This is a genomic window from Segatella copri (assembly GCF_026015465.1).
GTDB classification, from domain to species: domain Bacteria; phylum Bacteroidota; class Bacteroidia; order Bacteroidales; family Bacteroidaceae; genus Prevotella; species Prevotella copri_E.
On the sequence record NZ_JAPDUQ010000003.1, the window covers coordinates 173014 to 288356 of the forward strand.

The window sequence follows — 115343 nt, forward strand, 5'->3', positions numbered from 1 at the left end:
ATCAGCGTCTTCGCTATTCATCCGCAGTATGTCGACCTTCATGCTCTTCCTGAGTTGAAGGATGCAAAGGCTCGTGCTGAGGCTGAGAAGACACGTGCTGAGTTGAACGCACTGGATAAGATAGATTACGAGAAAGTAAATGATTTCAAGATAAATTACTTGCGCCAAATCTTCAATCAGGAAGGTGAAAAGATGATGAAGACAGCCGAATATAAGGCTTTCTTCCAGGATACTGAACTGTGGCTAGTTCCTTACGCACAGTATTCATACCTGCGTGATAAGAATGGTACGGCTGATTTCAACCAGTGGCCAGATCATCAGGTATGGGATGAGGCTGAGCGCAAGGCACTTACCGACCCTAAGACTGCAGCTTACAAGAACGTGGCGTTCTTCTATTTCGTACAGTTCGTACTGGACCGCCAGATGCAGGAGGCTCACGAGCATGCCAAGGCTAAGGGCGTTATTTTGAAGGGTGATATTCCAATCGGCGTAAACCGCAATGGTTGCGATGTATGGATGGAACCTAAATACTTCAACCTCAATGGTCAGGCGGGTGCTCCACCTGATGACTTCTCTGCCAATGGTCAGAACTGGGGATTCCCTACCTATAACTGGTTTGAGATGCTGAAGGATGGCTGCCAGTGGTGGAACCGCCGTTTCAAGAACATGGCAAGATATTTTGATGCTTACCGCATCGACCACGTATTGGGCTTCTTCCGTATCTGGGAGATTCCGGTACATAGCGTACATGGATTGCTCGGACAGTTTGCACCGGCGCTTGCCATGAGCCGTGAAGAGATAGAAAGCTATGGTTTACACTTCCAGGAAGACCGTTTTACCCGTCCGTTCATTACCGATTGGGTATTGGATCGTGTGTTCCATGAGCGTGCCGGCGAGGTAAAGGAGAAATATCTCGACCGTCTGGATGACGAGCGTTATCAGATGAAGCCTGAGGTAGATACCCAGCGTAAGGTTGAGGCTCTCTTTGCTGATGTAACAGATGAGAAGGAACTCTGGCTGCGTGATGGCTTGTATGCCCTGATCAGCGATGTACTCTTCGTACGTGATCATACCAACCCTGGCGTCTTCCATCCACGTATCTCAGCCCAGCTTGACTTTATCTACGAGTCGCTCTATGATAATGACAAGGCTGCGTTCAACCGCCTTTACAACGACTATTTCTATCGCCGTAACAACCAGTTCTGGTATCAGGAGGCGATGAAAAAGTTGCCTAAACTGGTTCAGGCTACCCGCATGCTGGTTTGTGCCGAAGACCTCGGTATGGTGCCAGACTGTGTGCCTTGGGTAATGGACGAGTTGAAGATATTGAGTCTGGAACTCCAGAGCATGCCAAAGGATCCATCGGTTAAGTTCGGACATCTGAGCCGTAACCCATACCGCTCGGTATGTACCATCTCGAGCCACGATATGCCTACTCTGCGTATGTGGTGGGATGAGAATGTCCAGCGTACCCAGGAGTATTACAATACGATGCTCTACCGTCAGGGACCAGCACCTCATCCACTCCCAGGCTGGTTGGCTAGTGACATCATCAGCCGCCATCTCACCTCTCCATCCATGCTCTGCATATTGAGTATCCAGGACTGGTTGGCTACCGATGAGGCTCTCCGTCTGCCTGATGCTGATGCCGAGCGTATCAATATCCCGGCTAACCCTAAGCATTACTGGCGTTACCGCATGCACCTCAACATAGAGGATCTGGCTGCTGACAAGCGTTTCGTGCAGAATATCACAGAGATGATTTCGCAGTCTGGAAGAGTCTAACTAACATGATTATATATAGTGCAAACGTTTGCACACTCATTTGCAGAAAAATACCCTCCCAAAACGTGGAGGGTATTTTTGTTTTTTGTATCTTTGCAAACGAATAAGTTGCATTCGCAAAGTAAAGCAATCTTCACTAGCGTATAAACTAACAAATAGACGATAATAACAACAATAGCACAGTATGAAGAAACTGAATGTATTAGTGATGGGTCTCTTGCTTCCTATGTTGGCAGCGGCCCAGACCGTAAAGTCACCTGACGGCAATGTCTCGGTAACTTTCTCTTTGACCGAAAAGGGACAGCCTACCTATGAGATGAGCTATAAGGGAAAGACTGTATGTAAGCCATCCCACTTAGGATTGGAGTTGGCTAAGGATAAACATGCCTCTAAGGGTATGGAGGAAACCAGCCTGATGGATGGTTTTACTGAAACCGGCAGCAAGACATCGACTTTCGATGAAACCTGGAAGCCGGTATGGGGCGAGACCGCTACCATCCGCAACCATTACAACGAGATGGAGGTAAACCTGAACCAGGCTGCTTCTAAGCGCAACATTACCATCCGTTTCCGTGTATATGATTATGGTATGGGCTTGCGCTATGAGTTCCCACAGCAGGAGAGTCTGAATTATTTTGTCATCCAGGAGGAGCATACCCAGTTTGCCATGGCAGGCGATCATACCGCTTACTGGATTCCTGGTGATTATGATACACAGGAGTATGATTACAACATTACTCCATTGACAGGCATTCGCCCAATTATTGCGAAAAACCGTGAAGCTTACAAGAGTAATTCGTCTACCACCGTCTTCTCTGATACCGGTGTTCAGACCTCTCTCCAGATGAAGACCAAGGACGGACTCTACATCAACATCCATGAGGCAGCCTGCCTGGATTATCCTACCATGCACCTCAATCTGGACGAGAAAACATTGACTTTCGAGTCTTGGCTTACTCCTGATGCCGTGGGCAGAAAGGGATTTATCCAGACTCCATTCAATACCCCTTGGCGTACCGTGATGGTAAGTGATGATGCACGTGATATGCTTTCATGCAAGTTGACATTGAACCTTAATGAGCCTTGCAAGATTAAGGATACATCCTGGATTCATCCTACCAAGTACTGCGGTGTATGGTGGAACATGATTGTGGGTACCAAGACCTGGAGCTATACCAACGATCTGCCATCTGTGCGTCTCGGCGTTACTGATTACAGCAAGTGCAAGCCTAACGGTACTCATGGTGCAACCAACGAGGAAGTGAAGCGCTACATCGACTTTGCTGCCAAGAACGGTTTGCAGGAAGTATTGGTAGAAGGCTGGAATGAAGGTTGGGAAGACTGGTTCGGTCACCAAAAGCTCGATGTCTTCGACTTCGTGACTCCATATCCTGACTTCGATATCAAGATGCTCAACGAATATGCTCACTCTAAGGGCGTGAAACTGATGATGCACCACGAGACATCTTCTGCAGCTCTCAACTACGAGCGCCACATGGAAGATGCCTTCAACCTGATGAACAAATATGGTTATGATGCCGTGAAGACCGGTTATGTAGGTGATATCATCCCAAGAGGTGAGTATCACTACAGCCAGTTGATGAACAATCACTACCAGCGTGTCATCGAGACCGCTGCCAAGCATCATATCATGGTGAATGCCCACGAGGCAACCCGTCCTACAGGTATCTGCCGCACCTGGCCTAACCTGGTTGGCAACGAGAGTGCACGTGGTACAGAATATGAGGCATTTGGCGGTAACAAGTCTTATCATACCGTAATGTTGCCATTCACCCGTCTGCAGGGTGGTCCGATGGATTATACTCCTGGTATCTTTGAGACCAAGCTTTCTGAGTGGAGCAACAATAAGAGTTATGTTCATACCACTCTCTGTGGTCAGCTTTCGCTCTATCTCGTAATGTACAGTCCGCTGCAGATGGCTGCCGATCTTCCAGAGCATTATGAGAAGTATGACGATGCCTTCCAGTTTATCCGCGACGTAGCTTGCGACTGGGACGACTCCAAGTACCTGGAAGCAGAGCCAGCCAAGTATATCACCGTAGCCCGCAAGGCTAAGGGTACCGACAACTGGTTTGTAGGCGGTAAGACTGATGCAGCCCGCACAGCCGTAGTAAAACTCGACTTTCTGGATAAGGGCAAGAAGTATGCTTGCGCTATTTATCAGGACGGCAAGAATGCCGACTACGAGAAGAACCCTAAATCTTATCAGATCATCCACAAGACTGTGAAGAAGGGTGATGTTTTGAAGATTAATGAAGCACGTGGTGGTGGTTTCGCCATCTCATTGCTCGCTAAATAAGCCTATAATTTCCGTATTTCCGTCCAACTGTCCGGTTGGTCGGAAATACGCCAAAAATGAGCGTAGATAATCTGTCACGGTTTTCTTCGCTCAGTTCGCTTTAATGTCCTGTATAACAATAACTTAACAATATGAATATCCAAAAACTAATAATTGCAGCATTGACAGCAACCGTTTTACCAACTTCATTGAATGCGCAGCAGACATTCAATGAGATGATGTATTCCAAGGAGAAAACCATGTTTATCCTGAATGCTCCAACAGCCCAAAAGTCTTCTGTAACCCTCCGTCTTTATAAGCAAGGTCAGGGAGGAAAGGCTTATAAAACGCTGAAAATGAAGAAGTTGGGTGATGAGCGCTGGGAGGCTACAGTAAAGGGCGACCTCAAGGGAAAGTTCTATACCTTTGATATTGGCAAGGGTGAAACACCAGGTACATTTGCCAAAGCAGTAGGTGTGAACGGAAACCGTGGCGCCATCGTAGATTTGTATGATACCGATCCATCTGGATGGGATAAGGACGTGCGTCCTGCCCTGAAATCGCCAGCCGATCTCGTTGTCTACGAGCTTCACGTGCGTGATTTCTCCATTTCTCCTACATCCGGCTTGAAATATAAGGGCAAGTATCTCGCCCTCACCGAGCCAAAGGCCATCGAATATCTCAAGAATCTGGGCATCAACGCCATCCACTTCCAGCCTGTATTCGATTTCGCTTCTATAGATGAGACCCGACTCGACAAACCACAGTTCAACTGGGGTTATGATCCGAAGAACTATAATGTGCCGGAAGGCAGTTACGCTACCGACCCTTATTCTCCAGTAACCCGCATCAAGGAGTTCAAGGAGATGGTGATGGCGCTGCATAAGGCAGGCATTCGAGTGATTTTCGATGCCGTATATAACCATACTTTCGATATCAATGGCAGCAATTTCCAGCGTACCTATCCTGATTATTATTATCGCAAGACCAAGGATGGTAAGTATTCTGACGGTTCAGGCTGTGGCAACGAGACTGCTTCAGAGAAGCCTCTCATGCGCCAGTTTATGCTGGAGAGCGTGAAATACTGGATAGACGAATATCATATCGATGGTTTCCGTTTCGACCTGATGGGTGTTCATGATATCGAAACCATGCAGGCTATCCGTGAGATGGTAAACCGCATCGATCCTAGCATCTATATTTATGGTGAGGGATGGAGTGCAGGCAGTTGTGCTTATCCTACCGAGAAACTGGCGGTGAAGGCGAATACCCAGCAGCTCAAGGGCATCGGTGCTTTCAGCGATGATATGCGCGATGCGCTCCGTGGTCCTTTCTCTGATGACCATCAGGGTGCGCTCCTGGCTGGTCTTACAGGTCAGGAGGAGAGTCTGAAGTTCGGTATTGTGGGTGGCATTGCTCATCCGCAGGTGGATATGACAAAGGTGAACTATGACAAGGAGCCTTGGACCAACAATCCTACCGAGCAGATCAGTTATGTAAGCTGCCATGACGATATGTGTCTGGTAGACCGTCTGAAGGCAAGCATCGCATCTCTTACCGACAAGAATATCCCTGAAGCAATACGTACTGCCGAGTTGCTCCGCATCGACCAGCTTGCGCAGACCTGCGTCTTCACTTCACAGGGTGTTCCTTTCATCCTTGCCGGCGAAGAGATGCTCCGCGACAAGAAGGGAGTACACAATAGCTATAATTCTCCTGACAGCATCAACCAGTTTACCTGGACCAATCTGCAGAAGTATCCGCAGGCGTTTGCTTATTACAAGAGTCTGATCCAGCTCCGCAAGAATCATCCGGCATTCCGTCTTTCAACAGGCGATAAGGTACGTCAGCATCTGGAGTTCCTGCCTGCTCAGGAAACTTGTCTCGTAGGTTTCCAACTCAAGAATCTGGAGGGCATTGATGCCTGGAAGAACATCATCGTGATTTATAACTTCAATAAGGAGGCAAAGAAGATGCAGATTCCTGAGGGTAATTATACTGTGGCTTGCTGCAACGGTGTGATTAATGAGGAAGGCTTAGGCTTTGTTTCGGGAAAGGATGTTGAGGTTGCCCCTCAGTCAGCCTTGATACTTTATCAGAAATAGTTTATATATATAATAAGGTGTAATATGAAAAAGATAATAGCTTCTTTATTGCTTATGAGTAGTGCAATAAGTATGAATGCGGCGGTCAACGTGAACCGCATTGAACCTACCGACTGGTATGTGGGCATGAAAGATGCTTCACTCCAGCTGATGGTGTATGGCAAGGATATCAAGAATGCCGATGTAACGGTAGACTATCCGGGTGTGAAGGTAGACAGCATCGCCCGCCTTGATTCTCCTAATTATCTCCTGGTTTATCTTAACCTCGATGGAGCAAAGGCTGGTGAGATGACCCTCAACTTCAAGCAGGGCAAACAGTCGAAGAAGGTGAAGTATGTGTTGAAGAACCGTGAGATGGCGGGCGATAAGCGCATCGGTTTCTCTAATGAAGATGTGCTCTATATGCTGATGCCAGACCGTTTCGCCAACGGCAATCTGAAGAACGATGCCTTTAAGGCGATGCGTGATAAGACCTGCAACCGTGCAGAGCCTAGTCTGCGACATGGTGGCGACCTGGAGGGAATCCGCCAGCACTTGGATTATTTTAACCAGTTGGGTGTAACCGCTCTGTGGTTTACTCCGGTTTTGGAGAACGACAGTCCAAGTAACGGCAAGAACAGCAGTTATCATGGTTATGCTACCACCAATTATTATCGTGTAGACCCACGTTTCGGAACCAATGCCGATTATAAGCAGCTGATAGATGAGGCTCACAAGAAAGGTTTGAAGATTGTGATGGATATGATTTTCAACCATTGCGGTTTCGAGCATCCTTGGGTTGCCGATATGCCTTCAAAGGACTGGTTCAACACACCAGAATGGCTGGCTCCTGAAAATCAGACTTCCGAGCATCAGAAGAACATCGGTACGGTGGATGGCGCTGCTAAGGTGAACGATAAGTATCTGCAGACCAGTTATAAGCTGACTCCTGTACTCGATCCATACGCCAGCAAGGTTGATCTCACAGAAACCGTAGACGGCTGGTTTGTACCAACTATGCCTGACCTCAACCAGCGCAACCCACATGTTATCAAGTATCTGATTCAGAACAGCGAGTGGTGGATAGAGAGCGCTGGTATCGATGGCATCCGTATGGATACCTATCCTTATGCCGACCGCGATGCGATGGCACACTGGATGAAGGTGCTGGGCGAGGAGTATCCTCACTTCAATACCGTAGGCGAGACTTGGGTAACCGAGCCAGCCTATACTGCAGCCTGGCAGAAGGACAGCAAACTTTCAGAGAAGAACAGCTATCTGCCAACCGTTATGGATTTCGCTTTCTTCGACCGCATCAACAGTGCAAAGAAAGAGGAGACCGATGACTGGTGGAACGGCATGAACCGTCTCTACAACGTGTTCTGCTACGACTATCTCTATCCTAATCCAAAGAGCGTAATGGCATTTATCGAGAATCATGATACCGACCGCTTCCTGGGTGAAGGCAAGGATACTCTGGCTTTGAAGCAGGCACTGTCATTGCTTCTGACCATCAACCGCACTCCTCAGCTCTATTATGGTACAGAGGTGCTGATGAACGGTACCAAGAGTGTAACCGATGGCAATGTACGCAAGGATTTCCCTGGCGGTTGGGCTGGTGACAAGCACAATGCCTTTACAGCTGAGGGTAGAACACAGGCAGAAAACCAGATGTTCAACTGGCTCAGTAACCTGTTGCACTGGCGCCAGGGCAATGAAGTGATTACCAAGGGCAAGCAGACCCAGTTCTGTCCTCAGAAGGGTGTTTACGTAATTGCCCGCCAGTATAAGGGTAAGAATGTGATGACGGTGATCAACGGCAAGAACGAGGCAAACGAGCTGAATGTTTCCCGTTATGCAGAGATTATCGGTTCTCATGACAAGGCTACGGATGTTACAAACGGTCGCACCGTTCTTATCAACAAGAACGTAAAACTCCGTCCTCGCCAGAGCATGATTCTTGAGTTCTAAAGACTTAGTATCAGTCACTTGATACTTTCATATCTCAGCAGGCTAACGCAGTTATCAGTGTTAGCCTGCTTTTTTTCATAAAAATATTCTTTCGTTTCAATTATTCTTTGTAAATTTGCAGCAGAGTTAACGAAATAGCTTTAGAATGATAGAAGAATTAGGCAAATGGCTGTTAGATATAGCAAAATATATTGTTACAGCTTATGTTTTAGTGAGAATGTTTGGTAATGATGATGGTTCGATTTGGACTTTAATAGGAGCAGTCTTTTTTGCAGCTCTTACGTTTGGGACAGGGTTATATCTTATCAGACGAAGTGAAAATAAAAAATAAGAAAGGTAAATAATATGGATTACGGATTATTAGGAATGTACTTGTTCCTTTCAGTTATAGCTATAGGCTCATTGGTTTATGTGAAGATAGAGGATCACAAAGAACAAAAAAAACAATAGCTATGAATTGGAATCTTTTTAGTATGTATATCGCTCTTGCTTTGTTAGGAGTTGGTATGGTCATCTATGCAAAAATAGAAGACAGGAAGAAAGGAAAATAATGATTAGAAGATACATTCTAACCTTTATAGCAGCATTGATCGTTACCTTGAGCAGTTGGGCGCAAGGTGGGCTGCCTAGTCGCTATAATGTAAGCTATCTCAATATGGCTGCAGGTATGCCGAATAATTTTGCTGATGATATCTTTCAGGACTCTTACGGCTTCGTATGGATCAGTACGCATGGTGGTGGACTGGTACGCTACGATGGTTTCAATTTCATGAACTTCAGTTTGGGGTCTGTAGGTATCAGTCTGCGAAGCAACAGTTGCCGTAATGTCTGCGAAGATTCGTTCAAGCGCCTTTGGATAGCTTTCGAGGAAGGCCCGCAGGTGCTCGACCTCAAAACGATGCAGCCTGTTGTTCCACCTTGTGAGAACAGCCAGGTAAAGGCACAACTCAACAAAGTATTCAAGAACCTTTGCACCCGAATATATTGTGATGCAAAGGGCAATATATGGATGCTGTCTGTCAATCAGCTTACCCGTTTCGGCTTTAACGAAAAGGGCGAGGTGAACAGCGTCTTGTCCACATCCTATCCTTATAATGCTCCCGACCTCGGAATCTGTGATGTCTATCGCAGAGGAACGGTTGTATTATGCAACAATGGAGTGGTGAGCGAGTTCTCAGTGAAGAACAATCAGCTCGTAGCAAAGAATATCTCATCCCTGTTTCCTCCGCTCGAAGGTCGGTATGGGGGGGCGCTTATTTATTATCATGGTAAGATATGGATGGGTACGAATCGCGGATTGTTTAATAGTGCAAAGCAGGAATTCCATTGCTCTGCTACCGACCATTCGCTCCAGCACGAAGTAGTGACGAGCCTTGCCGTTTCTCCAGGTGACAAACTTCTGGTAGGAACGCTCTGTGGCGTAGATATCTTCAATGATAAGACCGGAGAGATAGAACATTGGAACACTGCTACGGCTGTGAATCCGCTGAGCAGCAACTTTATCAACAGTCTTTTCTCTAAGAACGGACAGATATGGGTAGGTTCCGAGACAGGTGGTGTTATCAAGCTGGCTCCACGTCAGCTGAATTTGGAATTCTACCGTCACGACCCCGCCAACCCGGGCAGTATCTCTCCTAATGCTGTCAATGCCATGTATGCGGCAGCCGACGGAACCCTGTGGGTAGGAACAGTAGAGGGAGGTCTCAATGCCTTGACTCCAGGCAGCATGAACTTTGTTCATTATACGGTGGCAAATTCCGGTTTGCCGCATAATACCGTCTCGGTTCTTGCAGCCGATAACCGCAATCAGCTCTGGATTGGTACCTGGGGAAGGGGCTTTGCTGTGATGAATCTCAGTCAGCCGGGCAAGATTATTCCTCTGGTGATAGATGCTAAGCATCAGCATTTACTCAACTTTGCCGGTGCCTTGGCTTACGATCCTATCAATGATGGTATGTGGCTCGGAACCAATGATGGTCTCTTCTTCTATGATATGAAGCGCCGTCAACTCATCGAACCTTTCAGGGGATGCCTGAATGTGCGCGGCTGCATCGGTTCTCTGATAACCCGAAAGGGCAAACTTCTGATGGGTTGTGTGCGGGGAATGGTAGAGGTCGACCTCAAGTCGCGTGCTCATGGCAAGGGCGATTTCGCTGTGACGTATCATCAGTATAAACTCGACAATCCGAAGAGTGGAGTCTTCGATAAGATATTGTCTTTCTGCCAGGCTAAGGATGGAAAGATATGGATGGGCAGTAACGGCTACGGTCTGTATTGCTATACCAGCGATAAAAACGGAAAGACTCAAGTGAAGTCGTATACCACCAATAACGGACTTGCCAACAATATCGTGAAGGGTATTGTAGAGGATAACCAGGGTATGTTGTGGATAGCCACGGATAATGGACTCTCTATTTTCAATCCGAAGACCGAGGCATTCTGCAGTTTCTCCCGTGAAGATGGTCTGATCAGTTCGCAGTTCTATTTCAATGGAGCCATCCGCAATGCCAAGGGCGAGATATTCCTGGGCACCGATGCGGGTATGATGGCTGTAAAGGGCATAAACCGTTCTGTGCATCAGACGGGTAAGTTGTGCTTTACCGAACTTCTGGTAGATAACCAGCCTGTCTTTGCCGGCAGCGATTATCTGGAAGAAGACATTTCTATTGCCAGAAAGTTGCGTATCCATGAGAGTGATAAGTCGTTCACCCTCTTTTTCTCAGCGCTCAATTATGGCTGCGAGACACAGGGCGTGTACCTTTATCGCATGAAGGGATACGAGAATGAGTGGGTTCAACTCAAGGCTGGTCAGCATAGTGTGCGTTATTCCACTCTGCCAGCTGGAGACTATAAGTTTGAGGTGAAATATATCCCATCTATCAATTCCGACAAGGAGCAGGTGATCTCTGTAGAAGTTCAGATTACTCCTTATTTCTGGAAGAGCTGGTGGTTTGTTTCCCTTATTATAATAGGTATCATCGCCTTGCTCCAATATGCTTATGTGCGCCGTCTCAACAAGATGCGCGAAGAGGAAGTAGAGGCTCTGTACCGTCCTATCGAGGCTGCGATGAAGGAAAGTGATGAACCTGAAAAGCTGCAGAGTCGCATCCAGATGATTCTGCAGAACCAGAAGCGTTATCAGGACAGTCAGAAGAAGAGCATTGAGGCTGACAGGAAGATGGTAGAGGAGAATACGCGTCCATTCATGGAAGAAGTGATGGATGTGATGGAGAAGAATTACGATAATTCGGAGTTTGGTGTACAGGAACTGGCAGATGCCTTGGGTATATCCCGCAGTGTACTGAGCAAGAATCTCTCCAAGGAGACAGGTTTGCCAACAGCCCAGTTTATCCGCAACTACCGTCTCGACATCTCGCGCAAGATGATGGCTGATAAAACTTCCAACCGAAATATTACGGAGATAGCCTACCGTGTAGGCTTCAACGATCCGAAGTATTTCACCCGTTGCTTCACCAAGCAGTTTGGCATCTCGCCGACTGCATATAAGGATCAGTTGGATCCTCAGGGTTCAGATATGGCATAGTTCTCCTTGGATTCTTCGGAGAAATAATGTTCCTGGATGTGATAATTTGTTAAGCAAATAAAATAAAACCGAGGGGTTACTTGATATAGGTCAAGTAACCCCTTGTTTTGTATGTGTGGGTACACAACTGGTGGATAAGCACGTAATATCCTTAAAAATCCACTGTTTATACGTTTTGTCCACCTATAAAACCCATTTGTCCACCCTATATAATCCGATTAATTGTACTTTTGCCACTGAAAAAGGATTTAAGAATTTTAAATAACCTATTTGAATAGTAAACAAACAACCTAAAGGCGTTAAGTTATGAAGTTAAGAAAAACTTTACTTTCGTTTGCTTGTGCTATCATGGTGGCATTAAGTTTCACTGCTTGTGGTGATGACTGGGGCCGACAGGATGATCCTGCTGGCGGACAGATTTACCCATCTAAGACAACAGTGGCAACTTATGACTTTGAGTATTCAGAAGAGAAACCTGAGTATTCAGACATGATAAGTCACGATGAGTCATGTGAGGTGACCAATGATGAGACCCTCGCAAGTAATGTATTGCACATCAATGGTAAGGGTGGTGCCAAGATTGCCAATCCTTTCAATGGTGTGAAGTTGCAAAATGGTGCTGCCATCACTTTCGCTGTAAAGATTGATGCAGCCGTAGCTGAGGACGGAACAGTCGCAGATGTTGACTTGACCCGACCTCTTATCTCATTTGGTTCAGATGAGAAGGATGCTGCTGGTAATGATATCAGTGCTCACTTCTATATCACTGCCAATGGTCAGGTGGTTTACAACAAGCCTACCCAGTTGCAGAGTTTGAACCTGAATGAGAATGATCCTGCTTCTGTGAAGACAGGTATTCTCTCTCCTAATGAGTGGCATTTCGTAGCCCTTCAGCTTTCTACTGAAGGTTACCAGCTCTACGTTGATGGTAAGAAGAGCCTTTCTGGTTATCAGACATCATCAAGTGCTACCTCTTTCCAGTACAAGACCTTGGTTGATTCCATCAACTCTTTACCTTATTTATATATAGGTGGAGACAGCAAGTTGACAGCCGAAGAGACCAACACCGTATCTATCGACAATGTTACCTTGATCCGTAACATGATGGAAGAGAAAGACTGGAACAAGACCATTGGAGGTAATGGTGGTGGTGATGAAGCTTTCAAGAATGTAGAGTTTGTGAAAGAGGATGGTACTCCTACTACCGAAATCGGTACTTCTGATTGCTCTGCTGCTTGGTGGACAAGCTTCTCTGACTACTATCGTATTCCTGCAAATGGTTCTATCCACTTGAAGTTTACCAACCATACATCAGGTGCTGGCAACTGGAACAACTGGAACCTCTGTTTGAGTACAGATGATGTACGTAATGGTAGCAATTACTTAGAGTACTTCGTTATCCGTAGCGATGTATATGGCTGGGGTGGTTCTTATGCCTCAGGAAAGTGGGATAATGAAGGTTATCCAACCAACGATGATGAGTGGGCTGAGTTCCGCCAGAATATGGAGGGTGCCAAGGTAGATATGACCATTTCCCGTACTGGTACAGATATCAAGGTAGTAGCAGTGGCAACTTGTACAAATGGCAAGGTTTACACTGAAAGATTCACTGCTCCTTGCAATGATGCCAATGAGGTTCTCCGTGCTTTCCTGATTGTTGATGGTTCTTATCTTGTCATGGATACCAACGAGTGTCAGGCACAGACTGCTGTAGAAGTTACAGCCAGCGAAATCGGAACTTCTGATTGCTCAGCCGCTTGGTGGACACAATTCTCTGATTACTTCCAAATTCCTTCCGGTGCTTCATTGCACCTCGGTTTCACTAACCATACATCAGGTGGTGGTAACTGGAACAACTGGAACCTCTGTGTCAGCACCGATGATGAGCGTGCTGGTGGTAATTATTCAGAGTATTTTGTTATCCGTAGTGATGCATATGGCTGGGGTGGTTCTTATGCCTCAGGAAAGTGGGATAATGAAGGTTATCCAGCCAATGATGATGAGTGGGCTGAGTTCCGCCAGAATATGGAGGGTGCCAAGGTGGATATGACCATTTCCCGTTCTGGTACAGACATTAAGGTGGTAGCTGTAGAGACTTGTACTAACGGCAAGGTTTACATCGAAAGATTCACTGCTCCTTGCAGCGATGCCAATGAGATGCTCCGTGCCTTCCTGATCGTTGATGGTTCTTATCTTGTGATGGATCCTGCTGCTTGCTATATTGGAAAGCCTTTGTATTAAAAGGAGGCTGAACTTCAACAATAACATTAATAGAATAAACAATGAACAATAACATATTGCATAAGTTATTCTTGACCCTGACACTGGTGCTCCTTACTTTAGGAGCATCAGCACAGGTTACCGTATCTGGTAATGTGTCAGATGAATCGGGTGAGCCTATCATCGGTGCTACTGTTATGGAAGCATTGACAACCAATGGTGTTGTTACTGATTTCGACGGTAACTTCAAGATTCAGGTGAAGAACGAGAACGCTACTTTGAAAATCTCTTATATCGGTATGGTTGCTCAGAACATCCGTGTAGGCAATCAGCGTAATATCAAGGTGGTTCTCAAGGACGAAAGTCAGAAAATCAATGAGGTCGTAGTCGTTGGTTACGGTCATCAGAAGAAAGAGAGTGTCGTAGGTGCTATCTCTCAGGTTAGTTCAGACGACCTCTTGAATACCCCTACAGCCAACGTTACACAGGCTATTGCCGGTAAGATTCCAGGTGTCGTAACAACCCAGGTATCTGGTGCTCCTGGTGCCGATGACGCTACCATCAACATCCGTGGTCGTGCTACCTTCGCTGGCGACGGTGCTCCATTGGTCATGGTAGATGGTGTAGAACGTGCTTTCTCTCAGGTAGCTCCTGATGATATCGAGAGCATCTCTGTATTGAAGGATGCTTCTGCTACAGCCGTTTATGGTGTGCGTGGTGCGAATGGTGTCATCCTCGTTACTACTAAGCGTGGTAAGGATATGAAGCCAGAGGTTAGCTTGACAAGCAACTTCATGTGGGGTACCCCAACCCGTAAGCCTCACTATCTGAACTCTTATGACTCTGTAACTCTCCTTGAGGAGGCTTTGAAGAACGATGGTCTTCCATCACAGTATACAGCTTCTGACATCGAGATGTACCGCAAGAGCTGTGCCGGCGAATTGACAGGTGCTGATGCGCTTCTCTATCCTAATGTAGACTGGTATGATGAGGTGCTCAACAACTGGGCTCCTTCTCAGCGCTATAATGTAAGTGTACGTGGTGGTACGAAGCGCATGCGCTACTATGTCTCTGGTGAAATCTACAACCAGGGTTCTCTGATCAAGAACCTCAGCCAGGATACCTACGGTAACTCTTCAAGCCCAGGCTACAACCGTTACGCTTTCCGTGCCAACATGGACTTCTTCCTCTCTAAGGATTTGACATTCAGCGTAAACTTCGGTACACGTTTCGAGAACCGTCATGGTTCTAACACCAACGAGAGTTCTACCAACTATGATATCTTCGCACGTATCAACCATACTCCAGGTTGGATCTTCCCTGTATCTTATGAGGTACAGAATGGTGAGACAACCAAGACTCTCTATGGTGGTACAGCCGTATATCAGGACAACGTAGTAGCTGCCCTTGCCAAGGGTGGATACTATCGCGGAACCAATACCATCAATGAGACCAACTTCATTGCTGATTACAAGATGGACTGGTTGACTCCTGGTCTTTCTGTCCGCGGTATGGTTTCGTTCGACTACGACTCTTATTATAAGAAGACATTTGGTGCAGCTTTTGCAACCTACGAATTGAACGACCGCAACAACTTTACAAGTGCAGATGCTTATACCAAATATAATGTAGACGGCGACCTGGCTTACTCTAAGGGTTCTTCTACAACTTACAAACTCTATATGGAGGGTCAGATTAACTACGCCCGCAAGTTTGGTAAACACGATGTTACCGGTATGGTACTTTACAACCAGAACGACTACCGTTACAACTCAGACCTGGCTAAGCGCTATCAGGGTCTCGTAGGTCGTGTAACTTACGGCTATGATGACAAGTATCTCGCTGAGGTTAACGTTGGTTACAACGGTTCTGAGAACTTCCTCAAGGGCAAGCGCTTCGGTTTCTTCCCTGCATTCTCACTCGGTTGGCGTGTAACTCAGGAAGAGTTTATGAAGCCAACAGAAAACTGGTTGAACAACTTGAAGATCCGTGCATCTTACGGTGAGGTTGGTAACGACGTATATACCGTAGGTGGTGTGGCTCAGCGCTTCCTCTATGAGGAGAAGTGGAACCAGATTTCCAACGATTACTACTTCGGAAACAAGGGACAGACAGGTATCTTCGAGAGCCAGTATCCTAACTATGGTGTAACATGGGAGCGTGCCAAGAAGTTCAACGTAGGTTTGGAGTTCGGCTTGTTCAACGGTATGCTGACTGGTAACTTCGACTACTTCGTTGAGAACCGTAACGATATCCTGACCGAGTACTTGAGCCGTCCACAGTGGGTAGGTGTAACCATGGCAGCCGGAAACCTCGGTAAGACCCAGAACAAGGGTTACGAGTTGGAACTCCATCACTTCAATCACATCGGCAAGGACTTCACCTATAATATCGGTGCAACCTTCTCTCATGCAGCCAACAAGATCAAGAATATGGATGAGCCTGCTTACAAGACCGCTTATCGCAAGCGCGAAGGTCACCCAATCAACCAGTACTTCGGTCTGGTATGCGAGGGCTTCGTAACACAGGCAGACTTGGATAATCCTAACTTCCCTGTATCAACCTACGGAAACGTAAAGGTTGGTGACCTGAAGTACAAGGATATGAATAACGATGGCTTCATCGATGACCGTGATGAGACATTCATCGGCTACAGCGATATTCCAGAGAACACATACGCTCTGACACTCGGCGCCAACTATAAGGGCATCGGTTTCGAAGTAATGTTCCAGGGTGTAGATCATGTATCCCGTTACTACGACAGCGATGCGATGTTCGCCTTCCAAAACAACGGTAAGGTAAAGGATATCCACCTGAACCGCTGGAACCCTGCAAAGAGCGAGGCAGAGAACCTGGCAACAGCAGAATATCCATTGCTCCATTACGGAAGCAACGGTGACCACAACCAGCGCCAGAACTCATTCTTCCTGAAGAACGGTTCATTCGTCCGTCTGAAGAACATCGAGTTGAGCTATACATTCCCTAAGGAGTTGATTAAGCATGTCGGTATGAGCAATGTCCGCTTCTACATCAATGCCAACAACCTCTTTACATGGGATCATCTCGACGACTTGGTTGACCCGGAGAGTAACGGTTCAAACCGTTACCCACTCTTGAAGACCGTCAACGTAGGTTTCAATGTCGTATTCTAATTCAAGAACATTCAAAAAGAATCGAAAATGAAGAAATATAGTATATTTGCTTTGGCGCTCGTTATGGGAGCAATGACGCTCACCTCTTGCGAAGACGCCTTCGGCAATTTCCTCGACAAGCAGCCAAGCAATGAGTTGACAAAAGCTGAGGTGTTGGGTAACTTCACTCTGTTGGAAGAGAACCACAACGATACTTACAACTTCCTGCTTCACGGTGCCAACCGTGTGAACAACTCATGGATGGATGCAGCTACCGACCTGGCAGAGTCAAGTATCGGTACATCAGGTACACGTACCACATTCAATATCGGTAACTATTATGGAGGTGGCGGTGCAGCAGAGCTGACTTCTCCTTGGGAGAGCCGCTATCGTGGTATCCGCAAGTGCAATATCACCATCAACACATTGGAGCAGGACACAGAGAACAAGCTTCGCCCTGCAGATGTTGACGTAGAACTTTACAATTCACGTAAGGCAAACTATATTGCAGAGGCCCGTTTCCTCCGTGCCTATTTCTACTGGGAACTGTTCCTCCGCTATGGTCCGGTGCCATTGGTTACAACCGAGCTCGACCCTAACGGTGACCTGATGACAGGTTATACAGAGCGCCCTGACCTCAAGACCTTCATGGATTATCTCTTCAAGGAGGTGAAGGAATGCGAGAGCAGTTTGAAGACTTACGCAGAGACCAGCGATGCTACCTATGCAGGTGAGGTAAACCAGCCTACAGCACGTGCCCTCTATGTTCGCATGATGCTCTACATGGCAAGTCCACGCTACTCAGCACAGAGCGGTGTTACCTGGCAGCAGGCTGCAGACGCAGCTGCGGGCTTCATCGCTGACTATGGTGAGAACTATAAGTTGGAAGACCGTACCAACGGTGGTGTAGCAGCCTACAACAATGCCTGGTTGCTCAACACTTATACCGACAAGAACCCTGAGGTTATCTTCTTCCGCAATGATGTAGCCATCGGTTGGAGCGGTATTTCTACCGATACTCCTGTAGGTGAAGGTGGACAGGGTGGTCTTTGCCCAAGCCAGAACCTCGTAGATATGTATGATATGGAAGATGGTTCAGCTCCTTTCAAGCAGTATGATGCAACAGGTGCTCCGGTTTATGTAAACGGCAAGCCTGTCATCAACGAAGAGAGCGGTTATACAGAGCAGAAGATGTGGAAGAACCGTGATCCACGCCTCGCAGCTACCATTCTTTACAATGGTTGTGAGTGGGGTCAGGCTACCAGCACCAAGACCAATGTCATTGATGTGGTTTATGGTCATCGCGATAATCCTATCGGCAACCAGAATGCTACTCCAACAGGTTACTATGTACGCAAGTATATTCCTGAGACCATCCTGAGCAGTAACCACAGCGGTACAGCCAAGCGCCTCTGGAAGATCTTTACCTATAGCGAACTGCTTCTGAACTATGCTGAGGCATTGAACGAGGCTGACTATGCAGGCAACAAGACACAGGTTTGCAACCTGCTCGACCAGATTCGTCATCGTGGCGGTATCATCGGTAATGTAGCCGACCGTGCAGACTTGAATTCCCAGACAGCTATGCGCAATTTCATCCACAAGGAGCGTACCATCGAACTTGCTTTCGAGGAGCACCGCTGGTGGGATGTACGTCGCTGGAACGTAGCAGGCGATGCGCTCGGCCGTGATATCTATGGTGTAGATGTGGCAGCAGATGGCACTATTACCCGTAAGGTAGCCCAGAAGCGCAAGTGGCAAGACAAGTTCTACCTCTATCCAATCCCAGAGGCTGAGGTTTGGAAGATTGGTCAGGACTTCCAGAACGATGGTTGGAAAGAATAACTCTTTTAATGATAGAATCGTATGAATAATATTCAGAATATATATAATAAGGTATCTTCATCAAGCAAAGTCTTGATGCTGAGTGCACTTCTCTGTGCTTCAAGCTCAGTCTTGGCACAGGAGCAGGTGCTCAAAGGCCGAATCGTCAACAGCCAGGGTGAACCAATCCCTGGAGCTGTTGTCAACGTGGCAGAGGAAAGCCGCATTGCCCTGACCGACAAGGAAGGTTACTTTACCTTGAAGAAGGTAACTCCTAGCGATGAAATCTGCGTTAGTAGCGTAGGTTACAAGAATGCTCAGGAGAAGGTGACCACTTTTGATGGCACATACGTCATCAAGATGGAAGATGATGCAGACGAGTATGAGCATCTCGCTCCTGTTCCTTTCGGCGAGCAGAAAAAGAAAATCTTGACAGATTCCCGTTCGGTTGTTTCAGGCGAGGAATTGCAGAAGCATCCTGTTACTATTCTTCAGAATGCCTTCACCTCAACACTGAATGGTGTGCAGACCTACGAGTGGTCTTCTGAGCCAGGATGGTCGGAGAGCTTCCTCTTTATCCGTGGTATCCGTACCACCAACCAGAGTGCCCGTTCTCCACTGATCATCGTGGATAACGTAGAGCGTGACCTCTCCTTCCTCGATGCTTATCCTATCGAGAGCATCACCGTATTGAAGGATGCTGCCGCTTCTTCTATCTATGGTATGCGTGGTGCCAATGGTGTGATTATGGTTACTACCAAGCGCGGTAATGCCGGTAAGACTAAGATTGATTTCACTCAGGAAGTCGGTTTCCAGACCCTCGCCAACAAGATGGAGGTTCAGAACTCTTACAACATGGCGATGACCCGTAACCAGGTACGCTATCTGAGCGGTATGGATCCGATGTACACCCAGGAGCAGCTCGACAACTACAAGTATGTATGCGATGGTGGAACGTTTGCTGACGATGATATCCGCAAGTACCAGTACTTCAATACATCTTGGGCAGACCAGTTGTATCGTGAAGCTGCACCGCAGTATCGCACCAACCTGCAGATTAGTGGCGGTAACCAGCGTGCCCGCTACTATGTAAGCTTTTCTTATCTGCGCCAGGAGGGTATGTGGAATACCGAGGGTACTGAAATGAATGATGGTTACAGCACTCAGCACGTACTGAACCGCTGGAATCTCCGTTCTAACATTGATATCGATGTATCCAAGTATCTGAATGTATCTCTCGACTTGGGTGGACGTATTGATAACATCTCTCAGCCTACTGAGGGCGTGTTCAACCTCGTTACCTTTGGTGTTATCGAGGCAAACCCTATGGCTCCTACCCATAACCCTGACGGAAGTATCTATTCTTCATCTACAGCCAACAACCCGGTACGTTACCTGGGTGGTTCCGGTTTGGAGAAGAACCGTCGCCGTAACTTGTATTCTACCTTGAATGCCAAGTACGATTTGAGTCCTGTATTGAAGGGCTTAGGCTTGTTCGGTACAGTCAGCTTCGATGCATACGAGACTTTCGAGTCAACACAGACTGCTCAGATGGATTCATGGAACTACGACTACGATAACCTGGCGGTTACCGATGTCAGCCAGTTCAAGTATACCAAATATACAACCAAGGCAGCTTTGAGCAACCCATCAGCTAATCAGCGTGGTTACTACTACAACCTGAATCTGTTTGGTGGTGTAAGTTATAAGAACAGTTTCGGTAAGCACAATGTAGATGCCCGTGCCTTTGCCCGTTACTACCGTAATGAGGAAGCAGGTTCAGATTACTCTACCCAGCAGAGTGCATCTTCAAACCGATATCTGGCATACAACTTCCAGGGAACATACGACTATGCCAACAAGTATATCGCCTCAGTCAACCTCTCTCGTATGGGATGTGACAACTTCTCACCAGACGACCGTTGGGGAACCTTCTGGGGTGCATCAGCAGGATGGGTACTCTCTGAGGAATCCTGGATGAAGAAACTTGGCTTTGTCAATCTTCTCAAGCTCCGTGCTTCTTATGGTGAGGCTGGTCAGTCATCTACAGGTGCAGGCCGTTACCCATATCAGAGTATCTATGGTACAGCTACCGGTTATGGTTTCGGTTATAACGGAACTCTTGTGAATGGCTATGCTGAGAGCAAGACCGGTAATATCAACAGTAAGTGGGAAATCTCCAAGATGGTAAACCTCGGTGTTGACTGGAACCTCTGGAACAGCAAACTCTATGGTAGCTTCGATGTCTTCAAGGAGTGGCGTTCTAACATCCTGGTATCCCGTTCAACCGTGCCAGAAACCATACTTGGTGTGCCTGTAGCACAGGATTCATATGGTAAGGTTGAAAGCCGCGGTTACGAACTCGTTCTCGGACATCGTGGCAATATCGGCAAGGACTTCAAGTACTTCATCGAGGGGCAGCTTACCTTCAATACCAACAAGATTACCGATATCGATGAAACTGCACCAGATGTAGAGTGGCAGCGCAAGGCAGGTCATAGAATCTATGACAACACTTCGGTAGCCGAACTCTATGAGCAGGCTCAGACAGGTACCAACCGTGTGGGTGGATGGAACATCTATAAGTTCGACCAGTGGGCTTCAGATCCAAACCTGATTGCAACCTCTCAGCAGGATGCTATCGACCATCCGGAAAAGTATCCATACAACAGCTTCTCTAATGGAGCACAGCAGTTGGGTACAGCGGTGTTCAAGGATATCAATGGTGACCGCGTGATTGACTCAAAGGATATGGTACCAGATTCATACACCATCATTCCTGAGATGATTCCAACCTTCAACTTCGGTTTCGAGTATAAGGGTTTCGATGCACGCATGATTGTGAATGCTTATCTCCGTCGCTCTGTATTCCTTTCACCAGCTATCAGCTACAGTGGATGGAGTAACATGGGTACCCATGAGGTAACAAAGGCTTGGGGTTACTATACTGATGACCCTTCTGATCCTCGCAACGTGAATGCTACTTATCCACGTCCTGTTTATAATGGATTCGATGCAGTTGATTCAGACCGTGCTACAGGCTCTTACCAGAACAACATCTGGGTACGTAATGGTAACTTCTGGTCAATCCGTAATATTGAGGTAGGATACTCTTTGCCTGCTAAGTTGATTTCTAAGTTGTGGATGACTAAGTGCCGCGTTTACTTCAGCGCTTATAATATTGCTACCTTTAGCAGTCTACCAGATGATGTAGACCCAGAGAAGCCATTGAGCTACTGCTGGTGGTATCCAAAGACAAAGTCATTTACATTTGGTATTAACATTGGTTTCTAATCAATTTTATCAAAAACGAATATGAAAAAGATATTAGTTAATATATCATTGGCGATGCTGGCTGTAGGAGGTATGACCTCCTGCAGCGACATCCTCGATAAGGAAGTCGACTTGACTTATACCGACGAGAACATCTACAGCAACTACGACCGTACCCGTGGTGTCTTGGCAAATGCCTATACCTATTTGCCTGATGCCTTTGCGGGATATACCGATGGTCAGTTCCGTGCTGCTTCTCGTGACTGTATGACCGATAATGCCCTTTCTTACTGGAATGTGCATTACTATCACAGTGTGTTGAACGATTCATACGATGCCAAGAACCACTGGTTTGCCAATAGTTATTGGAGCAACGATCTGAAGGGAATCCGTGTCTGCAACGACTTTATTTCAAAGGTACGTGAGAGTGTCATCGGAAATGCAGAGAAGAGCGGTGACGACAACAAACTCTGCGATCGTTACAAGGCAGAGGCGCGTTTCATTCGTGCCATCCTTCATTTCGATATGATTGGCTATTTCGGTGCAGTACCTATCGAAGATCATGTGTTGGATAATGCTGAGGCTGCTTCTATCACCCGTACTCCTGCTCCTGAAGCATTGAAGTGGGTAGCTGATGAATGCGATGCCATCATCCAGAGTGGTGCACTCCCATTCCGTTACAGCAATGAGAATGAGAACTGGGGACGTATCAATGGTGCTGCTGTCTATGCCTTGAAGTCAAGAGCATTGCTCTATCGTGCTTCTGCACTCAACAATCCTACAAATGATGTTACCTGGTGGCAGGAAGCTGCTGATGCAGCCCTTGCTTTCATCAATGCCAATAAGAGTTCTGCCAATCCTTATCGTCTGTACACTACAAGCGATAACAACCCTAACAAGAACTATTATGAGTGCTTCACCAGTACCCCTCACCTGAATCCTGAGTATATCCTCAGCCGCAGTGAGTGGAATACACGAGAAATTGAGATGTTCAACACTCCTTGTGGTTTCTCCGGTAATGTGAACTCTACCGGTCGTGTAAACCCTACACAGAATCTGGTTGATTCTTACGAGACCATCAATGGTCTTCCTATCGACCAGGATCCTTCTTACAATGACCAGGATCCTTACAAGAACCGTGACCCACGTCTGGAGCAGACCATCTTCCACCAGGGAAGCATCTGGGGTGACAAGAGCCAGGATGAGGAGCGTGCCGTTGATGTTTCTGTTGGCGGTAAGGACTATCAGGAACTTCATGGTGGTACTACAACCGGTTACTATTCTAAGAAGTTCGTTCACAATATGAGTTTCAAGAACCCTACCACTTATATCACAGCATGCCCTATCTTCCGCTATGCTGAGATTCTGCTCAATGCTGCTGAGGCTTTGAATGAGGCAAAGGGTCCTGATGCTGCCTACGACTATGTAAACCAGGTTCGTGCCCGTGTGGGTATGCCTGCTTACAAGGGTATGACCAAGGAACAGCTTCGTGAGCGTATCCGCAACGAGCGCCGCATCGAGTTGGCTTTCGAGGATCACCGTTTCTTCGACGAGCGCCGCTGGAAGTTGTTTGATGGCAAGAGTGCTGCTACAGAAAAGAGTGAGCCACGCTACAAGCAGGTTTACAACATCTATAGCGTTGTTGTTACTCCTGATGAGAGCCAGGTATATACTTATCGCAATGATAATACCCATCCTACCCGTGCGTTCTCTTCTCCTAAGAATTATTACTTCCCAGTGCCTGACGACACTTACAAGAAGAATCCTAACTTAGGACAGAATGCAGGTTGGGAACTCTCAGATGCTCCAAAGAAGGACGACACCACTGAGGGTGGAGATAACACTGAAGGTGGCGAGACTACTGAGGGTGAAACAACCGGCAAGTAATCTTTGTCAATATACATTATATATTTTAGGTGAGGTCTATGGCGAAAACACCATAGACCTTCCTTGGTTTAAAAAAATCATATCTTAAACTTGAAATCGTATGAAGAAGTTATTACTTTCTATCATGAGTCTGATGGCGATGAACGGAGCTATGGCTCAGACGCCTGTCGGCGATAATGATCTGGCTAATGCATACGCTACCCAAACGATAACAGGGCGCATCGCTGTGCATGACCCTTCTATCGTGATGGATGTTACGGGCTCTACCACCAACCCTAAATATTATATCTACGGTACGCATCTTGGCAGAGCCAAGACTTATGCTACGGGCAACTATCAGATATGGAACACCTTCAAAACTGGTGAGGAGAATGCCGGAACCAGCAACAGTCTTTTTGCTGACGTGAATGGTAAACTGATTAATTTTAAAGATGCTTACGCCACTCACGTCATCAAAAAGGTGAAGAACTATAAGGGCGAGGAAGTGGCTTTCGGCAACTTCGATGCCAATGGATGGCAGTATAAAGGACCTATCAACGTGAATGGCGTCTGGACTAACACTGCCAATACCGTAGCCGGAATGCAGTGGGCTCCTGATGTCATCTACAACAAGACCATGAAGAAATGGTGCATGTACATGAGTCTGAATGGTGACTACTGGTGTTCTACTATCGTATGTTTTACTTCCGATGAGCTGGAAGGTCCTTGGGTATATCAGGGACCGGTTATCTGTGGCGGTTTCTCTGGTAAATTCGGTCATAATGGCTATGCTACAGCTGATGATTGGAAGAATACCGATTTGGCGATTGCTACAGGATGCACTTCGCTTCCTGCCCGCTATGCTACTCCAGGCGATGCTTATGGTGCTTACTGGGGAGAATACTGGCCAAATTGTATTGACCCATGTGTGTTCTATGATGATGATGATAATCTCTGGATGAGTTACGGCTCATGGTCGGGTGGTATCTTCATGATCAGACTCGATAAGACCAACGGTCTTCGCGATTACACTTATACCTTCCCTTATCAGATTAATGGTGTTGATGCGATTCCTGGTTCCTACAATCAGGCTTGTACTTCTGATCCTTATTTCGGCAAGAAGATTGCCGGTGGATATTATGTTTCCGGCGAGGCAAGCTATATCCAGAAGGTGGGCAAGTTCTACTATCTCTTTATGAGTTATGGTGGTTTGACGGCTGCTGGTGGCTATCAGATTCGTGTTTTCCGTTCGGAGAAACCTGACGGACCTTATAAGGACTGTCTTACTTCAACGGGCATTGATGCCATGTATGGCAAGTATATCCTCAACTTCGGTGGCGATGCCAAGCGCGACGAGGGTGTGAAACTCTTCGGCAACTACCAGTGGGAAACCATGCCTAATGCCGAACTGGCTCAGGGACATAACTCAGCCATTGTAGACCATAAGGGACGAGCACTCATCGTTTACCATACCCGCTTCATGAATAGAGATGAGGAGCATGAGGTTCGTGTACATCAGCTCTTCGTTAACCAGGACGGTTGGCTGGTTGCTGCTCCTTACGAGTTTAGCGGCGAAACTTATACTGATAATGATATTGCTACCCAGCAGCTCTATGATGCAACAGAGGTAGAGGGAGATTATCAGATCATAGCTCATCCTTACCGTCAGAATACAGCGGCAATGGCTTATGAGAAACCTGTTACCATCCATCTCAATGCCGATGGTTCTATCTCGGGTGAGTATACCGGTAAATGGGAACTGGTGAGCGGTACAAGCTACATCAATCTTACCTTGAAGGGTGTTGCTACAGCCAATGCAGAGGTGAAGTTCAAGGGTGTGCTTACCGAGCAGACCATCGATTATACCAATATCAAGGCGCTCTGCTTTACAGCCCTCAGTTCTTCTGACGGTTTGGCTACATCAGGTGGTGCCAGCTTGCAGACTCGCGGTTTGAGTATCTGGGGAAGCAAGGCTGATGCCAAGGCGGCTATCAAATATACATTGGATAAGACCAGTGTTCCTTTTGCAGATGGTGCAACTTTGAATTCAAAGCCAAAACTCCCAACAGAGGGGCATCTCGGTGCTACCATTTCATGGAAGTCAAGCAATCCTTCTATTCTGACCGATGAGGGCGTAGTAAAAGGCAAGGGTAAGGTCACCATGACCATGACTGTCAGCAAGGACGGTTATGAATATACTAAGGATTATACCCTGAACATCGATGCTGAGGCTGAGGAAACGACTCCGGTTTACTATCCTGTTTCTGCACAGAAGAATACAACGAATGCCTATGCTACTAACCTGAGCCAGGATTATACTGTGAAGGCTGGCAATAAGGCACAGTTTAAGTTCTATAACTATACTGTGGGTGCAGAGTTTTACAAGAGTTGGGTATTGGGTGTTTCTAACGTAGCTCATGGCGCTGTTGGCTATAAGGAGTATGTTATGTTACGCAATGACAACTTTGAAAATATTGCCTGGAGCAACACAGGATGTGTCAGCGATTACAACTGGGATACATTTGCGAAGGATATGAATGGTTCTTTGGTAGATATGACCGTGGAATATGCAGCTACAGGCGCATTCAAGATGACTGCTGTGATTACCACAACGGATAATAAGGTGTATCATTATTCATATACAAAGACTATTACAGATAAGCCGTCTGAGATTAACGTGTTCTTTACCGGTGAGAACTCTTACATCGACGGCTCAAGCCTTTCTACAGGCATCTCGAACCCTATCATTATTCAGAAGAAGGATGATGGCAAGTGGTTCAATCTCTCCGGTCAGCAGGTAGACAAGAGCTACAAGGGTGTAGTGATTGTGAACGGAAAGAAATTTGTGAACAAGTAATTCTCTTATATATAATAAGGTGTAATTATATGAAGATTTCTAAAATACTATTGGGAGCAGCAATGTTCATTGCTGCTCCTGTTGTAAAAGGTGGTTGCCAGATGATGGCACAGAATGCTCCGCAGGAACCGATTGTGGTAGATACTCCTTTTGTCCACGACCCTGTAATGGCGTATGAGAATGGCAAGTACTATCTCTACTGCACAGGTCATGGCATCACGCAGATGACTTCCACCGACCGCAAGCATTGGACCATCGTTCCTCAGGGCGTGCTCAAGAACAGCGAGATTCCGGTATGGACGCATGATAGTGTGCCTGGTTTTACCACGCATATCTGGGCTCCGGATGTTATCCGCTTCAAGAACAAGTGGTATCTGGCTTATTCCTGTTCCACCTTTGGTAAGAACACATCTGCCATCGGCTTGCTGAGCAATACTTCCTTATCTGATAAGGATGGATGGAAGGATGAGGGCTGCCTCATCGCCTCCAAGGGCGATAGAGACAATTGGAATGCCATCGATCCGAATTTCATTGTTGATGAGAAGGGAAACCCTTGGCTTACCTGGGGCTCTTTCTGGGATGGCATCCAAATGATCAAGTTGGATAAGAAGACGATGCATGTCAAGAAGGGCGCCAAGCCTCAGACCATCGCCCGCCGTCATGCCGTAGGCGATACTTCTGCAGAGCCGAATCCTACCTCCAAGTTTGCCGGTACCAATGCCATCGAGGCTCCTTTCATCATGAAGCATGGTGGTTATTACTATCTCTTCGTGAGCTGGGATTACTGCTGCCGTGGCATCAAGAGCAACTATCGTGTTGCCGTGGGCAGAAGCAAGAAGGTGGCCGGTCCTTATTTGGATAAGGCAGGCAGAGACATGCGCAATGGCGGTGGTACGCTGATTCTGGAAGGCGATAAGAAAGAATATGAGGCGATGGGCCATTGCTCTGCCTACTCTTTCCCTGATGGCGATTACTTCTTCTGTCATGGTTATAGTGTAGCCAAGAATGGTGCCAGCATCCTGGTTCAGAAGAAAATCAACTGGACGGAAGATGGGTGGCTGACGTTGGAATAACGTCGCGACGTATCTGTCGCTACGTCGTGACGCGTCGATTGCTACGTCGTGACGCCTCAGATGTTACGTCGTGACGTAATTTCGGGAACATCGGCAAGTGGAGACGCTTACGCTTTATTTTTAAAACAGAGGGTGTGTCATAAGTCTGGATAATAGTTGGTGCATAACAGTTGACCACCGCATGCACAACAGGTGTTGTGCATGCGCATATCAGCTGTTATGCAAGCGCACAACAGCTGTTGTGCGACCGAAGATACTAACTATCTCAACAACATATCCTATCTTTTCCAACAACAAGAATAGGGTGAATCATAAACTTATGACACACCCTCGCTCATTTGTCCGGTAGCTTGTAAGTTGTTGAAAATAAGTAATTTATAAGACTGTGGATAATTTGTCCGGACAAATTCAATTTGTCCGTGTTGTTTTTTTAGCCCTTTTTTGCTTGAAAACCATGGGATATGGTGCCGAAACCTATGAGATGCTGGAAAGAAACCTATGAGTTATGATGAAAGAAACCATGAGTTGTGAGGGAGAAAACTATGACTTAGTTTTTTAACAAATCAAGTCGGCTCGAAGTACTCGGCTCATCCTAACTATATAAGCATCAAAAAAAACGAAACAGATAACTTGGTAAGCTTCTGTTTCGGATTTTTTCTTTATTCTTCCTTAATCTTCCAATCGCTGATAGTGCGCTGGGTGCTGTCAATTAGATTTCTATGAGTATAGAATTTAAGTGTTAAAACTAAGTTAAAACAGCGTTTATTCCGCTACGAGCGATAAAAAAACGTTTTCGTAGCGAAATAAGCGCTGTTTTCTTTCGCTATTTCCGAAATTAGTTGTATATTTGCAGCGAACCAATTGGGTATGATTATGTGTGAAATAATAGGTAGAAAAAAGGAAATAGCAGAACTGAAGCGTTGCTACGAAAGTGGTAGGGCTGAGTTTGTGGCTGTGTATGGGCGTCGCCGTGTCGGTAAAACATTCTTGATTGATGAGGTGTTTCACGATGATATGGTGTTTCATCATACAGGATTGTCGCCTTACGACCGTCGTCGGAAGGTAACCTTGAAAGACCAGTTGCAGAATTTCTATTTCTCGCTTCTTCGTCATGGTATGGAGGATATTGCACAACCTAAGTCGTGGATGGAGGCTTTCTTTTTGCTGGAACGTTTTTTGGAAACTTGCGATAATGGGTCCCGACAGGTGGTGTTTATTGATGAATTGCCATGGATGGATACGGCACGTTCTGGTTTTCTTACGGCATTAGAGGCATTCTGGAATGGTTGGGGCAATATGCGCCACAATCTGTTGCTCGTAGTCTGTGGTTCTGCCACCTCCTGGATGCTTGATAATCTAATCAATAATAAAGGAGGATTATATGGCCGTTTGACAGGCGAAATCAAACTGTCGCCGTTTTCATTGAAAGAATGCGAGGAGTTTTATCAGAGTCGTGGCATCAGAATGTCCCGTTATAATATTACGCAGGCTTATATGATTATGGGCGGAATTCCTTTCTATATGAATTTCTTTAATCCTTCCTGTAGTCTAGCTCAGAACATAGATGCCTTGTTCTTTGTCCGCAATGCGAAGTTAGGGGATGAGTTTGACAGGCTTTTCAATTCTGTGTTTGATCATGCCGAAGACTGTATGAAGATTATCCGCTTTTTGGGTACCAGGCATGCTGGTTTCACTCGTAAGGAGATAGCAGAACATATCGGTATGAATCCGAATGGTGATTTTACCAAGATGTTGAAAGCCTTGATGGGTAGTGATTTTGTGGTGAAATATACTCCTTTCGGTTTCAGTCAGCGAGAGGAGTATTATAAGCTTATTGATTCCTTTTGCTGGTTCTGGCTTCATTTTAAGGAGAAGAAGGCTGTAAATCAAACTGATTACTGGCAGCAGCATTTGAAGGAAAGCGATGTTGCCTCATGGCGTGGCATTGCTTTCGAGGAGGTTTGTTTGCAGCATATTTCACAGATAAAATATGCTCTTCATATAGGTGCAGTATCTTCGCAGGAATCTTCGCTTATAGTGAAAGGAAGCGAGGAGGCTGATGGCATGCAGATTGACTTGCTGATAGACAGGGCTGATGATGCGGTGAATGTTTGTGAGATGAAATTTTATAAGGCTCCTTATGCCGTGTCCAAGGGCTATACTCAGGTGCTGAATAGCCGTTTGCAGGCTTTGGAAGAAAAGAACCCTACCAAGACATTCCTCCTTACGTATGTGGGAAATTCCGAACTGGTGAGTAATGAATACTCCGATATATTCCGGGCATCAGTAACACTAGATGATTTGTTTATTTGATGAATGGTATTTTAGAGTGTAAAAATGAAGAGAAGAGAATTCGTATTGTTGAGATATTCCGTGTTCTTCACCTTATTATATATATTAGTAGGGTGTACCGAAAACCGGGTACAAATGCACAGATTACAGGTTATAGACAGCTTGATGGAAGCACATCCTCAAGCAGCCTATGATAGTTTGTGCCGTTTTGATTCTTTGGAGATGGAGGATGCTCCTCGTAAGGTTGCGATGAAATGCCGAATGTTGATGGCTAAGGCACAGAACAAACTTTATCTATCTATGCCTACTGATTCCATATTTCAAGAGGTGGTTGATTATTATGATAGTAAAGGAAGTGATAATGAGAAAATGCAAGCTTATTATCTAATGGGATGTGTGTATCGTGACCAAAAGGAGGCACCAAGAGCCATGATGAGCTATAAAAAGGCAGTAGAGTATGCTGATACGTTGAGTAAAAAGTGTGATTATTGTACTCTCTCTAAGGTTTATGGGCAAATGGCAGAGATTTATAGCAGACAATATTTGCATAGCAAAGCAGTCGAAAATTTTCATAAGTATAGTGATTATTCTTTTCTTTCCAATAACAAAAAAGACGGGATACAAGGATTATTATTTGCATCTATTGAATATTATAGTATGGGAGATACTTTAAAAGCTTTGAATTTACAAGCGCATTGTCGTAAACTGTATTTGCAGAGCGGAATGCGTAAAGAAGCTGCTTTGTCTTATCCTAGACTTATTTATACATTATTGAATCGAGCCAATTATAAAAAGGCTGCTCATTATATGTCTCTCTTTGAATCGCAGTCAGGGTTGTTTGACAGCCATCATAATATAAAACAAGGACATGAACATTATTATAAGGCAAAAGGGCTTTATTTTTTGGGAATACACAGGTTGGATTCATCTGAATACTATTTCCGAAAGCTAGGGGCATACGGGATGAAATATGAGTCTTGCAATGGATTGTTGTCTGTTTTTAGTAAATTAGACCAAAAGGATTCTGTCAAGAAATATGCAGTACTTAGTGAGCAGGAAATGGATAAAATCTTGAATAGTACTCAGGCTGATGCTGTGATTCAGGCAAATTCTCTTTATTACTATGAACGTTTGCAAAAGCAAATGAGTGATATGGTAATACAGGAAGAAAAAAATAAAAATGTATTGCTACTTATGGGATTTATTGCTTTATTCTTTAGTATTTATGCATATCCTCAAATCCGCAACCTATAGGGTTTAGTGGGATTTTGCTTGCAAAGCGACAAAATTCATTTTATCGTACATATTTCTTGCACAACAGAAATGTCGCAGACACAAAATCCCCTTACCCCATAAAGCGACTTGAGGTAATACGCTGGTTTAACCAGAAAAGCATGGTCTTTAACCAAAGTCTGTCTTGAACAGGTTGGCATAAGCATTGTTGTCTGAGTAAATGTTCAATACATGCCTACGTGATGTCTTAATCCATTTCGCAGGAACAGAGATGAACTTGAAAACAAAGGTCTTGATTCTGCTGGTGGCACGCAATCCAAATTCATGGGTTTTCAATCTCTGCATAATAGCTTTGTAGAAGTTTCTGATGAGAGCTGTCATAAGCAGGAATACAGTATTCTGTGCCATGAACGATTTTGGCAATCGATTCCAGCCAAAGCCATTGTTCATGTCATCGAAGATGCGTTCCTTGCCACCACGAAGATTGTAGAATTCCACGATGTCTCTTGCACTCGACTTGTAATCGTTAGTCAGTATACATCTGTAGGTATATTCGCCTTCCCAAATGTCAAGGTCTCCATCTATTCGCCTTTGTCTCTGTATGACAAGACGATACGGTTTTCCTTTCCATTTCTCAACAAGGATAGAATTCAACTCAAACTCAATACCGTTGATTTCAACAGTTTTCCATCCAGTTAAGGCAAACATGGAATCGTAGAAAGAAGAGCATCTGTTGGCACGAATATAAAAATACCTGCAATGAGCCTCTACCATATCTACGATTTCCTCCGAACATGAGCCGCAATCCATGCGGGCACGAGAAATATATATTTCCGAAGCCTCCAATCGCTTGAAGATTCTTTCCAAAGTTTCTTTTTGGTTGAAGCGCACGTTTGTGTTGCCGTCTCTATTTTCAATACCAACAATCATGTCGTTAATGACAGCTACACCTGGACTATAGCCCAAGAACTTCTTGTAGGTTGGTTTTGCATCATACTTCTCTGTTTCAATGAACTGATGGTCAAAGTCAAAATCATACTCTTGACCGGATTTCAATTGACCAGTAGCAAGCAGGGCATTGACCAGTAAGCAGTTCATCTTGTCTGCAGTATTGAAATCATAGGATTTGCCAGAAGCAGACTTATAGGTGATGCTCTTAAAGGTCAGTTCTTCGATAGCACGTAATATGGTGTCTGCGCTGCAAGTGCGAAGAGTTGGATGAAGAGATAAATGTTTCATCAGGTGAGTTGTAACATCCTCAATACATGAGCCACCACAAAGATATACGCACATCAGAGAGCGTAGAATCTCGCTATATTGATAACCAAACATAGTGCATCTCAATCCCAAGGTGGAATCTATGGTTTGAGCTAAAAGAGCATCAAATTGCTCCATAATCGAAAAAATTCCCCCAAAAGGAGTGAGTTTCTCAGATTTTATTTGTACTTTTGCCATGTCATTCAGAATTTTGTTTGTTTTTATTTTGCAACACTAAGATAAGTGAAATTTCTGACATGGCAAAATCCTGAGCAACTTTTTGTTGCTCAGGTGCTTATAAAAAATATTAAATTATAGTGTTGCGGAAATTAGACATATAATAAAAATAAGAATAATTTGCGAAAGAAGGAAATAAGGTTGGCAAAATTAAATAAAGAGTACCTACAAGCTGTCGATAATGCTCAAAACACCATTGCTGATTATATGGAACTTAAGAAGAATACGACTTTGTTTGAGCAAAAAATGATAAAAAAAATAAATGTTTTACAAGATGTAATAGATCAATATGAAGCAAAACTCGAGAACGTAAAACAGTCTGATCGTATTATTGCAATAGAGAATAGTGACATATTTTTAAAATTCAAGAATGCTACGACACCTAAGTTGAAAGCAATTCTTCCGAATCAGGATGATTGGAAAACCTTAGAAATATTATTTAAACAATATTTCCCTTTGGTCTATGCAAAAATATCTAGAACAAAGTTAAGTACACAAGAGTTTCATGTGTGTGTATTATCTTGGCTAAAGTTTGATAATCGAGAAATGAGCATACTCTTGCAGACAACAACAAGTTCGATTTGTAATGCAAAGCAAAAGGCAAATTATAAGTTATTTGACCAAAATAGTGCTTCTTCTTTATATAAAAATTTGTCAACGCTCATACAGTAAAAGTACAATTTCGTATTGATGAATTTTTGGTGAATAGTTTTTCTAACTATCTAAAAATGAGGTGGAAATAATGTATTTGATTGCAACTAATGAATATTTGGTGAATATTATTTCCTTCATGTTTTTTGATTTCTTTAGTCCTTTTTGTACCTTTGCAAACGGACAAAAATATCAAAAATATGAAGAAAGTCTTGTTAGTAAGTTTATCGATGTTGGTAATATTGCCAAGTATTCGATTTGTTGCGAATCCGCTATATGCGCAACAGTTAATTATGGGAGGGCAGTATGATCATCCTCGTGATGAGGGACATGTTTCTCGTATACCTCTTCCTCCTATATATATAACTCAGGAGGAACATAAGATAGAATTCGGTGTACGATATGCTGGGAATATGATAGAAGTGATGGATGATGATATGGTATTATTCATTACTACAATTGACGCAAATGGATGCGTCAATATTCCTGCAAAAATAATAGGTACAGTGAAACTTGTCTTATTACTGGAAAAATCAACTTATAGTGCAAACATAAATTTATACTAATATGGTGACAAAATGAAGAAATCTTTAAACAATATATTGGTAGTCGGCGGTGCAGGATTTGTTGGATCAAATCTCTGTGAGAGATTGTTGCATGAAGGATGTCATATTATATGTATAGATAATCTATACACGGGATGTCTCGATAACATCAAAACTCTTTTAGACAACCCAAACTTTGAGTTTAGACAAATTGATGTTGCTGATAGAGAGGCTTTGGGTAGCTTGAAGTCGCTTCACGTAGATGAGATTTATCATTTGGCTTGTCCTGCTTCTCCTGTTCATTATCAAAAGGATGCAGTCTATACAACTCGTGTCTCTGTAGAGGGAACGCTCAATATGTTGGAATTGGCAAGATATTTCCACTGTCCTATACTCTATTCTTCAACAAGTGAGGTGTATGGCGATCCTTTGACTCATCCTCAACGAGAAGATTATCTGGGTAATGTGAACACCATAGGCCCTCGTGCATGTTATGACGAGGGCAAGCGCTGTGCGGAAAGCCTTTGCACGGATTTTCATCGCCAATATGGAGTGGATGTCAGAATCATTCGCATCTTCAATACTTATGGCCCCAAAATGGCAATAGATGATGGGAGAGTTATCTCAAACTTCATTGTTCAGGCTTTGCAAGGAAAGGATATAACGGTGAATGGGAATGGCAACCAAACTCGCTCCTTCATGTATATTGATGACTTATTGGAGGGAATGGTAAGGGTGATGGCTAGTAAATATCATAGCCCAATCAATCTTGGCAATCCAGAGGAAGTTTCTGTCTTGGACTTGGCTCATAAGGTATTGGAATTGACAAAGTCAAGTTCTGAAATTAAATTTCAAACCTTGCCGCAAGATGACCCATGTCGCCGTTGTCCTGACATATCTTTGGCAAGAAAGAACTTGGATGGTTGGAAACCAAAAGTCTCTTTGGAGAAAGGCTTGTTGAAGACAATAGATTATTTCTCTCAAAAAATATGATGTTACATATTACTCTACATTAAAATCGACCAAAAGATGGAACAAAACATAAGTATCATCATGCCGATATACAACCAGGCTTCTTTCGTTAGAGGAGCACTTGCTAGCTTGGAACGACAAACTTTCAAGCATTGGGAGTTGCTCATTATAGACGATGGCTCTACTGATGGGGTAAACGGCAAGATAACAGATTACTTAAATAAAGATTCTCGTATCCGCTATGTTCGTAATGAGCATAATGAGGGCTTGGGCTATAGTCTGAACCTTGGTATGCAGCTTGCTTCATACCCTATTGTTTCCTATCTGCCAGCAGATGATATTTATTATGATTCACATTTGGAAACCATGCTCAAGACAATGGTGGAGAATGATGCACAGGTGGTAGTGTCGGGTATGCTATATAATGAAGACAATGTAGGAGGTGAAGGTAAGTCAACCTATACCATGGGGACAATTTCTGAGAAATGGCTTCAGTTAGTACAGGTGATGCATAGACGTACAGACCTACGTTGGCTCGAAAGAAAGGAACTTGCAACGGACGACCTAGGTAGAATGTTCTGGAACCAATTGTTGCAGACTTACCCAAAGGTTGCTTATACGAATAAGATTACTTGTGAGTGGACTTCACATCTCTTTCAACGCCATCGTGTCATGAACGACAGAGAATTTGGTGGTATTTATATGTACAAGACCTATTACCACGTAAAGGAAGCCATCCATTATCAGTCTTCTTTTGGCAATTATATTGATGAGATTACCCATTATCAGGCATTCCGAAATTTGCCACATCGAGAAGATGGACTTAAAATATTGTTGGTAGGGGAACTCTCATATAATCCTGAGAGAATCGTGTCTCTTGAAAAGCGTGGACACAAACTTTATGGTCTCTGGATAGACAATCCTTTTAACTTCAATAGTAATGGTAACTTCCCATTTGGACATGTGGAAGATATTCCTCTCCAAGGATGGGAAGAGAAAATAAAGGAGATAAAGCCAGACATCATTTGTGGTATGACCAACTTTAAGGGTTTGGAATTGTCATGGAGAGTCTTTAAGAAGGTAAAGGACATCCCTTTTGTCTGGCATTTTAAGGAAGGTCCTTTCTATTGTAGGTCTTATGGCGCATGGGAAAAGTTGATAGAACTTTATGAGCATGCCGATGGTGCCATTTATATCAATGAGACTGCCAGAGACTGGTATCATCTCTACATGGAAAAGCCAAATGCCAACACTTTGGTGCTAGATGCCGACCTGCCACCAGAAGAGTGGTTCAAGGGAGAACGTTCCCCACTGCTCTCTGCTAAGGATGGAGAGATGCATACCGTGATAGCTGGTAGACTGCTAGGAATCAGTGTGAATGACATAGAGCAGATGGCAGAGATTCATATACATTTGCATGTTTACGGTGATATATTCCAAGACCAGTCTCGAATGCTGATAGATGAGGCTATGGCTGTGTCTCCAGACTATATTCACCTTCATCCTAATTGTCCATCAGAGAAATGGGTTAGTGAGTTGTCGCAATATGATGCAGGATGGTTGCATTATTATAAGAGCAATAATCACGGTGACTTGCTGCGTGCCAACTGGATAGATTTTAACTCACCTGCGAGATTGTCAACCTATGCGGCAGCTGGGCTCCCGATGATTATGCATGACAATTCGGGAAATGTTGTTCATCACCAGCAATATCTTGAAAAGATGAACATGGCTTTGCCTATATCCTCCATCAAGCAATTAAAGGAGTATTTTGACAACAAACCTCTGATGGAGAAGAAACGTGAGGATGTTTGGCGCAATAGGATGGAATTCTGTTTCGACAAGCATGTAGAAGAGTTGGAAGAGTTTTTCCATCGGGTTATTAATAGCAAGAAAGCTTGCATAAAATAAAATCTAGCTTATGAAGATTAGTAAATATACGACTCGTTTGTCTGTATCCGATAAATCGTGGTTGCTCTATAATGCTGTGACAGATAGGTTTGTACTGTATAGCAAGGAACTTGATTTTGGTAAGCAAACAGATTTGGATGTCTTGAAAAAGGAATCGGAACAGTTTTATGAGCAGTTGGAAAAAGGAGGCTTCGTTATTCCTAATGATAAGGACGAGACGGAGGAGGTTGTGAAGAAGGGACTGGAGAATTGCAAGAATGATAAGGAATACTACTTAATCATCAATCCTACACTGAATTGTAATTTCCGTTGTTGGTATTGCTATGAGAATCATTCGGGCAGAAAGAAAATGCGGCCCGAAACAGTGGAGAGTGTTAAACGGATGATAGATAGGCTGTGTGATACCGAGCATATAGAATTTCTTCACCTTTCTTTCTTCGGTGGTGAGCCTTTGCTGTATTATATAGATACGGTAAAACCAATCATCGGGCATGTGGAGAACTTGAAAAAAGAGCGTGGGCTAGGATATTCAATACATTTCACAACCAATGGCTACTTGATAACAAACCAATTGATAGAGGACTTGAAGAAGGTGCATGCCAATGTCTCTTTCCAAATCACGCTTGATGGAAGCAAGGAAGAACATGACAAGGTGAGAAGGTCTGCTTCAGGAAGTGGCTCGTATGACAGAATATTGGCAAATATAAAAAAGTTGTTGGAAAATGGATTCCATGTTGGATTGCGTTTGAACTATTCCGGTAAGAACGTCGCTTCTATGGGACAAGTGCAGAAAGACATCGAACCGTTGAGTGGTTATGGTAAGTCATTGTTAACGATAGATTTCCAGCGAGTTTGGCAGGATGAGGCTATTGAGTCAACAGATGAGCTTCTTCTGAAAACGATAGCAGATTTTCAAAGTAAGTTCCAGTTTGTAGGAGATTTCTTCAATCGTGTAAATTCATATAGAAATCCCTGCTATGGTGACTTAGAAAACGAGTGCATAGTAAATTATGATGGTGGTATTTATAAGTGTACGGCTAGGGATTTCACGGAAGAACTTTGTTTGGGAACTTTGCAAAATGACGGCTCGATTCTTTGGAAACATCCAGAATATGCTAGACAGAGATTGTGCAATAAATTTTCTAAGAAGGTTTGCCAAAGTTGCAAGATTTTTCCACTTTGTGGAGCTGGATGTTCGCAAACAGCTTCTGAGGTAAAGGATGCTTGTACATTATGCAAGAGCGAAATGGAAAAAGATAATATAGTATTGACACGTTTCTATGAAAGAATAGTGAAAGCTGCAAGAAAAGAAGAAAGCTGTATGGCTTGAGTTAACTTATTGTATAATAAAAAAAATGTAAGATTATGAGTAACAATTTAGAGACACTGAATAGCTTTGTACAAGAGCTGGAGGTGAAAATGGGGCAGAGTGGGCAGACTGCTGTTTTGTTGGAAGGGCAAGAGGACTTGCTAGGAGGTGAAGAAACCGACAAAAATAAAGTTTCTTGTTTGAGTACCAAAAACCAGAGATGCGTGAATACTGGTAGATGTGATCAAAGCAGCAATAGTACAGATTGCAAAAATACCGGTTTTTGTGATTATACTAATAATTCTGCAAGTTGTATGACCGGAGGTGTTGGTGGTACTGGTGGTACTGGTGGCACCGGGGGGACAAGGCAATTAGGAATAGGTTTTCCTTCTTTAGTTTTTTAATTTTATTATTTATTGGGTGGGATTGAAACTCCCATCCTTTTCTGTTAGTGAATGTAAATGAAACGGGTTCCTTATTATAGACAAATATCGACAATTGATTGTGGTCCAGTATGTTTGCAAATGATATCCGCATATTATGGAAAGAAAATGTCGTTGCAAACCATCAAAGGTTTGTGTGAGTCTACTCGTGTCGGCGTGTCTGTTAGGGAGATGATTGGGTGTTGTGAAAAAATAGGCTTACAGGCAATTGCTGTGAATGTGAAAATGGAGGATTTGAGGCGCATGCCTCTTCCTTCCATTTTGTATTTGAAGCGAGGGCATTTTGTCGTATTAGATAGAATCCATCAGAAAAGGAACAAGGATTATTTTAGAATCATAGACCCTTCTCGAGGAAGGGTAAAGTTACAGGAAAGTTTCTTATGCGATGATTTTCTTTCTGATGATTATGGGGTGGCTATTGTACTGGCACCGACGGAAAAATTCGAGAAAGGTGACTTTGTACAAGGCTCGCTTTGGAAAACAATGAGGAATTTCCAATCTCAACTTTGGGAAATATTAAGTAGCTATAAACTGAGATACGTTTATGTGTTGTTGCTTACGTTGTGTGTATCAGCATTGAATTGGGCAATGCCGCTTCTGTTGAAGACAACAATAGATAGCGGTATCATGAGCAAGAATATTGATAATGTTTTGAAACTCTTATTGTGTCAGTTAATATTCTTTGTCGGTTTTGCTACGGCAAACACTGTGTCTAGCTTTATATCTACCAAGATTACGTTGAAAACATCTGTGGCTTTTTTGCTGGTGTATCTTGAGAAAGTCATCAAGTTGCCCATGCAATATTTTGAGGTATCTCAACGTACGGAGCTGTTGGCAAAGGTGAGTGATTTGTCTCGAATCCAGAGCTTCTTTACTGACAATTTTATCAACATCTTGTTTGCCTTATTGAACATCTTGTTCTTTTCGGGCATCTTGCTGGTAAATAGCAAGGCTGTGTTCTTTATATTCATGGCATTCTCTTTGTTGACCTTTGGCTATAATTACTATTTCTCACAAAAGAAGAAAAGTTATGATTATGCTAACTTTTCTCTTCATGCAGAAAAAGACAATGTGACCTATGAGTTGATGATGGGTATGCAGGAAGTGAAACTAAACAATGCCCAGCAAGCTCGAATGAATGTCTGGAGAAAGCTGGAGGAAAAGAGCAATGCCTTACAACTAAGGATGATGTATATTGATGCTTACGCATCTAATGGAGCAAACTTCTTAGGAAAATTGAGAGACATCATATTGACTGGCTTATGTGCCTTGTTTGTCATCAAGGATGAGTTGAGTATGGGTACAATGATGATGATTAGTTTTTTGCTAGGACAATTGACACCATCTGTCTCACAGTTGTATTCCTTGGTAAATGATGCCATCTTGATAAGATTGTCTGCGGAGCGTTTGAACGAAGTCTTTGATACTCCAAATGAATCAGACGATACGCAGGTGAAGCTGACAAAGGAAATGGTAAGTGAAGGCTTAAGGCTAGACCATGTTTCTTTTAGGTACAAAGGCTTTGGTGATTATGTGCTGAAAGATATGGGCCTTCTTATTCCAAAGGGGAAAATGACAGCTATCGTTGGGGCAAGTGGAAGCGGTAAGACGACATTACTGAAATTGCTTCTAGGCTTTTACTATCCCCAGCAAGGAACCGTTTGGTTGGATAATGACCGTATGGAAACGATAGAACTGGATTCTTGGCGCAAGAAATGTGGTGTGGTCATGCAAGATGGTAAGATTTTCAGTGGAACTGTTGCCGAAAATATCGCCATGGCAGATGAACAGCCTAATCTCGAAAGAATGCAATATGCCGCAAGACTTGCTTGCATTGACGAGAGAATAAATCATTTGCCGATGAAATTTCAGACGAGGATAGGAGAAACTGGCATCAATCTGAGCGGTGGTGAAAAACAGCGTTTGCTTATAGCAAGGGCTGTCTATAAAAATCCTGAGTTTGTGTTCTTTGATGAGGCGACTTCTTCTTTGGATGCAACGACAGAAAGGGTTATCATGCACAATCTTACAGAATTCTATGCAGAACGCACGGTTGTTGTCATCGCCCATCGGTTGAGTACAGTGAAGTCTGCCGATAATATCGTCTTTATAGATAAAGGGCGCATTGTGGAGCAGGGAACTCATGAAGAGTTAATCAAACAGAAAGGATATTATTATACATTGGTAAACAATCAATTGGAACTCAATGAAAAAGCAGTATGATTATCTTGTTGTAGGTGCAGGCTTGTTTGGGGCGACTTTTGCGTATCGGGCAAGGCAAGCAGGAAAGCGAGTGCTTGTAATAGACAAGCGGTCGCATACTGGGGGCAATGTGCATTGTAGGGAAATGGAAGGCATACAGGTTCATCTGTATGGCCCACATATCTTTCATACCAAGAGCCAGAAGGTATGGGATTTTGTAAACCAGTTCGTTTCTTTCAATCGCTTTACGCTGAACACCCTGGCTAACTATAAGGGAGAACTATACAATCTGCCATTCAATATGCATACTTTCCATCAGATGTGGGGTGTGAATACACCTGCTGAGGCTTGGCAATTCTTGGAGCAGCAGAGATATAAGGGAGAGGTGCATCATCTAGAGGAACAAGCTCTGTCTTTGGTAGGCAAAGACATCTATGAGAAACTGATAAAAGGCTATACCGAGAAGCAATGGGGGCGGAACTGCAAAGAATTGCCTAGCTTTATCATCAAGCGACTGCCCGTAAGGCTAACGTATGACAACAACTACTTTAATGACCCTTATCAAGGCATTCCTATAGGTGGATATAATAAGTTGATAAATGCTTTGCTGGAAGGCTGTGAGGTTAAGACCGATTGTGAATTCTTTGAGGGCTTGAGTCAAAGTTGGCGAGAAATTGCTGATAGACTAGTCTATACAGGAAAGATAGATGACTTTTATGGATGCCGTTTTGGCAGATTGGAGTATCGTTCCTTGCGATTTGAAACAGAAACGTTGGATGTTCCTAATTATCAAGGTGTAGCACTGATGAACTTCACGGATAGGGAAACGTCCTATACTCGCATCATAGAGCATAAGCATTTTGAGCAATTTGGGGAGGCTGTATATGGAAATCCAAAGACTGTTATCACTCGTGAGTACCCTTTGGCGTATCAGCCAGGACAGGCAGAGCCTTATTACCCAGTGAATGATGATAGAAATAATCGCCTCTATCATGAGTATCAAGAGCTGGCAGATGTGGAGAAAAATGTGCTATTTGGTGGACGATTGGCAGAATATAAGTATTATAATATGGACGAGGTGATAAAAAGAGTTTTTTCTGTACCTCTAATTTGAATTATTTTATTATCTTTGTCGCACTAATTAATATACCTCAAATCCGCAACCTATAGGGTTTAGTGGGATTTTGCTTGCAAAGCGACAAAATTCATTTTATTGTACATATTTCTTGCACAACAGAAATGTCGCAGACACAAAATTCCCTTACCCCATAAAGCGACTTGAGGTAATACGCCGGTTTAACCAGAAAAGCATGGCCTTTAACCAAAGTCTGTCTTGAACAGGTTGGCATAAGCATAGTTGTCTGAATAAATGTTCAATACATGCCTACGTGACGTCTTAATCCATTTTGCAGGAACAGAGATGAACTTGAACACAAAGGTCTTGATTCTGCTGGTGGCACGCAATCCAAATTCATGGGTTTTCAATCTCTGCATAATAGCTTTGTAGAAGTTTCTGATGAGAGCTGTCATAAGCAGGAATACAGTATTCTGTGCCATGAACGATTTTGGCAATCGATTCCAGCCAAAGCCATTGTTCATGTCATCGAAGATGCGTTCCTTGCCACCACGAAGATTGTAGAATTCCACGATGTCTCTTGCACTCGACTTGTAATCGTTAGTCAGTATACATCTGTAGGTATATTCGCCTTCCCAAATGTCAAGGTCTCCATCTATTCGCCTTTGTCTCTGTATGACAAGACGATACGGTTTTCCTTTCCATTTCTCAACAAGGATGGAATTCAGCTCAAATTCAATACCGTTGATTTCAACAGTTTTCCATCCAGTCAAGGCAAACATGGAATCGTAGAAGGAAGAGCATCTGTTGGCACGAATATAAAAATGCCTGCAATGAGCCTCTACCATATCTACGATTTCCTCCGAGCATGAGCCGCAATCCATGCGGGCACGGGATATATATACTTCTGATGCCTCCAGTCGCTTGAAGATTCTTTCCAAAGTCTCTCTTTGGTTGAAGCGCACGTTTGTGTTGCCGTCTCTATTTTCAATACCGACAATCATGTCGTTAATGACTGCCACACCTGGACTATAGCCCAGGAACTTCTTGTAGGTTGGTTTTGCATCATGCTTCTCTGTTTCAATGAACTGATGGTCAAAGTCAAAATCATACTCTTGACCGGATTTCAATTGACCAGTAGCAAGCAGGGCTTTGATCAATAAGCAGTTCATCTTGTCTGCAGTATTGAAATCATAGGAGTTGCCAGAAGCAGATTTATAGGTGATGTTCTTACAAGTCAGTTCTTCGATAGTACGCAATATGGTGTCTGCGCTGCAAGTGCGAAGAGTTGGATGAAGAGACAAATGTTTCATCAAGTGAGTTGTAACATCCTCAATACATGAGCCGCCACAAAGATATACGCACATCAGAGAGCGTAGAATTTCGCTATATTGATAACCAAACATAGTGCATCTCAATCCCAAGGTGGAATCTATGGTTTGAGCTAAAAGAGCATCAAATTGCTCCATAATAGAAAAAATTCCTCCAAAAGGAGTGAGTTTCTCAGATTTTATTTGTATCTTTGCCATGTCATATTAGAGTTTTGCTTGTCTTCTTTTCGCAACACTAAGGTAAGTGAAAATTCTGACATGGCAAAATCCTGGGCAACTTTTTGTTGCTCAGGCACTTATAAATAATGTTAAACTATAGTGTTGCGGAATTAAGGATATATAAAAACGTAAACTGAACTCATTGGCGGAATTAAAATTCGCCTAAAAATTAGTATCTTTTATGGAGAAAAAGTTGTGCATCTCGCTGATTTTTAGTAACTTTGTGGTGTCAAAACATAAAGTTATAATCTTTCACGCTATGCACAACTTGTATGCAAATTTCGTAAAAATTCTTGAGATATGCAAGAATTTCTCCATAAATTTAGTTAATGAGCTAGGAAATATTCCTCGCCCAGGAGTCGTCCCACGTTTTTCAGACCTCGAAGTTGTTGCTTTGAGCTTAACTGCTGAGCATCTAAGTATCGACAGTGAAAACAACTTGTTCGACAGACTGAAGGAGTATAAGACTGAAATGCCAAACCTGATTTCTCGACGTCAATTTAATGACCGCCGAAAATTCACAGCGGAATTATGCGAGACGATTCGTAAGCGCATTGCATCAAAGATGGATGGCGCAGAAGAATATTTCTGCATTGATTCCAAACCGATAGAGGTATGCCGTTTGTCCAGAGGATTGCGTTGCAAGATGAAAGGAACAGACGTGACAAACTCTCCAGCATTTGGCTATTGTGCCACTCAGAAGATATACTATTATGGATTTAAACTCCACGCAGTCTGTGGGTTAAGTGGAGTTATCCACTCGTATGATTTGAGTCCAGCTAATGTTCATGACATTCATTTTCTTAAAGATGTTAAGTTTCAATTTCATGACTGTTGCATCCTAGGTGATCGTGCTTACCTCAGTGCAGAACTACAGCAAGACCTGTTTTCTTCTGTAGGCATTAAGTTGGAAGTTCCATATCGTCTGAATATGAAGAATTGGAGACCAACATTCAAGCCTTATGCAAAGGCGAGAAAGAGAATCGAGACCAATTTCTCTCAACTTTGTGATCACTTCATGCTCTTCAGAAATTACGCAAAGCAAACACCAGGACTGTTTACCCGAATCATCGGGAAAATTAGCGCATTCACAGTCTTGCAATATATACCTCAGTTCGGGATAAGAAATAGTGCCTAAAAAAGTTGGTAATCTCCGATATTTTTTGTATCTTTGTAGTTGAAATCCAATTAGTTACAAACATAAAAAGATATCATTATGGAGATTACCAAGGACAAAGTTACAGAATTATTTTGTATTATTGATGAATTTTACAAAGTTTTTGATGCTGAAAATGCAGGAAAATTGCTTTTGGGTGAAGATGGAGTAAAGCGCAGACGACGTAAAGCCTCTTTATCTGATAGTGAAATCATGACGATTTTGCTGTATTTCCATTTCGGCTCGTTCCGAAACTTCAAGCATTATTACCTATTCTTTATTAGAGGAACTTTGAAGTCATATTTTCCAAATGCGGTGTCTTATAACCGTTTTGTAGAACTTGAAAGTCGCGTATTCTTCCCTCTCATGTTCTTCCTGAATCTCCGTGCTTTTGGCAGATGTACAGGTATAACCTTTGTTGATTCAACCATGATACCAATATGCCACAATCTCAGGCGTTATGCCAACAAAGTGTTCAAAGGCATTGCCACAGACGGAAAGGGAACAATGGGATGGTGTCATGGGTTCAAGCTACATCTGGCTTGTAATGATAGAGGTGAGATAATTGCTTTTGTTCTCACTGGTGCAAACGTCAGCGACAAAGATCCAGCGGTATTCGATGTGTTGGCTAAACGTCTGTATGGCAAGCTGTTTGCTGACAAAGGCTATATCTCGCAAAAACTCTTCGATTCGCTTTTTGAGGAAGGCATCCAGTTGGTAACAGGACTGAGAGTGAACATGAAGAACAAACTAATGCCGTTCTATGACAAGATGATGCTACGCAAAAGATACATCATTGAAACGATTAATGACCTGTTGAAAAATACGGCTCAGATAGTACATTCACGTCACAGGTCTGTTGCGAATTTCATCATAAATATTATTTCTGCATTAGGGGCATACTGTTTCTTTGACAACAAGCCCAAGGCACTTACTGGATACGTTATCGAAGATACGAAACAGCTTAGTCTTTTCTAACATTGCATATTTTACAGGAGGATTTTGTCTCAGCAACCATCCAAGATATATAGATGGTTGCCAAGCCTCTGTATCCCTTATATAAAAACATTATAAAGCCTTTAGATAGAGTTCGTTATCCCGAACTGAGGTAATATATAAATTATGTAAACAATAGACCGATTGGCAGGGTTAAATATGCGCTAAACTAATTCCGCCAACAGGTTAAACTGACAAACAATTGAGATTATGAAGCAATTAAGAATCTTATTTATTATTGGAACTATTCTGTGCGGATTGCCTATGATGGGGCAGACTAAGGAGAAAACACTAGAATATGGTGGATGGGTAGAGGAATTCGTTACCCATACAGCTATTACAAATGCAAAACTAACTTTGCTTGATGACAAAGGAGAGGTTGTAAAAGAGACTATATCAGACGAAAGAAACGAACAGAAAAATGGTGGCTTTACGTTTATAGTTGCTAACAATCACAGATATACCATCAAAGTAGAGTGTGATGGCTATGTGCCACAAAGTTTCTCTTTTGATGTAAAGGTTAGTAAACGGGTGAATACCCGTTATTTGCCAACTATTTTTTTGCGTAAGAAGAAAAAGTTGGATGATGAGCAGCTACTGAATGAGGTAACAGTAACGGCTACCAAGGTGAAATTCTATCACAAGGGTGATACGCTGGTGTATAATGCTGATGCCTTCCAACTTTCCGAAGGCTCCATGCTCGATGCGCTTATCAGGCAGTTGCCTGGTTCAGAATTGAAGTCGGATGGGCGTATCTATGTCAATGGTCGGTTTGTGGAGAGCCTCTTGCTTAATGGCAAGGATTTCTTCAAGGGTAATAATACGGTACTCTTGCAGAACTTGCCTACATACGCGGTAAACTCCATCAAGGTATATGAAAAGAAAACTGACCTAAATCTGTTTGCCAAACGAAAGGTTGAGGAGGATGAATATGTGATGGATGTCAACCTGAAGAAACAATATAATATTGGCTGGTTGGGCAATGTGGATGCTGGTATGGCAAATGATGACCTGTATTTGGCGCGCTTGTTTGCTTTGCGAACAACTGACCATTCGCAGTTGGCAATATTCAGCAACTTTAATAATATGAATGATGGTGGTGCACCGATGCAAGGCTCTGACTGGACACCGGAGAAGCTGCCGATGTCTAGATTAACAACAAAGAAGGTGGGAGTGAACCTGAATGTGGATGATAGATTAAACCGATTCCGCTTAAGGAGTAATGCCGACCTTACTCATTATGATAATCATGAGGAAACGAATGCGTATCGCACCAACTTCTTGTCATCGGGGGATACATACGAGCGTTCTATGAATGAAGCAAAGTATTGTAATTTCTATCTCAATATGAACAACATGTTGACGTTGACTCCTGGTGGCAGAGAATCTAAATGCTATATGACAATTGACCAAAAAGCCAATTACTCTCGCCGTAAGCAGAATTCCATCTTTTATTCAGCTCTGATGGCTGAAAGTTGGGAAAATCAGGAACAGATGTGGAATCGTCTCTTCCCGATTTCAACAGGCGAGCTGTATAAGAACTTGATAAATAGGGTGGAAAGTAAGAGCCTGAATGACTTGAAGAGTTGGCTCGCATCATTGGACTACAGTTCAGATTTCATCGTAAACGAAGCTGGAGATATGTTGCAGCTAAAGCTTGGTGGTGAAGTGCTTGGTAAAGATGATGAGGAATATAGCATTTATAGCCTTGACTATGCTTCAGGAAATGTTGCTGGAAATAATGATTATCGTCGCCGTTATGTACCTTGGTCTTCTAAAGGGTATCGTTATCATGGCGGCTTGGGGTACTCCTTCAATGTTTCTGATAAGTTGTGGGGAGCTATTCAATATGGTTATGAGCAGAAGTATTCTCATGAAGAGAATAGTCTTTATCGTTTGGATCAACTTGCAGGATGGGGAGCTGATGCCAATCATGAATTAGGTATCTTGCCATCTGTTACTGATTATCTTTCAACGATAGATGCGGCTAATAGTTATCTGTATGATTTTCATACTGATGCGCATAAGCCGTTTGCGATTTTTTCCTGGCAGGTGGTAGAAGATGCAAAGAATGATATTTTGTTCAAGAGCCAGTGGAACTTCAACTTCTCGCATGAGAATATGCGTTATAGAAGGGCATCTCTAGACAAGGAACTCTCTCGTAATTTAAGTTTTCTGAACCCGGAGTTTACCCTATATTGGAGCGGAAATAGAAAAAACAGAAAGTTTTCTAGCAGTCTGGTCTATTCTATAACTCAGGTAGCTCCTCAGATGCTCTATCTGTTTGATTATATAGATGATGCAGACCCTCTGAATGTAAAGCGTTATGGAAATGAGAAACTGAAGAACTCTATGTTGCATCATCTGCAATATGTCTATAATGGAAGTTTGAAGTCTCTGATGTATGATCTTAAATACGATTATGCTTCTACCAGCGATGCAGTGGCTATGGGCTTTATATATGATAAAAACACTGGTAGACGTACTTTCTCGCCAACCAATGTGAATGGTAACTGGAATACAAGCTTGCGCTTAGGATTGAGTGGCAATGTTGATAAGAAGAGACGGTTAATGTTTAATACGGTTACCTCTTGGGGATATGTTAACAGTGTTGATATGATTAGTGATGCTGCAACTGTGGAGATGAAGAAGAGTATAGTAAAGACATCCACCATTTCTGAAGATTTGCGTCTGGACTACAAACTGGGTAAGCATTCTTTGGGAGTGAATGGTTATGTTGCCTGTCTTCATTCCAATGGCGAACAGAAGGATTTCGAAACCCTTGATGCTTACAACTATCATTATGGGCTGAGTGCAGTATTGGCACTTCCTTTCAGGTTCTCGTTTGACACCGACCTTTCAATGTATAGTCGACGCGGATATGGTGAGTCTGTGATGAATGATGACAATTTATTATGGAACTTCCGCCTTTCCCGACCATTTTTCAAGGGAAAATTGGTTGTGAAGGCTGATGCATTCGATGTGTTCCATCAGTTGAAGAAAGTGGATAGAACTATCAATGCGCAGGGCAGGGTAGAGAAATACTATAACACAGTGCCCCGTTATGTGCTCATCCACGCCATTTATCGTTTTCATGTAGCAAAAGGTAAAAAGTAAGTCTTATCAAGTCGGCTCGAAGTACTCGGCTCATCCTAACTATATAATCATCAAAAAAATCCGAAACAGATAACTTGGTAAGTTTCTGTTTCGTTTTTTTTTCTTTATTCTTCCTTAATCTTCCATTCGCTGATGGTTCGCTGGGTACTGTCAAAACTGATACCGATTTTTACCAGTCGCTTGCCTTCAGCATGATATGGCAGCATATAGCCTTTTTCGTCTATCTGAGCCAAAGCCTCCTCGGCACTCTTGTCAACCTTCAGTTCGAAGACATATATCGTATCTGGCATGTGCATCACGGCATCAGCCCTGCCTATGGCGCTCTTTACCTCTGTGCGGATATAGTGCGCTGCTAAGTTACGAAGAAAATCCGAATTAGCCAAGCATAATGGTTTAAAATAAAATGCTTTGTAAAATAAGGCGTTCGGAATACCCTGAAATATGTAAAATAAGGCATTCTGATATCCCGAAACTTGTAAAATAAGGCATTCTATGTAGTTAAAAACTTGTAAAATAAGGCGTTCTTTATTATTTTTTCTTATCTTTGCATCCAGAAAAAGTAAGAGGTATTATGCTGGATAAGAGAAACTTAGAACAGATTCTTTCTGATCAGCAGGAAGAACTGGAGATACGTAGAGGCGAAACTTTGTGTCATCGACCAGAAGAGGCGCAGATAGACTTGGGCAGTACGCAGGCTCAGGTCGTGATAGGTGTGCGCCGTAGCGGCAAATCTACTCTATGCTTCCAGGCATTGGAGAAAGCAGGTGTGAAATACGCTTATGTAGATTTTGACGATGAGCGGTTGGCTAACATCCAGGCAGAAGATTTGAACGATGTTCTGGAAGTACTGTATAAGATATATGGTGATTTCAATTATCTGTTTCTTGACGAGATACAGAATATCGAGGGCTGGCACCTTTTCGTGAATCGTATGCTTCGCAGGCGGATGCATGTCATCGTAACAGGTTCTAATGCCAAACTTCTGAGCAGCGACCTGGCTACTCATCTCTCGGGGCGCTGCAAGGAGATACCTTTGTTTCCATTCTCCTTTTATGAGTATTGTCTGATGAAAGAGGTGGATACGGAAGGAATGACTACCAAGGTACAGGCATTCAGGAGAGCTGCCTTCGATCATTATCTGAAACAGGGAGGATTTCCTGAACTGCTCGTTATCGGCGAACACCAGAATTATGTGAAGAATCTGGTAAGCAATATCCTGCAGAGAGATATTGAACAGCGTTTCAAGATTACCTATCAGGCTACCTTCGAGCAGTTGGCTCATCATCTGCTCAATGTGGCTCCGCTCATCGTGTCTTCTTCGGAACTGTCGGTTACACTGGGGGTAAAATCGGAACATACCATCAGGAATTATATCGGATACATGAAGCAGGCTTATCTGCTGCTGGGGCTTCAGAAGTATTCTGCCAAGAGCAAGATGAGAATAACCCAGGAGAAGGTGTATCCCATAGATGTGGCATTGATGGATCAGAGAGATAATGCACTGGTGGGAGAGAACCTGGGATGGAGATTGGAAACCATTGTTTATCTGCAGCTGGTTAGAACTTATAAGCCGCAGGGGTATGATATCTATTATCTGAGCGACCGCTCGGGCGAGTGCGATTTCGTGGTTTGCAAAAACAATCAGGTGAAACAAGCCATTCAGGTTTCGTATGACATCTCTTCACCCAAGACTCGCAAACGGGAGATTGAAGGATTACTTCTGGCTCATCGCAAGACGCAATGCACCGACCTGCTGCTGCTCACCGACCATGAGTACAACCAAGTTACAGAAAAAGGCCTTGACATCAAGATACGACCGGTATATGACTGGGTTGTGGAAATGGGGAAGAGGAAATAGAGAAAAATCAATCGCAATATAAGAAATGAATAAATTAAAAGCATTATTGGGCTTCGACCCGAAGACTACTACGGTTAAGACTGAGTTGACATCTTCCTGCTCTTCAATTATGCTTTCGGATAAAAGAAGCGATAGATAAAAATAAGGCGGCAATCTGCATCACGCAGGTTGCCGCCTTCCATTTTCTAACTAACTTTCTTATCAACTATTCAAAATGGATTTTATGATGGAGTTGTCTAGGGCTTAATGCCCTAGACGTAGCTTGTTTCTTACTTCAAACGGATGATGTTCAGCGAGCTGGCTGGAATCTCTACCGTGGCACCATTCTTCTCTGTAGTTACGTAGTTTTCTACAGGATAGATGTTGGTAGGATTGTCGATGGTGTTCTCCTCCAGACCGTTCTTGGCTGAAAGGCGGATGAGCTTGCCAGCCTTAATCTCCTTACCCTGAAGATTGATCTTCGCTGTGGTGTGCTCGGTGCTGGTGTTGGCAATCTTCAGGATTACCTCGCCCGTCTGCTCGTCGAGTGTAGCTGTAGAGAAGATGCCTGGAAGGGTGTTCGCCTTCAACTTGGTGGCGAATACCTCCTTGCCATCCAACTTGGCGAAGATGCTGTCGCCTACCACCTTCAGCTCAATATCATACCATTTTCCGGTTTCAATCTTGCCTGGACAGGTAGCAATCTGACTCTTGGCACCATTCACGATAGACTCCACGCCGTGCTGGGTATTGTTCCAGCCACCAAGGTTCAACCAGCAGTAGTTGTTCTTATCCACGTAGTTGAAGATGATGAGGAAACCCTCGTTTCCGGCATCCTTCTTCGCGCGTACCTTATATATATAACCGTTGCTGGTAATCTCGCCTGGGTTCAGACGGATGCAGCTCTCCTCGTTGCTGGTCTGCTTGATGAGGCTGCCCTCAGTCTTCCACTGTCCATGAATGTCGGTAGGCAGTTCCTGCAAGGTCATTGGCAGCGCTTTGCCGTTCTCATCGCTGTAGCCCTTGTCCTCGAAAGAAACCTGGGTGCCCCATGTTCCCATGCCCACACGGCAGATGGCTGGCTTCACCTGGGGCTGCTCATATTTGTATGGATTCTCCTGGTTCACCTTCAATACACGGGTACCGATGTTGTTCGCCATCACGTTCTGAACGTAGTAAGATGGAGTTCCGAATACCTTGTCAGAAGTATATTGAATCATATCCGGCGCCCACATACGGTTGTTGAGGTTGGCGAAGATAGGAGCGTAGGATGCCATGGTCACAATATCAGAATTGTTCTCGATGCCCATCATATAGACAGCCTCACCGAGTGCTGCATCGAGTGAACCCATATTGCCGAAGCCCTGGGTTACGGCATATTCGCCTACATAAATCTCGCTGCCCTTGCGGTCGTAGTTATCATACTTGTTGAAGTTCTCGGCAAACCAGGCTGGGTTTCTGTAGTAGTGCTCATCAAGCAGCTCTACGCTCTCGTTGCTTTCCCACTTAGGGTTGTCATCGCCCCATGCCACCACGTTGCCGATGAGGTGCATCTTTGGATATTTCGCCAATACGGCATCCTTGAACTTCTTGAAGCGCTCGTAGTAATGGTCGCTCTGAGCCGCAGGATCCGGCTGGTTGTTCTCATTACCAATCTCCAGATACTCGATGTTGTATGGCTCCGGATGACCGTTCTTGGCACGCAGCGCACCATACTTGGAGGTAACAGGACCGTTGGCATACTCCAGGGCATTCATGCACTCATCAATCCAAGGCTGGATGCTGTCTACAGGAGTCATACCGCCGTGCCACAAACCTACGTTTACAACATAGAGAGGCTTGGCGTTCAGATCCTCGGCAAGCTGCAGATACTCATCGAATCCCATACCATCGCTGGTACGGTAGCGCCAGTTTACGTTCTTATGGCCCGGACGTTCCTCGATAGGACCGATAGTCTTTTCCCAGTGGAAAGCATTCTCAGGAGATTCCTGTCCCTCTACGTAGCAACCGCCTGGGAAGCGGACGAACTTAGGATGGATGTTATAGAGAAGCTGAGCCAAATCAGGGCGCAAGCCATTCTCGCGATTCTTGAAAGTAGGAGGGAAGAGGCTTACTACATCGAGAACAATGGTACCCTTTCCGTCGGCTACGAGTTCAAACTGAGCCTTGGCGTCGTTTCCGTTGGCTGTCAACTCAGCCGTATATTTGGTCCACTTCTTGCCTACCTTGGCATTGAGGGATGTTTCAGCATACACCTTGTCGCCCTTTGCGTTGGTGAGGCGAGCCTTCAATCCGCCCTTGTAGCTACCCTTTGCCCAGAAAGAGAGCTTGTAGGTTCTGCCCTGTACGGCGTTGATGCCCCAGAAGCCCTCGTTGATGAGAGAGGCTGTGGCTGCTGGCTTGGCAGCGATGGTAAGCTGGAGAGCCTTGCCCTGTGCCTTGTTGAGCAGACCCTTGTTGATGAGTTGTGTCTGGATCTTTGCACCTTCCTGGGCGGAAGTTTTCCAGGTAGGGATGTTCTTGTCATCATCTTCGAAGGAGCGGTTGCTGATGAGTTCGGCATAGAGTCCGCCGTCAGCAGCGTGGTTGATATCCTCGAAGAAGATACCATATAAATTAGGTGAAACCTTGACGCCTGGGTTAGAGGCATCTACCTGAATGGTTACTTGGGCGTTGGCTGCCAATGTTGTGGCGAGCACAGCCGAGAGTAAAAAATGTCTTTTCTTATTCATTGTTTATTCTTTAGGCTTGTTTTTATTTTGTTGCTTGTTATTTGCAGGTAGCATGAAGCCGCAGCTTTTGGAAGTTACTTCCTGCTGCGATTCATACACAGCCGCAAAAGTACACAAAATACACTGAAAAGAGGTGGACAAAACGGAGAATATAGTGTAAAAGGTGGATTTTCTGCTGAAAATCCACCTTTTTATTCTCTGTTGGACGGATTAGCACGCCAGTATCATAATACGCTTTCCCCGAATATTTTATTCTTCGGATTACGCTGGTTTTACTTTTTTATGTCCCACAGATTTCACTCTTTTATGTCCCACAGATTTCACAGATTTACACAGATATTCGACCTTCTTCAAAGGCCGAACAGGTCGAGCTTCCGTTTAAAATCCGTGCGTAATCAGTGGAGCAAGAATGCTCTGTTAACTCAGCGTAATCTGATGAATAAAATATCCAGGTGAAGAGTAAATAAGAGAGTGGGGATTTTTTCTCTCCCGACGTATCGTTTTGTGCCTGGCAATGGCACTATATTGCCCTGGTAGAGGGCAATATAATGCCGTAGTGAGGCAATAAGCGCTGGAAGCGTCTTTGCCACCCGTCAGTACTATCATGATAACCTCTCAGCGACGTCTTGACTCCTTGTCAGGAGTATCCTGACAAAACGAAGGGCTGGACTTTCTCACGAAAGCCCAACCCTTCTTTTTAAAAACAGCTGTTTTTTATGCTATGTTTATATATAAGTAAAAGATATTATAATATTTATCACTTATCTTATGTTTATTGCAGAACATGTACCAGGCGGATTGGCATGGCTCTGTAGATACCTGTATTTTTTCCATTGCTGCCGCTGACGAAACGCAAGTTAGACAATGTCATAATCCTGCCATAGATATCAAAATAGCGATACCAGAATCCATACTCAGGACTGGTGGTGTCGAAACCCTGGTTACCAGAGAGCAATGTCTTTGTCCATAGGGAGACATGGGTAGGGTTCTTAAGGCTCTCACCTTCTACATAACCGGTTGTAGGCAGATAGATAGTGGGCAGCACAGAGTTGACTGTCGTTATTTCTATACTGTTGTAGACCTCACCCGACTCGGTGTAGCGATTGACTACCTTAAGTTTTCCACCGTCTATAATATCTTGGATATCGTCATTTTCGGGAATTTTGAAACCATGGGGAATCAAGTCTTTTAACAAGCTGCCTGCATGATCTTGAGCTCTTTTTTCGTTAGCAATTTGGAAATATCCACCAATAGCGTTCCTGTTGGCTTGCAGTGCTTTTGTTTCTATTGAATAGTTACCATTGTTGGATGCCCCGAGGTTTCGGTCCAGCATGATATACGTTTTGTTTTTGCCTTGCACTTGAATGACACCATAATAGAATCTGCCGCAGACCGTAGGTAACTTGGTTTCACCGTCACCATTGGGATCAACAGGTGGCTGTTGGTGGTCGGCTGATATTTCATGGAAGATACCACTGTGATAGACTGGATATTTAATTTTAATCGGGTGCCCGTCACTGGTGGTGTAAGAGATGGTGAAATCTCCTTTCCAAAAGTTGAAGTTGTTATCTTCGTTATTTACTAAATCTACTTGCCAATAGCTCTTTCCGTTATTGTTGATTTCTTTGATAGTATATCTGTCACGGTACTCGGACCCTTGGGTACAAGTCTCATTTGATTCATTCTTAGGAATCCAATACCTGTAACGATTGCTTCCTACGGTGAAGTGGAGACCATCATTTCTTACGGTTCCATATTGCAGGTCTTCCGGTTTGATACCTTGTGTCTGGTCTATGAAATTATGGAAATAATCTTCTGAAATATGATTATTATTATTCTTATCAAGAAGAATGACCGTGCGGGTGTCCGAACGTTTGAAATCGTTACCCTTTTGCGTGATGGTGATGGTGCGGGTCAAGTCACCAGACCTGACTATCACATGCCCTTCCCGTGTTTCTTCTGAGTAGCGGTTCTCTGTCAATGGGATGGAGAGACGATATTTCTTTCCTGATGTAGAGTTTGGACCATCAGCATCCGGTATGTCTATTGTTTCGGAAATAGTGATTTCGCCAATCCATTCTGCATCCTTAGATTCCACATTCCACAAACCGTCCTTAATGGTGGTGACAAGTGTGGCAGTAGTGGAATCATTCCATGCCGCGCTCACCTGGTCGCTCACACCGAGGTGATAGTCCTTGCAGGCTATCATATCGGTAACCAAAGGATTGTCATCCTTCACTGTCACCCTCATACGATTCTCGGGATATGGGTCTGCAACAGCTTTCTCTTCCGTTTCCCAACCATAGGTGTTAACGTAGGAGATTTCCACCGTATAGGCATGATTGCGCAGAAGATTGATGAAAGGCTTGCCATCCGTGTCCGTGCCGTAGAATGCCACTTTGTAGTAACCTGTTACGTCCTTATATTTACCCTTAATGATAAGGAATGCCTGGTCTGCCTTTGTTTCCGACTCATAGAAAGCTATATCGTCTGTCGTAAAGTCGCTACTGGTGTTGTCATAGCTGACACCTGAAGGCAACGTCGGAGCGGTGACTTCCCATGTTGAAGCGTTCCAGTTATCCTCTGCAGGAGCAATGGTTCCGCTACCAGCAGCCCTGTAAAGTTTATAGCCTTCCACGGTAAAAGTTTCTTTTTCGATAAACTCAGAACTGCTGTTAGTGGTTGGTCCTTGAACACTCACCTTACCGAACTGGCGCAGGAGGGTGACGGAAGGATTCGTTTCCATCAATGCAGACACACTAATCCTACCCCAGCAGAGAGGATACTCCGTACTGATGGTACCGCTGACCACAGCCTTGTCCAAACCGTTCTGACATTGCTCATCGGTTAAAGAAGCTGCATTAGCCACCAGATGAATCATACTGGCATTAGAGACAACAGGCACCTTCACCTTGTAGCCGTTTTCAACGATATCCCCCCAACCAGTAACACTTTCATTAGAAAGGAATTTTCCGTCTTTATCGTATGCCACAACATTCAGGCTTGTCAATCCTGTATCGCCGGCACGTGTCAGTTCTTCTTTTGAAAAGTCGGGGAGGCTGATGGTGAGCGTTATTCCACCACCTTCCAGTCCATCTACGTCAGATGAAGTTGAACTTCCATTTTCGTTCAACTGATCGCTGCAACTGGTCAACGCCAGCAACATCAGCAAAAATGATATTATCTTTTTCATTTCCTTCCTTACTTTACTTGTTTATACACCTGATGGTTTACCAGGATGCCAGCTATCATTGTCATAATATCCTGTATCGTGATACTTCTCATAACTTCTACCTCCGAAAAGGGTATATTTCTCATCATAGGCATCCTCTTTAAACTGAAGGACTATACCCTTCTCATGATATCCGTCAACCGCTTTTAACTTTATCGTTGTCTTCCACCAGCCTCCTGATACTGATTCGCTACTGAAACTTTTGGCTTCGTGACCATCCCAAGTGTTGTCCCAATGTGTATATTGGCTATTATTTCCTGAGGATGTCGGATTGTCTGTTGCGACACCGAACTTAAACGCCCAGCCTAATACTTTATTCTTGGTATAGACAACATAATTGATATCCTTAACTATCGGCTTCTCATCGAAAATACGATAATAGGGGTCTGTTGTCGGGTCGTAAAGTATCCAACCTTCTCGGTCTTCATAGTTGAAAAGGGTGATACCAGGCGCCATGTGATGAGGGCAGCGGTGAAGGTCCGCACCATCGTTGTTGAAGCTGTAGAATATCATCAATGTCTCACCAGGCTTAATCGGTGTAGTTTCTTTACCGTCGCCATAATCCCATCTATATCCTTTAGCATCAAAATCCATGTCCTTATAGTACCATCCTGGATTATTCGTGTCCCCAGTCATACCGCTTGGCTGATTATATCTATTATTAAAATACCACACATTTTCTTTAGGTATTGCTGTTCCTGTCGTTTCACCCTTTTGAGAATAAATATATACATTATGTTTACTTGTTTGTATCCCATTGTCCGAACTCCAAGAATCGTTCCAGTTGTTATTGTTATCACCTGTTCCATAGTATTCATCCAAAATACCTTGGAATTGGTTAGTACCAAACTGGCCATTATTTGACGACCTGTCATTAATGGCACGGAAATAGATACGGTAATCGACAACCGGAGGTCTTACTGTTACTTTAATATCTCTGTACTTATAGTTGCTATTATACGAGTCTTTCGAGTGTACTCGGAATGTATGCACTGTAGTTGTTACAGGGTCGGTTGTAGCCTCCACCTGGAATGTTCCCTTGGGAGCGTTTTCATCGGATGGCTTCGATATTTTGATAGTTGATTTACCAATGGTGGAAGTCAGATTGTCAGGAAGCACGATACCTCCCAAGTTTGTAACCCAAGTGAATACCTTTGTGTTGGTTTCTGCACCTGCCACATAATAGATGATTACCTCCAATGGATCAACCTCAAACAGAGGTTCTACATTGTAGTCTACATCCAGATATTTCTTCAGGTTGTTAGCCTTCAGCCATATCTTGGTCGTTCCTTTCGGAGGAAATTGACCTTTCCCTTTTCCATAAGCACTCATGGGAATCTCGGGATTAATCCTAAAGGTGATAATATGATTGACCTCATCTCTTTTAGCTTCAACGACGAGGGGCTTACCATCAACAATCTCATCGCAACCAAACTCCACATTCACCCAATTTGACTTGTAGGAAATAGAGTCTTCCTCTATGGAGGTTATTTGAGCGCTTGTCTTGTTTACCCACAGTGTGGTATGGCTGAAGTCTGCATCAAGATCCGCAGGTTCCCAGTCCTTGACATGGACCTGGCAGTCGAGGGTGATATTGCCTATTGTCTTCAGGTTACCGATAATCTCGTAGTAGGTACCGCGGGGGAATGTGCGGCGTGGCTCTGCCTCTGGATTGTCGGTGTGGCCCAATGGGATGTTGTAGCTGTTGTCATTGGCGCCAATCATGCTGCTCAGTGTGAGGAACGACTGCTGGTCGTTGGTTTTGATATAGCGCTCAGGCAGATAGTATGTACCCTGGAAGAGCCATTTGTCCTTTATGTTTGAGGGAGCCGCTGCGGCAGTACCCACAGCAGTGATTACATCCGCATTGCTCTTGTTCTTGTTGGTGTCGTCGCGTGTCCAATCAGAGAAGAATGATCCTGCGGCGCTGGCTTCAGAAGATTGCTTATACATGTTGGAACTGATAATTCCGCTTACGTCCTCTTTGTCAGAAGCGTAGAACTTTCCTCCCCATACCAAGCTGGTGGATTGAGAGAGATTATTTGCTGTAATATCATTTATCTTCAGGCCGTTGGTCTTCAACGCCTCCTGCATCTCTGCATTGCTGGGGTCAAAGATCAGGTTGAGCTTCACCTTGACACAAGTAAACTTCAAGTTGGCTACAATGTCGGTGGTCTTATCGGATACTTCCGTATCCTCTAAGGGTTCATATATCATAGGGATATTGCCACAGGCAGGCATACCGGGCTTGCTTTCGGGAATGTAATTCAGTACCACCTTTTTAAGTTTATCCTCTGTTTCGATGGTCTGATCCTTCAACACATCCTCCATATTGGCAACAACATAGATGCGGTAAGTGCCGGGGTCGATTCGCAGCGTATATGTGGCTACATCCACGTCCCCATCAAACTTGGCAGGTTCATAGAACGAGGTACCGGGACCGCCCAAGTACTCATTCAGCAACTTGCCCTTACCGTCTTGAGGAAAAGCGAAAAGTCGGAGGCTGTTGATGCGGCACTCTTCTTCTGTGGCATTGTAAGTTAAGTTTTCTGCAGGGGCTGATTCTCCTGCACGAGTGCCGTTGCTGTGCATCAATGGCACAAGGACTTGCAGGTTGCCCGACATACCTGAGCTGACAGTGTTGTCACCCAAGTCGTCGGTGCAAGCGGCTGTCATAGCCGCCAGCAACAGAATAACCATGTAACAAAAAAACTTTCGACTTCTCATCTTTTATATGTTTTATATATTGTTTATTGTTTCCGTTTATATGCTAATTCATGTTTGTCGTCCTGAAGAAACAATCTTATTTACCTTTTTAAAAGAACTAACCTAAACTTAATCAAACCTGATTTTCTATTTTGTGATCATTTCAACTCTTCTATCATTTATGCTGTATCGTGTATCCGCTGAGGGATTGGAGCGATATTTTAATACCTATATATAATAAGGTGTAACTGCCTGCTTAGAAATCTACACGCTGGATGCGCTTGCTCCAGCTGAGCACCGATATGCTGAGGTTGGCATACTGCCACTCGCCGCCTTTGAGGAAGAAGTCGAGATGGTAGTCATACTCACGGTCCAAGAACTCCTGTGGTGAGTAGTTGAGGTAGTCGAAGGCTCCCCTTCCCTGTGCCAGACAGTCGGCCAGGTTGATGCGGACCACCTCCTCGCCAGTCTTCTTATTAAAGATGGAGAGCATGGCATTTTGCTCGTTCTGCGCTACAGGATAGAGCACCAGTCGGGAGAACATCATGGCAGCATGGGCGGTACGTTCCTTTACGTTGCCCGCTTCGTCACGGAAGTCAGTATCCCAAGTAAAGTAAGGTTTATAGGTGAGCCTTTCGTCTTCCCAGAGACTGTTGTCATGGCCTATGGTTCCGTTGGCACATGTTATCTCGAAGCTGAAGTCTTCCACCGAGATGTCGGCAGGCGCATCTATCTGGTGCAGGCTTAAGGTGAGTTCCTTGGTATCACGGACAAGACTGATGGTGTCGTGTACCATCTCCAGGCTCTTTACCTCCACGATGCCCTTGGAGAGTCCCTGCCAAAGCGTGTCGAGTGGCATGGCCTGGTTCTCTACAATGCCCTGCTGACGGTCCAGCGTAGCATGCAGACGGCTGATGTCTTCTCCCTGTTGGGGCATCTCTACCCTGAACTTGGCACCGCGTGCAGCCAACGTCTCGCTGTAAGCCTTCTGCCAGGCGAAGGCAGCAAAGTGGTATTTGCCAGGCTGCAGTTGCAGTTGCATGGCGAAGTCATGACTCTTCAGCGGCTGGGCCAGGCTGCTGTTGGCAGCCTCTTGTCTGGTGACAAACTTGCCGTTTTCATCGTAAACAAAGACAACTAACCCACCCACATGGTCGTTGAACATGTCGGCGCGCTGGATGTTATAATCGTAGACGAAGTGCAAGTAAGCCCCTGTAAAGCAGGGAGGCAGGTCATCATGCATCAGACTGTCGCAGCTACCAAGCAGGCAACAGGATAATAATCCCAACAGCCCTGCCTTCATGCCATGATACCAACCGAAAGTCATTTTCTTTGCCATAATTATGATTGATTATTGTTTAATGTTGTCGTTGTTTTTGTAACGGCTTCACACCGCAGCGGGCGGTTGATCCATGTTATGCCAGGATGCTTATCCCCCTCTGCATGTGTGAAGTCATTACGGAATTTTATTGTGTTAAATACAATCTGTTTTCTTACAAGTCAATACCGTGTACACGCTTTGCCCAAGAGAGAATTCTAACTGAGCAGTTGATGTAGTACTTGTCGCCCTCATCGTCTGGAGAGTCAGGATTAACCTCTGGCACATCAGGAGAACCAGGGTTGCTGATTGAATTTACTTGCAGCTCATACCAGTTGTTACGAACCATACCATAGCGGCCGAGGTATTTCTTCTTAGCCTCTGCACCTGTTCCGTATGTTGGGTCGCCTGAGTTCCATGGGGTCAGTGCGTCGCCGAAGTGCTTGATGCGTGCAATGTAGTAAGAAACGCCCTCATAGTATGTTGAGATTTTCTTGTTGTCGCTCAGACCAAGGGCTGCGTTAACCTTTCCGAGGAACTCGTCGTTAACTTCCACTGAGCCTGAAGTCTTAGTGATATCATTAGCGGTAAGCAGATGCTTGCCGGCCTTCTTCATGTCTGTAAGAGGCAAAGAGAAATCTGTTGCTGTATAGCCTGCGTTGGTGATGGCTGTTGAAATCTGAGTTGTGAGAGTACCCTCTGTGAAGTAACCGCTCTTGCCGTCGAACATATAGAATGTCTCACCTGCGGTCAAACCGCTTGGCACGTATGTAGCCTTCATGATGACACGGGTTGTCTGGTTCTGATACATGTGACCGAGAGAGAAGGTGTTCTCAAGACAATACTTAGGAGCTGTGGCATCACCGGCACCAGAGAAATCATAAGTTTTTGCCTTGTAGTTGAAGTCGTCGGTATACTTCTTGTCGTTGCTGATGGTGCTGTAGTTAGGGTCTATACCCCAGTGAGCGCGGTTGAATGTAGGATGGCCGCTTGTGAAACGTTCCACTTCCCAGATGTCGCCCCAGTAGTCGCCATAGCTATCATAGTTGTCCACATTGTGTACTGGATAAGACTTCTTGTTGGTCACGTCAAGATCCCATGCTGTGATGGTCACCTTGTCGCCTGTAAGACCCTTAACATTCATCTCGCTGAATGCGGTCATTGTAACCTTAGCCACGCCACGCTCTACATAGATGGTGGCAGCCGACTGTGCGGCACTCTCATTGGTTGTCACCTTGTTCTTGTCGATTGTTACCAGGGTACTTGTTGTTGTTCCATTCACTTTCACGGCATTTGCCATGTAGAATCCGTTCACTTCGCTGGCCATGCTGTTGATGACGTTGGCTTTCTGCCAGTCGCTGAAAGTGTTGCCGTTTGCAGGTAGTTTCACTTTCTTGTTGCTGCCTGTCATGTTGTTGTTCAACATGATAACTGCATAATAGTTGCCTGTGTAACTACTTTCGAAATTGTTCAGCTTTGCAGTTATGTTTGCCTCGGTAGTGATTACGTTAGGGTCGTCATTAACGCCTGTCCAGGGCTTCATGTCACCCAACTCCACACTCTCCACAAATTTAGCATCGGCTTCTTTTTCTCCGGTTTTTCCACGGAATACAAGGAGTGTGGCATTGTTTACGGCATACTCATCAGCTGTTCCGTCATCATAAGTCGGTTCTCCGTCTGCACGTGTACCATTGGTTGTAGGCAACTTGATGGTAAACGTAGCATAATGCGGACCATTCTCGTTAGCGCCTGTGCCACCGCTTTCCCCGAGTTCATTCTCACTGCAGCTTGCTGCTAAAGCGAGCATAGCTGCCATTCCAAATAAATACTTTAATCGCATAATCATTTATGTTAAAGTTGTTAATTTATTAATTTAATTATTTCAATTTACTATTATAGCTCCGCCTTCATTTCCCCGTAAATCTTTCTGATGCGCTCAGCTTCCTTCGAGTTTCCTGCCTTGGCAAGATGCTTCTCGGCAGTTACAAGGTCGCCCTTCTGCAAATCTGTGCAGGCGGCATTGAGATTGGCGGTCTCATCATCAGGGAAGAGACGGACGGCAATATCAAATACCTCGTTGAACTCTGGAGAACCAGGCTCATAGGTCTGTGCCACCAGATACATTTCCTGTAATGACAACTGCTGAGGCTTGGTCTTCAAGATTACCTTTGCCTCCTCAATGTCGAAAGGACGAACGGTATAGGTTACCGTATAGTCGCTGTGGCGCAAACGAGGATAAATCTCACTCATGATGTAGCGATAGCTAGCCGGATAAAGCTTCTTGATTTTCTGGTCCTTTGCATCGGGTGCCAATGATGAGTTGGCAACGGCAAGGATTGCAGTCTTATCGGCTAAGTTGCTTGCTTCCACCTTCTTCTTGAATCCCTCCCAGTCTTCTGGGGTGGCGTGATAGGTGAAGAGCTTATTATCGATGGTGTAGAGGTTGCATACATAATTGCGCAGGGCAGCCGCACGATTGTTGGCGAGTCGCACGTTGTTGTCGTAAGGACCGTCTGGCGACGCATAGCCATGAATATCGATATTGGTGATGCTCACATCCTTGTCGTTCTTCACGAGGTCGATGGTGGATGTAATCTTTCCCAACTCAGTTGCATTCTCACGGAAGTCGGCAAGGATATCGCTCTTGTTGAGCTTGAAGCTCAGGTAAGCTTCACCCTTTTCGGCTCTCACCTTGATGGCTTCAGCCTTTGGCTTCACGTAATGGTCGCGACTGATTCTCGGTGTCGGCTGGATGTTAGCCATCAGCGTGGTATCCTGATCCATCAGGTTGCCGCATCCGCAGAGGTCTTCCGTCATGGAGAGGTTGAAAGCCTTCATCCACTTCTTGTAGGGAAGGGTCTGGGAGAAGAGCACCTGTTGCTCGGTATCATTCTTGCGTCTCACAACCAATGCCTGGCTGTTTTTCAGACTGCTGCTTTTGCGCAGGTATCTGATGCTCTGGTTTTTGCCATTGATGATGATGGGATTCAGGGCGATGGTATCTTCTCCGGCGATAAGCGGAGTGAAAACCAGCTGTTGCTCTGATTTGAGCTGCAAACTATCGAGATGGAGGCGGAAAGCAACCTTGAGACTGTCGCTTTTCTTCTGCGTCAAGACACTGTCTATCAGTATCTTGCCACCAGCCAACCGTAGCTGCGAATCATCTATCTTCTGGGCTTGGACAGTCAGTGCGCTCTGTGCAAAAAGGATGCAAAGGGGCGAAATAACCGCATAAAGCTTCATTTTCTTCATATTCTTCATCTTAAAAAAAGAGGGTTTGATTTTGTTTTTCGCTATCTCGGTGATACAGTTTCTAGAATGCGTATATCAGGGAGAGGGCTGCTTTAGTAGGACCTACATAGTTGCGGTGGTCCTTGTCAAGACATTTGTCACATCTTCCGTAGAGCTTGTATGGGCTGTAGATGTATCCTAATCCGATGGATCCTTCGAGATTGAGATGCTCAGACAGCAGCCATTGGTATCCGTAGGTGAGACCACCACCGACATACCAGCCTTCGTAATGTCTTCCTTTCTCTGTCTTTGGCAAGATGCCGAAAGGCAGGTCCACATTTTTTACGTTGTATTCACCTCCAAGGGCATGGATGCCGAAAAAGTGGCCTCCAAATTTCTGGCAGGTGTACCAGCGGTACTCTGGCATTACGTTCCAGTAGCGCAATTTCTTGTCGCCTGAGAACTTCCAGGGATTCAGGGCACCGAAAAGCTGAAAAGTGCTCTTCCTGCCCGTGCCTATTTCTAGACCAGCATTGAGCGAGGTGGTTGCCAAACCAAGCAGGTTGGTCTTCAGCGCTACCTCTTGCGCTCGGGTTACTACTGTTGAGAGAATCAGCAGTAACAACATCGGTGTTCGTTTGAATGATCTCTGCTTCATCATCATAATCTTACTCTGTTATGTTCTTTCTTAAGGATACTATTAGTTGTCCTATTCTTGTTATTGTCATTTAATTATAACTACAGGCTTACCCTTGTAACATGATGGATGCCACCGGGTTTCCTTTTCGGTTGCAAATATATGAAAATTTTCTTTAGGGGGGGGTAAAAAAATGATGAAAATCTCGTAAAATTTAATGCAAACGTTTGCATAGCTATGCAAAATGTGTGGGAGCACAAAATTGCGAATATATTGTAAAGGGTTGATATATAGAAAATTAAAAGCGAAGGTGTAAGTTGCACACCTTCGCTTATGAAATGTTGTTTCTTGATGAAATTCTTTTTTGTGATTTGAGAATCTGAAGACGGGGAAATCCGGCTTTTGGGGGACTATTTCAGAACTTCCATCGCCTTTTTCAGACCTCTATCCACAGCCGAAGGATCGTTCTGGTAGAGCTTCTCCTTTTCCTCTTGGGTCATCTCGTCGGTCAGATAATCGGGGGTGATTCCCACACTTTCCAGCAGGTTGCCCTGTGCATCCTTGGTAAGCGAGAACGGCATGTAGAAGTAGAGGTAGCTCGTTACATTTCCTATCCATCCGCCATTGCTGGCTTCGTTGTCGGAAGTGAGCATCGCCTGCGCTCCGTAACTGTTTCTGCCTATTGTCTTTACGTGGTCACCCTGACTCTTCAGAATGAGGGTTGTCACCTCCGACATACTCGCACTGTAGTTGTCGAGCAGGATGGCGGTAGGAATGTTTCTGCCCAGACTCTTCGACGTTACCGTAATCTTCTGCGGAATCCAAGGAGTATAACTGTATGGATTGTTGTCCTCTTTCTTGCGCACGTAGGCATAGACGGCTGTCTGGGTGATGAGATAGTCGGTAAGCAGACGGGTATCTATCACGCTGCCACCACCGTTGCCACGGAAGTCGAGAATCAGCTTCTTGATCTCGCCCTTAGCCAGCGGCTCCAGGAACAGGCGGCGGTAACCTTCTACGCAGAGATGATTGTAGGTAAATTTCAGGTCGCTCCAGTAAGCGTAGAGTTCACGCTCGTGCCAGAGGTAATCGGCAAGTGCCTGGCAATACCAGTTGGCAAAAGCGGAGGCTGAAAGCATCTGCTGGTAGAGGGCATCGCCCTGCAGCTTCTGTCGGATCTGCTCGCCCATGCCGCTTGCATCAGAAGTAATAGGCAACAGCTTGAGGAGATTCGGCGACTTCTCGTAAGCCTCGCTGGCGAGAGCATAGAGACCGGAATAATCTCCTTGGTTGCTGTAGGCCGCCATCTTCTCGCAGGCTTTGGCTGCATCATCCGAAGCCAGATAGCTATCCATATCGGCAAGCAACTGTGCTGCCTGCTGCTCAGCCTTCTCTCGCTTTCCGGCATCAGCAATCAGTGCTTTCGCCTTGGCTGATATCGTGGAAGCATCCAGATGATAGGTGCTGGCAGCATTGACAGGGAGATAGATCTTCTGATATTCGTGGAAACAGTTTTCGTAGAGCGCAAACTTGTTGAAGCCGAGATAATAGGTGCCCGGCTGCTCCTTCAGGTAACCGCCCATGATGCAGAAACCATCCGAGGTAATCTCGCCGAAGGCTGTACCATCCAGGTTGAGCTGGTCGCGGGTATAGTTCCAGTGAGCATTCAGCGGGAAATACTCGGTCTTGTTGCGGAGCGTGCTGTTGAATCTCACCGTTTCCGTAGAAGAGTGGGAGACGGGCAGGGTAATCTTGACATAGAAATGCTGGTCGATGATCTTGTCGATGATTTCCTGGAAATACTGCTTCGCCTTGGCGTTATCCTCCTGAATCTCCTGCTGGGTGAAAGCGGAGGTATGCTGGAAGGTCTTCAGGGCGTCAAACTTGGGTTTGTATTCCTTGTACACCTGGTCCCAGGTCTGTGAAGATACGGCAGACTGCTCATTGAGGGTGCAGTAGCGCTGGTTCATCACGCTCCAGAAAACCTGGAACAGATCGCCATACGACTTGACATCGGTATCGGAATAATCGTAAATCGATTTCTCGTTGGCATCATTGTCTGACACACAACTGGTAAGCGACATTCCGGTAGTGGTTGTCGCCAGGAGGAAGGCGAAGAGGCATCGCATTCCACCTTTTATATATATAGGGGTTCTCATATTTTAAAATGATTTCTTAGAACTTATAGGCAGCCGAGGCTGTGATGAGGTTGGAGTTGCGCCGGGCAGTCTTGCTGGTGCTGGCTTTTTCCTGGTAGATATGCGAGAAGCCGTACTGGAACTGATAGCCCACGCTGGCATCTATCTTGCCGAAGGAATAACCTATCTTGATGCCTGCTTCTCCGCCAAAGAGACTGCGGCGGAGATGGTTCTCATTCTTCCTGAAATCGTAGGTGGTGTTATAGCGGATGTAGGTGCCTTCGCCCTTGTACCCCTCCATGATGTTCATCGGATACATACCCTTGGTATGCATGGAGGTGAAGTACTCGTAATAGACGCCCACCTGCGGCTTGATCCACAATCCCTTCTCGTGGTAAGGATTATGGAGGAGATAGTAGCCCACATGGAGCGGGATGCTGATGAAGTTGTTGTTGTATCGGGTGTTCCAGGAATCACCGCCGAGGTTCTGATACAGGTAGTCGCGCTGAACGAAGCGGATGCCCGTCCCTACCGCCAGCTGATCTACGATATTGTATTCAGCACCGATGGCAGCCGTGAAACCCGGTCGCACCTTATAATAAGTCTCCGACAAGCCCGATACATCCGTATCGAGCACACTGCAACTGACACCAGCTTCTGCCTCCACCTTCCAGCGGTAGGAGGTCTGCTGTGCCAGAATGCCCTGGCAGCAGAAGCCAAGGGCTATGGCTAAATATACCTTTCTCATTTCTTTTCAAAAATCTTGCAAGCCTTGTTTCCTGCGATATAAGCTACGTATGCTTTTGCATACACTCTTGGTCGTCAAGTTTGGCAAAGCCATTTTGTAATTGCCCTTCAGGGTGGTCATACCCAAGTAGTAGAGGCTAATAGGGTAGAACTCTGGGGAGAAGAACTTTTGCTTGTTGAACTTGTTGCGTAAATCGGCTTGTGAATAGTACAATTCTCCATCCATCAACAGGCTGTCGAGCATTTCTTTGGCATTGTCAAGCGTGATGGTCAATCTTCTTATCCAACTAGTGTCAGTGCGCAGGTTCTCATCTACCATTTCCGTAGGGATGCCGCCTTTCAGTTCTGCAAAGTTCTTGAGGAAGTAAGTCAGAATGGTAGAGTTAAATAATGGTTCTGCATTTGGTAAAAAGTGGTAACCATCATAATTGTTGAGTATCAGAGTCCATAATTCCTCGAAAGAGGCTTGAGGACCATATTTATTGATGACATACTTCAGATATTGGGCTGCTTCCTCATGGGTAAAGCCCAATAGATTGGTAAATTCCGGCTTCAGAGTCAACATCTCTGCGATGTTATAGCCACTGGTTAAGTCATCCATGGTGACAGGCAGTACTCCTGTGCAGAAGCAGGTGCGGATGGTACCTTCGCCAATGCCTGCCTTGATAACCTTGAAGAATGTTCGTAGGAAACTTTCCCCTGTGGTCAGGTCCTGGTACAGCGAGTCCTTATAGACAACTAGTAGCTGGTTGGTAAAGTTGTCGTATTCATCTATTAATATATAAAGAGGTGGAAGATTATGGGAAGAGATAAACTCGCATACTTCAACCAACATGTTGGAGGCATTGCCATCCTCTCTGAACCTGAAATCTCCAAAAAGGTCTCTGTTGCGTTCCACCAATGTACGGAGTGGACTGCAATTCACGGCGTTGAAGTTCTTCTCGATGTCTTCCTTCTTGCTGGCAACGGAAGTTGTGGAAAAGTCATACCTTACAACGAGATATTGGTTGTGCTCGTTTGTTGGGTGTTCGCCAATCCAAGTTCCACCAAACAAATCTTTGAATTTTGTTGCCATGTTACGGTCGTAATAGTGAGCCAACATGGAAACGAGCAGACTCTTTCCGAATCTGCGAGGACGGAGAAAAACTGGTGCTTTGTAACGCTCAAGCAGTGGAATATAGTTGGTCTTGTCCACATAATAATATCCCTTGTGGCGAATCTCAGCAAAGTTCGCCACAGCGTATGGAATGGTAATATCTGCCTGTGAGTATGTCATGGTCTATCTCCTTTTTGTTGCAAATGTACGATTTTTATTTATTACTACCAAATAAAATCGAAAGATTTTGTTTAATATAGTAATACCAGTCCGGCAAAAGCCGAGTAGAGTATCATGCGGATAGGATTGATCTTCATCACCTTCACGCCGATAAAGGTGGCAAAGAAGAGGGCGATGGAGATATAGAATCTCCAAGGATCTTCGGGAGTAGAAAAGTTCTCGCCATTCATCAGAAGCAGGGCTGCGGCTCCTACCAGACCGACAATGGCTGGGCGAAGACCGATGAAGATGCTCTGGACGGCTGTGGTGTTCATATACTTGTACAGCATCTTGCTGATAAGAATCATCAAAACCAAGGATGGGAGAACCAGCGCAAAGGTCGCCATGGCACTTCCGAGTACAGCCATCATGCCACTCATGCCGGCATTATGGACAGCTGTATAGCCACAATAGGTGGCGGTGTTGATACCGATAGGTCCCGGTGTCATCTGAGAGATGGCAACCACATCGGTAAACTCTTGCATCGTCATCCAATGATACTGCGTAACAACCTGTCCCTGAATCAGGGATATCATGGAATAGCCTCCTCCGAATCCGAAGATGCCTATCTGAATGAATACGATGAAAAGCTGAAGAAATATCATATATATATAATAATGTGTAAAGTTAATAGGGCATTCCTACAATAAGGCGTAGCCCCTATAAACTATTAACTATAAACTTTTAACTAATCTTATTCCGTTGGCTGGATAAACTGTCCATAGATGTAGCCACCTACGGCAGCTGCGATAATCACCCAGATTGGGTTGACGCCCAAAAGCCAGATCAGAAGGGCGGATAGAATAGGAATCCAGCAGTTGACAAGCGAAATACCGGCACTCTTGGCAAGCGAGAATGTAGGTACGGCTATCAATGCCACGACGGCAGGACGGATGCCTGCAAACATGGCAGCAACTACCTTGTTGTCTTCAAACTGATGGAAAAACATAGCTATCGCTAAGATAATAAGGAACGATGGCAACGAAGCGCCGAGGGTGCAGACGATGGCTCCCGGTGTCTTTGCCAACTTATATCCGAGCAGGGAACTCATATTGATGGCCAAGGCTCCCGGACAAACCTGGGTCGTAGCGATGGCATCCAAGAATTCCTCCTTCGTCATCCAATGATGCTTGTCGACGACTTCGGATTCTATAATAGGAATCATGGCATAGCCACCACCAAAGGTGACTATGCCAATCTTCATAAATGTCTTAAATAATGAAATATACTTCATTATAGTTTATAATTTATAGTTTATAGTTTACGGCAATCTTGCTTTCAACTATAAACTATTAACTTTTAACTATGATTTTACTCTTTCTTCAATCCACTGACGTGCATTGACAAATGCCTCAATCCAAGGAGTTACCTCGTCGTTGCGGCGATCGGCTGGATACCAGGCGTTCTGCCATGGGAAGATGGCACGCTCCAAGTGTGGCATCATAGCCAAGTGGCGACCATCTGCAGAGCAGATACCTGCTACATTGTAGTCACTGCCGTTAGGATTACCTGGATACTCAGCGTAGTTGTACTTCGCAATGATGTTGTAGTGATCCTCTGGCTCTGGCAAGTAGAAACGGCCCTCGCCGTGAGCTACCCAGATACCGAGCTTATCACCGCTCAGGCTACCGAACATCACACTGTCGTTCTGAGGAATAGTCAGACCGAGGAATGTACTCTCGAACTTCTTAGATGTGTTGTGGCAGAGGTGTGAACGATGCTTGTGCTCAGGATTGATGAGGTTCAACTCAACCATCAGCTGGCAACCGTTGCAGATACCGAGTGAAAGGGTATCCTCACGGGCATAGAACTTATCGAGTGCCTCTTTAGCCTTAGGATTGTAGAGGAATGCACCAGCCCAACCCTTGGCAGAACCGAGAACATCGGAGTTAGAGAAACCACCGCAGAATACGATAAAGTTTACATCCTCCAGAGTCTCACGACCGGAAATCAAGTCGGTCATCATCACATCCTTTACATCGAAGCCGGCGAGATACATAGAGTATGCCATCTCACGCTCACCATTGGTACCCTTCTCACGGATGATGGCTGCCTTGATGCCAGATGGCTTGCGACGGTTGGCGTCGAGGCTGTAGCTAGCGAGAGTTCCCTTGAAGCCGTAACCGAAGTTCATCTCGATAGGCTGCTTCTTATAGTTGGTGTAACGCTTCTTAGCCATACCGTTCATGCTCTGCTTGCGGTCGAGGAGGTAAGAGGTCTTATACCAGTCGTCGCGCAAAGCATCGATATCGAACTCGTGCTCGAAGCCTTCCTTCTTGATGATAATCTTGCGGAGCTCTGGAGCTGGATAACCAATCTTGGCATAACCGATACCGTTCTCATCGAAGAATGCTTTCAACTCGTCCTTGTGAGCATCGCTTACCTGGATGACAACACCTGGGTTCTCTGCGAAGAGAGTCTTGATGATGTCGGCATCTGCGATGTCGTGGAGGTTGATCTTCATACCACCCTCTACGTTGGCGAATGTCATCTCGAGGAGAGTTGTAATCAAACCACCGGCGCTGATATCGTGACCAGCCATTACCCAACCACGGTTGATGAGTTCCTGTACGGCGTTGAAGCAGTCAACGAAGTACTCTGGGTTCTTGACGGTAGGAACATCGCTGCCCACCTTGCCCAGACTCTGAGCGAAAGCAGAACCACCGAGACGCTGCTCGTCGAAACTGAAGTCGATATGGTAGAGGCTAGAGTTCTTGTCGTTAACGAGAACTGGGCTAACCACCTTCTTGACATCTGAAACCTCACCACCAGCACTTACGATAACGGTACCCGGAGCGATGATCTTCTCGCCGTTAGGATACTGCTGGGTCAAAGAGAGTGAGTCCTTACCTGTTGGTACGTTTACGTGGATGGCGCAGCAGAAGTCTGACAAAGCCTTCACACCCTCGTACAGACGGGCATCCTCACCCTTCTGACTGCGGCAAGGCCACATCCAGTTGGCTGAGAGGCTGATGCTGTCCATGCCATCTGCCAATGGAGCCCATACGATATTAGTCAATGACTCTGCTACAGAGAGTACTGAACCTGCCTTAGGATCGGCAAGACCAGCCTGAGGAGCATGACCCATTGCTGTTACGATACCCTTCTCGCCACGGTAGTCGAGTGCTACGACACCACAGTCTGAGAGTGGCAACTGAATCTGACCCTGACCCTGCTGACGGGCAATCTTACCTGTTACGGAACGGTCTACCTTGTTGGTCAACCAGTCCTTACAAGCCACAGCCTCCATCTGGAGAACACGCTGCAAGTACTCGTCGAGGTTATCTGCAGAATAAGTTACATCTTCATATTTACGCTCTACGGTCTCATCTACCATCACAGTCTTAGGAGTATGACCGAACATCTGAGCTACATCGAGGTCGAATGGCTTCACACCATCAGCCTGCTTGAAGCAGAAGTGAGCATCGCCAGTAGTCTCACCAACCACGTACATTGGAGCACGCTCACGGTCGGCAATCTTCTGAACCTCGCTGATATGCTTCTCGTCGATGAGCAAGCCCATGCGCTCCTGGCTCTCGTTGGCGATGATTTCCTTGGCGCTCAAAGTCTTGTCGCCGATAGGCAACTTAGACATGTCGATTTCGCCACCGCACTCTTCTACCAACTCAGAGAGACAGTTCAAGTGACCGGCTGAACCATGGTCGTGGATGCTGACTACTGGGTTCTCGTCGTTCTCAACGAGTGCACGAACCAGGTTGTAGGCACGCTTCTGCATCTCAGGGTTGGCACGCTGAACAGCGTTCAACTCGATACCGTTGCTGTAACGGCCTGTATCTACAGAAGAAACAGAACCACCACCGAGACCGATGCGATAGTTGTCACCACCTACTACGACAACCTTGTTGCCCTTCTGTGGCTCACCCTTCTTATAGTCACGCTTCTTGCCGTAGCCTACACCACCGGCAAGCATGATTACCTTATCGTATGCATACTTCTCACCATTCTCCTCGTGCTCGAATGTAAGCACAGAACCAGTGATGAGAGGCTGACCGAACTTGTTACCGAAGTCTGATGCACCGTTGGAAGCCTTGATCAGAATCTGCTCAGGAGTCTGATAGAGCCACTTACGTACTGGCATGATATCTTCCCAGTCGCGCTCAACATCGCTCTTGCCGTTGTCATCCTTCAGGCGAGGATAAGCAGTCATGTAGCAGGCAGTACCTGCGATAGGCCATGAACCTACACCACCACCCATACGGTCGCGGATTTCACCACCCGTACCGGTAGCAGCACCATTGAAAGGCTCTACGGTAGTAGGGAAGTTGTGAGTCTCAGCCTTCAGAGAGATAACACTCTCGATATCCTTCACCTGGAAGAAATCGCTGGTAGTCTGATCGGCTGGAGCAAACTGCTCGATAACAGGACCCTGAGAGAAAGCCACGTTGTCCTTGTAAGCAGAGAGAATCTTGTTAGGATTCTCGTTGGTGGTCTTCTTAATCATGTTGAAGAGAGAAGACTCCATCTCCTTACCGTCGATGATAAACTGGCCGCCGAAGATCTTGTGGCGGCAGTGCTCTGAGTTAATCTGTGCGAAACCGAAGATTTCGCTGTCGGTGAGAGGGCGTCCGTTCTCTTTCTCCAGCTTGTGGAGATAAGCCATTTCGTCCTCGCTGAGGGCAAGACCCTCTTCCTCGTTATACTTCTCGAGGTCATCGACGTACTTGATAGGTTCTGGCTGGTGGTTCACGGTGAACACATCCTGCCCGATACCGTTGTACATACGCTGGAGCATAGGGTCGTGCTCAGCGTCTTCGCTATCTACAGGGAAGTACTCCTCGATACGCGAAATGCCGTTAAGACTCATGTTCTGAGTAATCTCAACGGCATTCGTACTCCAAGGAGTAATCATTTCACGGCGTGGGCCGACATAGAAGCCCTGCAACTGCTGGGCGTCCTCTAAAGTCGCGTCACCATAAAGCCAACAAAGTTCATTGATTTCGTCCTGAGATGGTTTGTGGTCAATCTCGGTCGCAATCACACTCTTAGATGGAGTTCTAAAAAAAAGAATCATACTTGCTTTCTTTTATATTATTAATGTATTTATTTCTTTTCGAGTGCAAAGATAGTGCAATTTCAAGACACTACAAAATAAAACACTGTTTTTTATGTTTTTTTTGTTGAGATTTGGGCTATTCTTACCTTGAGAGGCTATATTTGACGGTTTAGCTATAAGAAAAGTGCTTTCTGTTGCCTTTTTTGGTTAAAAAGGTGATAAATAAAGATTTAGAGGTTAAAAATGTCTAAATGCATTTGACAAATATTGTTTATTCGAGTCTTATCTGTAACTTTGCAAGTGAAAGAAGTGAATCAGTTTCTATAATGCCCTAAAATGTAGAAGCTTCCGGATAACAGATAAAAGCCGGGAGAACTCTAATATAATAGGAGGTAGAAAGCGACGTTAATATACTATAATCAATTAATAATAACAAGAAAATTTAAATTAGTAAGAATATGAAACAGACAAAGTTAATGGTAATGGCAATGATGGCTGTAGCTCTGATGGCTACAAGCTGTGCAAGTAAGAAGGATCTTCAGAATTGCCAGAATGAGAATAAGGAATTGTCAAGCAACTATCAGGCTACCAAGGAAAAACTGGCAGCTACAGAGGCTAGTCTGGCAGCAGCCCAGGAGCAGCTCGCTACTGCAAAGAGCGATTATGCTAAGTTGCAGAACTCACTTGACAAGAGTTTGAATAATGCAAGCCAGAACAACGTGAGCATTGAGAAACTCGTTGACCAGATCAACGAGAGTAACCAGTATATCCGCCACCTGGTTGAGGTAAAGAGCAAGAGCGATTCGCTCAACATGGTTCTTACCAACAACCTGACCCGCTCTTTGAGCAAGGAAGAGATGAAGGAGGTTGATGTTCTGGTTCTGAAGGGTGTAGTTTACATTTCTCTGGCTGACAATATGCTCTATCAGAGTGGTAGCTATGAGGTGAACAGCCGTGCTCAGGAAACATTGAGCAAGATTGCTAAGATCATCACAGACTACAAGGATTACGACGTGCTCGTAGAGGGTAATACCGATAACGTACCAGTAAGCACTACAAGTGCCAAGATGAAGAATATCCGCAACAACTGGGACCTCTCTGCTCTCCGTGCAGCTTCTGTTGTTCAGTACTTGCAGGATCACTTCGGTGTAAATCCTAAGCGCCTTACTGCTGGTGGTCGCGGTGAGTACAACCCTGTAACAACTAACGATACAGAGGTAGGCAAGCAGCGCAACCGCCGCACTCAGATTATCATCACTCCTAAGCTCGACCAGTTCATGGACTTGATTGACAAGGCTCCAGAGGAGAAGTAAAAAGGCTATTTAAAGGTAAAAAGGTAAAAAAGTAAATAAGTAGAGGCATCAATGAGTTTTCGGGCTCATTGATGCCTTTTTAGGTATAAATATACAGATTTTATGTTTTGAGTACGTAAAAAAGTACTTTTTGTTATCATTTTGCTAGAATTATTCTTAATTTCCTTTCTTTTCTTGATTATTTTTATTAATTTTGCAGGCAAAATATCAAGGGCCCACTTGGCTGCCCTGATCATTGTACATTGTAAATTATTAATTATACATTATATTGTGTTATGGAAAAGATTAAGATGACAACTCCATTGGTAGAGATGGACGGTGATGAGATGACAAGAATTCTCTGGAAGATGATTAAGGATGAACTCATTCTTCCTTTCGTTGATTTGAAGTCTGAGTATTATGATCTCGGTCTGCCTTATCGCGACCAGACCAATGACCAGGTAACCATCGACTCTGCTGAGGCGGCTAAGAAATATGGCGTGGCTGTGAAGTGTGCTACTATCACTCCTAATGCACAGCGTATGGACGAGTATAAACTCCACAAAATGTGGAAGAGCCCTAATGGAACTATCCGTAGCATCATGGACGGTACCGTGTTCCGTGCTCCTATCACTATCCCTAGCATCCACCCTTGTGTAAAGAACTGGGAGAAGCCTATTACCATCGCCCGTCATGCTTACGGCGATGTATACAAGAGCGTGGAACTTCGTGCTGATGAGCCAGGTACAGCCAAACTCGTGTTCGAGGGTAAGAGTGGCAAGAAGCAGGAGATTGAGATTCATTCTTTCGATGGCGCCGGCGTTATCCAGGGCATGCACAATACTGATAAGAGTATCCGCAGCTTTGCTCACAGCTGCTTCAAGTTTGCCATTGATACCAAGCAGGATCTCTGGTTTGCTACCAAGGATACCATCTCTAAGACTTATGATGCCCAGTTCCGTAAAATCTTTGAGGAAGTATATGAGAGCGACTATAAAGAGAAGTTTGCAGAACTCGGTATCGAGTATTTCTATACATTGATTGATGATGCAGTGGCTCGTGTTATCCGCAGCAAGGGCGGTTTCATCTGGGCTTGCAAGAACTATGACGGTGATGTGATGAGTGATATGCTCAGTACAGCTTTCGGTTCTCTGGCAATGATGACTTCCGTATTGGTTTCTCCTGACGGCAAGTATGAGTATGAGGCAGCTCACGGTACCGTGACCCGTCACTACTATCGCTACCTGAAGGGTGAAGATACATCTACTAACCCTATGGCTACCATCTTTGCATGGAGCGGTGCGTTGAGAAAGCGTGGCGAACTGGATGGCATCAAGGAACTTCAGAACTTTGGCGACCAGCTGGAGGCTGCATGTTTCGATACATTGAACGACGGTATCGCTACCAAGGATCTCGTAAACCTGATGGAAGGTGTTGAGGCTAAGGCTGTAAACTCTGCCAGCTTTATCGCTGCCATCCGCGAGCGTCTGGAAAAGCGATTGGCATAAAAACAATAAGACCTGGGGTGATTAACCTCAGGTCTTATTGTTTTAGTTATTTTTAGTTTAAATCTTGATTCTTTTTCTTGCGTTTACGCAAAGCGTCTGAATAAACCTTAAACAAATGAATGTTCAGCAACTGACAGATATGGTAAAGCATACCCGTATCTATAGTGGCTCTTCTGTATACCTTATATATATTAGTACGATGGCAGCCTAGTTTTTCAGCAAGCCATACTGTAGTCTTGCCTTGCTTGTTTAATTCCTCTTTGATGATTTTACCGATTAAGGGAATTGCATTTACTTTATCTTTCATACTCTTTCAGTTGTGTTATATGCTCACTTATAGTTATATCGGGTGCAAAAGTAGTATTTCTGTTTCTAACTAGCAAAGAAACATGTAGCGAATTTGGAACACTAAGTTAAAATGTGTAACAAAATCCCCGTTTTTTTATATTTTTTTTCTCTAAAGAACTAAATGTCACGAAATTGTAACCGAATGTAACGCTTATTACGAAAGAAAATTCGTAATTTTGCAGCGGTATTTTAAATAACATGAAATATGGAAGAGAATATGAAAAGAATACTTGTTGTTGATGATGAGCAAGACTTGTGTGAGATTCTGAAATTCAATCTCGAAACAGAAGGATATGAGGTAGAGACTGCCAATTCGGCAGAAGAGGCTTTGGAGATGGACATTGCTTCGTTCGACCTGCTGCTGTTGGATGTCATGATGGGTGGAATGAGCGGCTTCCAGCTGGCTAAGCAGTTGAAGGGCAATCCGATGACAGCCAATGTTCCAATCATCTTCCTTACTGCCCGTGATACGGAAAACGATACGGTGACAGGATTCAATATCGGTGCCGATGATTATATCTCGAAACCTTTCTCTATCCGAGAGGTGATGGTCAGAGTGCGTGCCGTCTTGCGCCGTACGGCTGAACAGGCTGGCGATGCTGATGAATCGAAGATCATCAACTATCAGGGACTGCAACTGAATCTTGACAAGAAGACGGTGAGCATCGATGGTGAGGCTATCCCTTTCACCAAGACCGAGTTCGAACTCCTGCGTCTTTTCCTCGAAGAGCGCGGCAAGGTGTTCTCACGTCAGGAGCTTATCGACCGGGTATGGCCTAAGGATGTGATGGTACTCGACCGCACGGTGGATGTCAACATCACCCGTATGAGAAAGAAAATTGGTAAGTTTGCCAAGTGTATCGTTACCCGTCTGGGGTTCGGTTATTATTTTGATGCGTAATCAAAATGTTTAAGTTAAATAGTGTAGGTAGAAAGTTGTACTTCAGTGTACTGGCGGTGTTCCTTGTGTTCGCCGTCAGTTTTATCGTGTTCCAGCAGGCACGAGAGAAACAGTATAAAATAGGTACGCTTACTATCAAGCTGGAAAATTATAATGAACTGCTGGCAGAAGATCTGGCGCTCTCTCCTGGTGAAGGAATTATTCTGCAGGATAGCATCCACAATAGGGATGTGACTGTGGCTCATGAGAAGTTGCAGGCTTTTGTCCGAGAACATGAAAGCAAGGATCTTCGTGTTACGCTGGTGCGCCCTAACGGTAAGGTGATTTATGACAATATGAGTTCCGACTATGATCATTTTGCCAACCATGCCAAACGGGAGGAAATAGCAGAAGCCTTGAAAAACAGGGTAGGCTCAAGCGTGGAGCGACAGTCTAAAACCCTGAAGCATGATTATTTCTATGTGGCTTCTTATTTTCCGGAAAGCAAGCTCATCATCCGTACGGCACTACCTTACAATAATGATTTGGCAAAATCGCTGCAGGCCGACCAGCATTTCATCTGGTTTGCCATCGTAGCTGTCATTCTGCTTACCATCGTGCTTTACCGTTTTACGGACCGTCTGGCTAAGAATGTTTCCAAACTGAGCATCTTTGCTTATAAGGCAGACCACAACGAGAGTCTAGAGGTGGAAGATCTCGCCAAGTTCCCTAACGATGAGTTGGGCGAGATAGCTGAGCGCATCATCAAGATGTATAAGCGCATACAGACCACCCGACGTGAACAGGATGTACTGAAGCGGCAGCTTACCCAGAATATCGCTCACGAGCTGAAGACTCCTGTAGCAAGTATTCAGGGGTATCTGGAAACGATACTCGACAATCCGCATATCAACGAAGAGATGAAGTCGCAGTTTCTGCAGCGCTGTTATGCCCAGAGCGAGCGTCTCACCTCTCTGCTCCGCGACATCTCTACCCTGAACCGGTTGGATGACGGTTCGGATATGATAGATTTCGAGGCGGTAGACATTACGCAGATGGTGAGTGAAATAGCCCATGAGACGGCGCTGGAAAGAGAGTCACACAAGATGACTTTCGAGAATCTTCTTCCCGACCAGCATATTATCGTGAAGGGTAACCGTAGTCTGCTCTATAGTGTGTTCCGCAATCTTACCGACAATGCCATAGCTTATGCCGGCGAAGGGCGTAAGATAACGTTGAGTGCCAAGGAGCAGGGCAATAAGTGGCATTTCATCTTCTGTGATAATGGTCAGGGAGTTCCTGCCGAGCATCTCTCCCGTCTTTTTGAGCGTTTCTATCGGGTAGATAAGGGACGCAGCCGCAAGATGGGTGGCACCGGTTTGGGTCTTGCTATCGTCAAGAATGCCGTTCTCATACATGGCGGAACCATCCGTGTGAGCAATCAGCAGGAAGGCGGCTTGAAGTTTGAATTTACGCTTAAAAAGTAGGAATATGGCTATCTGTTAATCGGAAATAGTGTACAGGCGAATGAAGAACAGCTGACTAGCCGTACGCTCGCCAGTTGGCTGTTCTACTGCAACAGTCAGCGTAAATGCCTGTAAAAATGTTGTAAGTAAAGGATAAGAAAATACTCTTCACTCTTCACCTTTCCTTCGGAATCCCCAGTGTTTATGGGCGTTTCGAGGGGTGAAGAGTTTTTGGACACTCTTCACCCACTCTTCACCACTCTTCACCCTGGCTGGTTCGGCGGAGGGTGTGTCATAAGTTTATGATTCATCCTCTTCTTGTTGTTGGAAGAGTTAGAATATGTTGTTGGAAGAGTTAGGATATGTTGTTGAAACAGTCAGTATCTTCGGTCGCACAACAGCTGTTGTGCGCTTGCATAATAGCTGATATGCGCATGCACAACAGGTGATGTGCATGCGATGGTTAACTGTTATGCGCCAAACTATTATCCAGACTTATGGCACACCCTCCTTAGAGAAGCCTGGCGGTCTTGCATCTCTCCTTAACACCTAGCGGTCTTGCGCTGCAATTTACGCCTGTTGGTCTTTGGAATCGGTGAAGAGTGGTGAAGAGTGGGTGAAGAGTCGCTGCAAACTCTTCACCCCTCGGAATGCCGATAAACACAGGGGTTTCCGAAGGAAAGGTGAAGAGTGAAGAGTAAAAGCGTGTACGCTTGCAGATAAAAATGGGGCGCAAGCTGTTTCCAGAAAAGGAATCGCTTGCGCCCCTGATATTATTGCTTATGAGTAAATGAGCACCCTAAGATTAGAACTTGTAGATAGCACCAAATGAAATGTTGCTCGCATCTACGTTAAGTCCGAATGTTGATGAGTTGTCACCATGGTCAGGAGAATAACCTCTGTAACCGAGGAAACCTACCTTTGTGATGAAGTTTACGTGGTCTGAAAGCTTAACAGCCAAACCTGGCTTGATGCCTGCCTCGTAGGCATCGCCACCGCCCTTGCTGTAACTGCTGTAACCGATTGTACCCTCTACGAAGAGGTTAACCAACTTGGTTTCTACGGCTGTGTAACGTACGTAAGGAGCTACAGTGAATGTTGTAGATTCACCTACAGGAGAAAGCTTGCAAACTTCGCCCTTCTTGATACCAATTTCGAGACCAGCCTCCCACTTGTTGTTGAATTCGTAACCGATTTCAGGCATCAAGGTGTAAGCTGTCTTGCTGTCACCATCACCTATCTTGTTGCTGGAAATACCAGCTGTACCACCGATGTAAACCTGTGCGCTAGCGCAAACTGAAACGAGAGCCATAGCAAGGCTCAACATAATCTTCTTCATAATCAATCTTTTCTTTTAATTATTACTTTATTTTATCACTCTAATCAGGTAGCTTTTCAGCCCCTTTATTTATGATAGCAAAGCACATCCCAGACATGCCCTGCACTCTCTAATTCGGCGGCAAAGGTATAGGAAATAACTTGAAACTCAAAACTATTTCTCAGTTTTTCTTGCAAAACAAGCCGTATTGTTGATGTAAATCAAGAAAATCGGGCATGCTGAATGTATCTAAAGCTATTTCTGCTGCAAAGCTGCGATTTTTTAGTGAAACCGCCAAATAATATAAGGGAATATTTGGGCAAACCAACTTTTTTCTCTATCTTTGCATGAACAAACAGTTTGAATCTTTTTTTATTAATATCATAAATGAATCAATTTACAAAGCTGATAGCAGCCCAGCTCAATCTGAAGGAGCAGGCTGTAGAAAATACTCTGGCGCTGCTCGAAGAGGGCTGCACCATTCCGTTTATCTCGCGATACCGCAAGGAGAAAACCGGTAATATGGACGAGGTAAACATTGAAGCCATCGCACAGGCTAACGAGAAACTCTCTGAGATGGCGAAGAGAAAAGAGACTATCCTCAAAACCATCGAGGAACAGGGAAAGCTCTCGGATGAACTGAAAAAACGCATCGAACAGTGCTGGGATGCCACCGAACTGGAAGATATCTATCTTCCTTATAAGCCTAAGCGCCGCACCCGTGCACAGATAGCACGTGAGGCAGGCTTGGAGCCTCTGGCACAGCTGCTCCTCTTCCAGCGTGAGCGCAATCCGGAACAGGCTGCCAGGAAGTTTGTGGGCGATAAGGTGAAGGATGTGGAGGCTGCACTTCAGGGAGCCAAAGACATCATCGCTGAAACCGTAAGCGAAAATGAGCAGAGTCGCAATCAGATTCGCGGTGAGTTCAGACGCGGTGCCATCATCACTTCTAAGGTGGTAGCCAAGAAGAAGGATGAGGAAGAGGCGCAGCGCTTCTCCGACTATTTCGATTTCTCAGAACCATTGAAGAAATGTTCTTCGCACCGACTGCTGGCTATGCGTAGAGGCGAGGCAGCTGGATTCTTGCGTGTCAGCATCTCGGCTGATGATGAGCAGTGTCAGGATAAACTGAAGCGCCACTATGTACATGGTTTCGGTGAGTGCCAGACGCTGGTGGGTGAAGCGGTGGATGATGCCTTTAAGCGACTGCTGAAGCCTAGCATTGAAACCGAATTTGCTGCGCTCAGCAAGCAGAAGGCGGATGAGGAGGCTATTGTGGTCTTCGCCGAAAACCTGCGCCAGCTTCTGTTGGCGGCTCCTCTCGGACAGAAACGCGTGATGGCGGTTGACCCAGGTTTTGCCAATGGTTGCAAGACTTGCTGTCTCGATGCGCAGGGCAATCTGATTCATCATGAAATCGTTTATCCTCATCCTCCCCGCAACAGGAAGAGCGAGGCAACGGCTGCCATCCAGCGCATGGTTAAGATGTATCAGGTGGAGGCAATGGCTGTAGGTAACGGTACGGCAAGCCGCGAAACCAGCGACTGGCTGCATAGTATCGATTTCGTTCATCCGGTAGATATCTATGTGGTGAGCGAGGATGGCGCTTCTATCTATTCGGCTTCGAAGATTGCAAGAGATGAGTTCCCGGATGAGGATGTTACCGTGCGTGGTGCTGTGAGCATCGGACGAAGATTGATGGATCCGCTTGCTGAGTTGGTGAAGATTGATCCGAAGAGCATCGGTGTGGGACAGTATCAGCATGATGTGGATCAGACTCAGTTGAAGAAGAGTCTGGATACGGTGGTAATGAGTTGCGTGAACTCGGTGGGTGTCAACCTGAATACCGCATCGCAGCATCTGCTGACCTATGTGAGCGGTTTGGGACCTACGCTTGCCAAGAACATCGTGGAATATCGCCGCGAGAATGGAGCCTTCGCTTCCCGTGCCCAGTTGAAGAAGGTGCCACGTCTGGGTCCTTCAGCCTTTGAGCAGTGTGCCGGCTTCCTCCGCATTCCAGGCGCCAGGAATCCTTTGGATAACAGTGCCGTTCATCCGGAGCGCTATGCGCTGGTAGAGCAGATGGCGAAAGATCAGGGCGTAACGGTGAAGCAGCTGGTAGAAGACAAGGCGCTGCAGAAGAAGATTGATATCAGAAAATATGTGAGTGCTGAGGTGGGTATGCCTACTTTGACCGATATCATGGCTGAGCTTGACAAGCCGGGTTTGGATCCTCGTGGTGAGGTGGAGAAGTTTGAGTTTGATGCCAGCATCAAGGAGATAGAGGATTTGCAGGTGGGTATGGTTGTGCCGGGCATTGTTACCAACATTACCAAGTTTGGTGCCTTTGTAGATATAGGTGTCCACAACGATGGTCTGGTTCATGTATCCCAGATGTCAAACCGTTACATTCAGGATCCTTCTGAGGTGGTAAAGCTTCATGAGCATGTGATGGTGAGAGTGGCAGAAGTAGATTTGAAGCGCAAGCGCATCGCCTTGTCGATGAAGGGCGTGAAATAAAAAGGATATTCAGAATGAATCAGAATAATAATGGTGATGCTCTCTCGGCAGGGGGCATTACCAGAGATTGTATAGAGTCGGCATATTGCTTTATTCATCAAAAGCTTAGGGTTTTTGAATTTTCCACCAATCCTACGCAGCGTGATGATATAGAGTATGCCATCGCCCAGTATGTAGAGGGTATGAATCCGCAGCTCTATCTTCTTCTTTCGCAAGGCAGAACGGAATTCCTTCTAGACCATGTGAATTTTGAAAAAGATATGCGCGAGGCGCAGGAAAAACTGGAAGGGATGATGTAGGTATCTCTCTGTTTCGTATTTTCTGTGTTATTCCTATATATATTATGGTTATTTCCAAAATGGAAATAACCATGTATTACTCTTTATCCGATTTTCCCTCTGATTTTTCAAGTTTCTCCTCTATTTCCTCAATCTGTGGCAATGCCGATGCTACATCAGCAAAGAGTTTTTCTGTTTCGTATTGTGCAATTCCCATAGGTTGGGTAATGCCACGAAGCGAAAACTCAGCTTTCTTGTTGCTCTTGGTTCGGCAGAGAAGCAAGCCAATGGTAGGTTTGTCTTCTGGGGATTTCACAATGTCATCAACTGCAGAAATATAGAAGTTCAGTTTGCTAACGAACTCTGGTTTGAACTCCACGGCTTTCAATTCCACTACAACATAGCAATGCAGTTTGAGATGGTACATCAGCAAGTCGATATAATAATCATCCCCATCTACGGAAATATGGTATTGTCTGCCTATGTATGCAAAACCACGTCCCATCTCGAGGAGAAAATCTGTTATCTTGCTTGTCAAGGACTTTTCTATATCCAATTCATTTTGCAATGCCACCGTTCCAATGAACGAGAAATTGTAAGGGTCTTTGAATATGTAACGAGCCAAGTCTGACTGAAGAGGTGGCAAGGTCTGTTCAAAATTATTAATTGCATGCCCTTTAGCATGGATATATCCATTGTCTATTTGGAGAAGCATCACATCTCGACTCCACCCATTCTGTGCTGTTTCTGTTATATAGTAGGCACGTTGTGCTTCGTCTTTTACCTTGGATAACAGGGAAATATGGTGATACCAAGATATTTGTGCTAGTGGTACTTGAACAAACTCCTTGCCTTCACTCTCCAATTCTGCAAGTGTCACTTGCAAAATTGGCAGTTCCTTTAATTTGGCAAGTGGCACTTGCCAAATTGGAAAAGTCGGATACGCTTCAGCAAATCTTTTCATGTTCCTCAGGTTGCGTTCCGAATACCTCTGTCATCAGGGAAACGAGAACAAAGATCTTTTGACAATTGGGCAATTACCTGTTTTCCCCAACCTATTTGTTCCTTCTTCTCTATAATTTGTTTCCCTATATTCCAATATAGCGACAATGTTCCCATATTGATACTGATAGCCGTTTTCAACTTTGCAGTGTCAATCAGCTGTTCAATGTCTTTACGCCATTGAATATAGCCAGTAGGCAACAATGTATTGCCGTCTTTAGTTATATTGTTCATCTTATTATTCCTTTCCAGCATTAGCACTGAAACCAATGCAGTTCAACTGTTTTATAATTTCTACTCATAGCTTCTTCTTTGTTTAATCGAAGTTAATAATTTCACTTACGCTGACATCTAACAACTCTGAAATCTTTTTTAAAGTCATTAAATCTGGCTGTGTGGTGTTGGTACACCATTTAGAAACAGTTGTTTGGTTTACTCCCAACTGTTCTGCAAGCCATTTGTTGGTCTTTTTCTTTTTTACTAAGACCAATTTTAGCAGGTTTAAATCTTCCATAACGTTCAATTTATTGCTTTAGATGCAAATTTAGTGATTTATTTTTATAACGATGTGCCTATAGTGTAATCTTTAACAAGATATAACAAAAAGCGCTTGTGTTATAGCATGTAATCGTGTGAAAGTATGTAAAATGAAGCCTTGTTTTTGCCAACCGATTCAATTTAGTTTGGAATTATGTTGGCAAAATGTTGGCAATTTCTAGAATGAAGAAAATCCTAACCGCTTATTATCAAGCAGTTAGGATTTTCTTCGGTGCGCCTGATAGGACTCGAACCTACACGGCCTAAACCACTAGATCCTAAGTCTAGCGCGTCTACCAATTTCGCCACAAGCGCATTTTTGGGTGCAAAGATACAATAATAATTTGAATAAAAAGAATAAAAATGAAAAAAATGATGGTTTTACTTGCTTTTTACGAGAAATAATGGTAATTTTGCAAACAGATATTGTTTTGTCTTTACTTTGCAAAAATGAAGGCTGAATGGTAAGGACAGATAAAAACTAAATAACAGGAATATGAAAAAAGTATGGGTTATGATGCTGGCTACATTGATGGTTTCTACCACGATGATGGCTGAAAATGTGAAGAAATCAACTACTCTTCCTATTGTGGGAGAGGTTGTAAAGGCTTCTCATCCGATGATTCAGTATGTTGGGCGTGTGAGCTTTGCTAAGAATCCTGATGTAGCCAGTTTCAATTATCCGGGAACTACGATTGAGGCTAGTTTTCAAGGGTCTTCTCTGAAAATGCTGTGTCGCCCGAAAACTGGATATTTCATGGCGCAGATTGATGGTTGTGAACCTTTCAAAGTGGGCTTTAATGCCGAACGCGATTCGGTTGTAACCCTGGCTGCGGCTTTGCCAAAGGGGGTGCATCATGCTAAGGTGATGTATGTGATAGAAGGCTTGTTCCGCAAACCGGAATTCAGGGGATTCGTTCTTGATAAGGGATGTCAGCTCGTTGAGGCTCCGGCTCTTCCGGAACGGAAGATTGAATTTATCGGAAACTCCATCACCTGCGGTTATGGCGTAGAAAGTATCAACATGTCTGATCCTTTTGAAGATGAAACGGAGAACCATTGGCTTACTTATGCCAATATCGTAAGTGACAGTCTGAAGGCCCAGCATACTTCTATCTCCCGCAGTGGTATCGGTGTATATCGTAATTATAATGGTCCGAAGACGGGTGATGCCGATAACATGCCTTGGCAATATGAATATACCTTATTTGACCAGCATGATGAAAAATGGGATTTTGCCAAGTATCAGCCTCAGTTAGTCTGCATCAATCTGGGTACGAACGATCTTTCTACCAAGAATTATGATATTCAACTCTACGAGAAGAATTATCGCATGTTTCTTAAAACGGTACGTAGCAAGTATCCTCATGCAAAGATTGTGATGTTGACAGGTCCGATGCTCGGCGAGAAGGAGAGTAGCAAGCAACGAACTGTGCTTGATAGAATCTGTGCAGATGCCAATAAAACCGATAAGAACATTTACCGTTTCGATTTCAGTTTCCAGAAAGGAGATTTAGGTTATGGCGCCAGCTGGCATCCTAGTATGCTGCAGCATCGGAAGATGGCTGCAGAATTGCTTCCGTTCCTGAGAAAACTGATGAATTGGAATTAAATGAAATTGCATGTTTCCAAAACAAAATTATATGATAACAATGAACACAAAAAATCTATTATTGTTGGCATCTCTTACATTGGCGATGCCTCTGACAGCACAGACTCCACAAGAGGATTTCAAGCGGGATATTACGCTTTCGGGTAGTAACTATGTAGCTTATCGTGGTCCGCAGAAGCAGTTGACTGTGGCTCCTAAAGGTTATAAGCCTTTCTATCTGAGCCATTATGGCCGGCATGGTTCCCGTTATATGATTGGCAAGAAGGCTTATGATGTGCCTTATTTCTCTCTGCTTAAAGCGAAGCAGGAGGGCAAACTGACAGCTAAGGGCGAGGAAACGCTGGCTAAGGTGAAGATGATTCGTGAGGAGGCGAAGGGGCGCGATGGCGAACTGACTCCGCTCGGAGCTCTCCAGCATCAGGGTATCACCAGAAGAATGATGGAGCGCTTCCCTGAGATTTTTGCCGGTAATACGAATATCGAAGCCCGAAGTACTTTGGTAATCCGATGCATCCTCTCTATGGAGAACGGTTTGCAGCAGATGCTGCGTATCAATCCGAAACTTCATATCTTCCATGATGCCAGCGAGCATGATATGTATTATATGAACCAAGACGACAGATACCTGGACAGCTTGAAAAACAGCGTGGGTATCAAGGTGGCACAGCAGGAATTTGCACAGAAGCACGTTAGCTATAGCCGTGTGATGCAGGAACTGTTCAACGATCCTGCCTGGGTGAAGCAGAATATCAACCAGAGTGACCTGAACAGAAAACTCTATGAGATGGCAAGCTCAATCCAAGGCACGGAACTGAGAGGCAAGGTTTCGCTCTATGACCTCTTTACGGAGGAGGAACTGTATCAGAACTGGCAGAATGCCAACATCTGGTGGCAGATGGCTTACGGCAACTCGCCTTATACGGGCAATGTGCAGCCGTTCTCCCAGCGCAATCTCTTGAGAAACATTATCCAGAAGGCGGATAGCTGCATCGCCTTGCCGCATCCGGGAGCTACATTGAGATATGGACACGATACGATGGTTACTCCGCTTACCTGTTTGCTGGATTTGAATGGATATGGCGAAGAGATTAAGGATCCGGAGAAGATTGCTTCTCAATGGTGGGATTATAAGATTACCCCGATGGCTACGAATTTGCAGTTTGTTTTTTATAGAAACAAGGCGAATGATGTATTGGTAAAGGTGCTTTTGAATGAAGATGAGGCTACTTTGCCTATCAAGAGCGATGTGGCACCTTATTACCACTGGAATGACTTTAAGGAATACTGCCTGAAAAAGCTGGCGGGGTATAAAAGGTAAAAATGAAGGCTACTGACTGCTGGGGGGACAGGCGATGGAATCGCCTGGAACGGGGGCAGGAGGGGGACTGGCTTCTTTTTTGCTGAACGCGAAATGCTGAAACGCGAAACGCAAATGGCTAGATAATAAAAAAGGGGCTTAAGCTTTTGGGGCTTAAGCTCCTTTTTTATGATGGGCGCTTTTCTTGCGCTTTCCTTGCTGCTTTCCTTGCGCTTTCTTTTTCGCTTTCTTAGCGCTTTTTATTGCTTCGATAACCAGTCTTTATCCTTCTGGTCTTCTTCGAAATCTTTTTCTGAGAAGAGGTTGGTCTGACCAGTCAGTTCGTCAATCACCTGTTGCTCGCTTTTGCCGGCATCTGGATCAAGGTTTTCACCTTCATTCTCAGAGTCAGAACCATCCGGTTCCTCATCATTATCCTCAGAAGGAGGTTCAGGGAATCGGGTTGGTTCCAGTTCCTCGATACTTTCAATCTTCCATGTCGTGAGGCGCTTACCCTTTGCCTTGAAACTCTTCTGTGCAATGAACTGTTCTGCATCGATTTCTTCGGCAGGACGGATGGCATCCACACCGCCATAAGTAACCTTGATGCGTGGATATACCGTGTCGGTAAGCAAGATGAGCTTGCAGTTTGGGTTCTCGCCCATGAAATTCTGATGGCGCTTGGTGGCATCCATCGTGAATCGCTTGATGTATGGATATCCCTGATTGTCGGCATCGTAGAGGATAGCCGTCCAGATCTTGTGCTCATCCCATTTCTCTAAGCGGATGATGTTGTCCTCGTAGTGGTTGTTGACATCGAAATTGGTGATGTAGAATTCACCGTTGTCGAGTACTACCAAGATAGAATCATCATCATTGAATTCGCCTAGGAATCGTCCGTTCTCATCGTAGTTGATGCGGTTTACGTCTGGATCGAACCAAACCTTTCTGCCTCCTAACGTGCTGTGGCCGTGACTCTTCAGACCGATGCGGCGAATGGTGCGCTTGGTCAGGAGATTTCCTTTGGCAGCACGTCCCTTGATCAGAATGTCTGAGAAATCCTTCTCCAGAAAGATGCTCTGGCGTTTCTTCGTCAGGTCTGGCTCCATCGTACACTTGATGATTTCTGCCTCTCCATTCGGGTTGGCGGTGAAATAAATGACGCGGCTGCCAGGTGTGCCCTGGGTGATGTCATACAGCTTGTCGCGGGTCATGGCGGTTACATTGAATCGCTTGATGAAGTAATCGCCTTGTTTGCCGTCGCGGTAAACACAGTTGTAGATGGTGCGCTTATCGTTCTTCTTGAATACCTGTACATGGAGGATATTCTTACCGACGAATATCTTGTCTGCTACCTTGGTGACTTTAAACTTGCCATCCTTATAGAAGATGATGATGTCATCGAGGTCGGAGCAGTTGCATACGAATTCATCCTTCTTCAACCCTGTACCAACGAAACCTTCCTGACGGTTGATATAGAGTTTCTGGTTAGCCTCTACCACCTTAGTCACCTCAATGGTATCGAAGTTTCTGATTTCTGTTTTGCGAGGATGGTTCTTTCCGTATTTTCCCTTGAGATATTCAAACCAGTTGATAGTAACATCGGTCATGTGAGCCAGGTCGTTCTCAATCTCAGCAAGTTCAGCCTTAATCTTCATCAGCAGTTCGTCTGCCTTATCCTTATTATATTTAAGGATTCGCTGCATCTTGATTTCCAGGAGTTTGAGAATGTCCTCGCGGGTAATTTCCCGATGGAAGGCATATTCTACCATACCCTTACCATCTACTTCGGCAGTAAAGAGTTTGTCCTTGAATGGTTCGAGTTTAGAATCGATGAAGGCAACAACCTCATCCTGACTCTTACTCTGCTCAAACTTTCGCTCCTTGTAGATGCGTTCCTCAATGAAAATCCGTTCGAGAGAAGAGAAGAAGAGTTGTTCCTCCAATTCACCCTTTCTGATCATCAGCTCCTTGCGCAGCAATCCCATTGTGCGGTCTACGCTGTGGCGCAACACATCGCTGATGGTGAGGAATACAGGCTTGTTGTCTTCGATGACACAGCAGTTGGGCGAGATATTAATTTCGCAATCGCTGAATGCGTAGAGTGCATCCATCGTTTTATCTGATGAGGTTCCTGGTGCCAGATGCACAAGAATCTCAACATTTGCCGAAGTAACGTCATCTACCTTGCGTGCTTTTATTTTACCCTTTTCTACCGCTTTTGTGATAGAATCGATGAGGCTTCCTGTAGTCTTGCTGAATGGTATCTCGCTGATAACAAGTGTCTTGTTGTCGAGCTTGTCGATTTTGGCTCTTACCTTCAATGCACCACCTCGCTGTCCATCATTGTATTTACTTACATCGATGGCACCGCCTGTAGGGAAATCGGGATAGAGTTGGAATGGCTCGCCCTTGAGATAGTGGACGGCAGCATCGCAAATCTCATTGAAATTATGTGGCAAAACCTTACTGCTCAATCCCACGGCAATACCCTCGGCACCTTGTGCCAGGAGCAACGGGAATTTGGCAGGGAGCGTGATAGGCTCCTTGTTTCTGCCATCATAAGAGAGTTGCCAGTCGGTAGTTTTAGGATTGAAAACCACGTCGAGAGCAAACTTAGAGAGACGTGCCTCGATATATCGGGGAGCCGCAGCACGGTCGCCCGTAAGAATGTTTCCCCAGTTACCCTGCGTATCGATGAGCAGGTCTTTCTGTCCCATCTGTACCAAAGCATCTCCGATAGACGCATCGCCATGAGGGTGAAACTGCATGGTATGTCCCACGATATTGGCAACCTTGTTGTATCTTCCGTCGTCCATGCGCTTCATAGAGTGGAGGATGCGTCGCTGTACCGGTTTCAAACCATCCTCAATATGAGGAACGGCACGTTCGAGGATAACATACGATGCATAGTCGAGGAACCAGTTCTGATACATTCCGCTGAGGTGATGTACAGCAGAAGCATCGAATCGGTTCACCGGCTTATAATCGGAATGTTTCTCGGTCGAAATCTCCTCGTTGGCATCTTCCGCAGCATCCTGTTCAGATTCTGCAGAAGAATTTTCCAAATTTGGTGATTTTTCCTCTTCAAGACCGTTTTTATCTTTAATTTCGTCGCTCATATATAGCTTTTAATACTTATTTTATTAATTTATGGCAAAAATACAACATTTTTTCGAGAAAAAAGAGTATCTTTGCCGAAAATTTGAAAAAAATAAGATTTAATCATGGCACAGGAAGATGTTTTTAAGAAAATTGTAAGCCATTGTAAGGAATATGGCTTCGTGTTCCCAAGTAGTGAAATTTATGATGGCTTGGCTGCCGTTTATGACTATGGTCAGAATGGTGTTGAGCTCAAAAACAATATCAAGCAGTACTGGTGGCAGAGTATGGTGTTGTTGCACGAGAACATTGTTGGTCTCGATGCAGCTATCTTCATGCACCCTACAGTATGGAAGGCATCTGGACACGTAGATGCTTTCAACGACCCGTTGATTGATAACCGCGATTCAAAGAAGCGTTATCGTGCCGATGTGCTCATCGAGGATCACATGGCTAAGTATGAGGAGAAGATTGCCAAGGAGATTGCCAAGGCTCAGAAGCGCTTCGGCGATAGCTTTGATGAGGCTCAGTTCCGTGCAACTAATCCTCGCGTTCTGGAGAACCAGAAGAAGTTTGATGACCTCCATGCCCGCTATACTGAGGCTATGCAGGGTCCTAACCTGGAGATGCTGAAGCAGATTATCGAGGATGAGGGTATTGTTTGTCCTATCAGCGGTACCAAGAACTGGACTGATGTCCGTCAGTTCAATCTGATGTTCTCTACCCAGATGGGTGCGGCAAGCGATGCTACAAGCAAGGTATATCTCCGTCCTGAGACTGCTCAGGGTATCTTCGTAGATTACCTGAGTGTTCAGAAGACCGGCCGTATGAAGTTGCCATTCGGTATCTGCCAGATTGGTAAGGCTTTCCGTAACGAGGTTGTTGCCCGTCAGTTCGTATTCCGTATGCGTGAGTTCGAGCAGATGGAGATGCAGTTCTTCTGCCAGCCTGGTACTGAGATGAAGTGGTTTGAGTATTGGAAGAAGGTTCGTCTGGCTTGGCACGAGGCTCTCGGTATGGGTAATGAGAACTACCGTTATCACGATCACGAGAAACTGGCTCACTATGCCAATGCTGCTACCGACATCGAGTTTAAGATGCCATTCGGTTTCAAGGAGGTTGAGGGTATCCACAGCCGTACCAATTTCGACCTTTCTCAGCACGAGAAGTACAGCGGCCGTTCTATCAAGTACTTCGATCCAGAGAAGAACGAGAGCTATGTACCTTACGATGTAGAGACATCTATCGGTGTTGACCGTATGTTCCTCAGCGTAATGTGCCACTCTTACTGCGAGGAGAAGCTGGAGAATGGCGAGACACGTGTTGTTTTGCGTTTGCCAGAGGCTTTGGCACCTGTTAAGTGTGCTGTGTTCCCATTGGATAAGAAGTATGGTTTGCCAGAGTTGGCTCACGAGATTGTAGACGAACTGAAGTTCCACTTCAATACTCACTATGGCGATCCTAAGGATTCTATCGGTAAGCGTTATCGCCGTCAGGATGCTATCGGTACTCCATTCTGTATCACCGTAGACCACGAGACTCCAAACGATCATAAGGTAACTCTGCGTTATCGTGATACCATGGAGCAGGAGCGCGTAGCTATCTCAGATCTTCGCAGCATCATCGAGGAGCGCGTAAGCATCACTAGCGTATTGAAGAAGCTTGGCAAGGAAATCAAGAACTTCTAATTAATCAAATACATTTAGATGAATCTTAAGAGTTTGAAATATTTCTTCTTCCTCATGATGGCAGTGATCACGCTGTCATCATGCAGCGAAGATGATGATAATGTCTCGGAATATGCCAACTGGCAGGAGCGTAACGAGCAGGCTTTTGCCGATACATTGGCTTATGCCAGAAAGATGGGTGAAGCTAACGGCTGGTACGTTTATAAGAACTGGACGTTCGAAAACCAGACTCCGAACAAAGATCAGAATGGTAATTTAGCGACCCTTACTTATAAGGATTGCGATAATATCATCGTTCATGTTCTGAAGAAGGGAGAGGGTACAACTTCTCCTATCCTTACCGATTCGGTACAGGTGAGCTATCGTGGCCGTTTCATTCCTACTGATAATTATAAGGAAGGTTACGTCTTCGACCAGAGTTTTACGGGTACTTTTGATGCTGCTACAGCTAATCCTATCCGTAGTGTGGTCGGTGGATTTATCGATGGCTTTACCACCGCATTGCTCAAGATGCATCCGGGCGACCATTGGCAGGTGTTCATTCCATACCAGCTGGCTTATGGAGCAAGCGGTAATTCTTCAATCCAAGGCTATTCAATGCTCCGTTTTGAGATGGTGCTCAAGAGTTATAAGAGAGCTTCTGGCAAGAAGTGGATTACTGAATAAGAATAAAGATTAAGAGAAAAAGTATGTGCATATGTTTGAAATGATATATGCACATATTTTTTTGTATGAGCGATATACGAGAAATTAATTTATGCTTTATAGCAAGAAGACAGATTATTTGATGGAGTCGATTCGCCTGGGTAGGGAGATGGATCGGCGCGAGAAACTCAATCTTATTGTAGGGTTGAGTATACCTTCTATGCTGGCTCAGATTTCTACGGTGATGATGTTCTTCATCGATGCTTCTATGGTGGGTCATCTGGGAGCAGAGGCTTCTGCCAGTATCGGATTGATTGAGTCAACTACCTGGCTTATAGGTAGCTTGCTCAGTGCAGCTGCTACTGGCTTTTCTGTACAGGTAGCTCATTTTATCGGAGCCAATGATTTTGCAAATGCCCGTCAGGTGTTTCGTCATGCGCTGATTTGCGGTGTGGCGTTCAGCATTTTTGTTTCTCTTCTCTGTGTCGGCATTCATGCTTATCTGCCTTATTGGCTGGGTGGAGGTGCTGATATAGCCACCAATTCCTCTCGCTATTTTCTGATATACGGTCTGGTACTTCCATTCGTTTTCCTTTATCATATATCCGAGATGATGCTGAAATCTGCGGGCAATATGCATACGCCTAGTGTGATGGCTGTATTGATCTGCATCTGCGATGTGGTGTTCAATTACCTGTTTATCTATATCCTGAAGTTGGGTGTTGTGGGGGCTGCCTTAGGAACGGCGATGGCTTATGTCTGCATCTCTCTGCCTAATCTTTATCTTGCTGGTTTCAAGAATAAGATACTGAATCTCCGTCAGGACCATGTCCGTTTCCGTTGGGTCAGGTCGTATGTTCATAATGCCTGTAAAATCAGCATTCCGATAGCCATACAGAACATATTGATGAGCGGGGCACAGATAGTGAGTACCATGATTGTGGCACCTCTTGGCAATATAGCCATTGCTTCCCATTCTTTTGCTATTACGGCAGAGAGTCTTTGCTATATGCCGGGCTATGGTATTGGTGATGCGGCTACTACTCTGGTGGGACAGACGCATGGAGCAGGGCGAGTAGGTTTGTGCAAGAATTTTGCTTATATGACAGTAGGACTGGGAATGGCTGTGATGGCTGTGATGGGAGTGGTGATGTATGTCTTTGCTCCTGAGATGATTGGCGTTCTTTCTCCGGTAGAAAGCATCCGTGAGATGGGTACCATCTGTTTGCGCATCGAGGCTTTTGCTGAACCATTCTTTGCAGCTAGCATCGTGACCTATTGTGTTTGTGTAGGAGCGGGCGATACCAGGAAACCGGCGATGATCAATCTCGGTACCATGTGGCTGGTGCGCCTCACTCTGGCTTATGCTCTTTCCAAGAGCTATGGCTTGGAGGGAGTATGGATAGCGATGGCTATCGAACTCACATTCAGGGGAATCCTCTTCCTTATCCGCCTCTTCAGAGGTTCATGGATGAAGAGTTTTCATGTAGGTTAGGATTGTTTTTCTGCCTCCAATGTTAGTTTTAGGTTAAGATTTGCATACATCGCGAAGATATTCTCTAAAATGTTTGCAAATCTTTTTTATTTTTCTTAATTTTGCATCGCAGACAGTAACCATGTCACTGGTTTTGTCGTTATATATAGGTGAACTTGTTAAGTAGCATGATATATATAATAAGGTATAAAGCAAGAATGATATAGAAAACAATAAATACATAAATAATTAAAATCAGATGAAACTAAGAAAGATTTTTGCAGCAGTTGTGCTGTTCCTTTCTGCAGGTACAGCGATGGCACAGCAGATGCCAGCTATTCCGGTAGACAAGAATGTGAAGATAGGTCGTCTTGATAATGGATTGACTTACTACATTCGTCACAACAGTTATCCTGAGAATGTGGCCAGTTTCTACATCGCTCAGAAAGTGGGTTCTATCAATGAGAATGATGACCAGCGCGGTTTGGCTCACCTCTTGGAGCATCTTGCCTTCAATGGTACCGACCATTTCAAGGGCAACTCTCTGCAGGACTATCTGCAGAGCATCGGTGTACAGTATGGCCGTAATCTCAATGCCTATACAGCAGTAGAGAAGACTGTTTATTACTTCACAGATGTTCCTACTACCCGTACAACAGCGGTAGACTCATGTATGCTTATCCTCAAGGACTGGAGTAATGGTATCAGTCTTACTGAAGATGCTATCGAGAGCGAGCGTGATGTGGTGCACAATGAGTACCGTATGCGCATTGTAGGTCAGCAGCGCATGATAGAGCGTTCACTTCCTAAGCTCTATCAGGGCGAAAAGTATGGCTACCGTTTCCCTATCGGTTTGATGAGCGTTATCGATGGCTGTAAGCCAGAAACTCTCCGTGCTTACTACCGCAAATGGTATCGCCCAGACAATCAGGCTATTATCATCGTGGGTGATGTAGATGTAAATCATATCGAAGCTAAGATTAAGGAACTCTTCTCAGGTATCAAGGTACCTAAGAATGCCGCTAAGATAGAGAAGGTAGAAGTATCTGATAATGATTCAGCCATCTATGTTATCGACAAGGATAAGGAGCAGCAGGTTGATCTCTTCCAGATTTATATGAAGCACAATGCTGTGCCAGATTCTCTGAAGGGCAATATGAGCTATCTCCTGAAGGGATACATGGATAACGTGATTTCTTCTATGATTGCTGCCCGTTATGCAGAGAAGGCATTGGAGCCAGATTGTCCATATCTCCAGGCAAATGCCGGTGATGGTTCATACCTGATTTCAAGCACAAAGGATGCTTTCACCCTTACCGGTGTAGCTAAGCCAGGAAAGATTAAGGAGGCTTATGCTGCTGTTCTCCGCGAGGCACAGCGTATGCACGAGTTTGGTTTCACAGCTACAGAGTATCAGCGTGCCAAGGATGAATTCATGAGCCAGGTTGACAAGGCTCTTGCCAACAAGGATAAGATGAAGAACGAGCAGTTTACCACCCAGTATGTGGATAACTTCATTTCTAACGAGCCTATTCCGTCAGTAGAAGAGGAGAGCCAGATCTGGAAGATGGTAGTTCCAAACTTGCCTCTTGAGGTTATCAACAGCTATGCCAAGCAGTTGGTTTGCCAGAGCGATACCAACCTTGTATCATTGGTAATGATGCGCGAGCAGGCTGGTGCCGTTTATCCTACCGAGCAGGAACTCTCTGCCATCGTAAAGCAGGTACGTGCTGAAAAGCTCGAGGCTTATGTGGATAATGTTAAGCAGGAACCTCTCATCGCTCAGGCTCCTAAGGCTGGTAAGATTAAGAAGACTGTCGAGAACAAGAAGTTGGGCTTCAAGGAGTTGACTCTTTCTAATGGCGCTAAGGTGGTATTGAAGAAGACCGATTTCAAGGACAATGAGATTACTTTCGCAGCTTCAGCCAATGTAGGCTATTCTACTTTCGGCAAGGAAGACTTCCTGAATGCTACATTTGCAGCAGATGTGCTCGATGCTAGTGGTCTTGGCGATTTCTCAAGCAATGAGCTTGATAAGGCTTTGGCTGGTAAGCAGGCTGGCGTTTCGTTCAGCTTGAGTCCTTTTAATCATGGTTTGAAGGGTAATTCTACTCCTAAGGACATCGAAACCCTGATGCAGCTCATCTATCTCAAGATGACCGCAGTAAGCAAGGACCAGAAGAGCTTCGACAATATGAAGAGCATGATGGCTACTGTTCTTGCCAACAAGAGCAACAATCCAAGCCTCGTATATCAGGATTCAGTTCAGAGCACTCTCTATTTGGGTAGCAAACTTGCCCGTGTGCCAGAGGCAAGCGATATAAAGGATATCAACTACGACCGTATCCTGGAGATTGGTAAGCAGTTCTACGGCAATGCCAAGGACTTCACCTTCTATTTCGTAGGTAACTATGATGAGAAGACTCTCCTCCCACTCATCGAGCAGTATATCGCCAGTCTGCCAAACAATGGCTTCAAGCTTAAGAACAAGCAGATTCCTTATGCTAATGGTAAGGTAAGCAATGTCTTTACCAAGGCAATGGAGAATCCACAGAACCAGGCAACAGAGATCTGGTATACCAAGGCTCCATTCACCTTGCAGTATATGGTTCTTGCTGATGTTTCTGCCCGTTTGCTGGAGATGAAGTATTTGCGTACTATCCGTGAGGAACTCAGTGCTGCTTATCATGCAGGTGCAAACTATGGTTTGCTTCGCGATTATGATAACAAGGCTGCCATCTCTATTTCAGCCGTGGCTCAGTTGAACCCAGAGAAGTCGGATATCGCTATTCCTTACTTCTTCAAGGGTATGGACGAGACCATCGCCCAGCCAAATGCAGAAGACCTTCAGAAGGTAAAGGAGATTCTCCTGAAGCAGGCTGCTGTTAGCGAAAAAACCAATGGTTATTGGCTTGGTGCGTTGAGCACATACGAGCGTATGGGTGTTGATACTCATAGCGATTACAAGGAGATGGTGAAGAATCTGAAGGCATCTGAGATTTCAGACTTCCTGAAGAATGTCATCTTGAAGAGTGGTAATCATTTCGAGATTATCATGAAGGCAGTGAAGAACGAGAAGTAAATCTCGGACTTGATATAATAAACTTGAATAATAAACGAAAAAATCCCGTTGTACAAGCCAGATGGCTGACAACGGGATTTTTACGTTTTTTTTCTTTTCCCAAAATTTTTGAAACTCATCATTTAAGAGTCGTTTCGAAAAATCTCTCTTTAAAAAGAAAGGATGCGTCCTTATTATATATGTATAAGAGCATCATCTTTCCTCCTTTACGTCATGTTTCTGAAGAGTATTAACCTCTTCTCTTTGCCTTAGAGGCAAGAGCCTCGCGGCGATCCTGAAGAATCTGTTGGCATCTATCGATAGCCTGATTCTGATTTTCTGAATTTACCTTAATTAAATCATTCATAACCTATTGATATTTGTTAACCGCTTGCAAAGATAGGGGTTTCTACCTATTTCTAGGTACAAAATGCATGAAAATGCGTGTTTTATTCGTTATTTTTTGATTTATGTCAAAAAAATGTGCAATCATTTGAACAGTTTCCCCCCTTTAGAATGATAATTGGTATTTCCTGAACGTTTTTTTCATTATCTTTTAAACGAATTGTCATCGCAATCGTCTATAATAACGTAGAAAGAGCAGAAATGCTGAGTTTTTAGGGAGATTCATACCGCGAAATAGGGATTTTTCTTATCGTATTCCCGATTTTTTTGCGAACTTTGCACCCGAAAGGACAATAGGAAGTATTGGGTATATATAAATAAGAGTGATAAAAATAAATATATAGAAAGCAATGAAAAAGGTATTTCTTTTGGCTGCCCTCGTGCTCGCATGCACAGCTGGCAGCAACGCAAGCGCTATGAACGAGGCAGCGCTCAATGCCTCAATGTCTGAGATGATGCCGGTTAAGAAAACGACTAAGAAGACAACAAAGAAGACTTCTAAGAAGACTACGAACAAGAAGACTTCTACAAAGAAAACAACTTCTGCTGCATCTAACACAACAGCAGCGACAACAACTGCTGCAGCAACAACCAGCAATTCCGCCACTTCTACCAGTACAACCAGCAATGCAGGTTCTGCCATAGCTGGTATCTTGGGTGCTGTGATGGGCGGAAGCTCTAACAGCAGCAGCTCTGCAGGTAGCAGCATTATCAATGGCATTCTGAATAATGTAATCGGTTCAGGTACCTTCAGCAAGCAGGATCTCTGTGCCCATACCTGGAAGTACAGCAAGCCAGGATGCGCCTTTACTTCAGAGAATCTCCTGGCACAGGCTGGCGGTGAGATTGCTGCCAACAAGGTAGAGGAGAAGTTGGGTGAGTATTACAGCAAGTTTGGTTTCAGCGGCTCAAATACCTATTTTACCTTCAATGCGGATGGCACTTTCGCAGCCAAGATTGACGGCAAGTCATGGCAGGGTAATTATACTTTTGATGAGAAGACTCATGCCATTCAGATGAAGGGATTAATCTTGAGTATGTCTGGTTATGCTACGAAGACAGCCAACGGCATCAGCCTGCTCTTCGACCAGAAGAAGTTGCTCAACCTCATCAAGACCATCGGTTCCCTCAAGGGCAGTTCTACCCTCAGCGCTCTCGGTACTATCGCCAATAATTACGATGGTATGCGTGTAGGTTTCGAGATGACTAAGTAATTTGAAGGATAGAATCCCCATATCCGAGCCTTCTGTTGGAGTAGGCTCAGTAGATGATAATCGCCCTGTAAGAAGGAAAGCATCTTTTAAGCTATGCTTTTGCTTCTTGCAGGGCGATTTTTATTGTTTATTTCACGCTCAGTTTCATTGTCTTTACATCCTTGCTGTTGGTTCCTATCATAATCTGGAAGTCGCCAGGTTCTATCACGTGCTTCAGATCTACGTTGTAGAACTTGAGCATATCTGGGGTGATATCAAAGCTTACCTCCTTGCTCTCACCTACTGCCAGATGGATGCGCTGGAAACCTTTCAGCTCCTTTACAGGACGCGAGATGCTGGCTACCATGTCACGGATGTAGAGCTGCACAATCTCGTCGGCATCGCGGGAGCCATTATTCTTAACGGTGACGCTAGCTGTAATCTTCTTGCCATCCTTCCATTCGGTAGCCTCCTCATTGCTGATGCCGGCCTCCTGGCTGCTCAGGCGGAAGTTGCTGTACGAAAAGTAGGTATAGCTCAAGCCGTAACCGAAAGGATAGAGCGGACCATTGCTTACATCCAGGCAGTTGCTGGCGAACTTGGCAAACTTCTCATTATCGTCTGGTACAGGGCGACCGGTGTTCTGATGGTTGTAGTAGAGAGGCTCCTGACCGGTAGTCTTAGGCATAGAAGTAGTAAGCTTACCCGATGGCGATTTGTCGCCAAAGATAACATCGCAGAGTGCATCGCCCATCTCTGAGCCTCCAAACCATACATTCATGATGGCTGGTACATGGGCTTTCTCCCAAGTAAGAACCGTAGGACGGCCCGCAAAGTTGAGGAGCACTACTGGCTTGCCCGTCTTCAGAAGTTCGGCAAGCAGTTCGCGCTGTACGTCCGGCATCTCCAGGTTGGTACGGCTACCGCATTCGCCGCTCATCTCGGCACTTTCGCCCATAGCACATATAATAACATCTGCCTCTTTAGCTATCTTCAGCGCTTCGGCCTTCATCTCAGCCTCGTTGCCCCAGTTGATTGGCTTGCCGAATTCGCCGTTTTGCTGCAGTTCCTTATTGCGCCAGATATTGCTTCCCTGGGCATATAATAAGGTGGCTTTTCCGGCAAGTGCATGCTCCATTGCCTCCTTGATGGTGGTATATTTAGATGGCTCCTGAGCCACGCTCCATGTACCGGCTATGTTGTTTCGGGTGTCGGCAAGCGGACCAATCAGGGCTATCTTTCCTTCCTTCTTCAGTGGCAGGATATTGCCTTCGTTCTTCAGGAGCACGAAGGTCTCTGCTGCTACATCGCGGGCTACCTGACGGTTCTCTGCGGTATAAATCTCGCTCTTGCTGCGCTTGGTGTTGCAGTAGCGGTAAGGGTCGCTGAACAGGCCCAGTTTATATTTCGCTTCCAGGATGCGGCGGCAGGCGATGTTCACATCCTCCTCGCTCACCTTTCCTTCTGCTATGCTCTTAGCCAGATGCTTTACGAAGGCATTGGAGCACATGTCCATATCGGTACCCGCCTTCAGCGCCTGTTCTGATGCCTCCTTGATGTCTTTTGCCGTTCCGTGCTGCAGAATCTCGGCGATAGAAGCGTAATCGGTAACCACGAAACCGTTGAATCCCCACTGCTTTCTCAAGACATCGGTCATCATCCATTTGTTGGCTGTAGCAGGTATGTAGTCGATGAGATTGAATGAAGACATCACGCTGCCTACGCCAGCCTTCACCACTGCCTCGTAAGGTGGAAGATACTGGTTCATCATGCGCACGCGGCTCATATCTACCGTGTTATATTCCTTACCGCTCTCAATGCCTCCGTACAGGGCAAAATGCTTCAGACAGGCCATGATGCGGTTGGCTCTCAGAATCTCTTCTGTGCGCATATCCACGCCCTGGTAGCCCTGGGTCATCGCTGCTCCCATCATGCCGCTCAGATAAGGATCCTCGCCATTTCCTTCGCTTATTCGTCCCCAGCGGGCATCGAGTGCAATGTCTACCATAGGAGAGAATGTCCAGTTGATGCCGTCGGCACTTGCTTCCTTGGCCGATACTTCGCCTACCTTCTTCATCGCTTCGGTATCCCATGAGCAGGAGAGGGCGAGAGGGATAGGGAACATCGTTTCGTAACCATGAATCACGTCCATACCTACGAGCAGCGGGATGCCCAGACGGCTATTCTTGACGGCGATTTCTTGCAGAGCCTTGATCTTGTCGAGCCCTTTGATATTGAAAACTCCGCCCATGTTGCCCTGGGCGATATCGCTGCCTACCTGAGTATCGAGTGCGCCGCCGGTGGTGATGTCGCCAGCTACCATCAGGTTCAGCTGACCAATCTTCTCCTGTAGTGTCATCTTCGCCATCAGTTGGTCGATATACTCCTTCATGGGTAGAATCTTGCCTTTCTTGGTTGTGGCAGTTACTTTTTTCTTAGGGGCTGCGGTATGGGCGAAAGCAGGTGCTGCCATAGAACCAGCCAAAAGAAATGTGAGTGATAAAAGTGCTGTTCTCATTGTTTATTATGTTAATTGTTATTTTTGATGCTTATCTTCTGCAAAGATAATAAAAAAGATGATACGATGCGCGATAGAAATGTTAAAATGTGGATGAATTTTTCTTTTTTAGATAAAAATATGTCTGATAATGAGATGGATAAGAAAAATGGAGGATATATAAAAAGTGGATGCGGCATAGGCGAAAAATGCGAAGAAATCTACATTTCTTCTATATCAGATTTTGTCGTTTCCGATTTTTTTATTACTTTTGCACATGAAACCTCATGAAAATAAATCAATCTTAAACGGAATCAAGTTGATGTATCGCGTAAATGAATTATGGGGAAAGGCATTCTTCTTCCTGCTCTTTGTCTTGATGCCTCTTTCTCTTGCAGCAAAAACAACAGATAATATAGAGCAGCTTTTTCAGAGTCTGGACAACGCTATTGCCCATTCGGCTGATTATGTGAAGGTACGTGAAGCCCGAATTTGCGATTGGGAGCAGAAACTGAAGACCGCCAGGCGGCTAAGCAGTAAGTATGATGCCTGCTTTGCGCTCTTTGAGGAATACCGCTCCTACAAGAACGACATGGCGCTGAAATACATCAATCAGTGTATGGAACTTGCTATCAGAATGGGCGATAAAAAGAAGGTGGGAAATGCCAAGGCGCTGCTTGCTTTCCAGGAATCGACCACGGGCGATTATGCCGAATCGTACGACCTGCTGAAGTCTGTCAATATCGCTGATCTTGATGCTGAGGGCAAACGCAACTACCTCTGGGCTTGCCAGCACCTGTATGGCGAGATGGCATATTATTCCAACGTTCCTTCCTTGAAGAAATATTATGCCGGCAAGCGTAATGCCTATCAGGCTGCAATAGACAGCACATTCAGCCATGATGATGACCTTTATCTGCAGATGCAGGAGGTGAGGGCACGCGATGCAGGCAATATGAAGGAGGCTTTGCGATTGAGCGATAAGCGGCTGTCGATGACGAAACCGGGCACCCATCAGTATGCCATTGTACAGTTTTATCGCGGCTTGACCTACAATCAGTTTGGCGATGAAGAGCAGTTTCTCAGCTGCCTCTTGCGTTCTGCTATCTGCGATGTCCAGTTGGCTGTGATGGACCAGGGGTCGCTCTGGGAACTCGCCAATCTGCTCAATGCCGAACCGGGCGAGCAGAAGCGCTCTCACGAGTATATCAAGTTTGCCTGGAAGTCGGCTACCGTTTTCAATACGCCTATCCGCAGCCGCCAGATCATGCCTGTGCTCACGCAGATTGAGGAGGGATATCAGAAAGAGCTTTCTTCGAGCAACCAGCATCTGCGGCTCATGGTAGCGTGTTCAGCCTTGCTTCTCTTTGTGGTTATGCTCTTGCTCTACTATGTCAACAAGCAGCGCAAGCGCATTGCTGCGGCCCATCATAAGCTGAAGGAAACCAACCATGCCTTGCAGTTGGCAAATGAGCGTCTTAACGAGATGAACCATTCTCTCAACGAGATGAACCAGTCACTCAATGAGAGTAACAAGATGAAGGAAGTATATATTGGTCGATTCCTGCGCCTTTGTGCCATCTATGTCGACAAGATAGAGACAATGCGCAAGCGAGTAGTGAAACTGGTGAAGGCAAGAGAACTCAATAAGTTGCTGGAGCAGATGCAGGCTGGCGAGGCCTACATGGGCGAGCTGTATGAGTATTTTGATTCCGCCTTCCTGAAGCTCTTCCCTGACTTTGTTGAGGAGTTCAATGCCCTCTTGAAGCCTAAAGAGCGTATCGTGCTCGAAGATGACAGCCGTCTTTCTACCACCCTCCGTATCTTTGCCCTTATCCGTCTGGGCATCGAGGACAGTTCTAAGATTGCCGAGTTCCTTCACTATTCTGTGAACACTATCTATAATTATCGCGCCAAAATCAAGAATAGTGCCATCTGTGACAGGGAAGAGTTCGAGCAGCGTGTGAAGCAGATTGGCATGAAATAGGCCTTTCTGGGCGTATGGCGAAAACTTGCGAAAATTCAGGAGTAAATGCTGCAGATACCCATGCACCCTGTTTTAGGGTGCATGGGTAGTCATCTGATAATCAAAATATTGATGTTTGTGTATCCCTGTTTCTGCGAACTTTGTGATGGATGATAGGCGATAGAAATCGCATAATAGTTTGACGTTGTGTTTTAAACGTCAAGTGGGTTAATCGTATGATAATCAAGATATTGATATTTTTGAAAATCCCCGTTTCTACGAGTTTGTCGATAGGATGAAAAGCATGGGAATACAATAAAAGTTTGTTACGGCGTTTCACCGTAACAAACTTTTATGCGTTATATTTATTTCTTCCCTCCGTTCAATTTCTCAGAATCGAATCATTCTTTTTAAAAGAGCTCGAAGGCTTTCTTGAGCTTCAGGTTATCGGCTGCATTACCAACAAGAGCCTCAAACTTTCCGGCTTCAGCTTTCCAGGATGAAGATGCCTCATCGTAGAAACTGAGGGCCTCTTTGCTGATGGTGATGCTGATATCCTTGCTCTCACCTGGCTGGAGATAAACCTTCTGGAATCCCTTCAGCTCCTTCTGAGGGCGGTCTACCGATGCCTTGACGTCGTGGATGTAGAGCTGAACCGTCTCGGCTCCGGCACGCTTACCTGTATTCTTTACGTTTACGGTAAAGGTGATTGTGCCGTCTTGCTTCATCTGCATCTTGTCGCTGCGGAGATTAGAGATGGCAAACTGGGTGTAGCTCAAACCGTGACCGAATGCAAAGGTAGGCTTGATGCGCTCCTTATCGGTCCAGCGGTAACCTACATAGATGCCTTCCTTATATTCCTCATCAATGATGTTGCCCTTCGTGCTGGCTCCACCTTCCTGACGCCAGGTTCCCGGATAGGTATTGAGTGCATGAGCACCTACTTCCTTCAGCGAGTTGACCCATGTAAACGGCAACTTGCCGCTAGGGTTGGCATCGCCTGTAAGGATGCTTGCCAGGGCTTCGCCGCTCTCCGAACCGATGAACCAGCCCTGTACGATGCCGGCAACCTTAGCCTTCCAAGGCATAGCTACCGCATTGCCCGAGATGTTGACATAAACGAAGTTTCTGTTTGCCTTAGCCAAAGCCTCGATCAGCTTATCCTGATGGTATGGCAACTCATAATGCTTGCGGTCGTGACCCTCACAGTCCTGGAAATCGCTCTTGTTCAGACCACCAAACATGATGACATAGTCGGCAGTCTTGGCTTTCTCTACGGCTTCGGCTATCAGTTCAGCCTCGCTGCGCTTGTCTTCCAGGTTCTGGCCGGTTGTAACGCCATTGTAGTTGCCCGTTACATCGCCCACATATCCGCGGGCATAATCTACCTCGATGCCGTCCTTGCCCAAGCGTGTCTTCAGGCCATCGAGAGGCGAAATCTCGCGCTGTACCTTGAGCGAAGAAGAGCCTCCGCCTACGGTCATCATCTTGATGGCATTCTCGCCCACTACCAGCACGCGCTTAGCCTTCTGGGTGTTGATAGGGAGCACATTGTTCCTGTTCTGGAGCAATACGATGCCTTCCTCAGCGATCTGTCTGGCTGCTGCATAATGGCTCTCGGAACAGAGGAAACCATGAGGGCGGTTCGGATTCATCGTGGTGCGATAGAAGAGGCGCAATACGCGGCGCACCTTATCGTCCAGCTCCTTCTGGGTGAACTTGCCTTCCTGTATGGCCTTCATGTAAGGCATGGAGAGATAATAGTTGTCGTAGGCATTGGTAGCGCCCATCGTAAGACCGTCTGTCCAGGTGCCGAACTCCATATCCAGCCCGTTCTTTACAGACTGCTCCAGGTCGTGGGCACCGCCCCAGTCGCTTACCACGACACCATCATACTTCCAGTCGCCCTTCAGAATCTTGTTCAGGGTCCACTGGTTGTGGCAGTTGTGCTCATTCTTATATAGGTTGTAGGCTCCCATGATACCCCATGTCTTACCCTTCTCAACAGCCGCCTTGAAGGCAGGGAGATAGATTTCGTGGAGAGCACGGTCGCTGACAATTACGTTGACCTGATGGCGGTATTCCTCATCGTTGTTCAGGCAATAGTGCTTTACGCAGGCTGATACGCCCTTAGACTGCAATCCCTGAATATACGGCACTACCATGATGCTTGCCAGGAACGGATCTTCGCCCATATACTCGAAGTTGCGGCCGTTGAGAGGCGTGCGGTAGATGTTGACGCCAGGACCCAGAATCATGTCCTTGCCGCGATACAGGGCTTCTTCGCCCAATGCTTCGCCATAGATGCGGCTCATCTGCGGATTCCATGATGCGGCAAGACAGGTGAGGGCAGGGAAGGCTACACAGGAGTCGTTGGTCTGGCCAGCCTGTTCCCACTCATCCCACAATACGTCAGGACGCACTCCGTGAGGTCCGTCATCCGTCCAGAAATCAGGAAATCCCAAGCGTGGTACACCGGCTGATGAAAACTTGCTCTGAGCATGGATGATGCGTATCTTCTCTGCCAGCGTCATGCGGGAGATGGCATCATCGATGCGCTGCTCTACCGGCTTGGTCTGGTCGAGATAGACTGGCAATTGTCTGGTAGTCTGCTGTGCCTGAGATGGAGCGATGGCTGCAACCGACAGGACACATGATAAAATGAACTGTTTCATAAGTAATGAATTTATTATGGTTTGTTTATTTCTTGCAGTTGTTTGTTTTGTACACCGCCTCTCACGTTTTTTGTGCGTTTAGGCGTATTTGCTCATTCATCTGCAAAATTACTAAATAAATAATGAAAAAATGGTGGGTGATAAGTGAAAAGTGGATGGGTGTAAAAATGGGACTTTTATAAACCGCTGATAGTTAGGGAAATAAATGTATTGTGGTGCGAATGAAAAGTGGCAGAGTGTGAACACTGAAAAATACTGATGTAACTTTTTAAGGGTGTTCCAGCCTCATTTCCTTTATTTTAAGCCATCCACTTTCATGTAGTTGTTAGAGACTATTAAGTGTCTGAAAATTAACAATATAGATTGTTTTATAAAAGTTTTCTTTCCACTTATCTGTTGAAGGTGCTAGGAATTATCAAAAAATCATATTATATTTGCAATCGAAAACACGGCTTAACGCATTTTAGGAACTGCACTGCCGCACAGTCTTAAACATTATTATAATAGAGTGAACTAACAAACAGATATTTTTCTAAACTAATAATCGAATATGAAAACAAAAAGTCTATTGCTGGCGACTGCATTATTGATGTCGACGTCAGCGCTCGCACAGAAAAACACCTTTAAGGGTGTCGTGTTGGATGACCTGGGTGAACCCGTTATCGGAGCCACCATACAGGTTAAAGGCGTCAAGGGTGCCGGTGCAATTACCGACCTTGATGGTAACTTTGTCATTGATGCAGATGCTAACCAGACCTTGGTTATCACCTACATTGGCTACAAGGATGCAGAGATCCGTCCTTCAGCCAACATGAAGATTACTCTGAAACAAGACGACAAAGCTTTGGACGAAGTGGTTGTTGTAGGTTACGGTGTTCAGAAGAAGAGCGTGGTAACTGCTGCTATCGCTAAAGTGAGCACCGAAGATTTGGCTGGCAAGAGCCCAGTGCGTGTTGATAACGCATTGAAGGGTCTGGCTGCCGGTGTCAACGTAACCTCTTCTTCAGGACAGCCTGGTGAGGGTTCCAAGGTTCGTGTACGTGGTACAGGTACCATCAACAACTCTGACCCTCTCTATATCGTAGACGGCATGCCTATCGAGGGTGGCTTGGATTATCTCAACCCTAGCGACATCGAGAGTATCGAGGTGCTGAAGGATGCCGCTTCTGGTGCCATTTATGGTGCACGTGCAGCCAATGGTGTTATCCTCGTTACTACCAAGAAGGGTAAGATGGGCAAGGCACAGATTAACTATAACTTCTCTTACGGCTGGCAGAGCGCATGGAAGAAGCGCGATGTAACCAGCGCTACCGATTATGCAATCCTTCAGAATGAGCGTGCCGTAAACGGCGGTCAAGCTCCAGTTTTTGCAGACCCTTATGCATTGACAGATTCCAATGGCAAAGCAATTAATGGTTTCGGTACTGATTGGCAAAACCTTGTTTTCAATGACAATGCGCCAGTGCAGAATCATGAGGTGAGCATCAGTGGTGCCTCTGAAAAAATCAACTACTATCTCTCTATGGGCTATTACAAGCAGGAGGGTATCGTTGGCGGTAACTACGGACAGAGCAACTATGAGCGCCTCTCACTCCGCTCTAACAATATATATAATGTGATGGATGCATCGAAGGAGCGCAACTTCCTCAATAAGCTCGATGTAACCGTCAATATGGCCTATACACGTGTCAAGAGCACCGGTATCTCAACCAATTCAGAGTTTGGCTCTGTGCTTGGCAGTGCCCTCTATATGGCTCCAACATTGGCTCCAACTGTTACAGATGGGAATGTAGCAAAGTCTTATTATGACAAACTGGAAGATCCAAACGTTTATGATAGTGAAGGAAAAGTAATAGGTACACGTGATTTTTATGAAATTCCTCGTGATGTCAATGGTAATTACTATACAATTCCAGGTATGGCTGGTACCTATCAGGAAATGAACAACCCATTGGCTATGATGAGTATTCCTGCAGCCAAGAACTGGTCACATAAGTTTGTGCCTAAGTTTTCCATCGACCTCCAGTTGTGGGACAACTTGAAATATCATTTTACTTACAGCGCCGACCTCAGCTTCTGGGGTACAGACAGCTATGTGGCTTCTAAGTACTACTTGTCTGGTAATAACAAGCAAACCCACACCTCAGCTTCCAAGAGCTCTAGCAAGGGTATCAACTGGCAGGTGGAGAATACTTTGACTTACGACAAGACCATAGGTAAGCATAGTTTTGCTGTGGTGTTAGGTCAGAGTGCCATGAAGAACAAGAGCGATTACCTAGGTGGTAGCCGTTGGAACTTGGTGAATGTGAACAAGCCTTCTATCGACTATGCAACAGGTAACTATGTGCAAACTATCGTTACTGATGAAGAAGGAAAGATAATCTCTGTAGGAACTCCTACCATTCAGCACTCTGTATATGGTGGTAATAATGTGGTTCATACCATTTCTTCTCTCTTCGGTCGAATCAGTTACAACTATGATGAGAAGTATATGTTCCAGGCAACTGTACGTCGTGATGGATCAAGCCGTTTCGGAACCAATAATAAGTATGGTACTTTCCCATCTGCATCTGTTGGATGGAACATCATGAATGAAAAATTCATGGAGAGCACTCGCGATTGGTTGAGCAACTTGAAGTTCCGTGCCAGCTGGGGTAAGAATGGTAACGATAATATCGGTGATTTCCGCTACACAGTGCTGACCTCTATGGGTAACAATGTGCTTTTCGGCAAGAACGCCACCAAGTTTAATGGCTCTAAGGCAAACGCCACAGCCAATCCTGACTTGAAGTGGGAGGAAAGTGAGCAGACAGACATCGGCTTCGACTTCGGCTTCTTCGGCAGTGCCTTGACATTCAGTGCCGATTACTATGTGAAGAAGACCAACGGTATGTTGATTACCATGCCTATCCCAAGTTATGTAGGTGAGACAAAGCCTATCGGCAACGTGGGTGATATGAAGAACTCAGGTCTTGAGTTTGAACTCGGCTACAAGTGGCACATTTCTGATGCTCGCTTCAATGCCAAGGCTAATGTAAGCTACTTGCACAATGAGTTGACCAACCTTGGTAATGACACTGGTTATATTGACCTCGATACCTTCCAAGGTCTTTCAGGTGGTGGCACCCGTGGTAGCAATGGTCAGCCTTTCCCATATTTCTATGGTTATAAGACCGCTGGTGTATTCCAGAACATGGATGAGGTGAAGGCTTATGTCAACAAGGATGGTAATATGATTATGCCAGATGCACAACCAGGTGATGTCCGCTTCGTTGATGTGAATGGGGATGGTAAGATTAGTGCAGACGACCGTACCAATATCGGTAACGGCACACCAAAGTGGACCTTCGGTTTCAACCTTGGTGCTGAGTGGAAGGGATTCGACTTCAACCTCTTCCTGCAGGGCGTGACAGGCAACAAGGTGTTTGATGCCACTTATCGTACAGATGTCTACTCAGGTAACTTCCCATCTTGGATGCTGAGCCGTTGGACAGGTGAGGGTACATCCAACAAGTATCCTATCCTGAAGGCTGGTGATGCAACCAACTGGCAGGTATCAGATCTCTATATTTGTGATGGCTCTTATCTCCGTGTGAAGAATATCTCATTGGGTTATACTTTGCCAAAGAACTTGACACAGAAGCTCTCCATCAGCTGTTTACGTTTCTATGTGATGGCGGAGAACTTGATAACGTGGACAAAGTATTGGGGCTTCGACCCAGAAATTTCTTCTGGTGGTACCTCTCTCGGTGTTGACCGTGGTATCTATCCACAAGCACGCACCTACACCATCGGTTTCAATCTTTCATTCTAAATGTAGAACATCTTAAAACATTGACAATTATGAAGACAATGAAATATATAGCACTCGGTGTGATGGCAGCCAGTATGACCTTGGCAACCACATCATGTAGCGACAACTTCCTTGAGGTAGAGAACCCATCGGGTGAGCCTCTGGAGGAATATTATACCACAGATGAGCACATCAATGAGGCTTTGAATGCTGCTTATGACCCTATCCACTGGCCAGATTGGGGATTGGGACAGTATAATGCTCTTAATATCGATGCCGAAATCATGGGCGATGACTTCTGGGTAGGAGGTAGTGACAAAAATGATAACCAACAGTGGCATATGCTGTTTAACTTTGAGGCGAATGCTAGCAACACATTGAGTTCACTTTGGACAGTTGATTACTCTGGCATCAAGCGTTGCAACGACCTCTTGAAGTATATTCCTTGGGCTGCGGGTAATCTCACCGCAGAAAATAAGGCTTCCTATGAGATGCAGGGACGTGCCCTCCGAGTATATTTCTACAACAACTTGTGGCATTACTTCGGAAATATCCCTTTCTATCTTGAGAATTTGAGCATTCCATATACAGCTCCTCAGTTGAAGGCAGACGAGGTGTATAATAATCTCATTACCGAGCTTGAGGCAGTCATTGACTCTAAGGTTTTGCCTATGCGTTGGGATGACAAGAACAGCGGTCGTATGTCTCAGGCGATGTGCTACATGATGTATGCCGAAATGGTAATGTACCAAAACGATAAGACCCGCTATCCAAAGGCATTGCAATATATGCAAGAGATTATCAACGACAAGAGCGAATATGGATTGATGGATAATTTCGCCGACATTTGGAAGGAAAGTGGTGAATGGTGCAAGGAGTCAATTTGGGAAATCAACTACGAGGATGGTAACAACGAGCGTGGTTGGAGTTCTCCATTGGCTATCGGTGGCACAATTCTTCCTACTTTGATTTCACCTAATGCATGGCCAGGTGGTGATGGCTGGGTGAAGCAAGCCAGCGATGGTTGGGGCTTCTTGCCTGTAAGACAGGAAACATACGACTTGTACTCTGACAATGACACTCGTCGTGCAGCTACTTGCTGGGATTGTCGTGGAATGGGTACTGATGGTGATGCTGATGATACGCATTATCATAAGCGCTATCAAGATACAGGTCTTTGGTTGGCTAAGTACCGTCCTTTTACTGAGAACAATGCCGATGCAGGTTTCGATACCAATCTGAACTATAACAACAACTATCGTTTCTATCGTGTAGCCGAGGCTTATCTCAATGCTGCAGAACTGTTGCTTGAGACTGGTGGTGATGCTGGCTTGGCAAAGGATTATGTGAATAAAATCCGTCGTCGAGCAGGAATTGCAGAGCTTGGAGCCGTAACTCTGGATGATGTTATCAATGAGCGCCACTTGGAGTTTGTAGGCGAGGGTAAGCGTTACTTCGACCTCGTTCGCACAGGCAAGGCTGCTACCGTGTTGGTACCAGACAGCTACGGCTATCGCACCAACTCCTGGACAGAATCCAAGAAGTATATTCCTATCGCACAGGCTGAGCTTGACTCAGACCCAGCATTGGTACAAAACAATTACTAATACATTAAAATGGTAACGATTATGAAAAAGATATTATATCATTCAGCATTTGCATTCCTAGCAGCCTTTCTGCTAGGAGCATGCTCCCCAGAAGATTTTAGCGGTGCCAATGGCGAATTGCCTAACATTGCTGATTATGCTGACAACTTCAATATCAGTGTTGATCAAGACATCAATACAGCTAATTTCAGTTTTAACTCAACAGAGGGCATCACCCCAATTTGGGTAATTGATGGTGCTTATTCTTCAGACTATACATTGAGCAAGTACTATCGTAAGAAGGGAACATACGATGTGGAGTGCTTTGTGAAGAATCGCAATGGTATTAGCAAGGAGAGCGTCAAGAAGCAATTCACGGTGGAGAAAACCAAGATGAATGGCTTCGCAGGTTTCGTAGAGGATAGTGAGTTTAATCTCTTCAAGAAAATTTCCTTCCCTGAAAAACCTTCTGCTGGCTATTATGCTCCAGGATGGAGCCAAATTGCTGACCCGGTTTGTAGCTATAGCAAGGGATGCTATACATTGAAGTTCCCTGAGGCAACTACCGATCGTTGGCAAGCTCAGGTTCCTTTCACCAACTTAGGTATCTCTACTTCTGCTGACAAGCACTACGATTTCTCTGTCATCTTGACATCAAACTTGGGTCATGGTGGTGTGAAGGTTAAGCTCTGCCAAACAGACGATGATGATGCTATCTTGATGGATAAAGACATAAAGTTGGAGGCAGGTGAACCAAAATGTCTCTTCGGCTCTGACCTCGACGGTGTGGACATCTCAAACTTGAAGATTGTCTTCGATTTTGGTGGCAACAAAGCTGGCGATGAAATCATGATAGAGAGCCTTGTATTGAAAGATCATGCCAATGATGACGGAACGGAAGTACCAGAGGAAATCAAGGTGCCTTTCGACTACAATACAGCGGGCAACCTTTGGAAGGCTGTGGATGAGGCTCAATCGTTTGTAAATACCAATTGGTTTGGCGATGCAGGTTGGGGAGCTATAGATTGTTCTCCGGTTATCACCCATAAGGGCAGTAAGCATACAATTGTTATCCCAGTTGAAACTCCAGCTGAACAATGGCATGCACAGTGGGCATTAACAGAGGCTCCTATATCTATTAAGATGGGTCAGAAGGTGGATTTCTCTTGCAAGGTTACTACTACAGCTAAGTTGCCTTTAGCAACATTTAAGTTGTGTGACACAGGTAATGATGACAGCTATTTGTTTGCTGATATGTATCAGAACGTTAATGGTGAATATGTGGTTCGTTATGACAATGCGACTATCCAAGGTAGTAAGGCAGGTGATATGGAGAAAGTGAAGCTTGTTATGGACTTCGCTGGCGCGCCTGTTGATGCAGAAATAACTGTCAGCGATATCGTTTTGATTGTGAAATAGGCTTTAGGTTTTATAGGTTTATATAGAATTATACAGGAGCTGCTCCTATGAATAAGTAGGAGTGGCTCCCTTTCTAAATTTTAAATGACATGAAATTCTTGAAAATATTTTCCTTCCTTCTCTCGCTTATGCTGCTTTCTTGCAGCAGCAGCTCTTCTGACGGCGATGGAGAGGTGACGATATCCTGCTCTCCTACGAGCATAGATGTTCCTGCTAAGGGCGGTACTTATAAAATCATGATTGTGGCTTCTGAAGGAGGCTGGGAGGCGAGAGCATCCTTCCCTGGAGAAGGTCCTACGGCAAATGTATACCCTTGGTTTAAAGTGAGTACCAGCGGTAATAACAAAGCTATGGGTATGGTAACTGTAGATGTGGAAGAGAATAAATCGTCTGTAGCTCTTGACGGAAGTGTCGAGATTTCATTAGAGGATAAGAAGGTATCGGTGCCAGTGCATCAGGCTGGAAAACAGGTCACTCCTATTGAAGGGGGCGAAATGGTGATTCCTGAGGGGTACAAACTGGTCTGGAATGATGAGTTTAATGAAGGCTCTGAGTTGAATAGTACCGATTGGCGTCATGAGGTGCAGAAGTCGGGCTGGGTGAACAATGAACTTCAGAACTATGCGAACGGCTCTGCTGATGGTAAACGCGTAACCGAGATTGCTGATAACCGGCTTTATATCAACTGTTTCAAGGGCAGCAACGGCAAGATTTATTCGGGTCGCGTATATGCTCACGAAACCCAGGGCTGGCTTTACGGTATCTTCGAAGCTCGCATCAAATTGCCTAAAGGTAAAGGCACATGGCCTGCTTTCTGGATGATGCCTTGCAACAATGATTTCGGAGCAAATCCTTGGCCTAAATGTGGCGAGATTGATATTATGGAAGAGGTAGGCGTTAATCCTAACTATACTTCTTCTTCGCTCCATACAGAGAAGTTTAATCACGTGATGGGAACCCAGATTACCAAGGAACGTCTGACTGCGGGTGCTGAAGACGGTTTCCACGTTTATCGCCTGGAGTGGACTCCTGATTATATCAAGACCTATGTGGATGGTAAGGAACTGCTCAATTTCAACAATGACGGTAAAAATGATGTGGGTTCATGGCCTTTCAATAAACCATTCTATGTTATCCTCAACCTGGCTTGGGGCGGTGATTGGGGCGGCATGAAGGGTGTTGACGAAAGCGCCCTCCCAGTTCAGATGGAAGTGGATTACGTGAGAGTATTCCAGAAAAAATGAGGCTTGATTTTTTTACTATATAAATAATAAGGTCTTAGGAGAAGTCGTATCTGCACTTACTCCTAAGACTTTTTCTTTTGTTCCAATTTCGCTCTTTTTATTGTCTTTTTCTGCTTTTCTTGCTTACAATTTGCTCATTTCGAATAAAAGTTATAATTTTGCAGCAAAATTTAAAATAGCAGATAGAATGAAACAGAATAATAGTAATTTATTATATCATCTTGTGGCTTTTATCACCGTAGCCATCTGGGGAACTACCTTTGTTTCTACCAAGGTGCTGATGCTGAACGGACTTTCGCCAGCACAGATCTTTACGCTCCGTTTCAGTATTGCATACATCCTGATGCTGATGGTGAATCATAAGAAGATGTTTGCTGACAGCTGGAAGGATGAGTTTAAGCTGGCTATGCTGGGAATAACGGGCGGTTCGCTCTATTTCCTGAGCGAGAACGAGGCGATGAATTATACCACCACAACCAATACTTCGCTCATCGTATGCTCCTGTCCGCTCTTTGCTACCTTGCTGGTTCGTCTGGCTTATCGCCATTCTTCGCGTATCAACATGATACAGCTGTTGGGCTCTCTGCTTGCTTTTGTAGGTATGATTATCGTGGTGCTGAATGGCAGATTCGTGCTGCATCTGTCGCCTGTAGGCGATGCCTTGGCGTTTACGGCATGTATGTGCTGGGCTGTCTATTCGCTCCTGATGAAATCGGTATCGGGCGATTATGGCGCAGCTTTTATTACCCGCAAGGTA

Annotated in this window: 69 protein-coding genes, 1 tRNA gene and 2 pseudogenes (2 of these 72 only partly in view); 47 read left to right on the top strand and 25 right to left on the bottom strand. The window is 45.0% G+C overall.

What is annotated here, in order from left to right; translation table 11 throughout:
• The 15 genes from ONT08_RS11940 to ONT08_RS12010 form a co-directional block, all read left to right on the top strand.
• Window positions 1–1785, top strand: partial view of a 4-alpha-glucanotransferase gene (locus ONT08_RS11940; RefSeq protein WP_264960026.1) — the 3' portion only. 891 nt of this gene lie to the left of the window's left edge; 1785 of the gene's 2676 nt are visible here — the last part of the coding sequence; its start codon lies off the left edge, out of view; it ends in the stop codon at window positions 1783–1785.
• A gap of 184 nt (window positions 1786–1969) precedes the next feature.
• The gene (locus tag ONT08_RS11945) at window positions 1970–4105 is read left to right on the top strand and encodes a glycoside hydrolase family 97 protein (protein WP_264960027.1); all 2136 of its coding nucleotides are present in this window, start codon (window positions 1970–1972) and stop codon (window positions 4103–4105) included.
• 131 nt (window positions 4106–4236) lie between these two features.
• The gene (gene pulA, locus ONT08_RS11950) at window positions 4237–6189 is read left to right on the top strand and encodes a type I pullulanase (RefSeq protein ID WP_264960028.1); all 1953 of its coding nucleotides are present in this window, start codon (window positions 4237–4239) and stop codon (window positions 6187–6189) included.
• A 24-nt stretch (window positions 6190–6213) separates the two neighbouring features.
• Window positions 6214–8139, top strand: coding sequence for a glycoside hydrolase family 13 protein (locus ONT08_RS11955; RefSeq protein WP_118200860.1), 1926 nt, complete (start codon window positions 6214–6216; stop codon window positions 8137–8139).
• A 145-nt stretch (window positions 8140–8284) separates the two neighbouring features.
• Window positions 8285–8470 carry a DUF6722 family protein gene (locus ONT08_RS11960; protein WP_117587261.1) on the top strand — a complete coding sequence of 62 codons (186 nt, stop codon included), beginning with the start codon at window positions 8285–8287 and terminating at the stop codon, window positions 8468–8470.
• Window positions 8471–8689: 219 nt separating this feature from the next.
• Window positions 8690–11683 carry a two-component regulator propeller domain-containing protein gene (locus ONT08_RS11965; protein ID WP_264960029.1) on the top strand — a complete coding sequence of 998 codons (2994 nt, stop codon included), beginning with the start codon at window positions 8690–8692 and terminating at the stop codon, window positions 11681–11683.
• A 306-nt stretch (window positions 11684–11989) separates the two neighbouring features.
• Window positions 11990–13924 carry a glucanase gene (locus ONT08_RS11970; RefSeq protein ID WP_264960030.1) on the top strand — a complete coding sequence of 645 codons (1935 nt, stop codon included), beginning with the start codon at window positions 11990–11992 and terminating at the stop codon, window positions 13922–13924.
• A 41-nt stretch (window positions 13925–13965) separates the two neighbouring features.
• Window positions 13966–17055: a SusC/RagA family TonB-linked outer membrane protein gene (locus tag ONT08_RS11975; protein ID WP_264960031.1), complete on the top strand. Its 3090-nt coding sequence runs from the start codon at window positions 13966–13968 to the stop codon at window positions 17053–17055.
• Between the two features lie 27 nt (window positions 17056–17082).
• Window positions 17083–18879 carry a RagB/SusD family nutrient uptake outer membrane protein gene (locus ONT08_RS11980; RefSeq protein WP_203053336.1) on the top strand — a complete coding sequence of 599 codons (1797 nt, stop codon included), beginning with the start codon at window positions 17083–17085 and terminating at the stop codon, window positions 18877–18879.
• A gap of 21 nt (window positions 18880–18900) precedes the next feature.
• Window positions 18901–22152 (top strand): SusC/RagA family TonB-linked outer membrane protein, encoded by a 3252-nt coding sequence (locus ONT08_RS11985; protein WP_264960032.1) that lies wholly within the window; start codon window positions 18901–18903, stop codon window positions 22150–22152.
• 21 nt (window positions 22153–22173) lie between these two features.
• Complete coding sequence (locus tag ONT08_RS11990; RefSeq protein ID WP_264960033.1) at window positions 22174–24018, top strand: RagB/SusD family nutrient uptake outer membrane protein; 1845 nt, start codon at window positions 22174–22176, stop codon at window positions 24016–24018.
• Between the two features lie 100 nt (window positions 24019–24118).
• Window positions 24119–26854, top strand: coding sequence for a glycoside hydrolase family 43 protein (locus ONT08_RS11995; protein WP_264960034.1), 2736 nt, complete (start codon window positions 24119–24121; stop codon window positions 26852–26854).
• A gap of 101 nt (window positions 26855–26955) precedes the next feature.
• Complete coding sequence (locus ONT08_RS12000) at window positions 26956–27927, top strand: family 43 glycosylhydrolase (RefSeq protein ID WP_264960171.1); 972 nt, start codon at window positions 26956–26958, stop codon at window positions 27925–27927.
• An 873-nt stretch (window positions 27928–28800) separates the two neighbouring features.
• A complete protein-coding gene (locus tag ONT08_RS12005; RefSeq protein WP_264960035.1) occupies window positions 28801–30240 on the top strand; it encodes an AAA family ATPase in 1440 nt (479 codons plus the stop codon).
• Between the two features lie 24 nt (window positions 30241–30264).
• Window positions 30265–31473, top strand: a complete 1209-nt coding sequence (locus ONT08_RS12010; protein ID WP_264960036.1) for a hypothetical protein — start codon at window positions 30265–30267, stop codon at window positions 31471–31473.
• 147 nt (window positions 31474–31620) lie between these two features.
• Here ONT08_RS12010 and ONT08_RS12015 read toward each other — a convergent pair whose 3' ends face one another.
• Complete coding sequence (locus ONT08_RS12015) at window positions 31621–32907, bottom strand: IS1380 family transposase (RefSeq protein WP_264959240.1); 1287 nt, start codon at window positions 32905–32907, stop codon at window positions 31621–31623.
• Between the two features lie 180 nt (window positions 32908–33087).
• On the opposite strand from ONT08_RS12015, the gene ONT08_RS12020 reads away from it, so the two are divergent.
• From ONT08_RS12020 to glf, 8 genes are all read left to right on the top strand, one after another.
• Window positions 33088–33618, top strand: a complete 531-nt coding sequence (locus tag ONT08_RS12020; protein ID WP_264960037.1) for a hypothetical protein — start codon at window positions 33088–33090, stop codon at window positions 33616–33618.
• Between the two features lie 179 nt (window positions 33619–33797).
• Window positions 33798–34163 carry a hypothetical protein gene (locus tag ONT08_RS12025; RefSeq protein ID WP_151201728.1) on the top strand — a complete coding sequence of 122 codons (366 nt, stop codon included), beginning with the start codon at window positions 33798–33800 and terminating at the stop codon, window positions 34161–34163.
• A gap of 12 nt (window positions 34164–34175) precedes the next feature.
• Window positions 34176–35135 carry a UDP-glucuronic acid decarboxylase family protein gene (locus ONT08_RS12030; protein WP_264960038.1) on the top strand — a complete coding sequence of 320 codons (960 nt, stop codon included), beginning with the start codon at window positions 34176–34178 and terminating at the stop codon, window positions 35133–35135.
• Between the two features lie 36 nt (window positions 35136–35171).
• Complete coding sequence (locus tag ONT08_RS12035) at window positions 35172–37025, top strand: glycosyltransferase (RefSeq protein ID WP_264960039.1); 1854 nt, start codon at window positions 35172–35174, stop codon at window positions 37023–37025.
• Between the two features lie 10 nt (window positions 37026–37035).
• Window positions 37036–38355, top strand: a complete 1320-nt coding sequence (locus tag ONT08_RS12040) for a radical SAM/SPASM domain-containing protein (protein WP_119227115.1) — start codon at window positions 37036–37038, stop codon at window positions 38353–38355.
• Between the two features lie 35 nt (window positions 38356–38390).
• Complete coding sequence (locus ONT08_RS12045; protein WP_119227114.1) at window positions 38391–38738, top strand: hypothetical protein; 348 nt, start codon at window positions 38391–38393, stop codon at window positions 38736–38738.
• A 57-nt stretch (window positions 38739–38795) separates the two neighbouring features.
• Entirely contained in the window at window positions 38796–41000 is a 2205-nt protein-coding gene (locus tag ONT08_RS12050; protein WP_264960040.1) for a peptidase domain-containing ABC transporter, read from the top strand.
• The gene (gene glf, locus ONT08_RS12055; protein ID WP_264960041.1) at window positions 40984–42093 is read left to right on the top strand and encodes a UDP-galactopyranose mutase; all 1110 of its coding nucleotides are present in this window, start codon (window positions 40984–40986) and stop codon (window positions 42091–42093) included. The genes ONT08_RS12050 and glf overlap by 17 nt, the downstream gene beginning before the upstream one ends.
• Window positions 42094–42296: 203 nt before the next feature.
• Here the strand turns inward: glf and ONT08_RS12060 are convergent, their stop codons facing one another.
• Window positions 42297–43583, bottom strand: a complete 1287-nt coding sequence (locus tag ONT08_RS12060) for an IS1380 family transposase (protein ID WP_264959274.1) — start codon at window positions 43581–43583, stop codon at window positions 42297–42299.
• Between the two features lie 202 nt (window positions 43584–43785).
• Here ONT08_RS12060 and ONT08_RS12065 point away from each other — a divergent pair, with 202 nt between their 5' ends.
• The 3 genes from ONT08_RS12065 (at window position 43786) to ONT08_RS12075 (ending at window position 48873) form a co-directional block, all read left to right on the top strand.
• Window positions 43786–44742, top strand: a complete 957-nt coding sequence (locus ONT08_RS12065) for an IS982 family transposase (RefSeq protein ID WP_437183607.1) — start codon at window positions 43786–43788, stop codon at window positions 44740–44742.
• Window positions 44743–44820: 78 nt separating this feature from the next.
• Window positions 44821–45738: an IS982 family transposase gene (locus tag ONT08_RS12070; RefSeq protein WP_119250497.1), complete on the top strand. Its 918-nt coding sequence runs from the start codon at window positions 44821–44823 to the stop codon at window positions 45736–45738.
• Window positions 45739–45966: 228 nt separating this feature from the next.
• Window positions 45967–48873 (top strand): hypothetical protein, encoded by a 2907-nt coding sequence (locus ONT08_RS12075; RefSeq protein ID WP_264960042.1) that lies wholly within the window; start codon window positions 45967–45969, stop codon window positions 48871–48873.
• A 104-nt stretch (window positions 48874–48977) separates the two neighbouring features.
• Here the strand turns inward: ONT08_RS12075 and ONT08_RS12080 are convergent, their stop codons facing one another.
• Window positions 48978–49256: a PD-(D/E)XK nuclease domain-containing protein gene (locus tag ONT08_RS12080; protein ID WP_259326421.1), complete on the bottom strand. Its 279-nt coding sequence runs from the start codon at window positions 49254–49256 to the stop codon at window positions 48978–48980.
• Window positions 49257–49444: 188 nt separating this feature from the next.
• On the opposite strand from ONT08_RS12080, the gene ONT08_RS12085 reads away from it, so the two are divergent.
• On the top strand, window positions 49445–50731 hold the full coding sequence (locus ONT08_RS12085) for an ATP-binding protein (protein ID WP_117587675.1): 1287 nt from the start codon (window positions 49445–49447) through the stop codon (window positions 50729–50731).
• A 269-nt stretch (window positions 50732–51000) separates the two neighbouring features.
• On the opposite strand, the gene ONT08_RS12090 is transcribed toward ONT08_RS12085, so the two are convergent.
• The 13 genes and pseudogenes from ONT08_RS12090 to purL all read right to left on the bottom strand — a co-directional run bounded on the left by ONT08_RS12090 (window position 51001) and on the right by purL (window position 73798).
• Entirely contained in the window at window positions 51001–53442 is a 2442-nt protein-coding gene (locus ONT08_RS12090; protein WP_264960043.1) for an alpha-L-arabinofuranosidase C-terminal domain-containing protein, read from the bottom strand.
• Window positions 53443–54214: 772 nt separating this feature from the next.
• Window positions 54215–56635 (bottom strand): hypothetical protein, encoded by a 2421-nt coding sequence (locus ONT08_RS12095; protein ID WP_264960044.1) that lies wholly within the window; start codon window positions 56633–56635, stop codon window positions 54215–54217.
• Window positions 56636–56656: 21 nt separating this feature from the next.
• Window positions 56657–59374, bottom strand: coding sequence for a fimbrial protein (locus tag ONT08_RS12100; RefSeq protein WP_264960045.1), 2718 nt, complete (start codon window positions 59372–59374; stop codon window positions 56657–56659).
• Between the two features lie 262 nt (window positions 59375–59636).
• A complete protein-coding gene (locus ONT08_RS12105; protein ID WP_264960046.1) occupies window positions 59637–60719 on the bottom strand; it encodes a FimB/Mfa2 family fimbrial subunit in 1083 nt (360 codons plus the stop codon).
• Between the two features lie 154 nt (window positions 60720–60873).
• A complete protein-coding gene (locus tag ONT08_RS12110) occupies window positions 60874–62538 on the bottom strand; it encodes an Mfa1 family fimbria major subunit (protein WP_264960047.1) in 1665 nt (554 codons plus the stop codon).
• A gap of 53 nt (window positions 62539–62591) precedes the next feature.
• Complete coding sequence (locus ONT08_RS12115) at window positions 62592–63950, bottom strand: DUF3868 domain-containing protein (protein WP_181985843.1); 1359 nt, start codon at window positions 63948–63950, stop codon at window positions 62592–62594.
• A gap of 61 nt (window positions 63951–64011) precedes the next feature.
• Window positions 64012–64593: a DUF3575 domain-containing protein gene (locus ONT08_RS12120; protein ID WP_264960048.1), complete on the bottom strand. Its 582-nt coding sequence runs from the start codon at window positions 64591–64593 to the stop codon at window positions 64012–64014.
• Between the two features lie 383 nt (window positions 64594–64976).
• The gene (locus ONT08_RS12125) at window positions 64977–66725 is read right to left on the bottom strand and encodes a S41 family peptidase (protein WP_264960049.1); all 1749 of its coding nucleotides are present in this window, start codon (window positions 66723–66725) and stop codon (window positions 64977–64979) included.
• 16 nt (window positions 66726–66741) lie between these two features.
• Window positions 66742–67452 (bottom strand): PorT family protein, encoded by a 711-nt coding sequence (locus ONT08_RS12130; RefSeq protein ID WP_264960050.1) that lies wholly within the window; start codon window positions 67450–67452, stop codon window positions 66742–66744.
• Window positions 67453–67512: 60 nt separating this feature from the next.
• Window positions 67513–68727 (bottom strand): annotated as a pseudogene (locus tag ONT08_RS12135) (ATP-binding protein); the annotation flags it as partial.
• Window positions 68728–68798: 71 nt separating this feature from the next.
• Window positions 68799–69371, bottom strand: a complete 573-nt coding sequence (locus ONT08_RS12140) for a chromate transporter (RefSeq protein ID WP_264960051.1) — start codon at window positions 69369–69371, stop codon at window positions 68799–68801.
• A gap of 89 nt (window positions 69372–69460) precedes the next feature.
• Window positions 69461–70000 carry a chromate transporter gene (locus ONT08_RS12145; protein ID WP_118200147.1) on the bottom strand — a complete coding sequence of 180 codons (540 nt, stop codon included), beginning with the start codon at window positions 69998–70000 and terminating at the stop codon, window positions 69461–69463.
• 69 nt (window positions 70001–70069) lie between these two features.
• Window positions 70070–73798, bottom strand: coding sequence for a phosphoribosylformylglycinamidine synthase (gene purL / locus ONT08_RS12150; protein WP_264960052.1), 3729 nt, complete (start codon window positions 73796–73798; stop codon window positions 70070–70072).
• Between the two features lie 440 nt (window positions 73799–74238).
• Between purL and ONT08_RS12155 the strand changes: the two genes are divergently transcribed.
• Together ONT08_RS12155 and ONT08_RS12160 are read left to right on the top strand one after the other, a co-directional pair.
• The gene (locus tag ONT08_RS12155) at window positions 74239–75093 is read left to right on the top strand and encodes an OmpA/MotB family protein (RefSeq protein WP_264960053.1); all 855 of its coding nucleotides are present in this window, start codon (window positions 74239–74241) and stop codon (window positions 75091–75093) included.
• A 275-nt stretch (window positions 75094–75368) separates the two neighbouring features.
• A complete protein-coding gene (locus ONT08_RS12160; RefSeq protein ID WP_118200150.1) occupies window positions 75369–76580 on the top strand; it encodes an NADP-dependent isocitrate dehydrogenase in 1212 nt (403 codons plus the stop codon).
• Window positions 76581–76632: 52 nt separating this feature from the next.
• Here the strand turns inward: ONT08_RS12160 and ONT08_RS12165 are convergent, their stop codons facing one another.
• Window positions 76633–76887, bottom strand: a complete 255-nt coding sequence (locus ONT08_RS12165) for an XRE family transcriptional regulator (RefSeq protein ID WP_118200151.1) — start codon at window positions 76885–76887, stop codon at window positions 76633–76635.
• A gap of 246 nt (window positions 76888–77133) precedes the next feature.
• Between ONT08_RS12165 and ONT08_RS12170 the strand changes: the two genes are divergently transcribed.
• Together ONT08_RS12170 and ONT08_RS12175 are read left to right on the top strand one after the other, a co-directional pair.
• A complete protein-coding gene (locus ONT08_RS12170) occupies window positions 77134–77829 on the top strand; it encodes a response regulator (protein ID WP_006848519.1) in 696 nt (231 codons plus the stop codon).
• A gap of 5 nt (window positions 77830–77834) precedes the next feature.
• Window positions 77835–79295 carry a sensor histidine kinase gene (locus ONT08_RS12175; protein ID WP_117586955.1) on the top strand — a complete coding sequence of 487 codons (1461 nt, stop codon included), beginning with the start codon at window positions 77835–77837 and terminating at the stop codon, window positions 79293–79295.
• Between the two features lie 784 nt (window positions 79296–80079).
• Here the strand turns inward: ONT08_RS12175 and ONT08_RS12180 are convergent.
• On the bottom strand, window positions 80080–80613 hold the full coding sequence (locus ONT08_RS12180) for an outer membrane beta-barrel protein (protein ID WP_117586956.1): 534 nt from the start codon (window positions 80611–80613) through the stop codon (window positions 80080–80082).
• 366 nt (window positions 80614–80979) lie between these two features.
• On the opposite strand from ONT08_RS12180, the gene ONT08_RS12185 reads away from it, so the two are divergent.
• Both ONT08_RS12185 and ONT08_RS12190 read left to right on the top strand, forming a co-directional pair.
• Window positions 80980–83112, top strand: a complete 2133-nt coding sequence (locus ONT08_RS12185) for a Tex family protein (protein WP_118254670.1) — start codon at window positions 80980–80982, stop codon at window positions 83110–83112.
• Between the two features lie 14 nt (window positions 83113–83126).
• Window positions 83127–83411 carry a hypothetical protein gene (locus tag ONT08_RS12190; protein ID WP_119236557.1) on the top strand — a complete coding sequence of 95 codons (285 nt, stop codon included), beginning with the start codon at window positions 83127–83129 and terminating at the stop codon, window positions 83409–83411.
• 76 nt (window positions 83412–83487) lie between these two features.
• Here ONT08_RS12190 and ONT08_RS12195 read toward each other — a convergent pair whose 3' ends face one another.
• From ONT08_RS12195 to ONT08_RS12210, 4 genes and pseudogenes are all read right to left on the bottom strand, one after another.
• The gene (locus ONT08_RS12195; protein ID WP_264964858.1) at window positions 83488–84105 is read right to left on the bottom strand and encodes a DUF1016 domain-containing protein; all 618 of its coding nucleotides are present in this window, start codon (window positions 84103–84105) and stop codon (window positions 83488–83490) included.
• A 33-nt stretch (window positions 84106–84138) separates the two neighbouring features.
• Window positions 84139–84647 (bottom strand): annotated as a pseudogene (locus ONT08_RS16505) (DUF1016 N-terminal domain-containing protein); the annotation flags it as partial.
• Between the two features lie 61 nt (window positions 84648–84708).
• A complete protein-coding gene (locus ONT08_RS12205; protein ID WP_022121448.1) occupies window positions 84709–84906 on the bottom strand; it encodes a helix-turn-helix transcriptional regulator in 198 nt (65 codons plus the stop codon).
• A gap of 256 nt (window positions 84907–85162) precedes the next feature.
• Window positions 85163–85244, bottom strand: a tRNA-Leu gene (locus ONT08_RS12210).
• Window positions 85245–85425: 181 nt separating this feature from the next.
• Between ONT08_RS12210 and ONT08_RS12215 the strand changes: the two genes are divergently transcribed.
• Both ONT08_RS12215 and ONT08_RS12220 read left to right on the top strand, forming a co-directional pair.
• On the top strand, window positions 85426–86541 hold the full coding sequence (locus ONT08_RS12215) for an SGNH/GDSL hydrolase family protein (RefSeq protein WP_264960056.1): 1116 nt from the start codon (window positions 85426–85428) through the stop codon (window positions 86539–86541).
• A 40-nt stretch (window positions 86542–86581) separates the two neighbouring features.
• Complete coding sequence (locus ONT08_RS12220) at window positions 86582–87859, top strand: histidine-type phosphatase (RefSeq protein WP_118200169.1); 1278 nt, start codon at window positions 86582–86584, stop codon at window positions 87857–87859.
• Between the two features lie 239 nt (window positions 87860–88098).
• Here the strand turns inward: ONT08_RS12220 and ONT08_RS12225 are convergent, their stop codons facing one another.
• Window positions 88099–90960 carry a DNA gyrase/topoisomerase IV subunit A gene (locus ONT08_RS12225; protein ID WP_254974536.1) on the bottom strand — a complete coding sequence of 954 codons (2862 nt, stop codon included), beginning with the start codon at window positions 90958–90960 and terminating at the stop codon, window positions 88099–88101.
• Between the two features lie 105 nt (window positions 90961–91065).
• Here ONT08_RS12225 and ONT08_RS12230 point away from each other — a divergent pair, with 105 nt between their 5' ends.
• The 5 genes from ONT08_RS12230 to ONT08_RS12250 all read left to right on the top strand — a co-directional run bounded on the left by ONT08_RS12230 (window position 91066) and on the right by ONT08_RS12250 (window position 99427).
• Window positions 91066–92628 (top strand): glycine--tRNA ligase, encoded by a 1563-nt coding sequence (locus tag ONT08_RS12230; RefSeq protein ID WP_117693376.1) that lies wholly within the window; start codon window positions 91066–91068, stop codon window positions 92626–92628.
• A gap of 18 nt (window positions 92629–92646) precedes the next feature.
• Entirely contained in the window at window positions 92647–93294 is a 648-nt protein-coding gene (locus ONT08_RS12235) for an FKBP-type peptidyl-prolyl cis-trans isomerase (protein ID WP_119236341.1), read from the top strand.
• 91 nt (window positions 93295–93385) lie between these two features.
• Window positions 93386–94768 carry an MATE family efflux transporter gene (locus tag ONT08_RS12240; RefSeq protein WP_117586961.1) on the top strand — a complete coding sequence of 461 codons (1383 nt, stop codon included), beginning with the start codon at window positions 93386–93388 and terminating at the stop codon, window positions 94766–94768.
• 238 nt (window positions 94769–95006) lie between these two features.
• The gene (locus tag ONT08_RS12245; RefSeq protein WP_264960057.1) at window positions 95007–97829 is read left to right on the top strand and encodes a M16 family metallopeptidase; all 2823 of its coding nucleotides are present in this window, start codon (window positions 95007–95009) and stop codon (window positions 97827–97829) included.
• A gap of 734 nt (window positions 97830–98563) precedes the next feature.
• Window positions 98564–99427 (top strand): DUF4923 family protein, encoded by an 864-nt coding sequence (locus ONT08_RS12250; protein WP_264960058.1) that lies wholly within the window; start codon window positions 98564–98566, stop codon window positions 99425–99427.
• Window positions 99428–99554: 127 nt separating this feature from the next.
• Here the strand turns inward: ONT08_RS12250 and bglX are convergent, their stop codons facing one another.
• Window positions 99555–101924: a beta-glucosidase BglX gene (bglX, locus tag ONT08_RS12255; RefSeq protein ID WP_264960059.1), complete on the bottom strand. Its 2370-nt coding sequence runs from the start codon at window positions 101922–101924 to the stop codon at window positions 99555–99557.
• 66 nt (window positions 101925–101990) lie between these two features.
• Between bglX and ONT08_RS12260 the strand changes: the two genes are divergently transcribed.
• Window positions 101991–102194, top strand: a complete 204-nt coding sequence (locus tag ONT08_RS12260) for a hypothetical protein (protein WP_264960060.1) — start codon at window positions 101991–101993, stop codon at window positions 102192–102194.
• Window positions 102181–103890 carry a DUF6377 domain-containing protein gene (locus ONT08_RS12265; RefSeq protein WP_264960061.1) on the top strand — a complete coding sequence of 570 codons (1710 nt, stop codon included), beginning with the start codon at window positions 102181–102183 and terminating at the stop codon, window positions 103888–103890. Before ONT08_RS12260 ends, ONT08_RS12265 begins: the two co-directional genes overlap by 14 nt.
• A gap of 389 nt (window positions 103891–104279) precedes the next feature.
• On the opposite strand, the gene ONT08_RS12270 is transcribed toward ONT08_RS12265, so the two are convergent.
• Window positions 104280–106544, bottom strand: a complete 2265-nt coding sequence (locus ONT08_RS12270; protein ID WP_264960062.1) for a glycoside hydrolase family 3 C-terminal domain-containing protein — start codon at window positions 106542–106544, stop codon at window positions 104280–104282.
• A 550-nt stretch (window positions 106545–107094) separates the two neighbouring features.
• Here ONT08_RS12270 and ONT08_RS12275 point away from each other — a divergent pair.
• From ONT08_RS12275 to ONT08_RS12295, 5 genes are all read left to right on the top strand, one after another.
• On the top strand, window positions 107095–110358 hold the full coding sequence (locus ONT08_RS12275) for a SusC/RagA family TonB-linked outer membrane protein (protein ID WP_264960063.1): 3264 nt from the start codon (window positions 107095–107097) through the stop codon (window positions 110356–110358).
• A gap of 29 nt (window positions 110359–110387) precedes the next feature.
• Window positions 110388–111944, top strand: a complete 1557-nt coding sequence (locus ONT08_RS12280; RefSeq protein ID WP_117586407.1) for a RagB/SusD family nutrient uptake outer membrane protein — start codon at window positions 110388–110390, stop codon at window positions 111942–111944.
• A gap of 21 nt (window positions 111945–111965) precedes the next feature.
• Window positions 111966–113342 carry a hypothetical protein gene (locus tag ONT08_RS12285; RefSeq protein WP_264960064.1) on the top strand — a complete coding sequence of 459 codons (1377 nt, stop codon included), beginning with the start codon at window positions 111966–111968 and terminating at the stop codon, window positions 113340–113342.
• An 89-nt stretch (window positions 113343–113431) separates the two neighbouring features.
• Window positions 113432–114586 carry a family 16 glycosylhydrolase gene (locus tag ONT08_RS12290; protein ID WP_117586405.1) on the top strand — a complete coding sequence of 385 codons (1155 nt, stop codon included), beginning with the start codon at window positions 113432–113434 and terminating at the stop codon, window positions 114584–114586.
• A gap of 187 nt (window positions 114587–114773) precedes the next feature.
• Window positions 114774–115343: the 5' portion of a DMT family transporter gene (locus ONT08_RS12295; protein WP_118200181.1), read on the top strand. The gene runs 327 nt beyond the window's last position; 570 of the gene's 897 nt are visible here — the first part of the coding sequence; it begins with the start codon at window positions 114774–114776; its stop codon lies beyond the right edge, outside the window.

What these genes read in the sequence shown, in the direction of transcription:
- ONT08_RS12100 (WP_264960045.1), bottom strand. Translation starts at nt 59,374, where the DNA reads ATGGTTATTCTGTTGCTGGCGGCTATGACAGCCGCTTGCACCGACGAC.
- ONT08_RS11990 (WP_264960033.1), top strand. Translation starts at nt 22,174, where the DNA reads ATGAAAAAGATATTAGTTAATATATCATTGGCGATGCTGGCTGTAGGA.
- ONT08_RS12015 (WP_264959240.1), bottom strand. Translation starts at nt 32,907, where the DNA reads ATGGCAAAAGTACAAATAAAATCTGAGAAACTCACTCCTTTTGGGGGA.
- ONT08_RS12045 (WP_119227114.1), top strand. Translation starts at nt 38,391, where the DNA reads ATGAGTAACAATTTAGAGACACTGAATAGCTTTGTACAAGAGCTGGAG.
- ONT08_RS12180 (WP_117586956.1), bottom strand. Translation starts at nt 80,613, where the DNA reads ATGAAGAAGATTATGTTGAGCCTTGCTATGGCTCTCGTTTCAGTTTGC.
- ONT08_RS12190 (WP_119236557.1), top strand. Translation starts at nt 83,127, where the DNA reads ATGAATCAGAATAATAATGGTGATGCTCTCTCGGCAGGGGGCATTACC.
- ONT08_RS12125 (WP_264960049.1), bottom strand. Translation starts at nt 66,725, where the DNA reads ATGAGAACCCCTATATATATAAAAGGTGGAATGCGATGCCTCTTCGCC.
- ONT08_RS11945 (WP_264960027.1), top strand. Translation starts at nt 1,970, where the DNA reads ATGAAGAAACTGAATGTATTAGTGATGGGTCTCTTGCTTCCTATGTTG.
- ONT08_RS11970 (WP_264960030.1), top strand. Translation starts at nt 11,990, where the DNA reads ATGAAGTTAAGAAAAACTTTACTTTCGTTTGCTTGTGCTATCATGGTG.
- ONT08_RS12005 (WP_264960035.1), top strand. Translation starts at nt 28,801, where the DNA reads ATGTGTGAAATAATAGGTAGAAAAAAGGAAATAGCAGAACTGAAGCGT.
- ONT08_RS12050 (WP_264960040.1), top strand. Translation starts at nt 38,796, where the DNA reads ATGAAACGGGTTCCTTATTATAGACAAATATCGACAATTGATTGTGGT.
- ONT08_RS12070 (WP_119250497.1), top strand. Translation starts at nt 44,821, where the DNA reads ATGGAGATTACCAAGGACAAAGTTACAGAATTATTTTGTATTATTGAT.
- ONT08_RS12230 (WP_117693376.1), top strand. Translation starts at nt 91,066, where the DNA reads ATGGCACAGGAAGATGTTTTTAAGAAAATTGTAAGCCATTGTAAGGAA.
- ONT08_RS11985 (WP_264960032.1), top strand. Translation starts at nt 18,901, where the DNA reads ATGAATAATATTCAGAATATATATAATAAGGTATCTTCATCAAGCAAA.
- ONT08_RS12205 (WP_022121448.1), bottom strand. Translation starts at nt 84,906, where the DNA reads ATGGAAGATTTAAACCTGCTAAAATTGGTCTTAGTAAAAAAGAAAAAG.
- ONT08_RS12000 (WP_264960171.1), top strand. Translation starts at nt 26,956, where the DNA reads ATGATGGCACAGAATGCTCCGCAGGAACCGATTGTGGTAGATACTCCT.
- glf (WP_264960041.1), top strand. Translation starts at nt 40,984, where the DNA reads ATGAAAAAGCAGTATGATTATCTTGTTGTAGGTGCAGGCTTGTTTGGG.
- purL (WP_264960052.1), bottom strand. Translation starts at nt 73,798, where the DNA reads ATGATTCTTTTTTTTAGAACTCCATCTAAGAGTGTGATTGCGACCGAG.
- ONT08_RS12265 (WP_264960061.1), top strand. Translation starts at nt 102,181, where the DNA reads ATGAAACCTCATGAAAATAAATCAATCTTAAACGGAATCAAGTTGATG.
- ONT08_RS12185 (WP_118254670.1), top strand. Translation starts at nt 80,980, where the DNA reads ATGAATCAATTTACAAAGCTGATAGCAGCCCAGCTCAATCTGAAGGAG.
- ONT08_RS11980 (WP_203053336.1), top strand. Translation starts at nt 17,083, where the DNA reads ATGAAGAAATATAGTATATTTGCTTTGGCGCTCGTTATGGGAGCAATG.
- ONT08_RS12040 (WP_119227115.1), top strand. Translation starts at nt 37,036, where the DNA reads ATGAAGATTAGTAAATATACGACTCGTTTGTCTGTATCCGATAAATCG.
- ONT08_RS12245 (WP_264960057.1), top strand. Translation starts at nt 95,007, where the DNA reads ATGAAACTAAGAAAGATTTTTGCAGCAGTTGTGCTGTTCCTTTCTGCA.
- ONT08_RS12215 (WP_264960056.1), top strand. Translation starts at nt 85,426, where the DNA reads ATGAAAAAAGTATGGGTTATGATGCTGGCTACATTGATGGTTTCTACC.
- ONT08_RS12075 (WP_264960042.1), top strand. Translation starts at nt 45,967, where the DNA reads ATGAAGCAATTAAGAATCTTATTTATTATTGGAACTATTCTGTGCGGA.
- ONT08_RS12260 (WP_264960060.1), top strand. Translation starts at nt 101,991, where the DNA reads ATGCGCGATAGAAATGTTAAAATGTGGATGAATTTTTCTTTTTTAGAT.
- ONT08_RS12085 (WP_117587675.1), top strand. Translation starts at nt 49,445, where the DNA reads ATGCTGGATAAGAGAAACTTAGAACAGATTCTTTCTGATCAGCAGGAA.
- ONT08_RS12270 (WP_264960062.1), bottom strand. Translation starts at nt 106,544, where the DNA reads ATGAAACAGTTCATTTTATCATGTGTCCTGTCGGTTGCAGCCATCGCT.
- ONT08_RS11995 (WP_264960034.1), top strand. Translation starts at nt 24,119, where the DNA reads ATGAAGAAGTTATTACTTTCTATCATGAGTCTGATGGCGATGAACGGA.
- ONT08_RS12120 (WP_264960048.1), bottom strand. Translation starts at nt 64,593, where the DNA reads ATGATGATGAAGCAGAGATCATTCAAACGAACACCGATGTTGTTACTG.
- bglX (WP_264960059.1), bottom strand. Translation starts at nt 101,924, where the DNA reads ATGAGAACAGCACTTTTATCACTCACATTTCTTTTGGCTGGTTCTATG.
- ONT08_RS12235 (WP_119236341.1), top strand. Translation starts at nt 92,647, where the DNA reads ATGAATCTTAAGAGTTTGAAATATTTCTTCTTCCTCATGATGGCAGTG.
- ONT08_RS12115 (WP_181985843.1), bottom strand. Translation starts at nt 63,950, where the DNA reads ATGAAGAAAATGAAGCTTTATGCGGTTATTTCGCCCCTTTGCATCCTT.
- pulA (WP_264960028.1), top strand. Translation starts at nt 4,237, where the DNA reads ATGAATATCCAAAAACTAATAATTGCAGCATTGACAGCAACCGTTTTA.
- ONT08_RS12275 (WP_264960063.1), top strand. Translation starts at nt 107,095, where the DNA reads ATGAAAACAAAAAGTCTATTGCTGGCGACTGCATTATTGATGTCGACG.
- ONT08_RS12140 (WP_264960051.1), bottom strand. Translation starts at nt 69,371, where the DNA reads ATGATATTTCTTCAGCTTTTCATCGTATTCATTCAGATAGGCATCTTC.
- ONT08_RS12065 (WP_437183607.1), top strand. Translation starts at nt 43,786, where the DNA reads ATGGAGAAAAAGTTGTGCATCTCGCTGATTTTTAGTAACTTTGTGGTG.
- ONT08_RS12130 (WP_264960050.1), bottom strand. Translation starts at nt 67,452, where the DNA reads ATGAGAAAGGTATATTTAGCCATAGCCCTTGGCTTCTGCTGCCAGGGC.
- ONT08_RS12110 (WP_264960047.1), bottom strand. Translation starts at nt 62,538, where the DNA reads ATGCGATTAAAGTATTTATTTGGAATGGCAGCTATGCTCGCTTTAGCA.
- ONT08_RS12095 (WP_264960044.1), bottom strand. Translation starts at nt 56,635, where the DNA reads ATGAAAAAGATAATATCATTTTTGCTGATGTTGCTGGCGTTGACCAGT.
- ONT08_RS12060 (WP_264959274.1), bottom strand. Translation starts at nt 43,583, where the DNA reads ATGGCAAAGATACAAATAAAATCTGAGAAACTCACTCCTTTTGGAGGA.
- ONT08_RS12035 (WP_264960039.1), top strand. Translation starts at nt 35,172, where the DNA reads ATGGAACAAAACATAAGTATCATCATGCCGATATACAACCAGGCTTCT.
- ONT08_RS12285 (WP_264960064.1), top strand. Translation starts at nt 111,966, where the DNA reads ATGAAAAAGATATTATATCATTCAGCATTTGCATTCCTAGCAGCCTTT.
- ONT08_RS12165 (WP_118200151.1), bottom strand. Translation starts at nt 76,887, where the DNA reads ATGAAAGATAAAGTAAATGCAATTCCCTTAATCGGTAAAATCATCAAA.
- ONT08_RS12170 (WP_006848519.1), top strand. Translation starts at nt 77,134, where the DNA reads ATGGAAGAGAATATGAAAAGAATACTTGTTGTTGATGATGAGCAAGAC.
- ONT08_RS12240 (WP_117586961.1), top strand. Translation starts at nt 93,386, where the DNA reads ATGCTTTATAGCAAGAAGACAGATTATTTGATGGAGTCGATTCGCCTG.
- ONT08_RS12010 (WP_264960036.1), top strand. Translation starts at nt 30,265, where the DNA reads ATGAAGAGAAGAGAATTCGTATTGTTGAGATATTCCGTGTTCTTCACC.
- ONT08_RS11965 (WP_264960029.1), top strand. Translation starts at nt 8,690, where the DNA reads ATGATTAGAAGATACATTCTAACCTTTATAGCAGCATTGATCGTTACC.
- ONT08_RS12030 (WP_264960038.1), top strand. Translation starts at nt 34,176, where the DNA reads ATGAAGAAATCTTTAAACAATATATTGGTAGTCGGCGGTGCAGGATTT.
- ONT08_RS11960 (WP_117587261.1), top strand. Translation starts at nt 8,285, where the DNA reads ATGATAGAAGAATTAGGCAAATGGCTGTTAGATATAGCAAAATATATT.
- ONT08_RS12175 (WP_117586955.1), top strand. Translation starts at nt 77,835, where the DNA reads ATGTTTAAGTTAAATAGTGTAGGTAGAAAGTTGTACTTCAGTGTACTG.
- ONT08_RS12090 (WP_264960043.1), bottom strand. Translation starts at nt 53,442, where the DNA reads ATGAATAAGAAAAGACATTTTTTACTCTCGGCTGTGCTCGCCACAACA.
- ONT08_RS12290 (WP_117586405.1), top strand. Translation starts at nt 113,432, where the DNA reads ATGAAATTCTTGAAAATATTTTCCTTCCTTCTCTCGCTTATGCTGCTT.
- ONT08_RS12250 (WP_264960058.1), top strand. Translation starts at nt 98,564, where the DNA reads ATGAAAAAGGTATTTCTTTTGGCTGCCCTCGTGCTCGCATGCACAGCT.
- ONT08_RS12220 (WP_118200169.1), top strand. Translation starts at nt 86,582, where the DNA reads ATGAACACAAAAAATCTATTATTGTTGGCATCTCTTACATTGGCGATG.
- ONT08_RS12145 (WP_118200147.1), bottom strand. Translation starts at nt 70,000, where the DNA reads ATGAAGTATATTTCATTATTTAAGACATTTATGAAGATTGGCATAGTC.
- ONT08_RS11955 (WP_118200860.1), top strand. Translation starts at nt 6,214, where the DNA reads ATGAAAAAGATAATAGCTTCTTTATTGCTTATGAGTAGTGCAATAAGT.
- ONT08_RS12280 (WP_117586407.1), top strand. Translation starts at nt 110,388, where the DNA reads ATGAAGACAATGAAATATATAGCACTCGGTGTGATGGCAGCCAGTATG.
- ONT08_RS11975 (WP_264960031.1), top strand. Translation starts at nt 13,966, where the DNA reads ATGAACAATAACATATTGCATAAGTTATTCTTGACCCTGACACTGGTG.
- ONT08_RS12160 (WP_118200150.1), top strand. Translation starts at nt 75,369, where the DNA reads ATGGAAAAGATTAAGATGACAACTCCATTGGTAGAGATGGACGGTGAT.
- ONT08_RS12225 (WP_254974536.1), bottom strand. Translation starts at nt 90,960, where the DNA reads ATGAGCGACGAAATTAAAGATAAAAACGGTCTTGAAGAGGAAAAATCA.
- ONT08_RS12025 (WP_151201728.1), top strand. Translation starts at nt 33,798, where the DNA reads ATGAAGAAAGTCTTGTTAGTAAGTTTATCGATGTTGGTAATATTGCCA.
- ONT08_RS12195 (WP_264964858.1), bottom strand. Translation starts at nt 84,105, where the DNA reads ATGCTTCTCCAAATAGACAATGGATATATCCATGCTAAAGGGCATGCA.
- ONT08_RS12105 (WP_264960046.1), bottom strand. Translation starts at nt 60,719, where the DNA reads ATGGCAAAGAAAATGACTTTCGGTTGGTATCATGGCATGAAGGCAGGG.
- ONT08_RS12155 (WP_264960053.1), top strand. Translation starts at nt 74,239, where the DNA reads ATGAAACAGACAAAGTTAATGGTAATGGCAATGATGGCTGTAGCTCTG.